Annotated in this window: 117 protein-coding genes and 1 tRNA gene (1 of these 118 running past the window's edge); 69 read left to right on the plus strand and 49 right to left on the minus strand. The window is 54.9% G+C overall.

Annotated features, from left to right (window positions below):
- Positions 1–161: 161 nt before the first annotated feature.
- Positions 162–249: transfer RNA gene (locus tag PGS10_RS17180), tRNA-Ser, on the minus strand.
- Between the two features lie 268 nt (positions 250–517).
- Here PGS10_RS17180 and ghrA point away from each other — a divergent pair.
- The 7 genes from ghrA to ymdB all read left to right on the plus strand — a co-directional run bounded on the left by ghrA (position 518) and on the right by ymdB (position 5,172).
- Positions 518–1,456 (plus strand): glyoxylate/hydroxypyruvate reductase GhrA, encoded by a 939-nt coding sequence (ghrA, locus tag PGS10_RS17185; protein WP_045393613.1) that lies wholly within the window; start codon positions 518–520, stop codon positions 1,454–1,456.
- Positions 1,457–1,541: 85 nt separating this feature from the next.
- Positions 1,542–2,279: a phosphatase gene (locus PGS10_RS17190; RefSeq protein ID WP_015367224.1), complete on the plus strand. Its 738-nt coding sequence runs from the start codon at positions 1,542–1,544 to the stop codon at positions 2,277–2,279.
- Positions 2,280–2,302: 23 nt separating this feature from the next.
- Complete coding sequence (locus PGS10_RS17195; protein ID WP_045393616.1) at positions 2,303–2,857, plus strand: TorD/DmsD family molecular chaperone; 555 nt, start codon at positions 2,303–2,305, stop codon at positions 2,855–2,857.
- A gap of 102 nt (positions 2,858–2,959) precedes the next feature.
- A complete protein-coding gene (locus tag PGS10_RS17200; RefSeq protein ID WP_045386447.1) occupies positions 2,960–3,442 on the plus strand; it encodes a DUF1097 domain-containing protein in 483 nt (160 codons plus the stop codon).
- A gap of 287 nt (positions 3,443–3,729) precedes the next feature.
- Positions 3,730–4,026 (plus strand): fimbrial assembly protein, encoded by a 297-nt coding sequence (locus PGS10_RS17205; protein ID WP_316423334.1) that lies wholly within the window; start codon positions 3,730–3,732, stop codon positions 4,024–4,026.
- A gap of 228 nt (positions 4,027–4,254) precedes the next feature.
- Positions 4,255–4,557, plus strand: a complete 303-nt coding sequence (locus tag PGS10_RS17210) for a type 1 fimbrial protein (RefSeq protein WP_316423297.1) — start codon at positions 4,255–4,257, stop codon at positions 4,555–4,557.
- Positions 4,558–4,647: 90 nt separating this feature from the next.
- Entirely contained in the window at positions 4,648–5,172 is a 525-nt protein-coding gene (gene ymdB, locus PGS10_RS17215) for an O-acetyl-ADP-ribose deacetylase (RefSeq protein ID WP_289576749.1), read from the plus strand.
- Positions 5,173–5,216: 44 nt separating this feature from the next.
- Here the strand turns inward: ymdB and mdoC are convergent, their stop codons facing one another.
- Positions 5,217–6,377, minus strand: coding sequence for a glucans biosynthesis protein MdoC (gene mdoC, locus PGS10_RS17220; protein WP_316423298.1), 1,161 nt, complete (start codon positions 6,375–6,377; stop codon positions 5,217–5,219).
- Between the two features lie 252 nt (positions 6,378–6,629).
- On the opposite strand from mdoC, the gene mdoG reads away from it, so the two are divergent.
- From mdoG to PGS10_RS17235, 3 genes are all read left to right on the plus strand, one after another.
- A complete protein-coding gene (mdoG, locus tag PGS10_RS17225; protein WP_047046915.1) occupies positions 6,630–8,183 on the plus strand; it encodes a glucans biosynthesis protein MdoG in 1,554 nt (517 codons plus the stop codon).
- Positions 8,176–10,704 (plus strand): glucans biosynthesis glucosyltransferase MdoH, encoded by a 2,529-nt coding sequence (gene mdoH, locus PGS10_RS17230; RefSeq protein ID WP_047046912.1) that lies wholly within the window; start codon positions 8,176–8,178, stop codon positions 10,702–10,704. The genes mdoG and mdoH overlap by 8 nt, the downstream gene beginning before the upstream one ends.
- Before the next feature lie 61 nt (positions 10,705–10,765).
- A complete protein-coding gene (locus tag PGS10_RS17235; protein ID WP_045393628.1) occupies positions 10,766–10,993 on the plus strand; it encodes a YceK/YidQ family lipoprotein in 228 nt (75 codons plus the stop codon).
- Here the strand turns inward: PGS10_RS17235 and PGS10_RS17240 are convergent, their stop codons facing one another.
- The 3 genes from PGS10_RS17240 to PGS10_RS17250 all read right to left on the minus strand — a co-directional run bounded on the left by PGS10_RS17240 (position 10,994) and on the right by PGS10_RS17250 (position 13,814).
- Entirely contained in the window at positions 10,994–11,380 is a 387-nt protein-coding gene (locus tag PGS10_RS17240) for a MysB family protein (RefSeq protein WP_045393629.1), read from the minus strand.
- 90 nt (positions 11,381–11,470) lie between these two features.
- Positions 11,471–12,721 carry a multidrug efflux MFS transporter MdtG gene (gene mdtG / locus PGS10_RS17245; protein ID WP_047066444.1) on the minus strand — a complete coding sequence of 417 codons (1,251 nt, stop codon included), beginning with the start codon at positions 12,719–12,721 and terminating at the stop codon, positions 11,471–11,473.
- Positions 12,722–12,893: 172 nt separating this feature from the next.
- Complete coding sequence (locus tag PGS10_RS17250) at positions 12,894–13,814, minus strand: Kdo(2)-lipid IV(A) acyltransferase (protein WP_047046907.1); 921 nt, start codon at positions 13,812–13,814, stop codon at positions 12,894–12,896.
- 207 nt (positions 13,815–14,021) lie between these two features.
- Here PGS10_RS17250 and PGS10_RS17255 point away from each other — a divergent pair, with 207 nt between their 5' ends.
- Positions 14,022–15,086 (plus strand): rhodanese-related sulfurtransferase, encoded by a 1,065-nt coding sequence (locus tag PGS10_RS17255; RefSeq protein ID WP_047046904.1) that lies wholly within the window; start codon positions 14,022–14,024, stop codon positions 15,084–15,086.
- On the opposite strand, the gene PGS10_RS17260 is transcribed toward PGS10_RS17255, so the two are convergent.
- The 7 genes from PGS10_RS17260 to mdtH all read right to left on the minus strand — a co-directional run bounded on the left by PGS10_RS17260 (position 15,072) and on the right by mdtH (position 20,589).
- Positions 15,072–15,185 (minus strand): DUF2770 family protein, encoded by a 114-nt coding sequence (locus PGS10_RS17260; RefSeq protein ID WP_064571551.1) that lies wholly within the window; start codon positions 15,183–15,185, stop codon positions 15,072–15,074. The genes PGS10_RS17255 and PGS10_RS17260 overlap by 15 nt on opposite strands.
- Before the next feature lie 223 nt (positions 15,186–15,408).
- The gene (solA, locus tag PGS10_RS17265) at positions 15,409–16,527 is read right to left on the minus strand and encodes an N-methyl-L-tryptophan oxidase (RefSeq protein WP_045393642.1); all 1,119 of its coding nucleotides are present in this window, start codon (positions 16,525–16,527) and stop codon (positions 15,409–15,411) included.
- A 124-nt stretch (positions 16,528–16,651) separates the two neighbouring features.
- The gene (bssS, locus tag PGS10_RS17270; protein WP_045393644.1) at positions 16,652–16,906 is read right to left on the minus strand and encodes a biofilm formation regulator BssS; all 255 of its coding nucleotides are present in this window, start codon (positions 16,904–16,906) and stop codon (positions 16,652–16,654) included.
- 304 nt (positions 16,907–17,210) lie between these two features.
- A complete protein-coding gene (dinI, locus tag PGS10_RS17275) occupies positions 17,211–17,456 on the minus strand; it encodes a DNA damage-inducible protein I (RefSeq protein ID WP_045393647.1) in 246 nt (81 codons plus the stop codon).
- 73 nt (positions 17,457–17,529) lie between these two features.
- Positions 17,530–18,576 (minus strand): dihydroorotase, encoded by a 1,047-nt coding sequence (pyrC, locus tag PGS10_RS17280; protein ID WP_045393650.1) that lies wholly within the window; start codon positions 18,574–18,576, stop codon positions 17,530–17,532.
- Positions 18,577–18,706: 130 nt separating this feature from the next.
- On the minus strand, positions 18,707–19,267 hold the full coding sequence (locus PGS10_RS17285; RefSeq protein ID WP_015367205.1) for a lipoprotein: 561 nt from the start codon (positions 19,265–19,267) through the stop codon (positions 18,707–18,709).
- Between the two features lie 113 nt (positions 19,268–19,380).
- Complete coding sequence (mdtH, locus tag PGS10_RS17290; RefSeq protein ID WP_045393652.1) at positions 19,381–20,589, minus strand: multidrug efflux MFS transporter MdtH; 1,209 nt, start codon at positions 20,587–20,589, stop codon at positions 19,381–19,383.
- A gap of 227 nt (positions 20,590–20,816) precedes the next feature.
- On the opposite strand from mdtH, the gene rimJ reads away from it, so the two are divergent.
- From rimJ to murJ, 4 genes are all read left to right on the plus strand, one after another.
- On the plus strand, positions 20,817–21,401 hold the full coding sequence (rimJ, locus tag PGS10_RS17295; RefSeq protein ID WP_045393654.1) for a ribosomal protein S5-alanine N-acetyltransferase: 585 nt from the start codon (positions 20,817–20,819) through the stop codon (positions 21,399–21,401).
- Between the two features lie 9 nt (positions 21,402–21,410).
- Entirely contained in the window at positions 21,411–22,058 is a 648-nt protein-coding gene (locus PGS10_RS17300; RefSeq protein ID WP_045393656.1) for a YceH family protein, read from the plus strand.
- Between the two features lie 2 nt (positions 22,059–22,060).
- The gene (locus tag PGS10_RS17305; RefSeq protein ID WP_047078743.1) at positions 22,061–22,984 is read left to right on the plus strand and encodes a Gfo/Idh/MocA family protein; all 924 of its coding nucleotides are present in this window, start codon (positions 22,061–22,063) and stop codon (positions 22,982–22,984) included.
- 113 nt (positions 22,985–23,097) lie between these two features.
- Complete coding sequence (gene murJ, locus PGS10_RS17310) at positions 23,098–24,633, plus strand: murein biosynthesis integral membrane protein MurJ (protein ID WP_015367200.1); 1,536 nt, start codon at positions 23,098–23,100, stop codon at positions 24,631–24,633.
- A gap of 54 nt (positions 24,634–24,687) precedes the next feature.
- On the opposite strand, the gene PGS10_RS17315 is transcribed toward murJ, so the two are convergent.
- On the minus strand, positions 24,688–25,902 hold the full coding sequence (locus PGS10_RS17315; protein WP_047046896.1) for an MFS transporter: 1,215 nt from the start codon (positions 25,900–25,902) through the stop codon (positions 24,688–24,690).
- Positions 25,903–26,011: 109 nt separating this feature from the next.
- Here PGS10_RS17315 and PGS10_RS17320 point away from each other — a divergent pair, with 109 nt between their 5' ends.
- Entirely contained in the window at positions 26,012–26,950 is a 939-nt protein-coding gene (locus PGS10_RS17320) for a LysR family transcriptional regulator (RefSeq protein WP_063414899.1), read from the plus strand.
- A 38-nt stretch (positions 26,951–26,988) separates the two neighbouring features.
- On the opposite strand, the gene rne is transcribed toward PGS10_RS17320, so the two are convergent.
- Positions 26,989–30,204, minus strand: coding sequence for a ribonuclease E (rne, locus tag PGS10_RS17325; protein WP_316423299.1), 3,216 nt, complete (start codon positions 30,202–30,204; stop codon positions 26,989–26,991).
- A gap of 825 nt (positions 30,205–31,029) precedes the next feature.
- Here rne and rluC point away from each other — a divergent pair.
- A complete protein-coding gene (gene rluC, locus PGS10_RS17330) occupies positions 31,030–31,983 on the plus strand; it encodes a 23S rRNA pseudouridine(955/2504/2580) synthase RluC (protein ID WP_072251500.1) in 954 nt (317 codons plus the stop codon).
- A 40-nt stretch (positions 31,984–32,023) separates the two neighbouring features.
- Here rluC and PGS10_RS17335 read toward each other — a convergent pair whose 3' ends face one another.
- Positions 32,024–32,608: a Maf family protein gene (locus PGS10_RS17335; RefSeq protein WP_316423300.1), complete on the minus strand. Its 585-nt coding sequence runs from the start codon at positions 32,606–32,608 to the stop codon at positions 32,024–32,026.
- 141 nt (positions 32,609–32,749) lie between these two features.
- On the opposite strand from PGS10_RS17335, the gene yceD reads away from it, so the two are divergent.
- The 22 genes from yceD (at position 32,750) to PGS10_RS17445 (ending at position 51,681) form a co-directional block, all read left to right on the plus strand.
- Positions 32,750–33,271, plus strand: coding sequence for a 23S rRNA accumulation protein YceD (gene yceD, locus PGS10_RS17340; protein ID WP_015705036.1), 522 nt, complete (start codon positions 32,750–32,752; stop codon positions 33,269–33,271).
- 16 nt (positions 33,272–33,287) lie between these two features.
- Positions 33,288–33,461, plus strand: coding sequence for a 50S ribosomal protein L32 (rpmF, locus tag PGS10_RS17345; RefSeq protein ID WP_000290724.1), 174 nt, complete (start codon positions 33,288–33,290; stop codon positions 33,459–33,461).
- A gap of 146 nt (positions 33,462–33,607) precedes the next feature.
- Entirely contained in the window at positions 33,608–34,708 is a 1,101-nt protein-coding gene (gene plsX / locus PGS10_RS17350) for a phosphate acyltransferase PlsX (RefSeq protein ID WP_088389843.1), read from the plus strand.
- Between the two features lie 53 nt (positions 34,709–34,761).
- On the plus strand, positions 34,762–35,715 hold the full coding sequence (locus PGS10_RS17355) for a beta-ketoacyl-ACP synthase III (RefSeq protein WP_045393676.1): 954 nt from the start codon (positions 34,762–34,764) through the stop codon (positions 35,713–35,715).
- 15 nt (positions 35,716–35,730) lie between these two features.
- Positions 35,731–36,660 (plus strand): ACP S-malonyltransferase, encoded by a 930-nt coding sequence (gene fabD / locus PGS10_RS17360; RefSeq protein WP_015367191.1) that lies wholly within the window; start codon positions 35,731–35,733, stop codon positions 36,658–36,660.
- Between the two features lie 12 nt (positions 36,661–36,672).
- Positions 36,673–37,407 carry a 3-oxoacyl-ACP reductase FabG gene (gene fabG, locus PGS10_RS17365; RefSeq protein WP_015367190.1) on the plus strand — a complete coding sequence of 245 codons (735 nt, stop codon included), beginning with the start codon at positions 36,673–36,675 and terminating at the stop codon, positions 37,405–37,407.
- Between the two features lie 210 nt (positions 37,408–37,617).
- A complete protein-coding gene (gene acpP / locus PGS10_RS17370; protein WP_000103754.1) occupies positions 37,618–37,854 on the plus strand; it encodes an acyl carrier protein in 237 nt (78 codons plus the stop codon).
- Between the two features lie 88 nt (positions 37,855–37,942).
- The gene (gene fabF, locus PGS10_RS17375; protein WP_015705037.1) at positions 37,943–39,184 is read left to right on the plus strand and encodes a beta-ketoacyl-ACP synthase II; all 1,242 of its coding nucleotides are present in this window, start codon (positions 37,943–37,945) and stop codon (positions 39,182–39,184) included.
- Positions 39,185–39,312: 128 nt separating this feature from the next.
- Positions 39,313–40,122, plus strand: a complete 810-nt coding sequence (gene pabC, locus PGS10_RS17380) for an aminodeoxychorismate lyase (protein ID WP_049060031.1) — start codon at positions 39,313–39,315, stop codon at positions 40,120–40,122.
- 2 nt (positions 40,123–40,124) lie between these two features.
- The gene (gene yceG, locus PGS10_RS17385; RefSeq protein ID WP_047046881.1) at positions 40,125–41,147 is read left to right on the plus strand and encodes a cell division protein YceG; all 1,023 of its coding nucleotides are present in this window, start codon (positions 40,125–40,127) and stop codon (positions 41,145–41,147) included.
- Positions 41,137–41,778 carry a dTMP kinase gene (gene tmk, locus PGS10_RS17390; RefSeq protein WP_045393687.1) on the plus strand — a complete coding sequence of 214 codons (642 nt, stop codon included), beginning with the start codon at positions 41,137–41,139 and terminating at the stop codon, positions 41,776–41,778. The genes yceG and tmk overlap by 11 nt, the downstream gene beginning before the upstream one ends.
- Positions 41,775–42,779, plus strand: coding sequence for a DNA polymerase III subunit delta' (gene holB, locus PGS10_RS17395; protein ID WP_047066461.1), 1,005 nt, complete (start codon positions 41,775–41,777; stop codon positions 42,777–42,779). The genes tmk and holB overlap by 4 nt, the downstream gene beginning before the upstream one ends.
- Before the next feature lie 10 nt (positions 42,780–42,789).
- Positions 42,790–43,584 (plus strand): metal-dependent hydrolase, encoded by a 795-nt coding sequence (locus tag PGS10_RS17400; protein WP_047046875.1) that lies wholly within the window; start codon positions 42,790–42,792, stop codon positions 43,582–43,584.
- A 296-nt stretch (positions 43,585–43,880) separates the two neighbouring features.
- Entirely contained in the window at positions 43,881–45,314 is a 1,434-nt protein-coding gene (gene ptsG, locus PGS10_RS17405) for a PTS glucose transporter subunit IIBC (protein ID WP_045393695.1), read from the plus strand.
- A 256-nt stretch (positions 45,315–45,570) separates the two neighbouring features.
- Positions 45,571–45,927, plus strand: coding sequence for a purine nucleoside phosphoramidase (gene hinT, locus PGS10_RS17410; RefSeq protein ID WP_047046872.1), 357 nt, complete (start codon positions 45,571–45,573; stop codon positions 45,925–45,927).
- A gap of 4 nt (positions 45,928–45,931) precedes the next feature.
- On the plus strand, positions 45,932–46,306 hold the full coding sequence (locus PGS10_RS17415; RefSeq protein ID WP_045393699.1) for a YcfL family protein: 375 nt from the start codon (positions 45,932–45,934) through the stop codon (positions 46,304–46,306).
- A 21-nt stretch (positions 46,307–46,327) separates the two neighbouring features.
- A complete protein-coding gene (gene lpoB, locus PGS10_RS17420) occupies positions 46,328–46,966 on the plus strand; it encodes a penicillin-binding protein activator LpoB (RefSeq protein WP_161801944.1) in 639 nt (212 codons plus the stop codon).
- Positions 46,947–47,774 (plus strand): thiamine kinase, encoded by an 828-nt coding sequence (gene thiK, locus PGS10_RS17425; protein ID WP_047078751.1) that lies wholly within the window; start codon positions 46,947–46,949, stop codon positions 47,772–47,774. The genes lpoB and thiK overlap by 20 nt, the downstream gene beginning before the upstream one ends.
- Positions 47,775–47,797: 23 nt before the next feature.
- Positions 47,798–48,808 (plus strand): beta-N-acetylhexosaminidase, encoded by a 1,011-nt coding sequence (gene nagZ / locus PGS10_RS17430; RefSeq protein WP_161801943.1) that lies wholly within the window; start codon positions 47,798–47,800, stop codon positions 48,806–48,808.
- 36 nt (positions 48,809–48,844) lie between these two features.
- Complete coding sequence (gene ycfP, locus PGS10_RS17435) at positions 48,845–49,387, plus strand: alpha/beta hydrolase YcfP (protein WP_047046860.1); 543 nt, start codon at positions 48,845–48,847, stop codon at positions 49,385–49,387.
- Positions 49,388–49,631: 244 nt separating this feature from the next.
- On the plus strand, positions 49,632–50,936 hold the full coding sequence (locus PGS10_RS17440; protein WP_015367177.1) for an NAD(P)/FAD-dependent oxidoreductase: 1,305 nt from the start codon (positions 49,632–49,634) through the stop codon (positions 50,934–50,936).
- A 205-nt stretch (positions 50,937–51,141) separates the two neighbouring features.
- Positions 51,142–51,681, plus strand: a complete 540-nt coding sequence (locus tag PGS10_RS17445) for a glycine zipper 2TM domain-containing protein (protein WP_052671546.1) — start codon at positions 51,142–51,144, stop codon at positions 51,679–51,681.
- Between the two features lie 56 nt (positions 51,682–51,737).
- On the opposite strand, the gene PGS10_RS17450 is transcribed toward PGS10_RS17445, so the two are convergent.
- The 3 genes from PGS10_RS17450 to PGS10_RS17460 all read right to left on the minus strand — a co-directional run bounded on the left by PGS10_RS17450 (position 51,738) and on the right by PGS10_RS17460 (position 54,904).
- Positions 51,738–53,927 carry a TonB-dependent siderophore receptor gene (locus PGS10_RS17450; RefSeq protein ID WP_316423301.1) on the minus strand — a complete coding sequence of 730 codons (2,190 nt, stop codon included), beginning with the start codon at positions 53,925–53,927 and terminating at the stop codon, positions 51,738–51,740.
- Positions 53,928–54,152: 225 nt separating this feature from the next.
- A complete protein-coding gene (locus PGS10_RS17455; protein WP_045393711.1) occupies positions 54,153–54,788 on the minus strand; it encodes a TetR/AcrR family transcriptional regulator in 636 nt (211 codons plus the stop codon).
- Complete coding sequence (locus tag PGS10_RS17460) at positions 54,785–54,904, minus strand: hypothetical protein (RefSeq protein ID WP_161801890.1); 120 nt, start codon at positions 54,902–54,904, stop codon at positions 54,785–54,787. The genes PGS10_RS17455 and PGS10_RS17460 overlap by 4 nt, the downstream gene beginning before the upstream one ends.
- A gap of 133 nt (positions 54,905–55,037) precedes the next feature.
- Between PGS10_RS17460 and bhsA the strand changes: the two genes are divergently transcribed.
- Positions 55,038–55,295, plus strand: coding sequence for a multiple stress resistance protein BhsA (bhsA, locus tag PGS10_RS17465; RefSeq protein ID WP_045375056.1), 258 nt, complete (start codon positions 55,038–55,040; stop codon positions 55,293–55,295).
- Positions 55,296–55,524: 229 nt separating this feature from the next.
- Here bhsA and ldtC read toward each other — a convergent pair whose 3' ends face one another.
- Positions 55,525–56,484 carry a L,D-transpeptidase LdtC gene (ldtC, locus tag PGS10_RS17470; protein WP_045393713.1) on the minus strand — a complete coding sequence of 320 codons (960 nt, stop codon included), beginning with the start codon at positions 56,482–56,484 and terminating at the stop codon, positions 55,525–55,527.
- Positions 56,485–56,649: 165 nt separating this feature from the next.
- On the minus strand, positions 56,650–60,096 hold the full coding sequence (mfd, locus tag PGS10_RS17475) for a transcription-repair coupling factor (protein ID WP_045393716.1): 3,447 nt from the start codon (positions 60,094–60,096) through the stop codon (positions 56,650–56,652).
- A gap of 338 nt (positions 60,097–60,434) precedes the next feature.
- On the opposite strand from mfd, the gene lolC reads away from it, so the two are divergent.
- From lolC to PGS10_RS17505, 6 genes are all read left to right on the plus strand, one after another.
- The gene (lolC, locus tag PGS10_RS17480) at positions 60,435–61,634 is read left to right on the plus strand and encodes a lipoprotein-releasing ABC transporter permease subunit LolC (protein ID WP_213797673.1); all 1,200 of its coding nucleotides are present in this window, start codon (positions 60,435–60,437) and stop codon (positions 61,632–61,634) included.
- Positions 61,627–62,328: a lipoprotein-releasing ABC transporter ATP-binding protein LolD gene (lolD, locus tag PGS10_RS17485; RefSeq protein ID WP_316423302.1), complete on the plus strand. Its 702-nt coding sequence runs from the start codon at positions 61,627–61,629 to the stop codon at positions 62,326–62,328. The genes lolC and lolD overlap by 8 nt, the downstream gene beginning before the upstream one ends.
- Positions 62,328–63,572, plus strand: coding sequence for a lipoprotein-releasing ABC transporter permease subunit LolE (lolE, locus tag PGS10_RS17490; RefSeq protein ID WP_316423303.1), 1,245 nt, complete (start codon positions 62,328–62,330; stop codon positions 63,570–63,572). Before lolD ends, lolE begins: the two co-directional genes overlap by 1 nt.
- A gap of 105 nt (positions 63,573–63,677) precedes the next feature.
- Positions 63,678–64,589 (plus strand): N-acetylglucosamine kinase, encoded by a 912-nt coding sequence (gene nagK / locus PGS10_RS17495; protein ID WP_045393727.1) that lies wholly within the window; start codon positions 63,678–63,680, stop codon positions 64,587–64,589.
- A 14-nt stretch (positions 64,590–64,603) separates the two neighbouring features.
- A complete protein-coding gene (gene cobB, locus PGS10_RS17500; protein WP_047046845.1) occupies positions 64,604–65,434 on the plus strand; it encodes a Sir2 family NAD+-dependent deacetylase in 831 nt (276 codons plus the stop codon).
- 106 nt (positions 65,435–65,540) lie between these two features.
- Positions 65,541–65,864: a hypothetical protein gene (locus tag PGS10_RS17505; RefSeq protein WP_213797676.1), complete on the plus strand. Its 324-nt coding sequence runs from the start codon at positions 65,541–65,543 to the stop codon at positions 65,862–65,864.
- A gap of 72 nt (positions 65,865–65,936) precedes the next feature.
- Here PGS10_RS17505 and PGS10_RS17510 read toward each other — a convergent pair whose 3' ends face one another.
- The 5 genes from PGS10_RS17510 to potA all read right to left on the minus strand — a co-directional run bounded on the left by PGS10_RS17510 (position 65,937) and on the right by potA (position 70,939).
- A complete protein-coding gene (locus PGS10_RS17510) occupies positions 65,937–66,812 on the minus strand; it encodes a DUF6708 domain-containing protein (RefSeq protein ID WP_316423305.1) in 876 nt (291 codons plus the stop codon).
- A gap of 324 nt (positions 66,813–67,136) precedes the next feature.
- The gene (potD, locus tag PGS10_RS17515; protein ID WP_020079135.1) at positions 67,137–68,183 is read right to left on the minus strand and encodes a spermidine/putrescine ABC transporter substrate-binding protein PotD; all 1,047 of its coding nucleotides are present in this window, start codon (positions 68,181–68,183) and stop codon (positions 67,137–67,139) included.
- Positions 68,180–68,965, minus strand: a complete 786-nt coding sequence (gene potC, locus PGS10_RS17520) for a spermidine/putrescine ABC transporter permease PotC (protein ID WP_045393735.1) — start codon at positions 68,963–68,965, stop codon at positions 68,180–68,182. The genes potD and potC overlap by 4 nt, the downstream gene beginning before the upstream one ends.
- A complete protein-coding gene (potB, locus tag PGS10_RS17525) occupies positions 68,962–69,819 on the minus strand; it encodes a spermidine/putrescine ABC transporter permease PotB (protein ID WP_041908286.1) in 858 nt (285 codons plus the stop codon). Before potB ends, potC begins: the two co-directional genes overlap by 4 nt.
- Positions 69,803–70,939, minus strand: coding sequence for a spermidine/putrescine ABC transporter ATP-binding protein PotA (gene potA / locus PGS10_RS17530; protein WP_020079134.1), 1,137 nt, complete (start codon positions 70,937–70,939; stop codon positions 69,803–69,805). Before potA ends, potB begins: the two co-directional genes overlap by 17 nt.
- 254 nt (positions 70,940–71,193) lie before the next feature.
- On the opposite strand from potA, the gene pepT reads away from it, so the two are divergent.
- On the plus strand, positions 71,194–72,417 hold the full coding sequence (gene pepT, locus PGS10_RS17535; RefSeq protein WP_045361297.1) for a peptidase T: 1,224 nt from the start codon (positions 71,194–71,196) through the stop codon (positions 72,415–72,417).
- Between the two features lie 88 nt (positions 72,418–72,505).
- On the plus strand, positions 72,506–72,997 hold the full coding sequence (locus PGS10_RS17540; RefSeq protein WP_047046833.1) for an REP-associated tyrosine transposase: 492 nt from the start codon (positions 72,506–72,508) through the stop codon (positions 72,995–72,997).
- A 352-nt stretch (positions 72,998–73,349) separates the two neighbouring features.
- Here PGS10_RS17540 and PGS10_RS17545 read toward each other — a convergent pair whose 3' ends face one another.
- The 8 genes from PGS10_RS17545 to rluE form a co-directional block, all read right to left on the minus strand.
- Positions 73,350–74,471, minus strand: a complete 1,122-nt coding sequence (locus PGS10_RS17545; RefSeq protein ID WP_045375085.1) for a cupin domain-containing protein — start codon at positions 74,469–74,471, stop codon at positions 73,350–73,352.
- 85 nt (positions 74,472–74,556) lie between these two features.
- Positions 74,557–76,023 (minus strand): two-component system sensor histidine kinase PhoQ, encoded by a 1,467-nt coding sequence (gene phoQ, locus PGS10_RS17550; protein WP_045393745.1) that lies wholly within the window; start codon positions 76,021–76,023, stop codon positions 74,557–74,559.
- A complete protein-coding gene (phoP, locus tag PGS10_RS17555) occupies positions 76,020–76,694 on the minus strand; it encodes a two-component system response regulator PhoP (protein ID WP_047046826.1) in 675 nt (224 codons plus the stop codon). Before phoP ends, phoQ begins: the two co-directional genes overlap by 4 nt.
- A gap of 167 nt (positions 76,695–76,861) precedes the next feature.
- Complete coding sequence (purB, locus tag PGS10_RS17560; RefSeq protein WP_316423306.1) at positions 76,862–78,232, minus strand: adenylosuccinate lyase; 1,371 nt, start codon at positions 78,230–78,232, stop codon at positions 76,862–76,864.
- A 3-nt stretch (positions 78,233–78,235) separates the two neighbouring features.
- Positions 78,236–78,877, minus strand: a complete 642-nt coding sequence (gene hflD / locus PGS10_RS17565) for a high frequency lysogenization protein HflD (RefSeq protein ID WP_015367144.1) — start codon at positions 78,875–78,877, stop codon at positions 78,236–78,238.
- A 56-nt stretch (positions 78,878–78,933) separates the two neighbouring features.
- Positions 78,934–80,040 carry a tRNA 2-thiouridine(34) synthase MnmA gene (mnmA, locus tag PGS10_RS17570; RefSeq protein WP_045393753.1) on the minus strand — a complete coding sequence of 369 codons (1,107 nt, stop codon included), beginning with the start codon at positions 80,038–80,040 and terminating at the stop codon, positions 78,934–78,936.
- A gap of 56 nt (positions 80,041–80,096) precedes the next feature.
- Positions 80,097–80,555: an NUDIX hydrolase gene (locus tag PGS10_RS17575; RefSeq protein WP_047078756.1), complete on the minus strand. Its 459-nt coding sequence runs from the start codon at positions 80,553–80,555 to the stop codon at positions 80,097–80,099.
- A 21-nt stretch (positions 80,556–80,576) separates the two neighbouring features.
- Positions 80,577–81,227 (minus strand): 23S rRNA pseudouridine(2457) synthase RluE, encoded by a 651-nt coding sequence (gene rluE / locus PGS10_RS17580; protein WP_316423307.1) that lies wholly within the window; start codon positions 81,225–81,227, stop codon positions 80,577–80,579.
- A gap of 239 nt (positions 81,228–81,466) precedes the next feature.
- On the opposite strand from rluE, the gene icd reads away from it, so the two are divergent.
- The 3 genes from icd to yajD all read left to right on the plus strand — a co-directional run bounded on the left by icd (position 81,467) and on the right by yajD (position 83,694).
- Complete coding sequence (icd, locus tag PGS10_RS17585) at positions 81,467–82,717, plus strand: NADP-dependent isocitrate dehydrogenase (RefSeq protein WP_015705065.1); 1,251 nt, start codon at positions 81,467–81,469, stop codon at positions 82,715–82,717.
- A gap of 195 nt (positions 82,718–82,912) precedes the next feature.
- On the plus strand, positions 82,913–83,212 hold the full coding sequence (locus PGS10_RS17590; protein WP_045393825.1) for a hypothetical protein: 300 nt from the start codon (positions 82,913–82,915) through the stop codon (positions 83,210–83,212).
- Between the two features lie 134 nt (positions 83,213–83,346).
- Complete coding sequence (yajD, locus tag PGS10_RS17595) at positions 83,347–83,694, plus strand: HNH nuclease YajD (RefSeq protein ID WP_015367133.1); 348 nt, start codon at positions 83,347–83,349, stop codon at positions 83,692–83,694.
- Positions 83,695–83,728: 34 nt separating this feature from the next.
- Here yajD and PGS10_RS17600 read toward each other — a convergent pair whose 3' ends face one another.
- The 4 genes from PGS10_RS17600 to PGS10_RS17615 all read right to left on the minus strand — a co-directional run bounded on the left by PGS10_RS17600 (position 83,729) and on the right by PGS10_RS17615 (position 86,537).
- On the minus strand, positions 83,729–84,688 hold the full coding sequence (locus tag PGS10_RS17600) for a YbgA family protein (RefSeq protein ID WP_316423308.1): 960 nt from the start codon (positions 84,686–84,688) through the stop codon (positions 83,729–83,731).
- A gap of 150 nt (positions 84,689–84,838) precedes the next feature.
- The gene (locus tag PGS10_RS17605) at positions 84,839–85,567 is read right to left on the minus strand and encodes a MerR family transcriptional regulator (RefSeq protein WP_047046819.1); all 729 of its coding nucleotides are present in this window, start codon (positions 85,565–85,567) and stop codon (positions 84,839–84,841) included.
- Positions 85,568–85,655: 88 nt separating this feature from the next.
- Positions 85,656–86,060 (minus strand): cell envelope integrity protein TolA, encoded by a 405-nt coding sequence (gene tolA, locus PGS10_RS17610; RefSeq protein WP_316423309.1) that lies wholly within the window; start codon positions 86,058–86,060, stop codon positions 85,656–85,658.
- A 117-nt stretch (positions 86,061–86,177) separates the two neighbouring features.
- Entirely contained in the window at positions 86,178–86,537 is a 360-nt protein-coding gene (locus PGS10_RS17615; protein WP_045393772.1) for a helix-turn-helix domain-containing protein, read from the minus strand.
- Positions 86,538–86,869: 332 nt separating this feature from the next.
- Here PGS10_RS17615 and PGS10_RS17620 point away from each other — a divergent pair, with 332 nt between their 5' ends.
- Both PGS10_RS17620 and oqxB read left to right on the plus strand, forming a co-directional pair.
- Positions 86,870–88,045 (plus strand): efflux RND transporter periplasmic adaptor subunit, encoded by a 1,176-nt coding sequence (locus PGS10_RS17620; protein WP_045393774.1) that lies wholly within the window; start codon positions 86,870–86,872, stop codon positions 88,043–88,045.
- Positions 88,046–88,068: 23 nt separating this feature from the next.
- Positions 88,069–91,221: a multidrug efflux RND transporter permease subunit OqxB gene (gene oqxB / locus PGS10_RS17625; protein ID WP_045393776.1), complete on the plus strand. Its 3,153-nt coding sequence runs from the start codon at positions 88,069–88,071 to the stop codon at positions 91,219–91,221.
- Positions 91,222–91,285: 64 nt separating this feature from the next.
- Here the strand turns inward: oqxB and PGS10_RS17630 are convergent, their stop codons facing one another.
- Positions 91,286–91,765, minus strand: coding sequence for an RrF2 family transcriptional regulator (locus PGS10_RS17630; protein ID WP_045393779.1), 480 nt, complete (start codon positions 91,763–91,765; stop codon positions 91,286–91,288).
- 104 nt (positions 91,766–91,869) lie between these two features.
- Positions 91,870–92,763, minus strand: a complete 894-nt coding sequence (locus tag PGS10_RS17635) for an oxidoreductase (RefSeq protein ID WP_409977439.1) — start codon at positions 92,761–92,763, stop codon at positions 91,870–91,872.
- Between the two features lie 168 nt (positions 92,764–92,931).
- On the opposite strand from PGS10_RS17635, the gene PGS10_RS17640 reads away from it, so the two are divergent.
- Both PGS10_RS17640 and PGS10_RS17645 read left to right on the plus strand, forming a co-directional pair.
- The gene (locus PGS10_RS17640; RefSeq protein ID WP_045375123.1) at positions 92,932–93,414 is read left to right on the plus strand and encodes a cold-shock protein; all 483 of its coding nucleotides are present in this window, start codon (positions 92,932–92,934) and stop codon (positions 93,412–93,414) included.
- A gap of 50 nt (positions 93,415–93,464) precedes the next feature.
- Entirely contained in the window at positions 93,465–94,004 is a 540-nt protein-coding gene (locus tag PGS10_RS17645; protein WP_047046807.1) for a DUF2058 domain-containing protein, read from the plus strand.
- Between the two features lie 106 nt (positions 94,005–94,110).
- Here the strand turns inward: PGS10_RS17645 and PGS10_RS17650 are convergent, their stop codons facing one another.
- Positions 94,111–94,269 carry a hypothetical protein gene (locus PGS10_RS17650; RefSeq protein ID WP_155960940.1) on the minus strand — a complete coding sequence of 53 codons (159 nt, stop codon included), beginning with the start codon at positions 94,267–94,269 and terminating at the stop codon, positions 94,111–94,113.
- Positions 94,270–94,303: 34 nt separating this feature from the next.
- Here PGS10_RS17650 and PGS10_RS17655 point away from each other — a divergent pair, with 34 nt between their 5' ends.
- The 4 genes from PGS10_RS17655 (at position 94,304) to PGS10_RS17670 (ending at position 97,234) form a co-directional block, all read left to right on the plus strand.
- Positions 94,304–94,561 (plus strand): YjhX family toxin, encoded by a 258-nt coding sequence (locus PGS10_RS17655; protein WP_015705074.1) that lies wholly within the window; start codon positions 94,304–94,306, stop codon positions 94,559–94,561.
- 10 nt (positions 94,562–94,571) lie between these two features.
- Positions 94,572–95,330: an SAM-dependent methyltransferase gene (locus tag PGS10_RS17660; protein ID WP_080957259.1), complete on the plus strand. Its 759-nt coding sequence runs from the start codon at positions 94,572–94,574 to the stop codon at positions 95,328–95,330.
- A 154-nt stretch (positions 95,331–95,484) separates the two neighbouring features.
- Entirely contained in the window at positions 95,485–96,510 is a 1,026-nt protein-coding gene (locus PGS10_RS17665) for an LLM class flavin-dependent oxidoreductase (protein ID WP_045393782.1), read from the plus strand.
- A gap of 160 nt (positions 96,511–96,670) precedes the next feature.
- Positions 96,671–97,234, plus strand: coding sequence for a YagU family protein (locus PGS10_RS17670; RefSeq protein WP_045393784.1), 564 nt, complete (start codon positions 96,671–96,673; stop codon positions 97,232–97,234).
- Positions 97,235–97,315: 81 nt separating this feature from the next.
- Here PGS10_RS17670 and ychF read toward each other — a convergent pair whose 3' ends face one another.
- A complete protein-coding gene (ychF, locus tag PGS10_RS17675; RefSeq protein ID WP_015367117.1) occupies positions 97,316–98,407 on the minus strand; it encodes a redox-regulated ATPase YchF in 1,092 nt (363 codons plus the stop codon).
- A 117-nt stretch (positions 98,408–98,524) separates the two neighbouring features.
- On the minus strand, positions 98,525–99,109 hold the full coding sequence (gene pth, locus PGS10_RS17680) for an aminoacyl-tRNA hydrolase (protein WP_047046770.1): 585 nt from the start codon (positions 99,107–99,109) through the stop codon (positions 98,525–98,527).
- Positions 99,110–99,380: 271 nt separating this feature from the next.
- On the opposite strand from pth, the gene ychH reads away from it, so the two are divergent.
- On the plus strand, positions 99,381–99,656 hold the full coding sequence (gene ychH / locus PGS10_RS17685; protein ID WP_045393789.1) for a stress-induced protein YchH: 276 nt from the start codon (positions 99,381–99,383) through the stop codon (positions 99,654–99,656).
- Between the two features lie 43 nt (positions 99,657–99,699).
- On the opposite strand, the gene dauA is transcribed toward ychH, so the two are convergent.
- From dauA to lolB, 4 genes are all read right to left on the minus strand, one after another.
- Positions 99,700–101,391 (minus strand): C4-dicarboxylic acid transporter DauA, encoded by a 1,692-nt coding sequence (gene dauA / locus PGS10_RS17690; RefSeq protein ID WP_072047995.1) that lies wholly within the window; start codon positions 101,389–101,391, stop codon positions 99,700–99,702.
- A 124-nt stretch (positions 101,392–101,515) separates the two neighbouring features.
- Positions 101,516–102,463, minus strand: a complete 948-nt coding sequence (gene prs, locus PGS10_RS17695) for a ribose-phosphate diphosphokinase (RefSeq protein WP_015367113.1) — start codon at positions 102,461–102,463, stop codon at positions 101,516–101,518.
- A gap of 181 nt (positions 102,464–102,644) precedes the next feature.
- Positions 102,645–103,496, minus strand: a complete 852-nt coding sequence (ispE, locus tag PGS10_RS17700) for a 4-(cytidine 5'-diphospho)-2-C-methyl-D-erythritol kinase (protein WP_165430693.1) — start codon at positions 103,494–103,496, stop codon at positions 102,645–102,647.
- Entirely contained in the window at positions 103,496–104,110 is a 615-nt protein-coding gene (gene lolB / locus PGS10_RS17705) for a lipoprotein insertase outer membrane protein LolB (protein ID WP_045393797.1), read from the minus strand. Before lolB ends, ispE begins: the two co-directional genes overlap by 1 nt.
- 271 nt (positions 104,111–104,381) lie before the next feature.
- Here lolB and hemA point away from each other — a divergent pair, with 271 nt between their 5' ends.
- The 6 genes from hemA to kdsA are packed head-to-tail and all read left to right on the plus strand — an operon-like array spanning position 104,382 to position 109,711.
- Positions 104,382–105,638, plus strand: coding sequence for a glutamyl-tRNA reductase (gene hemA, locus PGS10_RS17710; protein ID WP_015367110.1), 1,257 nt, complete (start codon positions 104,382–104,384; stop codon positions 105,636–105,638).
- Between the two features lie 40 nt (positions 105,639–105,678).
- Positions 105,679–106,761: a peptide chain release factor 1 gene (prfA, locus tag PGS10_RS17715; RefSeq protein WP_015367109.1), complete on the plus strand. Its 1,083-nt coding sequence runs from the start codon at positions 105,679–105,681 to the stop codon at positions 106,759–106,761.
- Positions 106,761–107,612 carry a peptide chain release factor N(5)-glutamine methyltransferase gene (prmC, locus tag PGS10_RS17720; RefSeq protein ID WP_316423337.1) on the plus strand — a complete coding sequence of 284 codons (852 nt, stop codon included), beginning with the start codon at positions 106,761–106,763 and terminating at the stop codon, positions 107,610–107,612. Before prfA ends, prmC begins: the two co-directional genes overlap by 1 nt.
- Complete coding sequence (sirB2, locus tag PGS10_RS17725; RefSeq protein WP_015367107.1) at positions 107,609–108,001, plus strand: invasion regulator SirB2; 393 nt, start codon at positions 107,609–107,611, stop codon at positions 107,999–108,001. Before prmC ends, sirB2 begins: the two co-directional genes overlap by 4 nt.
- Before the next feature lie 3 nt (positions 108,002–108,004).
- Positions 108,005–108,817 (plus strand): invasion regulator SirB1, encoded by an 813-nt coding sequence (gene sirB1, locus PGS10_RS17730; protein ID WP_045393803.1) that lies wholly within the window; start codon positions 108,005–108,007, stop codon positions 108,815–108,817.
- 39 nt (positions 108,818–108,856) lie between these two features.
- Positions 108,857–109,711, plus strand: a complete 855-nt coding sequence (gene kdsA, locus PGS10_RS17735) for a 3-deoxy-8-phosphooctulonate synthase (RefSeq protein WP_015367105.1) — start codon at positions 108,857–108,859, stop codon at positions 109,709–109,711.
- A gap of 77 nt (positions 109,712–109,788) precedes the next feature.
- Here kdsA and chaA read toward each other — a convergent pair whose 3' ends face one another.
- The gene (gene chaA, locus PGS10_RS17740; protein WP_015367104.1) at positions 109,789–110,889 is read right to left on the minus strand and encodes a sodium-potassium/proton antiporter ChaA; all 1,101 of its coding nucleotides are present in this window, start codon (positions 110,887–110,889) and stop codon (positions 109,789–109,791) included.
- A 265-nt stretch (positions 110,890–111,154) separates the two neighbouring features.
- Between chaA and chaB the strand changes: the two genes are divergently transcribed.
- Positions 111,155–111,385, plus strand: a complete 231-nt coding sequence (gene chaB, locus PGS10_RS17745) for a putative cation transport regulator ChaB (RefSeq protein WP_015367102.1) — start codon at positions 111,155–111,157, stop codon at positions 111,383–111,385.
- Positions 111,386–111,533: 148 nt separating this feature from the next.
- Positions 111,534–112,214 (plus strand): gamma-glutamylcyclotransferase, encoded by a 681-nt coding sequence (locus PGS10_RS17750; RefSeq protein ID WP_015705085.1) that lies wholly within the window; start codon positions 111,534–111,536, stop codon positions 112,212–112,214.
- A 29-nt stretch (positions 112,215–112,243) separates the two neighbouring features.
- Here PGS10_RS17750 and PGS10_RS17755 read toward each other — a convergent pair whose 3' ends face one another.
- Both PGS10_RS17755 and PGS10_RS17760 read right to left on the minus strand, forming a co-directional pair.
- Positions 112,244–112,486: a DUF1883 domain-containing protein gene (locus PGS10_RS17755; protein WP_015705086.1), complete on the minus strand. Its 243-nt coding sequence runs from the start codon at positions 112,484–112,486 to the stop codon at positions 112,244–112,246.
- Between the two features lie 227 nt (positions 112,487–112,713).
- The gene (locus PGS10_RS17760; RefSeq protein ID WP_047046759.1) at positions 112,714–113,067 is read right to left on the minus strand and encodes a DsrE/DsrF/TusD sulfur relay family protein; all 354 of its coding nucleotides are present in this window, start codon (positions 113,065–113,067) and stop codon (positions 112,714–112,716) included.
- A gap of 66 nt (positions 113,068–113,133) precedes the next feature.
- Here PGS10_RS17760 and nasR point away from each other — a divergent pair, with 66 nt between their 5' ends.
- On the plus strand, positions 113,134–113,699 hold the 5' end (the start) of the coding sequence (gene nasR / locus PGS10_RS17765) for a nitrate regulatory protein NasR (RefSeq protein WP_047046757.1). The gene runs 631 nt beyond the window's last position; the window shows 566 of its 1,197 coding nt (coding positions 1–566); the start codon lies at positions 113,134–113,136; its stop codon lies off the right edge, out of view.

Raw genomic sequence — 113,699 nt, forward strand, 5'->3', positions numbered from 1 at the left:
CTCGCTTCGCTCGCCCCTGCGGGGCAGCCCGCTTACTGCGTGCGCGGTCTGTCCAACTGGCTGCGCCAGTTGTCGAACCCCGGTCGGGGGTTCTCATCCCCCCGTACGGAGAATATAAAAGAAAAGAGCCCGTACTTTCGTACGAGCTCTCATCTCGAATATGGCGGTGAGGGGGGGATTCGAACCCCCGATACGTTACCGTATACACACTTTCCAGGCGTGCTCCTTCAGCCACTCGGACACCTCACCATATTGTCTTTCCCGTTGTTGCTGGGAACGGGCGCTAATGTAGGGAAATACGTATCTCCCGTCAATCAACTTTTTTAAAAAAAGATGCGTTTAGCCAAACTTCAAACAACTTGCTTCTTAAACGCGCGGGAATCGTTTTTTTTGTCACCATTCTCTTTATTCCTCGATAGCGATACGAAATTTGTTATGCTGGCAAACCAATACAAAACAAAGAGTAAAACACGACGCAAACCTCAACCTACTCACGCGTCAGTAATCAGGAGTCATTATGGAGATTATTTTTTACCACCCGACGTTCGATACCCCGTACTGGATAGCAGAGTTGGAAAAACATCTGCCGGGAGCGCGCGTTCGTGAGTGGAAACCTGGCGACAATCAACCAGCCGACTATGCGCTGGTCTGGCATCCACCGGTAGAAATGCTTCAGGGGCGCGAGCTGAAAGCGGTTTTTGCTCTCGGCGCTGGCGTGGATTCCATTCTTAGCAAGCTGCGGGAGCATCCGGAAATGCTGCCGCTTTCTGTCCCGCTGTTCCGCCTCGAAGATACCGGCATGGGACTGCAGATGCAGGAATATGCGGTAAGCCAGGTACTGCACTGGTTCCGTCGCTTTGATGATTATCATGCGCTGAAGCAGGAATCCCGCTGGCAACCCTTGCCGGAATACCGCCGCGAGGATTTCACTATTGGCATCATGGGGGCAGGGGTGTTGGGCGGCAAAGTTGCGGAAAGCCTGTTGCGCTGGGGATTCCCGCTGCGCTGCTGGAGCCGTAGCCATAAATCCTGGCCGCAGGTCGAGAGTTTTGCCGGTCAGGAAGAGTTGGGCGCGTTTCTCCGAGAAACCCGCGTGCTGATCAACCTGTTGCCAAATACGGCCGAAACTGTCGGTATCATCAATAAAACGCTACTGTCCCAGTTGCCGGATAACAGCTATGTTCTGAACCTTGCCCGCGGCGTGCATATCGTCGAGCCGGATTTACTGGCGGCGCTTGATAGCGGCAAACTGAAAGGGGCGATGCTGGATGTCTTTAGCCGCGAACCGCTGCCGAAAGAGAGCCCGCTGTGGGCGCATCCGCGCGTGGCCATGACGCCGCATATTGCCGCCGTTACCCGTCCGCAGGAAGCAATTGCCTATATTGCCAGCACCATTAGCCGCCTGGAGCGTGGTGAAACGGTCAGCGGGCAGGTCGACCGCCAGCGCGGCTACTAATCGATAACCCCGCTACGGCGGGGTTTTTACTGATCATGACTCCTGATTCCTGCTATTCTTGCCACAAACAGAGGAGGAGATTGTGATGTATCCTGTTGACCTGCACATGCATACCGTCGCCAGCACCCACGCCTACAGTACCTTGCATGACTATATTGCCGAGGCCAAACGTAAAGGCATCAAACTTTTTGCCATCACCGATCACGGCCCGGATATGGCCGATGCCCCGCACTACTGGCATTTCGTCAACATGCGTATTTGGCCGCGTCTGGTTGATGGCGTCGGCATCCTGCGCGGCATTGAAGCGAATATCAAAAATACCCAGGGTGAAATTGACTGTACCGGACCAATGCTGACCTCGCTGGATCTGATCATTGCCGGTTTTCATGAGCCGGTATTCCCGCCTCAGGATAAAGCCACCCACACTGAAGCGATGATTGCCGCGATTGCCAGTGGCGCAGTCCACATGATTAGCCATCCTGGTAATCCGAAGTTCCCAATCGATATTCCCGCGGTGGCCGAAGCGGCGGCAAAGCATCATGTGGCGCTGGAAATTAATAATTCCTCTTTCCTTTCGTCGCGTATTGGTAGTGAGGATAATTGCCGGGCGATCGCCGCCGCCGTGCGTGATGCGGGTGGTTGGGTGGCGCTGGGTTCGGACTCGCATACCGCCTTTACCCTTGGCGAATTTACCGAATGCCGCAAAATTCTCGACGCGGTGAATTTCCCGGAAGAGCGGATCCTTAACGTCAGCCCGCGTCGACTACTGAATTTCCTTGAATCGCGTGGGATGCCGGCGATTGCGGAATTTGCAGACCTTTAATTTGAACCACTGGAACATATTGTATGAATGAATTTTCAATCCTCTGTCGCGTGCTGGGCTCGCTCTATTATCGTCAACCGCAGGACCCGCTGTTGGTGCCGCTGTTCACGCTGATTCGCGATGGCAAGCTGGCCGCCAGTTGGCCGCTGGAACAGGATGAATTACTGGAGCGTCTGCAGAAGAGTTGTGATACCCAGCCGTTAACCGCTGATTATAACGCCCTGTTCGTTGGGGAAGAATGTGCGGTCTCGCCTTATCGCAGCGCGTGGGTTGAAGGGGCAACTGAAGCGGAAGTTCGTGGTTTTCTGACGCAACACGGCATTCCTACTGGCGAAGGCCCAACCGATCATATTGGATCCTTACTGCTGGCCGCATCATGGCTTGAAGATCACGCCACGGAAGATGAAAGCGAAACGCTGGAAACGTTATTTGCCGATTATCTATTACCGTGGTGTGGTACCTTCCTTGGAAAAGTGGAGGCGCATGCGCAAACCGCATTCTGGCGCACCATGGCGCTATTAACGCGTGAAGCGATTTCCGCAATGTGGGATGAACTGCAGGAAGAAAACGACGAATAAATGTGACTAAAGTCACTTTTGTTGTGAAACAGCAAACTCACGCTTTCATATTGTGTGTTCTGGATCGCATTTGGTTGCCGCGTATCTGCTATGATACGCGGCATGAACATACTCTTCGCAATCGCACTCACGACGGGCATTCTCTCCGGTATCTGGGGATGGGTGGCGGTCTCACTTGGCCTGCTGAGCTGGGCCGGATTCCTCGGCTGTACGGCCTATTTCGCTTGCCCACAAGGCGGCCTGAAAGGGCTGTTGATTTCTGCCTGCACGGTCATGAGCGGCGTGATATGGGCGCTGGTGATTATTTACGGTAGCGCGCTGGCGCCGCAGTTAGAAATCCTCAGCTATGTGATGACCGGAATAGTCGCCTTCCTGATGTGTATTCAGGCGCGCCAGCTGCTACTTTCTTTTGTTCCCGGAACCTTTATCGGCGCCTGCGCAACGTTTGCCGCGAGCGGCGACTGGCGCATTGTCGTGCCGTCTCTGGCGCTGGGATTGGTCTTTGGCTATGCCATGAAAAACAGCGGACTGTGGCTGGCGGCACGAGCGGCAAAGAGCAAGTCTCTGGCTAACGATAACGTCTGATTTTCTTCACATTTCCTCGATGACGGGAGCAAGGCTCCTGTCACGCACTACATGAAAGCCTTTTTGCATCAACCCCTCTTCGATTGTTTTTTCCTCTTAATGCAGACATTTTGAGCAAACAAACCATAATAATTTGATACCGTTTGCAAAAACGGAGAGAAAAAAGTATCTACAGGTACTTCATATATATACTGATTTTGTATGTAGTTGCTTGTATTCAACTGCGCTCATGGATGATTTGTAAGGTTTTTTTGACCGTTACGCAGAGGGGTTTTGCCGTGAAAAAAATGACTGGCGTACTACTTGCTACAGTTTGTTTCCTTCCCGCTTTATTGACGTTTTCAACTACCTCTAACGCCGCAAGCGGCGTGATTCGTTTCCACGGCGGCGTTGTCGAACCGCCTTGTAAAATTCGTTCTTCAGAAGATCAGGTCTCGATGGTCTGCGCTAAGCAGAAGTCAGTCACTTTTTCTGCTCAGCAGGTAGCCCGAGGGGATCTGCAACATGCCAATATCAAATCTACGCAATTAACCTACATTAATCCTCAGCACACTAACGCTATCCTCGAAGTGAATTATCGTTAACAGTACAACCCCTGCCGGACCTGCAGGGGTTTTCCCGTCTCTCACCTGATATTCCCCCGCAGATTTTTTGTAGCAAAATCAAGATGAATCGGTTTTGTTATCAAAAAGAAAACAAAAAGTAATATATTTGTGTTTTGTAACGCAATCATTGCCTTGCCGTAGTCGGGCGGCGCAGTGCGCTCAGGGATGGCCTGTTGCTTCTTTGCTATTCATACAGAGGAGTCTGCCGTGATAAAAAAAATCCACGCCTTAGCTGTGCCATGTCTGATGTTGTCATGCTTATTTGGCTCAGTGAATGCCGCGCCGACCGGCGGCGTTGTCGCCATTTACGGGCAGGTCGTTGACCCTTCCTGCGAGGCCAATAGTATGAATGGTAAGATTGAAATGGCCTGCCCGCGGCTGGGTAGCCAGGCGATTTCGCCGCAGGTGCTGACGACGGGGAATTTCAGTAATGACACCGTCGGTTCGGCACAATTAAAGTATATTGATCCGCAACATACCCGCGCTATCCTCGAAGTGAATTATCGCTAATTACTGGCCCTCAGGCTTTCGCCTTGGGGGCTATCATGCCATAGTAGACATCACTCTGAGTATGAAGACGTTTGCCGACAGGAGGGGGAAATGGTGGTTCAACCTGAAGTGGTTCTCGGCGATATTACGACGTTGCAGGTAGATGTTATTGTCAATGCGGCAAACCCATCATTACTGGGCGGCGGCGGCGTTGATGGCGCCATTCATCGCGCAGCCGGCCCGGAATTACTGGCGGCCTGCAAAATAGTCCGTCAGCAGCAGGGCGAATGTCCGCCCGGGCATGCGGTTATCACCAGCGCCGGTAATCTACCGGCCAGCGCGGTGATTCATGCGGTCGGCCCCGTCTGGCACGGCGGCGGCGAGCAGGAAGCCGAATTACTGGCGGATGCCTATCGCAATAGTCTGTTGCTGGCGGCAGCCAATAATTATCGTTCTATTGCTTTTCCGGCTATCAGTACCGGCGTATATGGCTACCCGAAACAGGCGGCGGCGGAAATTGCGGTGAAAACGGTGAATGCTTTCCTCACCCGATATAATCCGCTGGAACGGGTGTGCTTCGTCTGCTTTGATAACGAAATGGCGGAGATCTATCAGCGATTATTGCGGGCGGAATGAATCGTTACACCGGCAGCACGCGGGCGCGCTGCCGGTTGAGGCGTTTAGTTAACCGACACCGGCGTTTTAGCCGGTTTTTGCTGCGGTTTACCCGAGAACAGGAAGCGCAGCAGCGGAATACGTAGATGGATTTCGTACAATATCAGCGCAATCCCCACCACAAATACCAGCCCGGTGATAAAACCTAACAGGTTCGATTTTATTATCGGCGTAATCCATGCCCCATACAGCAGAGTCAGCGGATGGTGCACCAGGTAGATAAACAGCGAGGCGTTGACGAAGTAAGTCACCCGTGCGGACTGGAAGTTGAGCAGGCGGTGGCCCAGTGAGAACACCACGTTTACCATCCACAGCCCCAGTACCATCGTAATCACCGATTCGGTTTCATACATCCAGCCATCGCCAGAACCATACTGCTGGTTAAGACGATAGGCGATAAAGCCCAGCAGTGCGCCAACAAAACACCACGGTGATGAGGTGGTGAACATCGCTTTCAGCCGCGGATTGATGAACGTCTGCGCGCCGAGAATAAAAAACGGCAGATAGAACAGGGTCTGCATCACGATGAAGTTAAACAATCCGTTACTGAGAATCGGCGGATAAATAATAAAAATGGTGCGACGGATCACCGCGTACAATACGCCAAGTCCCAGAAAAATCAGTGATAATTGACTGAATGTGACGGTGTCACCAAAACTGTTGTCCTGCTTTTTCCGCCGATTGGCCAGCCACTTAAACAGCCCTACCCCGGCGGTGGTCAGCACCACGAGCACCAGCAAAAACCACAGATGGGAGATAAGCTCCCAGGCCAGGGTGTTGAATTTGTCATAGCCGGAGAGCGTATGCCAGTCCTGGGCTTTACCATTGACGTATTGCAGCATCAGAAACTGCGGCAGCGTAAGCAGGGGGATTGCGGTGAGCATCGGGATGCCAACTCGCTCTACGCGCACTTTCCACCATTTCTTCAGCGGATAGCGGAGAAACAGCATGTATGAGAAATAGCCGGAAATAACAAAGAAGACCTGCATACGGAAGGCATGGATAAAATCGTTGAACAGCGTTAGCCCCCAGGAGGGCTCCAGGCTATTCACATGCCAGCTGTGGCTGGAGTAGATAAGTGAGATGTGAAACGGGATCCCCAACAGCATCAGCCAGGCGCGGATACTGTCGAAGAAATATTCACGTTCTACTGGTGTTTTATTCATAAATTCACAACAATCTCAGACAATTCGTCTTATCACTCAGGGCGATAACAGGTACATTGCCAGCAACCCTACATGAACTCAGGGTATCTGTCTCCAGGATAAGTACGCAAAGTGCAATATGGGACAGAGAACTGTTTATTCCCTGGTCCGCTAAGCTGAACAATGCAGGGATTATGTTGTCGGATTGCCTGAGTTTCCATTAAAATAGATCGGATCGATTTAAGCACACAAAGGGGGAAGTGCTTACTTACTATGAAACATAAACCACAGATGATGAAAATGCGTTGGTTAAGCGCAGCCGTAATGTTGTCCCTGTGTACTTCATCTGCATGGGCATTCAGCATTGATGACGTAGCAAAACAGGCGAAAACGTTAGCCGGGAAAGGCTATGAAGCGCCGAAAAGTAACTTACCCTCCGCCTTCCGCGATATGAAATACGCGGATTACCAGCAAATCCAGTTCAATCACGATAAAGCCTACTGGAATAACCTGAAGACCCCGTTCAAGCTGGAATTTTACCACCAGGGTATGTATTTCGACACGCCGGTTACTATTAATGAAGTGACCAGCACCAGCGTACGTAAAATTAAATATAGCCCGGATTATTTTAATTTTGGCAATGTTCAGCACGATAAAGACACGGTGAAAGACCTTGGTTTCGCCGGTTTCAAAGTACTGTATCCGATCAATAGCAAAGACAAGAATGACGAAATCGTCAGCATGCTCGGTGCCAGCTACTTCCGCGTTCTGGGCCAGGGTCAGGTATATGGGCTTTCCGCCCGCGGCCTGGCTATCGATACCGCGCTGCCGTCCGGCGAAGAGTTCCCTCGCTTCCGCGAGTTCTGGATTGAGCGTCCGAAAGCGACCGATAAACGCTTAACCATCTATGCGCTGCTGGATTCCCCGCGTGCGACCGGCGCCTATCGTTTTGTGATTATGCCAGGCCGCGACACCGTGGTTGATGTGCAGTCGAAGGTCTATCTGCGCGACAAAGTCGGCAAGCTTGGTGTGGCGCCGTTGACCAGTATGTTCCTGTTTGGGCCGAACCAACCGTCGCCGACCACCAACTATCGTCCGGAATTACATGACTCCAACGGTCTGTCGATTCTTGCCGGTAACGGCGAGTGGATCTGGCGTCCGCTGAATAACCCGAAACATCTGGCCGTTAGCAGTTATGCGATGGAAAACCCGCAAGGGTTTGGCCTGCTGCAGCGTGGCCGCCAGTTCTCCCGCTTTGAAGATCTCGACGATCGTTACGACCAGCGCCCGAGCGCGTGGATCACCCCGAAAGGCGACTGGGGTAAGGGTAAAGTCGAATTGGTTGAAATCCCGACTAACGATGAAACCAACGATAATATCGTCACCTACTGGACCCCGGATCAGCTGCCGGAACCAGGCAAAGAGATGAACTTCAAGTACTCCATTACCTTTAGCCGTGATGAAGACAAACTGCATGCCCCAGACAACGCTTATGTGGTTCAGACTCGCCGCTCAACCGGTGATGTGAAGCAGTCTAATCTCATTCGCCAGCCAGATGGCACTATCGCTTTCATCGTTGATTTCACCGGCGCTGACATGAAAAAAATGGCGGCGGATACTCCGGTAACGGCGCAGGCGAGCATCGGCGATAACGCCGAAATCGTGGAAAACTCGGTGCGCTATAACCCGGTTATTAAAGGTTGGCGTATGACCCTGCGCGTGAAAGTGAAAGATCCGAAGAAAACCACGGAAATGCGCGCGGCGCTGGTCAATGGCGATCAGACGCTAAGCGAAACCTGGAGCTATCAGCTGCCTGCCAATGAATAAGATAACGAATTATATCGACGCATTGCCGCTGTCGGATGCAGAAAAAGCCGCTTTACCTGATGCGAGCCTGCAAGCCGTACATGAAGCGCTTGACGCAGAGCATCATCATTTTCCGCGCGATGAAGATTCCCCGTTAGGATCGGTAAAAGCGCGGCTGGAGCATAGCTGGCCAGACTCTCTGGCCGGCGAGCAACTGGTGAAAGATGATGAAGGGCGCACGCAGCTTCATGCGATGCCGAAAGCCAAACGCTCTTCTATGATCCCGGATCCGTGGCGTACCAACCCGGTAGGCCGCTTCTGGGATCGTCTGCGCGGCCGCGACGTGACCCCGCGCTATCTCTCTCGTCTTACGCAAGAAGAGCGCGAAAGCGAACAGAAATGGCGTACCGTCGGCACCATTCGCCGCTACATTTTGCTGCTGCTGACGCTGGCGCAAACGGTAGTGGCTACCTGGTATATGAAGACCATCCTCCCTTATCAGGGCTGGGCGCTGATCAATCCATCCGATATGGTTGGCCAGGATCTGTGGGTCTCCTTCATGCAATTACTGCCGTACGTATTGCAGAGCGGCATCCTGATCCTCTTCGCGGTACTGTTCTGCTGGGTCTCGGCCGGTTTCTGGACCGCCCTGATGGGATTCCTGCAACTGCTGATCGGGCGTGATAAATACAGTATTTCGGCATCTACCGTTGGCGACGAGCCGCTGAACCCGGAACACCGGACCGCGCTTATCATGCCTATCTGTAACGAAGATGTTGACCGCGTGTTTGCCGGCCTGCGCGCCACCTGGGAATCGGTGAAAGCGACGGGTAACGCTGCGCACTTTGACGTTTACGTGCTAAGCGACAGCTACGACCCGGACATCTGCGTTGCCGAGCAGAAAGCGTGGATGGAGTTGATTGCTGAAGTGCAGGGCGAAGGCCAGATCTTCTATCGTCGTCGTCGTCGTCGCGTGAAACGTAAAAGCGGCAACATCGATGATTTCTGCCGTCGCTGGGGTAGCCAGTATAGCTATATGGTGGTGCTCGACGCTGACTCAGTGATGACCGGTGAGTGCCTGAGCGGGCTGGTGCGCCTGATGGAAGCGAATCCGAATGCCGGGATCATCCAGTCTTCGCCGCGCGCCTCCGGTATGGATACCCTGTATGCGCGCTGCCAGCAGTTCGCCACCCGCGTGTACGGTCCGCTGTTTACCGCCGGGCTGCACTTCTGGCAGTTGGGGGAATCGCACTATTGGGGCCACAACGCCATTATCCGCGTGAAGCCGTTCATTGAGCACTGTGCGCTGGCGCCGCTGCCGGGCGAAGGTAACTTTGCCGGCTCGATTCTGTCGCACGACTTCGTGGAAGCCGCGCTGATGCGCCGTGCGGGGTGGGGCGTTTGGATCGCCTACGATCTGCCGGGCTCCTATGAAGAGCTGCCGCCGAACCTGCTGGATGAGCTGAAACGCGACCGCCGCTGGTGTCAGGGTAACCTGATGAACTTCCGCCTGTTCCTGGTAAAAGGGATGCACCCGGTACACCGTGCGGTGTTCCTGACCGGCGTCATGTCCTATCTGTCGGCGCCGCTGTGGTTTATGTTCCTCGCGCTGTCGACGGCGCTGCAGGTCGTGCACGCCCTGACCGAGCCGCAGTACTTCCTGCAGCCGCGTCAGCTGTTCCCGGTATGGCCGCAGTGGCGTCCGGAGCTGGCTATCGCGCTGTTTGCCTCGACCATGGTGCTGCTGTTCCTGCCAAAACTGCTGAGTATCATTCTGGTGTGGTGCAAGGGGCCGAAAGAGTACGGCGGCTTCTTCCGCGTGACGCTTTCCCTGCTGCTGGAGGTGCTGTTCTCGGTGCTGCTGGCGCCGGTACGCATGCTGTTCCATACCGTGTTCGTGGTCAGCGCGTTCCTTGGTTGGGAGGTGGTGTGGAATTCACCGCAGCGCGATGATGACTCAACGCCGTGGGGCGAGGCCTTTATGCGTCATGGTTCACAGCTGCTGCTGGGGCTGGTATGGGCGGTGGGCATGGCGTGGCTGGATCTGCGTTTCCTGTTCTGGCTGGCGCCGATCGTCGTGTCGCTGATCCTCTCTCCGTTTGTCTCGGCGATTTCCAGCCGCGCGACGGTAGGTCTGCGCACTAAGCGTTGGAAATTGTTCCTGATCCCCGAAGAGTATTCGCCGCCGCAGGTATTGAAAGATACCGATGCTTATCTGACCCTGAACCGTCAGCGTTCGCTGGGCGATGGCTTTATGCACGCGGTATTTAACCCATCGTTTAACGCTCTGGCGACGGCAATGGCAACGGCGCGTCACCGCCACGGGCATATCCTGGATATCGCCCGCGAACGCCACGTCGAGCAGGCGCTAAATGAAACGCCTGATAAGCTTAACCGCGATCGTCGGCTGGTGCTGTTAAGCGATCCGGTAACGATGTCGCGCCTGCACTATCGCGTGTGGAACTCCCCGGAGAAATACTCCTCCTGGGTGGGTGAGTATCAGAAACTCACGCTGAACCCGCTGGCGTTGAAAACGAAGTAAGCCGTACGTTAAGGAAAATACCGGCAATTATGCCGGTATTTTTTTGCCTGAGAGGAAGTGAATGAGAATATTTCTGCTTATCGCCATGACGCTGGTCCTCAGCGGCTGCGGCAGCATTATTAGCCGTACGGTGCCGGGGCAGGGCCATGGCAACCAGTATTACCCCGGTGTACAGTGGGATGTTCGCGATTCAGGCTGGCGCTATCTGACTATTCTCGATCTGCCATTCTCGCTGGTATTCGATACGCTGTTGCTGCCGCTAGACGCCAGCCATGGTCCCTACGAGTAATTAACGCTCATCCCACTCATCGGCTGCGGTCTGCCCCTCTTCGGTATCCAGGGAGGGCTCCAGCTGAAACTCGCCTTCGTCCCATTCGTGTAGCGTATTCTCTTCCACCCACTCCTGGCGTAGCTCGATTTCGTCATAATCGCCGTCAAATACGCTCTGTGCCGCCTCACCACTGAGCATGGGCAAACACTCGCCTTCTTCATCTTCGCTGGCGAAGAATTCGGCCCGCCAGGCGATATCGCCGTCCTGGAGAATGTATTTCTGCATATTGAACTGTTCGATATCGGCACTTTCTTCATCGCTGTCGGGATTATCGGCCAAAAACTCTTCCCGGGCGGCGTCGATTGCCTCTTCGAGCGTGGCGTAGAAAACTGATTCCGTTGACATAGCTAACCCCCTAAGAAGAATGAAAAAGGACACGTTTCAATCTATAGAAGGCGGTTAGCCTGGCGTCAAGGCGGAGTAGCGCTGAAGCGCTTAATTTACCGAACGTTTACCCGAGCCTCCGTCATCCGCCGAAGCGTTGTGCCGTGGGCGGCGCAGACTGATGGTTGAGTAAAAGGCGTTAAACAGGACGACGCAGGCGGTGACGAGGAACACGGCGCGGAAGCCGTAGTTGGCCGAGACCGAGGCGCCGATTAACGGCCCGGTGACGTTACCAATATCGCGAAACGACTGGTTATAACTGAAGATGCGCCCTGATATCTGGCTGGTGGAGTTGTAGACCAGCAGAGTTTGTACAGCGGGTAACAGCGCGCCGTCGGCGGCGCCGAGCAAAAAGCGCAGAATGCCTAGCTGCAGCGGCGTCTGTACGAAGGACATCGGGATTAACAGCAGCACGGAAATAACCAGGGCTACGATCAGGATCTTTTCCGGCCCGATACGATCGCCGAGCTTGCCTAAACGTGGCGCGCTCAGCAGGGCGGCAATGCCGGGTACGGAGGCAATCATACCGCTGATAAAGGCGATATTACTGACGTTACCCGCCAGGTCGCGCACGTAGAGCGTCAGGATCGGCGCAATGGATCCGGTAGCGACCTGGATAATCAATGAGGTGACGAACAAGCTGAGCACCAGTTTCGGGTTCTTAAGCGAACCGAAAACGTCCCTGGCATTGAGCATCTCTTTTTTGTTCACCGGAACAAAGTTTTCGCGGATTAAAAACAGGGTGAACAGGAAGCAGATAAACAGCACCGTGGCGGTCATGAAGAAGACGGTGCGCAATCCCCAGTGGTCGGCAAGGAAACCGCCCGCCAGCGGGCCCAGCAGCGCGCCGCTTACCGCGCCGGTTGAAAGCGTTCCTAGCGCCCAGCCGCTTTTCTGACGCGGGATTTGGGTAGCGATCAGCGCATTGGCATTGGGGATAAATCCGCCCAGTAAACCCAGCAGCGCGCGCAGGATCAGGAATTGCCATATGTTCTGCGCCATGCCCATCAGCATCATGACGATGGCCATCCCCAGCGCCGAGCGTAGCAGCATAATCTTACGCCCTTTACGGTCGGCCAATCCGCCCCAGAACGGCGAGGCGATGGCGGAAAACAAGAAGGTAATGCTAAAGACCAGCCCTGACCACATATTCAGCGCGCTATGGCCGGTCACGCCCAACTGTTCGACGTAGAGCGGCAAAAAAGGCATCACGAGGCTAAAGGCGGCGCCGGTTAAAAAGCAGCCAAGCCAGGTGACGGTAAGATTTCGTTTCCAGTTGATAGGCGTATCAGCAGACGGCATAAGGTCTCACTGGCCCGCGGCGCGGGTCAAAATAAAGGAAAATATGAGCCTGCTAATTATGCGCCTGAGAAATGGTTGCCGCAATGGAGCGTAGCTTTTAAAGCTAAAGGAGTATTAAAAAGGACTGGCGGTAGAATTTATCCGGGCGAGGACCACCCGGATAGAGAGTCAATCAGTAGCGCGAAGGTACGCCTTCCGGACGAGTTTTAAAGCGGCGATGCAGCCACATATATTGCTCTGGCGCCATCATGATGCATTTTTCGACGATTTTGTTCATCCACGCGGCGGTGGTTTCTGCGTTTTCCAGAGGCGGATCGCATTCCGGCGGCAGCATAATGAGCTCATAGCCTTTGCCGTTTGGTTTACGTCGTGGGACAAACGGTACAATGCAGGCTTTGGACATTTTCGCCAGCATCCAGGTGCCGGAAGTGGTGGCGGCCTGGTCGACGGCGAACAGCGGCGCGAAGACGCTGGCGGTCGGGCCGTAGTCGTGATCCGGGGCGTACCAGACCACTTCGCCTTTTTTTAGCGCGCGGATCATGCCTTTGAGATCTTTACGGTCAATCATATCTTTGTTGGAACGCAGGCGGCCCCAGGTCTGCAGCCAGTCGATAACCGGGTTGTCATTTGGCCGATAAACCCCGATACCGGGCTCGTTCATGCCGAACATGCGCGCGCCCATTTCCAGCGTCAGGAAATGGATACCAATCAGCAGAATGCCGCGATTTTGCGCCTGCACGTCACGGACATATTCAAAGCCAATGGTATCGGTCCAGCGCGCAATGCGGCGGGTAGGCCAGAACCATGCCATGCCGGTTTCCATCAGGCCCATGCCGACGGACTCAAAGTTTTGCACTACCAGTTGATGACGCTCTTGTTCGCTCTTCTCAGGAAAGCAGAGCTCAAGATTGCGATAAGCGATTTTTGCGCGGCGCTTCATAAAACGCATTGCCAGGCGACCGATGGCATTACCGAGACGGTAGATAATCGGATAAGGGAGCTGGACGACTAACCACAACAGGCCAATGCCCAGCCACAGCAGCCAGTAGCGCGGATGGAGCAGCGCGGCGGAAAATTTCGGTAAATGGGTCATTTCATACCTGTCTGATTTAACAACGCGTTCTATTATCGCATTTTTTTCCGCTGTCGCCAAAAGCCGTCTCCTGCCGCAGATGATTGTTAATGACTGAAAATTGCGTGGATGAAATGTAGCGTAAAATGTAGGGATGTAAATTAACGGTGTTTGCTATATGATGCCCGCCGTTTATTTTACTCATTTCCTATGTCGAGCAGGTACACCATGCCAGTGTTACACAACCGCATTTCAAATGAGACGTTAAAGGCGCAGATGTTGGCTGAAACCGAGCCGCGCACGACGATCTCGTTCTATAAATATTTCACTATCGTTGACCCGAAAGCGACCCGTGATGCCCTGTGGCTGGCGCTGACTAAGCTGAATGTCTTTGGTCGCATCTATCTGGCGCATGAAGGTATTAATGCGCAGATCAGCGTGCCGGAAAGCAAGGTCGGGGCGCTGCGTGAATTTCTTGATGGCTTTGACCCGGCGCTGAAGGGGTTACGTCTGAATATCGCGCTGGATGACGACGGTAAATCCTTCTGGGTCCTGCGTCTCAAGGTCCGCGACCGTATTGTGGCCGACGGTATTGATGACCCGACCTTTAACCCCTCTGACGTTGGCGAGTACCTGAAAGCGGCGGAAGTGAACGCGATGCTGGACGATCCGGACGCGGTATTCATCGATATGCGCAACCATTATGAGTACGAAGTCGGCCACTTCGAGAACGCGATGGAAATTCCGGCGGATACCTTCCGCGATCAATTGCCGAAAGCGGTTGAGATGATGCAGGAGTATAAAGACAAGAAGATTGTCATGTACTGCACCGGCGGCATTCGCTGTGAGAAGGCCAGCGCCTGGATGAAACATAGCGGTTTCAATAAGGTGTGGCACATTGAAGGCGGGATTATCGAGTACGCGCGACGCGCCCGTGAACAGGGCTTACCGGTACGCTTTATCGGTAAGAACTTTGTCTTTGACGAGAGAATGGGCGAGCGTATTTCTGATGATGTGATTGCCCACTGCCATCAATGCGGCGCACCGTGCGACAGCCACACCAATTGCCTTAATGACGGCTGCCATTTGCTGTTTATTCAGTGCCCAGCTTGTGCCGAGAAATTTGCCGGTTGCTGCAGCGAAGCCTGCATGGAAGAGCATAAACTGCCGGAAGAGGAGCAGCGCAAACTGCGGGCGGGACGAGAGAATGGCAATAAGATTTTTAATAAATCCCGCGGCCGTCTGAATACCAAGTTAGGTATCCCGGATCCCGACCCGTCAGTAAAACCATAACCAGATGAGGTCGATTGCCGCTAGCAGCAGCCACAGCGCGAGATAAATCATAAAGTGCTCGCGCACGTTGTTGACTAACCAGTGATACAGGCGACGCATACACACTCTCTGATATGAAACGGCCTCGATTGAGGCCGTTTGAGATAAATGATAGACCATACGCAATCGCCGGGCTTGCGGATTGCACCTGACAAAATACAAGGAAAATCAATTTATTGATTTTCGGCTGATCGCCATAAAGAAGGAAAAACCACGCTTTTTCCTTCTTTGTCAGCAGCCTTAAACGGCCTCGATTGAGGCCGTTTTGTTTTATGGCCGGCTATTATTGCGAAAAGCGCGCCAGCGAGAAGGGAGCCAGATCAAACTCCGTCGTTTCGCCTTGCGCAAATTGCGTCGCAATTTCGCCTAGTACCGGGGCAAACTTGAAACCGTGACCGCTTAACCCGGTAATGAGTAATGTATTGTCGTGACCGGGAAGCGTATCGATGATGAAGTCTTCATCTACCGTATTATCGTAAGTGCAGGAGGCGCCGTGCAGGCAGCCGCCAATCCCGGGTAGCACGTTGCGCAGGAAGTTGAACGACTCCGAGCCATCGCTGGCCACCGCGCCAAACGGTTTACGCTCTTCCGGTTCGGAAATCAGCTGGCCGCCATTATGCTTACCGATCTTCAATTCGTTGTCTTCTGCCGGGAAGCCATAATACTGATCGCCATTCGGCAGTTCGCCGGTGAAAGCAGGGAAGTTGTTTTTCGCGCTATAGCGACCATCGGCCTGGAACCAGGCGAAGACTTTACGTACCGGTTGAATGGGCAGTTCCGGCAATAATTTTGTTACCCAGGTTCCGGCGCTGATCAGCAGTTTTTTGCCGCTGTAGCTACCATCGGCGGTATCGATGGTCACGCCGTCGGTGTGATGGTGAATTGCGGTAACCGGGCAGTTGAACAGTTGGGCGCAGCCCGCTTCGCGCGCCAGGCGAATCCAGGTTTCTACCGCCAGCTCGCTGCGTAACACGCCGGAAGCCGGTTCAAAAATAGCCCGGTAATCTTGCGGAATACGAATCTCCGGCCAACGTTTCATGACCGCCTCAGCATCCAACTCTTCCACGTTAAGCTCGAACTGACGCGCGCTGTGAGCCACGTTATTGAGAAAATCGGAGCTAGCGGGGCCAAGGTTAATAACCCCAGTTTTTTCGAATACGGCCTCGCCGCTACTTTGCGCAAATTCGTCCCATAGCTGCTGGGCGCGTAGCACCAACGGCACGTATCTTTCGCCCTCGCCATAGGCGTGACGAATCAGCCGCGTACTGCCATGGTGGCTGCCTTCCTGGTGCGGCGGTTTGTGGGCATCGGTCATCAGGACATTCAGACCGGCGCGACGGGCGTAATAGCCGGCGGCAGCGCCAACGGAGCCACTACCGATAATGATGAGGTCGTATTGCATGGTGAGTTCCGGGTTATTGTTTTATTAGCAGGGTAATTAACATCAGCCGGATGTACAAGCGCGAAAAATAATTCAGGCACCCGCAGGTGCCTGTTCAGTGAATATTTAGACATCATCGGTGATGCTAATGTCTGCGATACTCATTTTCCTGGTAATCGCCAGATTCTATCTTCGCTATTCCTGCTTCCAGAATAGAAATAAACTGACGTGCGACATCCGTCGTTAGCCATAGCGTCTGGCCAATTTCTGCTTCTTTATTGCTTTCTTGCGTGGGGTTTTGGTAGTGCAGGCGCAACATCAGCGCATCGTAGCTATCAACGGTGCTGATGTCCCATCCGACGAGGGGATGGGTCTGGATGACTTCATTATTCTTTTCCATCATAACCCCTTATTCATATGTTAAAAGACAACAATTCTCGAGGTTTAATGCTTGTTTTCTGAAGCACGTTAATTATATCAGCAGTTAAGTACAAACTCGAGAAAATAAATAATTAGAGACAAATTTTGCTCTGATTGGCGGTTTTTTGCGCGAGTTTCGTCCTGGGTCTCATTATTTTTTAAGGAATTTATCAGGATATTAAGGAAAGTCTTAGTTATAAGCGGAGATAAAAAAGCCGGGGCGACCCGGCAAAAAAAAGCACAATGAGGGAGCAAATTGATTTTGCGTAAGCAAACCCGGAGGCTTAGTCGTGGATAAACCAGTCGTCGGCGCTTTCCCAGGTTTCCTGCAGGATTTCGCTAATCCGGTCTTTGTCTTCTTTCAAACCACCGATGACCGACAAATTATTGCCGGCGGCATAACGTACCGTGACCTGGTTTTCACGTTCCGGGTAGTGTTGAGCGATACGTTTAGAGAGTTCGTTATTCAGCGCTTCCAGCGCGCCGCTGGGTAAGGCTGTGGTTTTGGCAATTGACACTTCGATGCGCATAATGGCCCCCTGGGTAATATACTGTTTATTTATACAGTAACGCTTGCGCATTTACAACAGGGGGCAAAAAACTTTATTTTTTCATCGTCCAACGCACGGTTTCACCGGCCAGGAACGGCACCAACGTATCGCCTGGAAGGGCGATGCTTTCGGCAACGGTGCTTTCTTCGCGTACCAGTTCAACGTAGCTTTCATTCACCGGCAGGCCGTAGAAACGCGGGCCATTCAGCGAGCAGAAAGCCTCAAAATGCGCCAGCGCGTTCATCTCTTCAAAGACGGTGGCGTAGCTGCCGAGCGCGGTTGGGGCATTGAAACAGCCCGCACAGCCGCAGCTGGCCTCTTTACGGTGGCGCGCGTGCGGGGCGGAGTCGGTGCCGAGGAAGGCGCGGCTGAACCCGCTGGCGACCAGTTCACGCAGCGCCTGCTGGTGGACATTGCGCTTGAGGATCGGCAGGCAGTATAGATGCGGACGAATACCGCCAACCAGCATATGATTGCGGTTAAACATCAGATGCTGCGGCGTGATGGTGGCGGCCAGCAGTTCGTTGCCGTCGCGCACGTATTCAGCGGCATCTTTGGTGGTGATATGTTCGAAGACCACTTTTAACCCCGGCAGCCGTTTGCGCAGCGGTTCCATCACCGTCTCGATAAAGCGCGCTTCGCGATCGAAGATATCAATATCAGCGTGGGTAACTTCGCCGTGCACCAGTAGCGGCATGCCCAGTTTTTCCATCCGTTCCAGCACCGGCATAATGGCATCGGTGCTGGTCACGCCGTGACTGGAGTTGGTGGTGGCGTTTGCCGGGTAGAGTTTGGCTGCGGTAAATACGCCTTCATGGAATCCGCGTTCCAGTTCGTCCGGGTCGAGCGTGTCGGTCAGGTAGCAGGTCATCAGCGGAGTGAAATCATGCCCGGCGGGAATCGCATCGATGATGCGCTGGCGATAAGCAATGGCAGCAGCGACGGTCGTTACCGGCGGTACCAGATTCGGCATCACGATCGCCCGGCCATAAAACTCACTGGTGTAAGGCACGACGGTTTTTAACATATCATCATCGCGAAGATGGATATGCCAGTCGTCAGGGCGGCGGATTTTCAATACCTGGGGTTGTGCTGTCATGGAAGGCTCCGGCTAATTGGTTCAGTCATCAGGGCTGTTTTTTGCCGGGCACTAAGGATAAGCGTAAACGTTTTCCTTTGCACTCATTTCCGTAAAAAATTAAGGGCGCTATATTCAGCGCCCTTATCGTTTAGTCAGTGAAGGGGATGATTATCTCGCCCGGTTTCACTTCAATGCCTTTAGCGTATTTCTTCGCTAAGGCCTCGCCGGTGCTGGCATCTTCACGCAGAACGTAGGCCGGTTGCTGGTTGAAATAGCTGCGCAGCGACTGATTCAGATAGGGGATCAGCGTCTGTACCACGGAGGTGAGCTTTTCCGGCTTAACTTTCGCATCGACGACTTCCATTTCACGCAGATAAATCGCGCCTTGCTCTTTATTGAACACCGGCAGCGCTTTAAGCTTCAGGTCGATGGTCGCTTTCTGATTGCCAAACAGCGAATTCAGATCCAGATTAGCGGTTCCGCTCAGCGCCACTTTGTTAGGCTCTTCACGACCGATGGCGCTGGTCAGGTTTTGCAGTTCAATATGCGCATCCGCTACGCCAGGCAGGCCGATATCTTTGGCGAAGTGATTACGTTTCTGCAGCGCCTGGTTAATCTCCTGCTCGCTCACCGAGTATTGCGTAAGCTGGTTACATCCGCTCAGAAGGCCGCTGACAATCAGCGCGGCCGCGATCAACATCTTTTTCATTGGGTTCCTTAACGTCATGCCATGGCTAATCCTGACACAAAGCAGCATGGTCTGCTAGCCCCGCTTGTACTAGCGGAAAATGCTGAAAAAAGGATGACCACTTTGGCTGATTGTCAGATGCGCGGCTCGAGCATGCCGGAGGCCGACCGTTTCTGGCTGAACTGCCACCACAATGCAATGAATGTCGCAAAGCCGATAATGCCCAGCATCAACCACGGGAGTTCAGGCTGACTGAGCACTTTTCCGGCATCAAACAGCCAGCCGCCGCCGGCGTACCCCAGCGCGCCGCCGAAGGCCAGGCCAAGGCGGCTAAAACCCATATAGCTGCCGCGAGCGCGGGCATCGGCCAGTGACGCGCCCAGCGTTTCGCGCGCGGGTTCGGCAATGATCGAGCCGATATAAAAGATACAAATCAGGGTAAAGAGCTGCTGTAGCGTGCTGGTTAAGCCAATCGGCAGCATCGCCGCCGTCATCACCAGTAAACCCGCCATCAGGCGATGCTCAAGACGAAAACGTTTTTCGCTCCAGCGGGCGATGGGGTACAGCAGGGTCAGGGAAATTGTCGCCTCAATGGCATACATCCATTTGACCGCCGCCGGAGAACCCGCAATATCGTTAACCATAATCGGCAGCATGAGCATCACCTGTACGGCCAGCATGTAGTAACCGGTCAGGGTCAGCACGTAAGTGACAAAGCGCTTATCACGTAACACCAGCCCCAACCCTTCGCGGACCGGCGTTTTGACCGTCGAGAGTTTCCAGGCCGGTAGGTACCAGGCGTTAAACGCGGCGCAGGCAATAAAAAGCGCCGCCCCCGCGCTGCATACCAGACGGAAATCGTACTGTAATAGCCAGCTGCCTAGCAGGGCGCCGATTACCGCGCCGGCGCTATCCTGCATCATCAGAATAGAGAAGAAGCGACCGCGTTGATGCGGGCGCACCAGCTTGACCACCAGCGCCGCTCGCGGCGGGTCGAACAGTGTGCCGCCGAGACCGGACAAAATGCACGAGAGCCAGAGTACCCAGGGCTCATGGGCGACGGCCATCGCCGCGAAACCGCCGGCGCGCATCAGCATCCCGGTGACGATCATCGGTTTAGCGCCAAAACGATCGGCGATCGCCCCACCGAAGATGCCTAAACCTTGTTGCACCAGCTGACGCAGACCGAGGGCAATACCGACCATCAGCGCCGCCCAGCCCATCTGGTCGACAAAACGGATCGATATCAGGGGGAATACGACAAAAAAGCCGAGAACAACCAGCATGTTATCGACTAACAGGAAATATTTACCCAGGCTCCTTGCCTGCGATACGCGGGACATTTCCCCTCCAGGGAAAAAGAAAGATAAGCTTAGATATTCTGCGGGTGCGCCGGTTATTTTCCCAGCATACTGGCGACAATATTTTTTTATCAAAAAGCAAGATCGATTGAGGCTATTCATCGAAAAATGGAGATGGTGCAGAAAATGGTATGTTGCTGTTTTCACACCTTCACTCAGGGAAGGTATAGTGAAAGATATCAGTTTGGGGTAGGGAACAGGAGTGAGGAATGTTTGGCTATCGCAGTAACGTACCCAAGGTGCGTTTGACGACGGACCGGCTGGTGGTGCGGCTGGTTCACGATCGTGACGCCTGGCGTCTGGCCGATTACTACGCGGAAAACAAAGGGTTCCTGAAACCCTGGGAGCCGGTGCGCGATGAAAGCCACTGTTATCCCTCCGGCTGGCAGGCGCGATTGTCGATGATTACGGAATTTCATAAACAAGGTTCGGCATTCTATTTCGCGCTGCTCGATCCTGATGAGAAAGAGATTATTGGGGTAGCAAACTTCTCCAACGTAGTGCGCGGTTCATTCCACGCCTGCTATCTCGGCTATTCCATTGGTGAAAAGTGGCAAGGGCAGGGGCTGATGTTTGAAGCGCTGACCGCGGCGATTCGCTATATGCAGCGTACGCAGCATATCCATCGCATCATGGCCAACTATATGCCGCACAATAAACGCAGCGGTGACTTGCTCGCCCGACTGGGTTTCGAGAAAGAGGGTTACGCTAAGGACTATCTCCTCATTGATGGGCAATGGCGAGATCACGTATTGACGGCATTAACGACCACTGACTGGACCCCGGGGCGCTAAGGAGACAACATGAAATATCAGCTAACCGCGCATGAAGCGCGCATTATTGGTTGCCTGCTGGAGAAGCAAGTGACCACACCCGAACAATATCCGCTGTCGGTGAATGCGGTGGTCACCGCCTGTAACCAGAAAACCAACCGCGAGCCGGTGATGTCGCTGGCGGAAAGCGATGTTCAGGATTTGCTGGATGAACTGGTTAAACGCCACTATCTGCGTACGGTAAGCGGTTTTGGCAATCGAGTGACCAAATATGAACAGCGCTTCTGTAATTCCGAATTTGGCGACCTCAAGTTAACAGCGGCGGAAGTCGCCATCGTCACGACGCTGCTGCTGCGCGGCGCGCAAACGCCAGGCGAGCTGCGCAGCCGCGCGCAGCGGATGTATGAATTCCGCGATATGGCCGAGGTGGAAAGCACGCTCGACAATTTGGCCAGTCGCGAAGACGGCCCGTACGTCGCGCGCCTTCCGCGCGAACCGGGTAAACGCGAAAGCCGCTATATGCACCTGTTCTGTGATGACATGGATTCACTCATTACCGTCGTGGAAGCCGTGTCGCCGCCGAATGACGATCTACAGGCGCGCGTCGAGGCGCTGGAGGCGGAAGTGGCTGAGCTCAAAGTACGTCTTGATTCACTGCTGGCTCACTTAGGAGAGTAATTGTGACGGCAAAATTACGCGTTGGCGTGGTGGGGCTCGGCGGCATTGCGCAAAAGGCATGGTTGCCGGTGCTTGGCGCCGCCGATGGCTGGACGCTGCAGGCCGCCTGGTCGCCGGGGAAAGAGAAAGCGTTACGCATCTGTGAAACCTGGCGCCTACCTTATGCCGAGTCTCTGGATGCGCTGGCGGCGCAATGTGATGCGGTATTTGTCCATACCTCAACCGCTTCACATTATGAAGTGGTGCATCATCTGCTGAATGCAGGAGTTCATGTTTGCGTGGACAAGCCGCTGGCGGACAAGCTCAGCGAAGCCGAATCACTGGTTGAACTGGCGGCGCGTCGGCGTTTAACGTTAATGGTGGGTTTCAATCGCCGTTTTGCGCCGCTGTATCGTGAATTAAAAGCGCATCTCAACGATGCGGCGTCATTGCGTATGGATAAGCATCGTAGCGATAGCGTGGGCAAAGAGCTGCGTTTCACCCTGCTGGATGATTATCTGCATGTTGTCGATACCGCGCTGTGGCTGGCGGGAGATAAAGCGCGGGTGAATGGCGGGGTCCTGCAAACCACTTCTCAAGGGGAAATGCTCTACGCCGAGCATCACTTCAGCGCGGGGCAGCTGCAAATCACGACCAGCATGCATCGTCGCGCCGGAAGCCAGCGTGAGTGGGTACAGGCGGTGACCGATGGCGGGCTGTATGAGGTGAGCGATATGCGCGAATGGCGTGAAGAGCGGGGCAGCGGTATCCTGCAGCGCCCGGCGCCCGGCTGGCAAACGACGCTTGAGCAGCGTGGATTCGACGGCTGCGCGCGGCACTTCATTGAATGCGTGCAAAATCAGACGGTTCCGGAAACCGCCGGTGAGCAGGCGCTCTTAGCCCAGCGGATCGTGGAAAAGCTCTGGCGTGAAGCGATGAGCGAATAACTGGTTGTAACAACTGACAGTAGTAATTCATTGCGAACCCGGTAGACTATCGCCACTTTCCAGCGCCCGCTTTTGCGGGCGTTTTACTCCATGGGTTGTGGAATAAGACAGTAATGAATCTATTAAAATCATTAGCGGCAGTCAGCTCGATGACCATGTTCTCGCGCGTACTGGGGTTCGCCCGCGATGCTATCGTCGCGCGTATTTTTGGCGCCGGGATGGCGACCGACGCCTTTTTTGTGGCCTTCAAACTGCCAAACCTCTTGCGGCGTATTTTTGCCGAAGGCGCCTTTTCTCAGGCCTTTGTGCCGATCCTCGCTGAATATAAAAGCAAACAGGGCGAAGACGCGACGCGGGTGTTCGTCTCCTATGTTTCCGGGCTGTTGACCCTGGTTCTGGCGTTGGTCACGGTGGCGGGGATGCTGGCTGCGCCGTGGGTGATTACCGTTACCGCACCGGGCTTTGCCGATACGCCGGATAAGTTTGCCTTAACCACCCAACTGCTGCGTATCACTTTCCCCTATATATTATTGATCTCGCTGGCATCGCTGGTGGGGGCGATCCTTAACACCTGGAACCGCTTCTCGGTTCCCGCCTTTGCGCCGACCTTCCTCAACGTCAGCATGATTGGTTTTGCCCTGTTTGCCGCACCTTATTTTCATCCGCCAATGCTGGCGATGGCCTGGGCGGTTACGGTTGGCGGTATCCTGCAACTGGCGTATCAACTGCCGCATCTGAAAAAAATCGGTATGCTGGTGCTGCCGCGGGTTAATCTGAAAGATGCCGGGGCGATTCGCGTGGTTAAGCAGATGGGGCCGGCGATCCTCGGCGTCTCCGTCAGCCAGATTTCGCTGATTATCAATACCATTTTCGCCTCCTTCCTGGTCTCAGGTTCGGTCTCCTGGATGTATTATGCCGACCGTCTGATGGAGTTCCCCTCCGGCGTGTTGGGCGTGGCGCTGGGGACTATCCTGTTGCCATCGCTATCAAAAAGTTTCGCCAGCGGCAATCATGATGAGTACTGCCGACTGATGGATTGGGGGCTGCGCCTGTGTTTCCTGCTGGCCTTGCCAAGCGCGGTGGCCTTAGGCATTCTCGCTAAGCCGCTGACGGTATCGCTATTCCAGTACGGTAAGTTCAACGCTTTCGATGCGGCGATGACTCAACGCGCGCTGGTGGCTTATTCGGTTGGGCTGATGGGGCTTATCGTGGTGAAGGTGCTGGCGCCGGGCTTTTACTCGCGCCAGGATATCAAGACGCCGGTTAAAATCGCCATTGTTACTCTGATAATGACCCAGGTGATGAACCTGGCGTTTATTGGCCCGTTGAAGCATGCCGGCTTGTCGCTGTCTATTGGTCTGGCCGCTTGTCTGAACGCCGCGCTGCTTTACTGGCAACTGCGTAAGCAGAAAATCTTCACCCCGCAGCCGGGGTGGTTCGTCTTCCTGCTGCGTCTGGTCATCGCGGTGCTGGTCATGGCGGCAGCGCTCGTCGGCGTGATGTATCTGATGCCGGAGTGGTCGCAGGGGACGATGCCGTTCCGTCTGATGCGCCTGATGGTAGTGGTGGTGGCCGGCGTAGTCGCCTATTTCGCAACCTTGCTGCTGCTCGGTTTCCGCCTGAAAGAGTTTGCCCGCCGCACGATTTAAATTCATCGCTACGTCGGGCCTGATTAACCCGTTCCGCTATGCGGAGCGGGTTTTTTATCTCACGGCGCGGTCAGCGGCCTGTAGACGGGCATTTTCCAGCAGGCGGATAATCAGAGCAATCGCGCCGCTGCTCACCGCCAGAATCACCACGCCATTCCAGCCAGCCAGCACGTACAGTTTACTTCCCAGCACTGAACCCAGAGCCATACCGATGAAGACCACGGTAAACAGCAAGGCGTTAAGCCTGCCGCGGGCCTGGGGCTCCAGGCTGTAAACCAGATTTTGATGCGCCACCAGACTTGATTGCAGACCAAGGTCAAAACCGATAGCCGATAGTGCAATCAGCGCCAGTTGGCCATGTACCGGCAGGGCGGGCAGCAGCAACATCAGGGCAAAGGAGACGGTGACGAATGCCGCGCCGAGCTGGGTGACTCTCCCCGCGCCAACTTTATCCGCCAGACCGCCTGCCAGCGGTGCCGCCAGGGCGCCTGCCGCGCCCGCGATACCGAAGCCGCCGGCGACCGCGCTACCCATCTGGTAATGTTCGGCGAGCATCACCGCCAGCGTCGACCAGAACGCGCTAAAGGCGATAGATAAAAAGCCCTGGGCGAATGCCGCGCGGCGCAGCGCAGGATAGCGCTGCCACAGATGGGCCATCGACCTCATCAACTGCGGATAGCTGAGGGTAGAGTGGATCTCAAAACGCGGCAGAACACGCCACATTAACAGGCCGATGAAAGCGATACTGACTGCCGCAGCCTGGTACATGACTCGCCAGCCAAATAGCGCGCCGACCAGCCCGCTGACGGTACGCGAAAGTAGGATCCCCAGTAGCAGGCCGGTCATCACCGTACCGACCATTTTCCCCTGTTTGCCCGCCGGCGCAAGAATGGCCGCTGCCGGGACAATATCCTGCGCCATGGTCGCCGCCATGCCGATCAGCAGGCTGACGACCAGCAGCGAGGTCAGTTGTCCGGTCAGGCTGCAGAGCAGTAACAGCGCCGCCAGTACGGCGCTTTTCAGCAGGATAAGCGTTCTGCGATCGTGGCGATCGCCGAGCGGCAGCAGGAATAATATTCCCAATGCATAGCCTGCCTGGGTCAACGTGGGCACTAGCCCCATTCCTTCAACGCTGAGATGCAGGTTGGCGCCGATTAATGGCAGCAGCGGCTGGGCGTAGTAGATGGATGCGACGCTAAAGCCTGCGCCGAGCGCGAGAATAAATATAACCCAGCCGGCCTGGCGGGTGGATAAAGGAAGCGGTGTCATAGTAATGCCCTCGTAAATGCGTTGGCGCTATTGTTCCCCGAAGCGGACTGGCGCGGAAGATAGGGTAGTGGTAAAACGGTTATACGTAGCACGTATAGGCAAAATATAAATGAAGAAACAAGAGCGTATAGATCGGATTGAGCTGATGCGGACGTTTATTCGCATCGTCGAAGCGGGTTCGCTCTCGGCGGCTGCTCTGCAGATGAGTACGACTCAGGCGACCGTTAGCCGACGCTTGCAGTCGCTGGAGACGTTACTCGGCGCAAGGCTTATTCTGCGCACGACCCATGCAATGAAACTAACCGATGACGGCGAGCGCTGCTATCAACATGCGCGGCGGCTGGTGGACAGCTGGCTGGCGCTGGAAGATGATCTACGCATCGAGGAAGACCGGCCGGTTGGCGTGCTGCGGGTGCGGGCGCCGCACGCTTTTGGCCAACAGCAGCTGCTGGGCCCGCTGGTTAGCTTTCTGCAGCGTTATCCTGAGCTTTCCGTTGAGTGGATGCTGAATGATAAAACCGTCGATTTTCTTAGCGATAATATTGATTGCGCGATCCGCGTTGGTGCGGAAGTGGATCCGTCAACCGTCTCGGTACTATTGGCTGTGGTTCCCCGCAGCCTGGTGGTTGCGCCTGAGCTATTGGCGCGCCATCCGGAACTCGGCGAACCGCAGGCGCTTTCCGCGCTGCCCTGGGTCGCTATTAGCACCTTTTACCAGCATGAAGTCACACTACAGCATCAGGTGGGCGGGCAGTTGATGAGTTTCCCGATCGTTCCTTGTCTGAGTACCGATAGCGTCTACGTTGCGCGTAATACCGCTCTGGCGGGGTTGGGAGCGGCAATTGTTTCCAGCTGGGCGGTGGAGAAGGATATTGCGGCAGGCAGGCTGATTGAGCCGTTTGCGCAGTGGCGGGCTTCGCCGCTGCCGGTGCATCTGGTTTATCCCTGGGCGCGCTATTACCCAACGCGGCTGCGCAAGTTTCTCGATTTGATGCGCGAAGTGATGCCGCAGGTGGCGGGGATGCAGCGCCCGGACGAGAACAAATAAAAAACCGGCCAGTTGGCCGGTTTTTTAGTCGTGCACCGTTACTCTACAGGTTGCGGGCGAGTCGCTTCCGCCGTGGCCTGATGAGTAGCGCTATGGCCGCCTGCGGACCCTTTACCCTCAAAGGCAAACGGTGGGCGAACCCAATCGCTTTGGCGCGGCGCTTCCGGCACGTATTCCGGCGCCGGGGCGCGGGTCATCGGCGCGGTCGCGTGGCGAGTTGCGGTGGTTGCCGGTTGCGCTTTTACCACTGGCGCGGCGCTGACGACCGGCGTCGGTTCAACAACCGGCGCGGTTTCTTCAGCTGCGGTAACGGTCGTTTCTTCGACAACAGCGGTTTCTTCTGCGGCAATTGTTGGCTGCACAGTGTCGGTTTCTTCCGTCACCGGAGCTGGCGTGGTCTCAGTTTCTTCGACAACGGCCTCTGCTGGCGCACTGACCTCTGCCTGCGGCGCAGCGGTTTCTGCTACAACTGCAGTCTCTTCAACCACTGCCGTTTCTTCGGCAACCGGGGCTTCAACTACGCTTGCTTCTGCGGTCGGTTCGCTGGTCACTGTCGGTGCGACAGTTTCAGCTGCGACGGTTTCCGCAACGACAACCGGAGCGATAGTCTCCGCGACGACTGGCGTGATGATAGGCTCAACGCTGCTGGTTTCCTGCACCGGTAACTCTTCCTGCAGCTGATCCTGCACGCGAGCAATCGGATAACGGATCCACGCTTTACCTGATGCCAGCTCAGGCGACGCGCAGGCGATAGCCAGCGGCATCGGCGACTGGGTCGGATAACGCTCATCGCGGTAACGACGGCGACGTTGGCCGCTTACGCGCAGGTGGCGCGGAGAGCGACGTGAACGACGCGGCATACCGTTAGATTCACGAGCGTCGCCGTTTTCATCCTGCTCAGCGGCAGTTTCAACGACGGCCGGCAGATCGACTTTTGCCAGTTCGGTACGCGGCGTAGTGGATTCCACCTGCTGCTCGGCAACGGCTTCGACAACCTGCTCGGTTTCTACGGATTCAAAGCGGACTTTCTGCGGCAGCTGACGCGGCTTACGACGCGGCATGCTCTGAACGCGTTCTTCCTGCTCGGTCTCCTGCTGAACTACCGGTTCTTCGCGGGTCTGAGATTTTGCTTCCTGCTGTGCCTGGCGCTTGTCATCATTCCGACGACGGTTGCGTTCACGGCGCGGTTGCTGCTGCTCATCGCGAGATTTACTGTTATCAGCCTCATTGCCAGCGGTTTGACGTGATTCGCGCTGTTCAGCGTTCTGCGGCTGTTTCTCACGGCGATTACGGCGGTTTTCCTCACGAGATTCGCGACCTTCAGCGTTTTCTCCGCGATTATCGCGATTGTCACGGTTATCGCGATTATCGCGGTTATCACGACGGTCATTACGATCGCGGCGATTATTAGAACGCGGTTTACGACGCTCTTGCTGACGTTCCGGTTTCTCTTCTGTTTTTTGCTCAGCCTTGACTTCCGCCGGTTTGGCTTCTTCTGCGCCAGCAAAAATGTTTTTCAAAGCGCCAAAGAAACGGGACAGCAGGCCAGGCTGGGCAGGCGTTGCTACTTTTGCGGCTCGAGCGGCGGCGGCTTTCGCTGCGACCGATGCGGCTGCGGTTTCTTCCTGTACCGGTACTGGCGGCGCATCCGGCATCACGAAAGCGGCAAGAGCTGGCTCTTCACGGCGCTTGCGTTCAGCTGGTTCATCGTCGGACGGCATCGCCATCTCTTCTTCGTGCAGTTTCGGCAGCAAGTAGCTCAGGGTTGAGGTCTCTTCGCCTTTACGCACGCGCAGCACGGAGTAGTGTGGGGTTTGCATCTCATCGTTCGGGACGATGATGACGCGAATGTCGCTCTGACGGGTTTCAATCGCGCTGACTGCGGCACGTTTTTCGTTAAGCAGATAGGAAGCGATAGGTACCGGAACGATCGCATGGACTTCTTTGGTGTTCTCTTTCAGCGCTTCTTCTTCAATCAGACGCAGGATAGAGAGCGACAGCGATTCGTTGTCACGCACGGTACCGGTGCCGCTACAACGTGGGCACACGTGGTGGCTGGACTCACCCAGCGACGGGCTCAGACGCTGGCGGGACATCTCCAGCAGGCCGAAGCGCGAGATGTGGCTGATCTGGATACGCGCGCGGTCCTGACGAACGGCCTCACGCAGGCGGTTTTCAACCGCACGCTGGTGGCGCACCGGAGTCATATCGATGAAGTCGATAACGATCAGGCCGCCAAGGTCGCGCAGACGCAGCTGGCGCGCAATTTCGTCAGCCGCTTCGAGGTTAGTATTGAACGCCGTTTCTTCGATATCGCCGCCGCGGGTCGCGCGAGCGGAGTTGATGTCGATAGCGGTCAGCGCTTCGGTGCTATCGATAACGATAGAGCCGCCGGAAGGCAGGCGAACTTCACGCTGGAACGCGGATTCAATCTGGGATTCGATCTGGTAATGGCTGAACAGCGGGATTTCACCGGTGTACAGTTTGATTTTGCTGCTGAAATCCGGACGACCGAGGGCGGCGATATGCTGGCGCGCCAGCTCAAGCACTTTCGGGTTATCGATCAGGATTTCGCCGATGTCCTGGCGCAGATAGTCGCGGAAGGCACGTACGATAACGTTACTTTCCTGGTGGATCAGGAACGGAGCAGGGCGACTCTCAGCGGCTTTCTGAATCGCTTCCCAGTGCTTCAGGCGGAAGCTCAGATCCCACTGCAGCGCTTCAGCGGATTTGCCGACGCCCGCGGTACGTACGATAAGACCCATGCCGTCCGGCAACTGAAGGCTCGCCAGCGCTTCTTTCAGCTCGGTACGATCGTCACCTTCGATACGGCGCGAAATACCGCCGGCGCGAGGGTTATTCGGCATCAGTACCAGGTAGCTGCCGGCCAGGCTGATGAAGGTCGTCAGCGCAGCGCCTTTATTACCACGCTCTTCTTTATCAATCTGAACAATGACTTCCTGACCTTCACGCAGAACATCCTTAATGTTAGGACGACCATGAGAGCTGTAATTGGCAGGGAAGTATTCGCGGGCAATTTCTTTGAGGGGGAGGAAACCATGACGCTCAGCGCCGTAATCGACAAACGCGGCTTCAAGGCTAGGTTCAATACGAGTGATTTTGCCTTTGTAGATGTTCGCTTTTTTCTGCTCGTGCCCGGGGCTTTCGATATCCAGGTCGTACAGGCGCTGCCCATCAACAAGAGCGACGCGCAACTCTTCCTGCTGAGTTGCGTTGATTAACATTCTTTTCATCGTAACTTACTCATTATTCTTACATTGACGACTAAGCTACGGGCAGAGTAACGCCTTACCGGGTGAAAACCGATGGCCTCGAGTCTGGTTCACGTCGCCAACCTCACGGTTGTCGCGCGCTTAAGAGGCGCAGAGTGTCGGTCGCCTGTGTTTCAAACGGAAACACAGCGCAATTATTCAGGGGAACAGCCTGGGATGTATCACCAGAGAATATTCCATTTATACACTTCATCCTTTAAGTGATTTCGCGTTGGCCGCGCTTGTTCACTTCAATCGATTGCGTGTACAACCGACTGAAGATTCTCTCTTTTGCAGCCTTGACGCATCTCAAACGATGTTGCGTATATTCTCATCGTCTCTCACGTCGCAGGGGTAATGGCTTAACCTGTTCACCTCAATCGGAGGATTCAGATGAACTCCCGGTAGTCCCGGAGTCGTCGCCGTCCTGCCACGCAAAAATCTTATAGAGCCTGTGCCGGTAAGGACTGCAACCCGCAGCCCGCTAACTGTCTGAAAGATCAATACGTCTTACGCCATTGCTGCGTGGATGATCGGTCAGACAAAATTGGTCATTCCGCTAATTTCTTGTTCTAACAAGTGTCAACACGGAAAACGGCTTCATTATTCCATTGCTAACCTTGTTATAGCAAGTTCACTTTTACCTTTTATCACCGGGTTACTCACAGTTTTTTCACCAGCGTCTACAGATTGTTCTAATAACAAACAAAACGCCGATGAAGCATGCGATGAAATCCGGATACTGATAAATATAAGCATATAAAAATGAGTGGCGCTAATGCCCTCGGCTATTTAGAATCGCCGACCATGAAAACTGAGACTCCAACCGTAAAAATGGTTGCCATTTCCGCCGATGAAGCGGGGCAACGTATCGACAACTTTTTGCGTACGCAACTTAAGGGCGTACCGAAGAGCATGATTTATCGCATCCTGCGTAAAGGCGAGGTGCGGGTGAACAAAAAGCGCGTCAAGCCGGAATATAAACTGGAAGACGGCGATGAAGTGCGTATCCCGCCGGTGCGGGTCGCTGAGCGCGAAGAAGAGGCCGTTTCGCCGCATCTACAAAAGGTGGCGGCGTTGTCGGATGTGATCCTCTATGAAGACGATCATATCCTGGTGCTCAACAAGCCTTCCGGCACCGCGGTACACGGCGGCAGCGGTCTGAGCTTCGGCGTGATTGAAGGGCTGCGGGCGCTACGCCCCGAGGCCCGCTTCCTGGAGCTGGTTCACCGTCTTGACCGGGATACCTCCGGCGTTCTGTTGGTAGCAAAAAAACGCTCGGCGCTTCGCTCGCTTCACGAGCAGCTGCGTGAGAAAGGGATGCAGAAGGATTATCTGGCGCTGGTCCGTGGTCAGTGGCAGTCGCACACCAAGGCGGTACAAGCGCCGCTGCTGAAAAATATCCTGCAGAGCGGCGAGCGCATCGTGCGCGTGAGTCAGGAAGGTAAGCCGTCCGAAACGCGCTTTAAAGTGGAAGAGCGTTACGCGTTTGCCACCCTGGTGCGCTGTAGCCCGGTTACCGGGCGTACGCACCAGATTCGCGTTCACACGCAGTATGCGGGACATCCCATCGCTTTTGACGATCGCTATGGCGATCGCGAATTTGACAAGCAGCTTTCAGGGACGGGCTTAAACCGCCTGTTTTTGCATGCCGCAGCGCTGAAGTTCACTCATCCAGGCACCGGTGAAGTGATGCGTATTGAAGCGCCGTTGGATAACCAACTGAAGCACTGCTTACAGGTTTTGCGCAATAGCAAATAACCACAGCGGCGGATTCATACTCCGCCGCTTTCTTTAATGGCTAGCAAAGCAGAGGGTTAAAGCCTTCCCGGCGCAACATCTGGCATAGCGCGATCAGCGGTAGCCCCACCAGCGAATTAGGGTCGCGTCCTTCCAGTCGTTCAAATAGCGTGATGCCTAAGCCTTCGCTTTTAAAACTGCCGGCACACTGCAGAGGGTTCTCTTTACGGATATAGGCCTCGATCTCCTGATCGCTTAAATGACGAAAATGGACGTCGAAAGGTTCGCATTCCGTTTGCAGGTGTCCGTTGGCCGAATTATAGAGCGCAAGCCCGGTATAAAAAGTGACAATCGTGCCGCTGGCCTTGCGTAGCTGTCGGTAGGCATTTTCTTCAGTGTGCGGTTTACCGGTGATGTCGCCGTCTAAGACACAAACCTGATCGGAACCTATAATAAGGTGTTGAGGGAAGCGGGATGCCAGCGCCTGGGCTTTGGCCTGCGCCAGACGCACAACCAACTGGCGGGCGGATTCGCCGGGCAGAGGCGTTTCGTTAACCTCCGGCGCCGCGCATTCGAATGGCAGCGAGAGTTTTTCCAGCAGCATTCGCCGCCACGGCGAGGTTGAGGCCAGGAGAAGATTAGACATATTTTTTCATCCACATATAGCGCTTCGCAGAGCATCATTTTAAACTATGCGCCGCAATGTGTGCGAATAAATGGCAAAAGGCAACCTGAGGCTGCCTTTTTCTTTGACTCTATGACATTACAAAGTTAATATGCGCGCCCTATGCAAAAGGTAAAATTACCCCTGACTCTCGATCCGGTTCGCACGGCTCAAAAACGCCTTGATTACGAGGGTATCTACGCCCGTGATCAGGTTGGCCGTGTCGCCGATTCAGTCGTCAGCGTGGACAGTGATGTGGAATGCAGCATGTCGTTCGCTATCGATAACCAGCGTCTCGCCGTTATTACCGGTGATGCGAAGGTGTCGGTAACCCTCGAATGTCAGCGTTGCGGGAAACCGTTCCCTCATCATGTCCACACAACGTATTGTTTCAGCCCTGTCAGAAATGACGAACAGGCAGAAGCACTACCGGAAGCGTATGAGCCGATTGAGGTTAACGAATTCGGTGAAATCGATCTGCAGGCGATGGTTGAGGATGAAATCATTCTTTCCTTGCCGGTAGTTCCGGTGCATGATTCTGAACACTGTGAAGTGTCCGACGCGGACATGGTCTTTGGCGAACTGCCTGAAGAGGCACAAAAACCAAACCCATTTGCCGTATTAGCCAGCTTAAAGCATAAGTAATTGAGGAGTAAGGTCCATGGCCGTACAACAGAATAAACCAACCCGTTCCAAACGTGGCATGCGTCGTTCCCATGACGCTCTGACCGCAGTCACCAGCCTGTCTGTAGACAAAACTTCTGGTGAGAAACACCTGCGTCACCACATCACTGCCGACGGTTTCTACCGCGGTCGCAAGGTAATCGCTAAGTAATCACGCCTTACTCCGTGGATTTCACGTTGCAAGAAAACGTACCTAACGTCCTTGCAACGTGAAAGACAAGAGTAAAAGCGTGGTGAAGCTTAGTGAGGATCTCCCCGGGTAACTGGGGAATAACCGAACCGGGCAGCGACGAGACCTTGACACGTCTAACCCTGGCGTTAGATGTCATGGGGGGCGATTTTGGCCCATCCGTGACAGTGCCTGCAGCACTGCAGGCACTGAACTCTAATTCGCAACTCACTCTTCTTTTAGTCGGCGACCCCGACGCCATCACGCCATTACTTGCCAAAGCTGATTTCGAACAACGTTCGCGATTGCAGATTATTCCTGCACAGTCAGTTATTGCCAGTGATGCGCGACCCGCACAGGCTATCCGCAGTAGTCGCGGAAGCTCGATGCGCCTGGCGCTGGAGCTGGTGAAAGAGGGCCGAGCCGAAGCCTGCGTTAGCGCGGGAAATACCGGCGCGCTGATGGGGCTCGCGAAATTATTGCTCAAGCCCATTGAGGGGATTGAGCGCCCGGCGCTGGTGACGGTACTGCCGCATCAGCAAAAGGGCAAAACGGTGGTGCTGGATTTAGGCGCCAACGTCGATTGCGATAGCACGATGCTGGTGCAGTTCGCGGTGATGGGCGCGGTGTTAGCTGAAGAAGTCGTGGGGATTAAAAATCCGCGCATTGCGCTGTTGAATATCGGCGAAGAGGAGATGAAAGGCCTCAACAGCATCCGTGATGCGTCGGCGATTCTCAAAAAGCTGCCGTCGTTCAACTATATTGGTTACCTTGAAGCTAACGAGTTGCTGACGGGGAAAACGGATGTTCTGGTTTGTGATGGATTCACCGGCAACGTCACATTAAAGACGATGGAAGGTGTTGTCAGAATGTTCCTTTCGCTGCTGAAATCACAGGGAGAGGGAAAAAAAAGGTCGTGGTGGCTGATTTTATTAAAGCGTTGGTTACAAAAAAGCCTAAGCAGGCGATTCAGTCACCTCAACCCCGACCAGTATAATGGCGCCTGTCTGTTAGGATTGCGCGGTTCTGTGATCAAAAGTCATGGCGCTGCCAACCAGCGCGCATTTTGCGTCGCAATAGAGCAGGCAGTGCAGGCGGTGCAGCGGCAAGTTCCACAGCGGATCGCCGCTCGCCTGGAATCGTTATACCCAGCAGGTTTTGAACTGCCAGGGAGCAGCAGCGGTAACGGGAATGCCCGACAGCACACCGGGACCAACGGATACGACTGACGCCCTGCGGTTTTAACAACGCGGGTATATTACCCAAGAGTGACTGAGCGTACATGTATACAAAGATTATTGGCACCGGCAGCTACCTGCCTGAGCAAGTGCGTACTAACGCCGACCTGGAAAAAATGGTTGAAACGACTGACGAGTGGATTGTCACGCGTACAGGTATTCGTGAACGCCGTATTGCCGCAGCGAACGAAACAGTTGCTACGATGGGCTTCGAAGCCGCAAAGAAAGCGCTGGAAATGGCGAATGTCAACCCGGAGCAAATTGGTCTGATCGTTGTTGCGACCACCTCGGGTACGCATGCCTTCCCGAGCTCTGCGTGCCAGATTCAATCTATGCTGGGGGTAAAAGGGTGCCCGGCGTTTGACGTCGCAGCCGCCTGCGCGGGCTTTACCTATGCCTTGAGCATCGCCGATCAGTACGTGAAAAACGGCGCCGTCGATTATGCGCTGGTGATCGGCGCTGATGTGCTGGCGCGTACCTGCGATCCCACCGATCGCGGCACGATCATTATCTTCGGCGACGGCGCGGGCGCGGTGGTGCTTGGCGCTTCCGAAGAGCCGGGCATTATCTCTACGCATCTGCACGCCGATGGCCGCTACGGCGACCTGTTAACGCTGCCGAATGCCGATCGCGTTGAGCCAGAAAACCCGATTTATCTGACGATGGCCGGCAACGAAGTGTTTAAAGTCGCGGTCACCGAACTGGCGCATATCGTTGACGAGACGCTGGCGGCCAACAACCTTGAGCGCTCGGCGCTGGATTGGCTGGTCCCGCACCAGGCTAACCTGCGTATCATCAGCGCGACGGCGAAAAAGCTGGGGATGTCGATGGATAACGTGGTGGTCACGCTCGATCGTCACGGTAATACCTCTGCTGCTTCGGTTCCTTGCGCGCTCGACGAAGCCGTGCGCGATGGCCGTATTCAACGCGGCCAGTTGATTCTGCTGGAAGCCTTCGGTGGTGGTTTCACCTGGGGTTCCGCGCTGGTTCGTTTTTAGTATAAGGATTTAAACATGACGCAATTTGCTTTTGTGTTCCCCGGACAGGGCTCTCAGGCTGTCGGTATGCTGGCAGATATGGCCGCGACCTGGCCTGTGATTGAAGAGACCTTCGGCGAAGCTTCCGCAGCGTTGGGTTACGATCTGTGGGCGCTTGCCCAACAGGGCCCGGCAGAAGAACTGAATAAAACCTGGCAAACGCAACCGGCGCTGCTGACCGCCTCCGTCGCGCTATATCGCGTATGGCAGCAGCAGGGCGGTAAAGCGCCAGCGCTGTTAGCCGGTCATAGCCTTGGCGAATACTCTGCGCTGGTCTGCGCAGGCGTTATCAATTTCGCTGATGCCGTTCGTCTGGTTGAACTGCGTGGTAAATTCATGCAGGAAGCGGTACCGGAAGGCACCGGCGCGATGTCTGCAATTATTGGTCTCGACGATGCGTCCATTGCGAAAGCCTGTGAGGAATCTGCGCAAGGGCAGGTGGTTTCGCCGGTGAACTACAATTCTCCGGGCCAGGTGGTTATCGCCGGGCACAAAGAAGCCGTTGAACGTGCAGGCGCCGCGTGTAAAGCCGCAGGCGCCAAACGCGCGTTGCCGCTGCCGGTCAGCGTACCGTCCCACTGCGCGCTGATGAAACCTGCCGCAGAAAAACTGGCGGTTGAACTGCAGAAAATCACTTTTAACGCGCCGACGATTCCGGTCGTGAATAACGTCGACGTGAAGTGTGAAACCGCGCCGGATGCTATCCGCGATGCGCTGATTCGTCAGCTGTACAGCCCGGTTCAGTGGACTAAGACCGTTGAGTTTATGGCATCTCAGGGCGTCGAGCACCTGTATGAAATGGGGCCGGGTAAAGTCCTCACCGGCCTGACCAAACGTATTGTTGACACCCTGACTGCTTCTGCGCTCAACGAGCCGGCTGCGATGTCTGCGGCGCTTGAGCAATAAAAGAGGAATACCATGAGTTTTGAAGGAAAAATCGCGCTGGTTACCGGTGCAAGCCGCGGTATCGGCCGTGCAATCGCTGAAACCCTCGCCGCGCGCGGCGCGAAAGTTATCGGTACTGCCACCAGCGAAAGCGGTGCGCAGGCGATCAGCGACTATCTAGGCGCCAACGGTAAAGGTCTGATGTTGAATGTGACCGATCCGGCATCTATTGAATCTGTTCTGGAAAATGTTCGCGCAGAGTTTGGCGAAGTTGACATCCTGGTCAATAATGCCGGGATTACTCGTGATAACCTGTTAATGCGAATGAAAGATGATGAGTGGAACGATATTATCGAAACCAACCTGTCATCTGTATTCCGTCTGTCAAAAGCGGTAATGCGCGCTATGATGAAAAAGCGTCATGGGCGTATTATCACTATCGGTTCTGTGGTTGGTACCATGGGAAATGCTGGTCAGGCTAACTACGCTGCGGCGAAAGCGGGTCTGATTGGTTTCAGTAAGTCACTGGCACGTGAAGTTGCGTCTCGCGGTATTACTGTAAACGTTGTTGCTCCGGGCTTTATTGAAACGGACATGACGCGTGCGCTGACCGATGAGCAGCGTGCGGGTACGCTGGCTGCAGTTCCTGCGGGGCGCCTTGGCTCCCCAAATGAAATCGCCAGCGCGGTTGCATTCTTAGCCTCTGACGAAGCGGGTTACATCACTGGTGAAACCCTGCACGTCAATGGCGGGATGTATATGGTCTGACCGAGATTTGCGCAAAATGTTCAGGAAGCGCGCAGTCTGCACGCTTGCGGGTACTGTTTTGTGCGAAATCATTTGCGTTATTAGGGCAAACAGCCGCAAAATAGCGTAAAATCGTGGTAAGACCTGCCGGGATTTAGTTGCAAATTTTTCAACATTTTATACACTACGAAAACCATCGCGAAAGCGAGTTTTGATAGGAAATTTAAGAGTATGAGCACTATCGAAGAACGCGTTAAGAAAATTATCGGCGAACAGCTGGGCGTTAAGCAGGAAGAAGTTACCAACAATGCTTCCTTCGTTGAAGACCTGGGCGCTGATTCTCTTGACACCGTTGAGCTGGTAATGGCTCTGGAAGAAGAGTTTGATACTGAGATTCCGGACGAAGAAGCTGAGAAAATCACCACCGTTCAGGCTGCCATTGATTACATCAACGGTCACCAGGCGTAAGTGAACATCTCCAGGCGGTCATTCGACCGCCTGAGTTTTATCTTTTTTTGTCCCACAAGAATCTATTTTCCCTCCCTGGAGGACAACCGTGTCTAAGCGTCGTGTAGTTGTGACCGGACTGGGCATGTTGTCTCCTGTCGGCAATACCGTAGAGTCTACCTGGAAAGCTCTCCTTGCCGGTCAGAGTGGCATCAGCCTGATCGACCATTTCGATACTAGCGCCTATGCAACGAAATTTGCTGGCTTAGTAAAGGATTTTAACTGTGATGATATCATCTCGCGCAAAGAACAGCGCAAGATGGATGCCTTCATTCAATATGGAATTGTCGCTGGCGTTCAGGCCATGCAGGATTCTGGCCTTGAAGTGACGGAAGAAAACGCAACCCGCATCGGCGCCGCTATCGGTTCCGGTATTGGTGGCCTCGGCTTGATCGAAGAAAACCACAGTTCGCTGGTAAATGGCGGACCGCGGAAGATCAGCCCGTTCTTCGTACCGTCCACAATTGTTAACATGGTGGCCGGTCATCTGACCATCATGTTTGGTCTGCGTGGACCGAGTATCTCCATCGCGACCGCGTGTACTTCAGGCGTACATAACATCGGCCACGCGGCGCGTATTATCGCTTACGGCGATGCCGACGCGATGGTTGCCGGTGGTGCAGAGAAGGCGAGTACGCCGCTGGGCGTAGGCGGCTTTGGCGCTGCGCGCGCGCTGTCTACCCGCAATGATAACCCGCAGGCGGCAAGCCGTCCGTGGGATAAAGAGCGTGATGGCTTTGTGCTGGGCGACGGCGCCGGTATGGTCGTGCTGGAAGAGTACGAGCATGCGAAAAAACGCGGCGCGAAAATCTACGCTGAGATCGTCGGTTTTGGTATGAGCAGCGATGCGTACCATATGACGTCTCCACCGGAAGATGGCGCTGGCGCTGCGCTGGCGATGGTTAACGCCATTCGCGATGCGGCGATTGAACCGGGCCAGATTGGCTATGTCAACGCCCACGGTACTTCGACGCCAGCCGGTGATAAAGCAGAAGCCCAGGCGGTGAAATCCGTGTTTGGCGATGCGGCAAGCCGCGTGATGGTGAGCTCCACCAAATCCATGACCGGCCACCTGTTAGGCGCGGCTGGCGCAGTAGAGTCTATCTACTCTATTCTGGCGCTGCGCGATCAGGCGGTTCCGCCGACCATCAACCTGGATAACCCGGATGAAGGTTGCGACCTCGACTTCGTTCCTCATGAAGCGCGTCAGGTTTCCGGTATGGAATACACCCTGTGTAACTCCTTCGGCTTTGGCGGTACTAACGGTTCGATTATCTTCAAAAAAGTATAATCAACCGCTAATGCTGGTTCTGCGTTGACGAAAAGACCCGCCTGGCGGGTCTTTTTTTATTCGGTTTTCTCCGCTTGTTCTCTGCTTTTTATCCTGAGACACTGTGCCACCGGTGAGAGGAGCCCCCTATGTTCTTGATAAATGGTGTCGAGCAGAGTGTACTGGCAGCTAACGACCGTGCTATTCAATTCGGTGATGGCTGTTTTACCACCTCACGAATCATCAACGGTCAGATAGCCTTCTTCAATGCCCATTTGGCCCGTTTGCAGGATACGTGCGAAAAACTCTTTATTCCTTTTACTGCGTGGCAAATGCTGGCCGCAGAGATGCAAGAACTCGCAAAGTCGCATCGTGAAGGCGTCCTCAAGGTGATCATTACGCGTGGTTCAGGAGGTCGGGGATATAGCGCGAGCGGATGCATTCAACCTACCCGCATGATGAGTGTGTCGTCTTTCCCCGCGCATTATGCGCGTTGGCGAGAAGAGGGAATAACTCTGGCGTTAAGCCCGATCCGCCTGGGGCGCAATCCTTCGCTGGCGGGGCTCAAACATCTTAATCGCCTCGAACAAGTCTTAATTCGTTCTCATCTTGAGCAGACGGACGCCGATGAGGCGCTGGTTCTTGACAGCGACGGGTGGCTTACGGAATGCTGTGCCGCGAATGTGTTCTGGCGTAAAGGAAGCCAGGTGTTCACGCCGCGCCTCGATCAGGCGGGCGTTAATGGCATTATGCGCCAGCACTGTATGGCTATGTTGGCACGTTCTTCTTTTGAGGTTGTCGAAGTATCCATGCGCCCTGATGTACTGCGCGATGCCGATGAAGTGCTGATTTGCAATGCGCTTATGCCGCTGGTACCGGTTTGTCGTTGGGATGACGTCTGTTGGTCTGAACGCGATCTTTACCATTTTTTAGCCCCATTGTGTGAGCTGCCTGGTTAGTCATGAAGAAAATGTTACGTTTTGTCCTGCTGTTAGTCGTGGTGTTCGGTATTGCCGCAGCGGCAGGTATGTGGAAAGTCCGCCAACTGGCAGATAGTAAGTTGCTTATTAAAGAAGAGACCATCTTTACCCTTGAGCCAGGAACCGGGCGAGTGGTGCTTGGTCAGCAGCTGTATGGCGATAAAATCATTAATCGTCCACGCGTATTCCAGTGGCTGCTGCGCGTCGAACCTGAACTTTCTCATTTCAAAGCGGGTACCTATCGCTTCACACCGCAAATGACGGTGCGCGAGATGCTGCAGCTTTTAGCGAGCGGTAAAGAAGCGCAATTCCCGCTACGGTTTGTTGAAGGGATGCGCGTTAGCGACTATTTGCGTCAGCTGCGCGATGCGCCGTATGTGAAGCACACTTTAGAAGACGACAGTTACGAAACGGTGGCCAAAGCGCTGGGTCTTGAGCACGCCGATTGGGTTGAAGGTTGGTTATGGCCGGATACCTGGATGTACACCGCCAATACCAGCGATATCGCCATTCTTAAACGCGCGCACCAGAAAATGGTCGCTGCGGTAGCGAAAGCCTGGGAAGGGCGGGCGGATAATCTACCGTATAAAGATCAAAACCAGTTACTGACCATGGCCTCTATCGTTGAGAAAGAGACCGCGGTTCCTGCCGAGCGCGATCGCGTGGCGTCGGTCTTTATCAACCGTCTACGCATTGGCATGCGTTTGCAGACCGACCCTACCGTAATTTACGGCATGGGAGAGCGCTATAATGGTAAACTGTCGCGTAAAGATCTGGAGACGCCGACCGCTTATAACACCTATGTGATTAGCGGTATGCCGCCAGGGCCAATCGCCGTGCCGGGCGAAGCGTCTCTCAATGCGGCCGCGCATCCGGCGAAAACGCCGTACCTCTATTTTGTTGCCGACGGAAAAGGCGGCCATACGTTCAATACTAATCTGGCCAGCCATAACCGTTCGGTTCAGGACTATTTAAAAGTACTTAAGGAAAAACATGCGCAGTAACTATATCGTCATCGAAGGCCTGGAAGGGGCGGGGAAAACGACCGCACGCAATCTGGTCGTTGAGACACTCGAACAGCTGGGTATCCGCGATATGGTGTTTACCCGTGAGCCGGGCGGTACCATCCTGGCTGAAAAACTGCGCAGCCTGGTGCTGGATATCCAGTCTACCGGCGATGAAGTCATTAACGATAAAGCGGAAGTGCTGATGTTTTACGCCGCCCGCGTACAGCTGGTCGAAACCGTTATCAAGCCGGCGCTGGCCCGCGGTCAATGGGTCATTGGCGACCGTCACGATCTCTCAACTCAGGCCTACCAGGGCGGCGGACGCGGTATCGATCAGCGAATGCTGGCGACGCTACGCGATGCGGTGCTCGGCGATTTCCGCCCTGATTTAACACTCTATCTTGACGTGACGCCGGAGGTCGGCCTCAAGCGCGCGCGCGCGCGCGGCGATCTGGATCGTATCGAGCAGGAGTCGATGAATTTCTTTAATCGTACCCGCGCGCGCTACCTTGAGCTGGCGGCGCAGGATCCGACTATCCGCACCGTGGATGCGACGCAGCCGCTGGAAGCGGTTGAGCGCGACATTCGCGCGGTTGTCACGCAATGGGTTGCGGAGCAGCGCGCATGAAATGGTATCCGTGGTTACGCCCGTCCTTCGAGCAGCTAGTCGCTGGTTATCAGGCAGGACGGGGTCACCATGCGTTATTACTGCAGGCGTTGCCAGGAATGGGGGGCGATGCGCTTATCTACGCATTATGCCGATTCCTGATGTGCCGTCAGCCGGAGGGGCATAAAAGTTGCGGCCATTGCCATAGCTGTCAGCTTATGCAGGCCGGCACCCATCCTGATTACTACACGCTTGTCCCGGAGAAAGGCAAGAGCGCGCTAGGCATCGATGCGGTGCGCGGCATCACTGAAAAACTCTATGAGCGCGCGCGTCTTGGCGGCGCGAAGGTGGTGTGGATCAACGATGCGACGTTGTTAACCGATGCTGCCGCGAATGCTTTGCTGAAGACGCTGGAAGAGCCGCCGGAAAACACCTGGTTTTTCCTGGCCTGTCAGGAGCCGGCGCGTCTACTCGCCACCTTGCGTAGCCGGTGCTTCTCATATCACCTTGCTCCGCCTTCTGAAGCCTGGGCATTAGGGTGGTTAGAGCGCGAAGTGACAATGTCACAAGATGCTTTACTGGCAGCGCTGCGCCTCAGCGCTAACGCACCCGCGGCAGCGCTGGCGTTACTGCAAGAAGCCAACTGGGCGCCGCGACAACAGCTTTGCCAGGCGCTAGCGAGCGCGTTAACCAGCGGCGACTGGCTGTCATTATTACCGGTTCTGAATCACGAACAGGCTCCGGTGCGCCTGCACTGGCTGGCTTCGCTGCTGTTGGATGCGCAAAAAAGGCAGCAGGGCATTTCGCTTCTGAGTAATCCGGATGCCTGGACGCTGGTTAACCAGCTGGCGCAAACACTTTCGGGCCCACGTCTTGAGGCTATCACGCGCGATGTTAGCGCCTGTCGCGAACAGTTGCTGAGCGTGGTCGGCGTCAATCGCGAACTGCTGCTCACCGAGCGCCTTCTGCGCTGGGAACATTACCTGCAACCCGGGGCGGTTCTGCCCGTCTCGCATCTCTGAGAATAAGAATATGTTTTTAGTCGATTCCCACTGCCATCTTGATGGCCTGGATTATCAAACGTTGCATAAAGACGTCGATGATGTTCTGGCGAAAGCCGCCGCGCGTGATGTCAGGTTTTTCCTGGCGGTCGCCACGACGCTGCCGGGATACCGCGGGATGCGTGAATTAATCGGCCAGCGCGATGACGTTGTCTTTTCTTGCGGCGTGCATCCCCTGAACCAGGATGAAGCGTATGACTATGAGGAGCTGCGTACGCTGGCGGCGGAAGAGGGCGTAGTGGCGATGGGGGAAACCGGGCTCGATTACTTCTATACCCCGGAAACCAAACTGCGCCAGCAGGAGTCTTTCCGTCAGCATATTCGCATTGGCCGCGAATTAAATAAACCGGTGATTGTGCATACCCGTGATGCGCGCGCCGACACGCTGGCAATTTTGCAGGAAGAAAACGTGACGGATTGCGGTGGCGTACTACACTGTTTCACAGAGGATAGAGAGACCGCGGGTAAACTGCTCGATATGGGGTTCTATATTTCGTTTTCCGGTATCGTCACGTTCCGTAATGCCGAACAGCTGCGAGATGCAGCGCGTTATGTGCCGCTCGATCGCCTGCTGGTAGAGACCGACTCGCCCTATCTGGCGCCGGTACCGCATCGCGGTAAAGAGAATCAGCCGGCGATGGTGCGTGATGTCGCCGAATACATGGCGGTCTTGAAGGGCGTGTCGCTGGAGCAACTTGCGCAACAAACCACCGAAAACTTTGCCAGCTTGTTCCACATCGACCCTGCCAGACTGCAACCTGCCTGATCTTTCTATTATTTTAAGGCTCGTAATTAATACTCAAAGCGAGTAAAGTTCACCGCCGCGACAGAGGCGGTGAACGCATTTCTGCAACATACAGATACACATTATGTAAATCAGTGTAAATTTTTATATGTTGACTGAATGAAACGTGATAGCCGTCAAACAATCTCCGCGTTAATTATTTTACTCTGTGTAATAAATAAAGGGCGCTTAGATGTCCTGTCCACGGCACGGTTCTCCCCCCGGGCCAATGCGTGAAAACGTAAAAAAGTACCAAATACTCAGGAGCACTCTCAATTATGTTTAAGAATGCATTTGCTAACCTGCAGAAGGTCGGTAAATCGCTGATGCTGCCAGTATCCGTACTGCCTATCGCAGGTATTCTGCTGGGCGTCGGTTCTGCCAACTTCAGCTGGCTGCCTGCCGTGGTTTCCCACGTCATGGCAGAAGCAGGCGGTTCAGTTTTCGCCAATATGCCGCTGATCTTCGCAATCGGTGTTGCGCTTGGCTTCACCAATAACGACGGTGTATCCGCACTGGCTGCAGTCGTAGCTTACGGCATCATGGTGAAAACCATGGCGGTAGTCGCGCCGCTGGTTCTGCATTTACCTGCTGAGGAAATCGCAGCGAAACACCTGGCTGATACCGGCGTGCTTGGCGGTATTATTTCCGGTGCGATTGCAGCCTACATGTTCAACCGCTTCTACCGTATCAAGCTGCCTGAATATCTCGGCTTCTTCGCGGGCAAGCGCTTTGTGCCGATTATCTCTGGTCTCGCCGCTATCTTCACCGGCGTGATCCTGTCCTTCATCTGGCCGCCGATCGGTTCCGCCATCCAGACCTTCTCTCAATGGGCGGCTTACCAGAACCCGGTTGTGGCGTTCGGTATCTACGGCTTCATTGAGCGCTGCCTGGTACCGTTTGGTCTGCACCATATCTGGAACGTACCTTTCCAGATGCAGATTGGTGAATACACCAACGCTGCAGGTCAGGTGTTCCACGGCGACATCCCGCGTTACATGGCCGGCGACCCGACTGCGGGTAAACTGTCTGGCGGCTTCCTGTTCAAAATGTACGGCCTGCCGGCTGCAGCTATCGCGATTTGGCACTCTGCTAAACCAGAGAACCGCGCCAAAGTCGGTGGTATCATGATCTCCGCTGCGCTGACCTCGTTCCTGACTGGTATTACCGAGCCGATCGAGTTCTCCTTCATGTTCGTTGCGCCGATCCTGTATATCATTCACGCGATTCTTGCAGGCCTGGCATTCCCGATCTGTATCCTGCTGGGTATGCGTGACGGTACTTCATTCTCTCACGGTCTGATCGACTTTATCGTTCTGTCCGGCAACAGCAGCAAGCTGTGGCTGTTCCCGATTGTCGGTATTTGCTACGCGATCGTGTACTACGTAGTCTTCCGTGTGCTGATTAAAGCGCTTGACCTGAAAACTCCGGGTCGTGAAGATGCCACTGAAGACAGCAAAGGCGCCGCTACCAGTGAAATGGCCCCAGCTCTGATTGCTGCTTTCGGCGGTAAAGAGAACATCACTAACCTCGACGCATGTATTACTCGTCTGCGCGTGAGCGTGGCTGACGTAGCGAAAGTTGATCAGGCTGGTCTGAAAAAACTGGGTGCTGCTGGCGTAGTTGTTGCAGGTTCTGGCGTTCAGGCCATTTTCGGTACCAAGTCCGATAACCTGAAAACCGAAATGGATGAATACATCCGCAACAGCTAAGACGTAGTGTGGGGAGACTAAGGCAGCCAAATGGCTGCCTTTTTTACGTCGGTATTCTGCTCATTGTTGGCAATGGCAGGAAAATGGGGAGAAATGCTTATTCCCTCAGCAGCTAAGTCTATAGTTGAATAAGAAAAACTGCATTCAGGTTGAAAGAGAGGGAGGAAGTCGCTCATACTCTTAGCTGATCCTGTGCATTCGTGTTTATCTGCAGAGGCAGGCCGGAGCACGGTATAAAACTAATAAGGAATCAGTCATGGCAGAAGAAACGATTTTCAGCAAAATCATTCGCCGGGAAATCCCGTCGGATATTGTTTATCAGGATGAGCTGGTCACCGCTTTTCGCGATATCTCTCCGCAGGCGCCGACTCATATTCTGATTATCCCGAATATCCTGATTCCGACCGTGAACGACGTTACGAGCGAGCACGAACTGGCGCTGGGCCGTATGATGACCGTCGCGGCCAGGATTGCCCGTGATGAAGGCCTGGCTGATGACGGCTACCGCCTTATCGTTAACTGCAACCGCCACGGCGGCCAGGAAGTCTACCATATTCATATGCACCTGCTGGGCGGACGTCCGTTAGGCCCGATGCTGGCGCATAAAGGCTAAACCGATGCGCGCTGCTTATTCAGGCGTTTTGATTCTGGCGGCGCTGCTGGCCGGATGTAGTTCGCGCCCGGAAATTCCGGTTGGCGAACAGCAGACTTTGGTGATGGAATCCAGCGTTCTGGCGGCGGGTATCAGCGCCGATCCACCGTCGGTCACCGCCTCGGAAATTCAGGCCACCGCTACCTCAAGATTATTTAACGAACGGCAACAGCCCATTACCGTGCACTACCGTTTTTTCTGGTATGACGCTCATGGGCTGGAGATGCATCCGTTGGAACCTGCGCGAAGCGTGACGGTTCCCGCCCACTCGTCCGTTGTGCTCTACGGCAGTGCAAATATTCTCGGGGCGCACAAAGCCCGCCTTTATCTTTATCTCTAAGAGGTCATCATAATGATTAAAATGTGTCGCTATGCGTTAATCACTGCACTGGCGATATTCCTGGCAGGCTGTGTGGGACAACGTAATGAACCTGCGCCAGTCGAGGAGGCCAAGCCGAAGCCGGAACAACCTGCGCAGCCGCAGCCGACGGTGCCTGCCGTGCCGACGGTGCCAACGCAGCCGGGTCCAATCGAACACGGCAGCGAGCAGCCTTCACAGCCCTCTCAGCCTGCGCCGCGCGTGCGCCACTACAACTGGGACGGCGCTGTGCAACCGATGATCGGCCAGATGCTGCAGGCGGGCGGCGTGAACGCGGGCAGTATTCTGCTGGTGGATAGCGTCAATAACCGTACCAACGGATCGCTGAACGCGTCTGAAGCGACCTCCGCGCTGCGCAATGCGCTGGCGGGCAACGGCAAGTTTACGCTGGTCTCCCCGCAGCAGCTCTCCGTAGCGAAACAACAATTAGGCCTTTCGCCGCAGGATAGTCTCGGCAGCCGCAGCAAAGCGATGGGAATTGCGCGCACCGTTGGCGCTCAGTACGTGCTGTACTCGAATGCCACCGGTAACGTCAACTCGCCGGAGCTGAAAATGCAACTGATGCTGGTGCAGTCCGGCGAGATTATCTGGTCAGGCAAAGGTGCGGTTCAGCAACAATAAGCTTACGCGCGACGAGCTCTTGTCGCGCTTTTTCCCCCGCTATTCACCTGTCGCCGCGCTGACTGAAAATGGTCTTAGCGGCGGCAGCTGTATTATCAGCGATGGCGTCCGCCGGCTGGTGCTGCGCCAGCCGCACGATCCGCAGGCGCCGCTCAGCCATTTTTTACGCCAGTACCGCGCGCTTCAGCGCCTCCCCGCGACGCTGTCGCCGGCACCGGTATTCTTTTCGCCGTGCTGGATGGTGGTGGAGTATTGCGCAGGGGAGGTGAAAAGCGCGCTGCCGGAGTGCCCTTCACTTACCGGCTTATTGTATCATCTGCATCAACAGCCGCGTTTTGGCTGGTGTGTCGAGCTGGCGCCATTACTTGAATTGTACTGGCAGCAGTGCGATCCGGCCCGGCGTACGATTTTGTGGTTACGCTGGCAGAAACGGTTATTACGCCGGCGAGAACCACAGCCGTTGCGTTTGGCGCCTCTGCATATGGACGTCCACGCCGGCAATATCATTCACCGCGACGACGGCCTGCGCTTGATTGACTGGGAGTATGCCGGAGACGGCGATATCGCGCTTGAACTGGCAGCGGTATGGTGCGATGCCCCTACGCGTTGCCAGCTGCTTAAAGACTATTCACGGCTCGCGCAGCTTGATGAGCGACAGCTGCGGCGGCAAATACAACGCTGGCGACCGTGGGTGCTCATGCTGATGGCGGGATGGTATGAACGGCGCTGGCAGCAGAGCGGCGACCGGCAATTTATTACGCTGGCGGATGCGACATGGCGTCAGTTAGAAACAGAAAACAAAGGATAAGAGAGGTCTGTGTGGGTCCGGTAATGTTGGATGTCGAAGGTTTTGAACTGGATGCGGAAGAGCGTGAGATTCTGGCTCATCCTTTGGTTGGCGGCTTAATTTTGTTTACCCGCAACTACCACGATCCGGCGCAATTGCGTGAACTGGTACGCCAAATCCGCGCGGCCTCGCGGAATCATCTCGTGGTGGCGGTTGATCAAGAAGGCGGGCGCGTGCAGCGTTTCCGCGAAGGTTTTACTCGCCTGCCCGCCGCGCAGTCTTTTGCGGCGCTGTTGGGGATGGAAGAGGGCGGTAAGCTTGCCGTAGAAGCCGGTTGGCTGATGGCCAGTGAAATGATCGCTATGGATATTGATATCAGCTTTGCGCCGGTGCTGGATGTCGGCCATATCAGCGCCGCGATCGGCGAACGCTCCTGGCATGAAGACCCGCAAAAGGCGCTGGCGATGGCTCGCCATTTCATTGACGGTATGCATGCTGCGGGCATGAAAACCACCGGTAAACACTTCCCTGGCCACGGCGCGGTGACGGCGGATTCACACAAAGAGACGCCGATTGATCCGCGTCCGGCGGCGGAAATTCGCGCCAAAGATATGGCGGTGTTCAAAAGTCTGATCGATGAACAACGGCTGGATGCGATTATGCCGGCGCACGTGATTTATCCTGATATCGATCCGCGTCCGGCCAGTGGTTCCGAATACTGGCTGAAGACGGTGTTGCGCGGCGAGCTGGGCTTTGACGGCGTCATCTTCTCTGACGATCTGTCGATGGAAGGAGCGGCGATCATGGGCAGCTATGCTGAACGTGGGCAGGCATCGCTCGATGCCGGTTGCGATATGATCCTGGTCTGCAATAATCGTAAAGGCGCGGTGAGCGTATTGGATAACCTGTCCCCGATCAAAGCAGAGCGTGTTACAAAATTGTATCATAAAGGTTCATTTACCCGTCAGGAACTGCGAGATTCCGCGCGTTGGCAGACGGTCAACGCACAGCTGGAGGCGCTCCATGCGCGCTGGCAAGAAGCGAAGTCTGCGTAATTAACCTGAAGGGCGTTGTTGTCTGGTGAGGATACGATGATTATCTATTTACACGGTTTTGACTCTAACAGCCCCGGTAACCATGAAAAGGTGCTGCAGCTGCAGTTTATCGACCCTGACGTACGGTTGATTAGCTACAGTACGCTCCATCCAAAACATGATATGCAGCATTTGTTGAAGGAAGTCGACAAAATGCTGCAGCTCACTGCCGACGATCGGCCGCTGATATGCGGTGTCGGGTTAGGTGGCTACTGGGCGGAAAGGATTGGTTTTCTCTGTGATATTCGCCAGGCCGTGTTCAACCCGAATCTGTTCCCTCACGAGAACATGGAAGGGAAAATCGACAGGCCGGAAGAGTATCAGGATATCGCCACCAAGTGCGTGAACAACTTCCGTGAAAAAAATCGCGACCGCTGCCTGGTGGTGCTATCACGCCATGATGAGGCGCTGGATAGCCAACGCTCGGCTGACTTGCTGCATCATTATTACGAAATCATTTGGGATGAAGAACAGACGCATAAATTTAAAAGTCTTTCGCCGCACCTGCAGCGAATAAAGGCTTTTAAGACCCTCGGTTAATCCTGTTTTCACTTATTCAGCCCGCGGCGTGCAAACGCCGCGGGCTTTTTCTTGTCCATAATTGACGTTGTTCGTTTAAAAAATATGCGGTAAAACTTGATGCACATCAATTTTGGTATGACCAATGTTCCGTTCATGCTATTCTCGGTGCTGCTGAATGGTTTCATCGCTGCAACCTATTGTTAACTAAGAGCTATTTGGATAACTTTTAATTAACAATTGGTTAATAATTTTAGGGGGTCTTGTGACTACGCCATTGAAAAGAATCGTTATTGTAGGTGGTGGTGCCGGCGGACTGGAACTGGCTACTCAGTTGGGTAGAAAGCTGGGCCGCAACAAAAAAGCGAAAATTACGCTGGTGGACCGCAACCATAGCCACCTGTGGAAGCCGTTGCTGCACGAAGTGGCGACCGGTTCTCTGGATGAAGGCGTTGACGCGCTGAGCTATCTGGCGCACGCGCGCAACCACGGTTTCCAGTTCCAGCTAGGCTCGGTGGTGGATATCAATCGCGAAGGGAAAACCATTACCCTCGCGGAACTGCGTAACGAGAAAGGCGAGCTGTTGGTTGCCGAGCGTAAGCTGCCGTACGACACGCTGGTGATGGCGCTGGGCAGCACCTCCAATGACTTTAATACTCCTGGGGTGAAGGAAAACTGCATTTTCCTTGATAACCCGCACCAGGCGCGCCGTTTCCATCAGGAAATGCTTAACCTGTTCCTCAAGTATTCTGCAAACCTCGGCGCGAACGGTAAGGTCAATATCGCTATCGTCGGCGGAGGGGCCACCGGGGTTGAGCTGTCCGCTGAGCTACATAATGCGGTGAAACAGCTGCATAGCTATGGCTATAAAGGATTGACCAACGAAGCGCTGAACGTGACGCTGGTCGAAGCCGGCGAACGTATTCTTCCGGCGCTGCCGCCGCGTATTTCCGGCGCCGCGCACAATGAGCTGACCAAACTTGGCGTTCGTGTCCTGACCCAGACTATGGTGACCAGCGCAGACGTTAACGGCCTGCATACTAAAGACGGGCAGTTTATTGATGCCGACCTGATGGTGTGGGCAGCGGGCATCAAAGCGCCTGATTTTATGAAAGAGATTGGCGGCCTGGAGACCAACCGCATTAACCAACTGGTGGTTGAGCCAACGCTGCAGACCACCCGTGATCCGGATATTTACGCTATCGGCGATTGCGCCTCCTGCGCTCGTCCGGAAGGCGGCTTTGTACCTCCACGCGCCCAGGCGGCGCACCAGATGGCAACCTGCGCGCTGAATAACATTCTGGCGCAGATGAAAGGCAAAGCGCTGAAACCGTATGTCTACAAAGATCACGGTTCACTGGTGTCGCTGTCGAACTACTCCACCGTTGGCAGCCTGATGGGCAACCTGATGCGCGGCTCGATGATGGTTGAAGGGCGAATTGCGCGCTTCGTGTATATCTCGCTGTATCGCATGCATCAGATTGCGTTACACGGCTATTTCAAAACCGGCCTGATGATGCTGGTGGGGCGTATTAACCGTATTATTCGTCCGCGTCTCAAGCTGCACTAAGCGGCAAGTAATCAGGATAGCGTCATCGCGACGCTATCCTGAAAACACAGCATATCCTTCTGCCTGAATCGCAACTTCCCGTTAGGAATCCTCTGAATCCCCTTGATTTGCCGTAGGTTCCCGCATTTTTCATCCGCTTTCTGATTTGCATACCCCCTGAGCAGAACGCAGAATTGCTAGTAACAGCAATGAAGGAGGAACTCCCGTGAATAAATCAATGTTGGCGGGTATTGGGATTGGCGTTGCCGCCGCGTTGGGCGTCGCCGCCGTTGCCGGTCTCAATGTATTAGATCGTGGCCCGCAATATGCGCAAGTGGTGTCCAGTACGCCAATAAAAGAAAGCATAAAAACGCCGCGTCAGGAGTGCCGTAACGTCACCGTTACCCATCGTCGCCCGGTTCAGGATGAAAACCGTATTGCCGGTTCCGTTCTCGGCGCGGTCGCCGGCGGCGTGATTGGCCATCAGTTTGGCGGCGGTCGCGGTCGTAGCGTGGCAACCGTCGTCGGCGCGCTGGGCGGCGGCTATGCTGGTAACCAAATTCAGGGCTCGATGCAGGAAAACGACACCTATACCACCACCCAGCAGCGCTGTAAGACGGTCTACGACAAGTCGGAAAAAATGCTTGGTTATGACGTCACCTATAAAATCGGCGACCAGCAGGGCAAGATTCGCATGGATCATCAACCGGGGGCGCAAATACCTCTCGATAGCAACGGTCAGCTGATTCTGAATAACAAAGCGTAAAATAGCAGTTTTAAGCGATTAGCCCCTCAATCACTCAGGCTGAGGGGCTTTTTTTATCAGAACGTTAACGCGTAGTTCAGGCCGAAGGTCCGGCCGCGTCCTTTATATTCGTACAGCCCGGCGCTGCCATAGGTTGGGCTATACAACAGCGGCGCACGCTGTCCCCAGATGGTGACGTAATCTTCGTTCAGCAAGTTTTCGATGCTAAAGGTCAGTTTACCCACCGGGAGCAGATAGCTACCGATAAAATCGACGGTGTTGTACCCATCAAGCTTATTGCCACTGGCGTCGCTTAAATCAAATACCTGCTGGCTCTGCACACGCAGCGACCACGGGTCCGGCGCCCAGCCGACCCAGGCGGTGGCTTTCGACGGCGAGGCCAGGGTGACGTCCCACTTCTGCCAACTGCCATCGGTTTTAACTTGCGATTTCAGCACGTTGAAGTTAGCGCCCAGACTCCAGTCGCTATCAGGCACGAAGTAGTCCACCGCGCCTTCCACGCCGTAAATGCGACGTTTATCCGATTGCACATCAATGGTCATGTCGCTGCGGTTAACTACGATGGTTTTGTCTGATGTCGAATAATAAGCGGCAAGCTGCGTGCGCAGGTTGTCGCCGGTGTAGCGCCAGCCCAGCTCCCAGGAGTTAACTTTGATCCCCTGCAGCGGCGAGTCGCCGACGTTAACGCTCGAGATCAGCGGCAGATGGCCGTTAACCGCCGCGCCGTAGCTGCCGATACCATAATATTTTCCCGGATCCGGCAGTTCGACGCCCTGAGAGAAGTTAAACCAGGTCTGCTGGCGTTCGGTAATGTGGGCGACGATCCCGGCATTAAAGAGGAAGTTATCATAATCGGTCTTGCCGCCAGGAATGGCGTCAGCCGACCGGTATTTGCCTTTAGCGACATCCTGCTGCTGCGCGTAGCCGACAAAATCATCGACCCGGTTTTCCGTCCACTGATAACGCACGCCGCCGCTAAGGGTGAAGATGTCGTTCAGGTCGTAACTGCTTTGCAGGAACGGCGCAAGATTGGTGATGCTGTAGCCGGGATAACGGCCGGTGGTATAGGCAGACTGATTATTCAGGCCGCCGGAAGCCATCGCCTTATCCAGATCGAAGAACATCTGGTTGGAATTAAAGGTTTCATGGTCGGCGTCAACGCCCCAGGTCAGATCCCATCCCGTTAGCGGCTGGCTGTTGAAGGTGATCTTAGCGCCGTACTGATCGGTATCCTGCTGTGAGGCGGAAAAACTGCTGATTTTGCCTTTGCTCAAGGCCGGGAAGGGGTAGAAGGTCAGCGACTCATCGCGGTAGTAAATCTGGCTGACCAGATTCTGGCCGAAGAAGTCGGCGTCGGAATATTGCAGGCTGATCAAATGACGCTCGGTGCCGGGCACGCGGTCAGAGTTAAGCCCGTCAGAGGTCCAGGCTTTACTTTCACCAAGCACCGCCGACATATCTTTGCCCAGATTCAGACCATAATCATCGCCCTGGCTTTTATAGTACTGCGTGACCAGCTGGAGCTGGCGCTGGTCATCGATTTCTATGGTTCCGGTGCCCATCACGTCGAGTCGGTCCGAATGTTGTAAGCCGGTTTGCGTATTATCGAGGATCAGCGCGTCATTGTTGGCGTCATACCAGCCGCCGAAGCGTTGATACGCCACTGATAGACGGCCGGAAGCATGATCGGTACCGCCGCTGACGGCCGCCGCCACCCGTTCATCACGATCGTTGCTATTGGCAAAGCCGGTTTTACCACCCAGCTCCAGATCCACCTGGCGTTCCTGTTGGCCCTTTTTCGTGACGATATTAATCAGACCGCCGGTACTGCCGCCGCCGTATAACGATGTGGCGCCGGAAATAACTTCAATATGTTCGATGTTAAACGGATCGATGGCATCAAGCTGGCGGCTATCGGTGCGCGATGAATTGAGGCGCACGCCGTCGATCAGTACCACGATGGCGCGTCCGCGCATGTTCATGCCGTAGTTGGTACGCCCCTGGCTGCTGACATCTATTCCGGGGATTAACTGCGCGAGGACGTCTTTAAACTCTTTACCACCCTGAACCTGTTGCTCAATTTCCTGGCCTTCAATCACCCAGGTGGTTTGCGCCATCTCGGCGACGGTACGGTGGTTACGGTTGGCGCTGACGATGATATCGTCTTCATCGGCGGCCTGCGCGGCAAAGGCAGGCAGGGCGGTGGCCAGCAGCAGGGGATTGAGCAGCCAGAGGCGCTTGTTCATTCGCATTCCTTGATATGAGTTAGTCATTACTGTTGTTATTTTTTTCAGCCACAGGCGCGGCTGTTACAGCGTGAAACATATAGAAAGACAAATGCGAATTTTGCACATATTGATTATCGTTATCAATATCATTTACAACAAATCAACATAATGAAAATATTGAGAAAAGTAAGGGTATTTAGCAGAAGGGGAAAAAACCGGCGAGCGAGGGCCGCCGGTAGGGGATTAAGGTTGCAGGATTTGCGGCCACAGGCGCAGCGTAGTGTCGCTAATTTGTTTCAGGGTGGCGAAATCAGCGCCTTCGCGCGCGCTGATTGACATTCCTTGCAGCACGCAGTTTAAAAACTGCGCCAACTGCAAGACATTGCCCTGCGCAGGGAGTTCGCCGCGCTGCTGGCGCTGCTGTAAAAATTGCGTCAACGTTTGTTCCTGCACCGCGTGCCGCGACTTAATAGTGTTGGCGATATCGGTTGAAGAGGCGGCCAGCGCCGCGGAGGTGTTAATCATAAAACAGCCTGCCGGGGTATCTTTGCTGGTAAAGCAGGTAGCGACAGCGGTGAAATAGTCGCGCAGCGCCTGATCGACGGTTTTTTGGTCATCGAATAGCAGTGCTTCATGTTTCGCGGCAAAGCGGGAGATGTAGCGATCCAGCACCGCGCGGAATAAGCCTTCTTTGTTCACGAACTCGGCGTACAGCGTCGGGGCTTTCGCGCCGGTCGCTTCGACGAGATCGGCAAGCGAAGTTGCTTCATAGCCGTGCTGCCAGAAAAGTGTCATGGCCTTGTCCAGCGCCGCGTCCCTGTCGAACACTTTAGGTCGGCCACGGCTTTTTTTTGCGCAACTTTGAACGTCAGTTGTCATGATGCCGTTGTACCTATGTTGGGTTGTTGAACGGCCATTATAAAAATAAACGTGTCATGCTGCCAGCGGCAGAAGTCCAAAAATAAATAATTCATATATGTATGAAAATTAAGCATTTTATAAATAGTTAAATGATCGTTATAAAAATGAGTTGACCTGTGACATGGATCACATTATCATTTACCTATCGATCGTTAAGTTAATTCTTACGACCCTACTATAAAAATCATCTGCATAGGTATAATAATCATGAAAAACGTCCAAAAACTGGCACTTGCTGCCGTACTGAGCTCACTCTCATTTGCAAGTTTCGCCGCTGTTGAGGTGCAATCCACCCCAGCAGGCCAACATAAAATCGGTACCGTTTCCGCATCCGCCGGCACCAATCTGGGTTCGCTCGAAGATCAGCTGGCGCAGAAAGCCGACGAAATGGGGGCGACCTCTTACCGCATTACTTCGGTAACCGGTCCTAATACCCTGCACGGTACCGCAGTTATCTATAAATAAATGTTGTAACCCCTGTCATGCCACTGACAAAACGCGTTCCTGACCCCCTTCAGCAGAACGCGTGTAGTAAGCAGTAAATGTAGTTCCCTTTGTTATGCCACTCTCGCGACGCGGTCCACACCCCTTCATGGGACCGCGCCCCGCGAAACCTCGTCAGCGAAGCTGGCGATTGCCACAAAAAAACCCGCCGTGCCTGGCGGGTTTTTACTTTCTGCAATTCGCAAATGTATTACAAGGCTTGCTCGGCGGAAAGCTGGTGGTGGGTCACATCGACCGGCATTCCGGAACGCAGCGCCATTGCGCTTTCCATTACTTGCTGATTGGTCTGCGGCGCCTGCTTAAAGTTCTTCATGCTGGCGTTCAGGACGATTGGCAGCGTTTGCGGATCGTCATTGATATGTTCGGAGAGCGGCTGGTGGACTTCCACCAGACGGGTACCGTTTGGCTCTACCGAAACTTTGATAGGTTCGTTGATGATATTCACCCTGGTGCCCGGCGTGATTTTGTTATACAGAGACTTTATATCAGCATCGCGCAGGCGGATACAGCCTGAACTGACGCGCATCCCGATGCCAAAATCGGCGTTGGTGCCGTGCAGTAGATAGACACCGCCGTAGGCTGCAAGACGAATCGCGTGATGTCCCATCGGGTTATTCGGCCCGGCCGGAACCACTGCCGGCAAATCGATCCCCATCGCTTTATAACGCGCGCGAATGTTGGCGGTTGGCGTCCAGGTCGGGTTGGCGCGCTTATCTGAAACGGTAGTGACCATCGTCGGAGTCAGGGTATCGCCGCCAAGCTGGCCGATACCGATCGGGTAAACGGTCACGCTATTCTGTCCCGGTGGATAATAGTACAGACGCAGCTCGGCGATATTGAGCACCAGACCTTCACGGGGGGCGTCAGGCAGCAGTGTCTGCAGCGGGATGGTCAGCACGCTCCCGGCGCGCGGCACATAAGGATCGACACCGGGATTAGCCTGCAGCAGCGCGAGAAAACCAACGTTGTATTTTTTGGCAATCGCTTCCAGCGACCCGCCGTTATCCTGCACTACATGAAACTGATTCTGCCCGACCAGTCGGCTACCGCTCGGCGGTAACGGCCAGGTATTGGCGCGGGCGGGAAGGGCCAGCGTCGCCGCGAGAGCGAATGCCGTCAGCCAGGTTGAAACACGCGAGATATTTATCATTACCATAATTCCACAATAAACAAACGGTTATTTTTATAAGATAATCAATGTCAATTATGGCGCGGGAGAGTGTTGGGAAATCCAGGTGGATTGCAAAATGTTTGTAAAGTTTGCTAACTGTGACAGGTAAAGAGATGCGGTTTTGACAACCGCATCTCTTCGTTCTCAAGCGGTAGCGTTTTCTTCCAGCTGACGCATAAACTGGCGTACCCAGTCCATGCGCGTTTTACGCTCATCAAGCTCCTGGAAGAATTTGAGCCGTGTCGGCCCATCCAGCCGGTAATGCTGCGGCTGCTTCTGCAATAGACCGATAAGCCAGACCGGATTAACGTTATTTTTCTCGTTAAACTCGATCACGCCGCCTTTTTCATTGCACTCCAGCTTGCGGATCCCCAGCTTTTGCGCCTGCTGGCGTAGGCGCGTGATATCCAGCAAATTACGCGCCGCATCCGGCAATGTACCAAAGCGATCGATCAGCTCGACTTTGATCTCATCGAGATCGTGTTCGTTTTTGGTGCTGGCGATACGCTTATAGAACGACAGACGGGTGTTAACGTCGGGAATAAAGTCATCCGGCAGCAGCGCCGGCATGCGCAGCTCCACTTCCGTCTGCTGGCTGGTGAGATCTTCCAGCGACGGCTCGCGACCCTCTTTCAGGGCATCGACGGCGTTCTCCAGCAGTTCCATATACAGCGAGAAGCCGATGGTTTCCATCTGTCCGCTCTGACCTTCTCCCAGCAGTTCGCCGGCGCCGCGAATTTCAAGATCGTGGGTCGCGAGGGCAAAACCGGCGCCGAGGTCTTCCAGCGACGCGATAGCTTCCAGGCGTTTCTGCGCGTCGGTAGTCATCGCTTTTGGATGTGGGGTGAGCAGCCAGGCGTAGGCCTGATGGTGCGAACGACCCACGCGGCCGCGCAGCTGGTGCAACTGGGCAAGGCCGAAGTGATCGGCGCGCTCAATGATGATGGTATTGGCGGTCGGGATATCGATGCCGGTTTCAATGATTGTCGTACAGACCAGCACGTTAAAACGCTGGTGATGGAAATCATTCATCACCCGTTCCAGTTCGCGTTCGCGCATCTGGCCGTGACCGATGGCAATTCGCGCCTCCGGTACCAGTTCAGCCAGACGATCCGCCGCTTTCTGAATATTTTCAACATCGTTATACAGATAGTAAACCTGACCGCCGCGCAGGACTTCACGCAGGATCGCCTCGCGAACCACCAGCGCGTCGTATTCACGAACAAAGGTTTTTACCGCCAGACGGCGAGCTGGCGGGGTGGCGATAATGGACAGATCGCGCATTCCGCTCATCGCCATATTCAGCGTACGCGGAATAGGCGTGGCGGTCAGCGTCAGGATATCGACGTCCGCGCGCATCGCCTTGATGCGTTCTTTATGACGCACCCCGAAGCGGTGTTCTTCATCGACGATAAGCAGACCCAGGTCGCGCAGCTTGACTTCATTTTGCAGCAGCTTATGGGTACCGATCAGAATATCGATTTTACCTTCTGCCGCCTGTTCGAGGATCTGCGCCTGCTCTTTGGCGCTGCGGAAACGGGATAGCATCTCAATACGTACCGGCCAGTTGGCGAAGCGGTCGCGGAAGTTATCGTAGTGCTGCTGGGCGAGCAGGGTGGTAGGCACCAGCACGGCCACCTGTTTGTGGTTTTCGACGGCGAGGAAGGCGGCGCGCATCGCCACTTCGGTTTTCCCGAAGCCAACGTCGCCGCAGACCAGGCGGTCCATTGCCAGCGGCTGGCACATATCGCTGAGAACGGCGTTAATTGCCTGCGCCTGATCCGGCGTGGTTTCGAACGGGAAACCGTCGCAGAATAATTGATACTGCTCGCGGTCATGCTTAAAGGCGAAGCCTTCTTTGGCCGCGCGCTGGGCGTAGATATCCAGCAGTTCGGCGGCCACGTCGCGCACTTTCTCCGCCGCTTTTTGCCTTGCCCGCGCCCAGGCGTCGCCGCCCAGTTTGTGTAGCGGCGCATTTTCTTCCGCGCCGCCGGCGTAGCGGCTAATCAAATGCAGTGACGATACCGGGACGTACAGTTTGGCGTCGTTGGCGTAGGTCAGCATCAGATATTCGCCTTTGATGCCCCCGGCTTCGAGGGTGGTCATCCCTGCATAACGACCCACCCCGTGTTCAAGATGCACCACCGGCTGTCCGATATGCAGTTCCGCCAGGTTGCGAATGAGCGTGTCGGGGTTAATGGTACGGCGGGAATCCTGACGGCGGCGGGCGACGCGTTCGCCCAGCAGATCGCTTTCGCAAATCAGCGCCAGATTTGCCTGGCTGTCGATAAATCCGTGCTCGGCGGCGCCGATCATCAGGAAGCGACCATTTCCGGTTGCTTCCTGCAGGCGCAATATATGTTTTGGCGCAACTTTGATGCGTGCCAGCATTTCGCTCAGCGCCTCGCGGCGGCCTTCGCTTTCCACTGAGAAAATCACCGGGCCGCTGAAGGATTCAAGGAAGCGGCGCAGGTTGTCCAGCGGCGCTTTATTTTGCGCCTGAATCGCCAGCTCGGGCAGGGGTTGATAGCCGAGGTTAGTATGAGCGGCTTTCTCCGCCAGACGTTCAGTTTTTAACTGGACCCGCGGCCATTTTTTCAGCTCGCTAAAAAGCTCGTCGCTGCGCAGCCACAGCTGCTCCGGCGGTAGCAGCGGGCGCATCGGATCGACGCCGCGGTTTTCAAAGCGGGCGCGGGTCTCATTCTGGAAACGCTCGGCGCTGTGCTCCAGATCGCCGGTATTCACAATCAGCGTACTGGGCGGGAAATAGCTAAACAGCGGCGGCAGCGGCTCGTTGAAGAACAGCGGTTGCCAGTATTCGATCCCGGCGGGCAGGGTACCTTTGCTCACCTGCTGGTAGATATGTTCCGGGTCGCGCTTCACGTCAAAGCGATCGCGCCACTGGCTGCGGAACAGTTCGATCGCCGCCTGGTCGGTCGGGAACTCATGTGCCGGCAGCAGATTGATGGCCTCGACTTCTTCCAGAGTACGCTGGCTATCAACATCGAATAACCGCAGGCTGTCTATTTCGTCATCAAAGAAATCGAGGCGATAGGGCTGCTCGCTGCCCATCGGGAAGAGATCGAGCAGGGCGCCGCGGGTCGCGTATTCGCCGTGTTCCATTACCTGATCGACATGGCGGTAACCGGCGCTGTCCAACTGCGTACGTAGCGCATCGCGCGACAGACGCTGCCCTTTTTTCATTACCAGCGCGTGACCGTGCAGATAATTATGCGGGCAGACCTTCTGCATCAGAGTGCTTACGGGAACGATAAGCACTCCGCGCTGCATGGTCGGCAACTGATATAAAGTCGCAAGGCGCGAAGAGATAATATCCTGATGTGGCGAAAAGCTATCGTAGGGCAGGGTTTCCCAGTCAGCGAGGCCGATCACCATGCTATCGGTAAATTGCCTGATTTCATCATTCAAACGCAGGGCGTTTTGCATGTCGGGCGCAACCAGCACCACCGGGCCATGATGGCGTTCGGCCATTTCGGCTACCAGCGTGGCGCAGGCGGCGCCGGTGAGTTCGCCAAGCTGGCGCTGATCGCCGGCTTTGACCGGCAGAGTATAGCGATATTGTTCAGGCATAACGGTTGTCAGGATCCCTTAGCGCCTATCCCATCAGGCGATTGTTTGTACTGTTTGGCCGCAGTCGGCCAACTCGCTCTACGATGTAGGGGCAAATTGCTGATATTCAATGTCTCTGATTATCCGCAATTGGTCTGATTTCGCCAACCCGATTGGCCTCCTGCGCCATGTTTTCTACAGCGCAAGGCGATTGATAAATATATACACTCTAAATTAACTTTCTGATTTAAAACTATTACTTTGTTATTTTGGCGAAAAAATCTACCGTATCAGCGATTTACGCGTTGGGCTATGCCATATATACTCGAACATCGGCTATCAGCAACCAGATGGATTACATGTACCAACCTGCCGCACTATTTATCGGCCTTCGCTACATGCGCGGGCGCGCAGCCGACCGCTTCGGCCGTTTCGTCTCCTGGCTTTCGACCATCGGCATTACGCTTGGCGTGATGGCGCTGGTGACCGTCCTGTCGGTGATGAACGGTTTTGAGCGTGAGCTGCAAAACAACATCCTGGGGCTGATGCCGCAGGCTATCATTAGCGCCCAGCAGGGCTCTATCAACCCGCAAAAAATGCCGGAAAGCGCCGTTAAGCTGCAGGGCGTGACGCGCGTCGCGCCGCTCACCACCGGTGATGTGGTGCTGCAAAGCGCCCGCAGCGTCGCCGTCGGCGTGATGCTGGGTATCGACCCGGCGCAAAAAGATCCGCTGACGCCTTACCTGGTGAACGTGAAACAAAGCGATCTGCAGGCCGGCAAATATAACGTCATTCTCGGTGAACAGCTGGCCGGCCAGTTGGGGGTTAACCGTGGCGATCAAATTCGCGTGATGGTGCCTTCCGCCAGCCAGTTTACGCCGATGGGCCGTGTCCCGAGCCAGCGTTTGTTTAACGTCATCGGCACCTTTGCCGCTAACAGCGAAGTCGATGGCTATCAAATGCTGACCAACATTGATGACGCCTCCCGCCTGATGCGCTATCCGCTGGGCAATATTACCGGCTGGCGTCTGTGGCTCAGCCAACCGCTGCAGGTTGATATGCTCAGTCAACAGAAGCTGCCCGACGGCACCAAATGGCAGGACTGGCGCGAGCGCAAAGGCGAGTTGTTCCAGGCTGTGCGAATGGAGAAAAATATGATGGGGCTGCTGCTGAGCCTGATCGTCGCCGTCGCCGCTTTCAACATCATTACCTCTCTTGGCATGATGGTGATGGAGAAGCAGGGCGAGGTGGCTATTCTGCAGACCCAGGGGCTGACGCCGCGGCAGATCATGGCCGTCTTTATGGTACAGGGCGCCAGCGCTGGTATTGTCGGCGCGCTGCTTGGCGCGCTGCTCGGCGTGCTGTTGGCCAGCCAGTTGAATAATTTGATGCCGATTATCGGCGCGTTTTTGGACGGCGCGGCCCTGCCGGTGGCGATTGAGCCGCTGCAGGTGATTATTATCGCTCTGGTGGCGATGGCGCTGGCCCTGTTGTCTACGTTGTATCCTTCCTGGCGCGCTGCCGCCACCCAACCCGCTGAGGCTTTACGTTATGAATAAGATCCTGCTGCAATGCGACAACCTGTGCAAACGCTATCAGGAAGGCAACGTGCAAACCGATGTGCTGCACGATGTCAGCTTCAGCATTCAAGAGGGTGAAATGATGGCGATTGTCGGCTCTTCAGGTTCCGGCAAAAGTACGCTACTGCACCTGCTTGGCGGGCTGGATACGCCGACCTCCGGCGATGTTATTTTCTCCGGTCAGCCGATGAGCTCGCTTTCTGCGGCGGCTCGCGCCGATCTGCGTAACCGCGAACTCGGGTTTATCTATCAGTTCCACCATCTGCTGCCGGACTTTACCGCGCTGGAAAACGTGGCGATGCCGCTGCTGATTGGCAAGAAAAAAGCGGCGGATATCGAATGCCAGGCGAAAGCGATGCTGCAGGCGGTGGGCCTGGAACACCGTAGCCACCATCGTCCGTCTGAGCTTTCCGGCGGCGAGCGCCAGCGCGTGGCGATTGCTCGGGCGCTGGTGAACAAACCGCGGCTGGTACTGGCTGATGAACCGACCGGCAACCTCGACGCCCGCAACGCCGACAGCATTTTTGAGCTGCTGGGCGAGCTCAACGTGGCGCAGCGTACCGCTTTCCTGGTGGTGACTCATGACCTGCAACTGGCGAAACGGATGAACCGCCAGTTGGAGATGCGCGATGGCCGCCTGACGGCCGACCTGACCCTGATGGGGGCCCAGTAATGGCTTCACCGTTATCGTTACTGATTGCGCTGCGTTTTAGCCGCGGCAGACGCCGCGGCGGTATGGTCTCGCTGATTTCCGTCATCTCTACTATCGGCATCGCATTAGGCGTGGCGGTACTGATCGTCGGCCTGAGCGCGATGAACGGTTTTGAGCGCGAGCTCAACAATCGCATTCTGGCGGTGGTGCCGCACGGCGAAATCGAGCCGGTTAACCAGCCGTGGAATAACTGGAACGAGGCGCTGTCGAAGGTTGAAAAAGTGAAAGGCATCGTCGCCGCTGCGCCCTATATCAACTTTACCGGGCTGGTGGAGAGCGGCAGCAATATGCGCGCCATTCAGGTCAAGGGCGTCGATCCGCAGCAGGAGAGCCGCCTGAGTTCGCTACCAAACTTTGTGCAGAACAACGCCTGGGCTGGTTTTAAGGCCGGCGAGCAGCAGGTGATTCTGGGCAAAGGCGTCGCCGATGCGCTGCATGTGAAGCAGGGCGATTGGGTGTCGATCATGATCCCCAATTCAGATTCCGAGCACCAGCTGTTGCAGCCGAAACGCGTCAGGCTACACGTGACCGGGATTCTGCAACTGAGCGGCCAACTGGACCATAGCTTCGCGATGATCCCGATGGCGGACGCCCAGCAGTATCTGGATATGGGCAGCAGCGTGACCGGCATCGCCATTAAAGTCACCGACGTCTTCCACGCCAATACGTTGGTACGCGACGCCGGCGAGGTGACCAACAGCTACGTCTATATCAAGAGCTGGATCGGCACCTACGGCTATATGTACCGTGATATTCAGATGATTCGCGCCATTATGTATCTCGCCATGGTACTGGTTATCGGCGTCGCCTGTTTTAACATCGTCTCGACGCTGGTGATGGCGGTAAAAGATAAAAGCAGCGATATTGCGGTGCTGCGCACGCTTGGCGCGAAAGACGGCTTAATCCGCGCGATTTTCGTATGGTATGGTTTATTGGCCGGTTCGGTCGGGAGCCTGATCGGGGTGGTTATCGGCGTGGTAGCCGCGCTGAAGCTGACATCGATTATCAACGGTATCGAAACGTTGATCGGGCATAAATTCCTTTCCGGCGACATCTATTTTATTGACTTCCTGCCGTCTGAATTGCACTGGCTGGACGTCGTTTATGTGCTGGTGACAGCACTGTTGCTGAGTTTGCTGGCCAGCTGGTATCCCGCCCGCCGCGCCAGTCGTATTGACCCGGCGAGGGTGCTGAGTGGCCAGTAATTTATCGTCGTGGCCCGTCAAACGCCGCATCCCTTAGGCCAGTGCTGTGAAAGCAGATACAGCCCAAAGGATGAGGGGTTGGGGCCAATAAGAGGAATGGCTGAAATGTACTACGGATTTGACATTGGCGGCAGCAAGATAGCGTTGGGCGTATTTGATAACGCCCGACAACTGCAGTGGGAAAAACGCGTCCCCACTCCGACGGAAAGCTATGAGGCTTTCCTGCAGGCGATTGAAGCGCTGGTTCGCGAAGCCGATCGGCGCTTTGGCGTGGAGGGCGCGGTCGGTATCGGTATCCCCGGTATGCCGGAAACCGCGGACGGCAAGCTGTATGCCGCCAACGTTCCCGCCGCCAGCGGCCAACCGCTGCGCGTTGATCTCAGCGCACGCCTGGGGCGTGAAGTTCGTCTTGATAATGACGCCAACTGCTTTGCGTTATCTGAAGCGTGGGATGATGAATTTACCCAATATCCGCTGGTGATGGGGTTAATCCTCGGCACCGGCGTCGGCGGCGGGATCGTGCTTAACGGCAAATCAATAACCGGTCACAGCTACATCACCGGCGAGTTCGGTCATATTCGTCTGCCGGTGGACGCCCTGGAAGTAGTGGGGCGCGATTTTCCGCTAACCCGCTGCGGCTGCGGCCAGCTCGGCTGCATCGAGAACTATCTTTCCGGCCGCGGATTCGCCTGGCTGTATCAGCATTTTTATCATCAATCCTTAACTTCGCCACAGATCGTCGATCTGTGGCAGCAGGGTGATGCGCAGGCGCGGGAGCACGTCGAACGTTACCTCGATCTACTGGCCGTTTGTCTGGGCAATATCCTCACCATTGTCGATCCGGATCTGCTGGTGTTAGGTGGCGGATTATCTAATTTTACTGCTATAACCGAAGGGCTGGCGCAGCGCCTGCCGCGTCATTTGCTTCCGGTCGCCCGGGTGCCGCGCATTGAGCGCGCGCGTCACGGCGACGCCGGAGGTATGCGCGGTGCGGCCTTCCTTCATTTGACTCATTAATTACAGGGGTAGCTATGCTGTCGCGCCGCTTACATCGCTTAAGCCGTTTCCGCCGTAAAAAACGCCAGTTGCGCGATCGCTTACGGCAACGTGTCTTCTTCGGCGAAGACAAAACGCCGCCGCAGGCAATAGACAAACCGCGGGTGGTGGTGTTAACCGGCGCCGGTATTTCGGCGGAGTCGGGGATTAAAACCTTCCGCGCCGCCGATGGCCTGTGGGAAGAGCACCGGGTGGAAGATGTGGCGACGCCGGAAGGTTTTGCCCGTGACCCGGCGCTGGTGCAGGCGTTTTATAACGCCCGCCGCCGCCAGTTGCAGAGCGCGGAAATCGCGCCCAATGCCGCGCATCTGGCGCTGGCGAGGCTGGAAGAGGCGCTGGGCGATCGTTTTCTGCTGGTGACGCAGAACATCGATAATCTGCACGAGCGCGCGGGTAACCGCCGGGTTATCCATATGCACGGCGAGTTACTGAAAGTACGCTGCTCGTGGAGCGGACAGGTGCTGGAGTGGACCGGCGACGTGACGGCGGATGACAAATGCCACTGCTGCCAGTTCCCGGCGGCGCTGCGCCCGCACGTGGTATGGTTCGGCGAGATGCCGCTGGGCATGGATGAGATCTACAGCGGGCTGGCCGAGGCCGATATCTTTATCGCGATAGGGACTTCCGGGCACGTCTACCCGGCCGCGGGTTTTGTCCATGAAGCTCGTCTGCACGGCGCGCATACCGTCGAGCTTAACCTCGAACCCAGCCAGGTCGGCAGCGAATTCGCTGAGAAACATTACGGGCTGGCAAGCGAAGTGGTGCCCGAGTTTATTGACAAGCTGCTGCAGGAAAATAGATTATAGAAGGAACGTAGTGTAAAAGCGTGCAGAGGCGTTAGTTTAACCACTTCGCCTTGGTACGCTCTTTTTTTTCGCCATATGGAATGGCTGATGATGACAGGAGTCAAAAATGAACAATCCGCTAGTTGTCGAGACGAGTATGCTGATCGCGGCCGTTGCCGTTGGTGTTATTAGCCAAAATGGCTTGTCCAAACAATCTGATGCAAGAAATATTCTCTTTCTCGTCTGTCTTTTAGTCGGCGTGGCTAGCGCCTTGAGCCTATTATTTGATGGCCTTCTTCTGCTTTTTACTGGCGATTTAGCTACAGGCAGCATGCGAATTATAGGGCCATTCGTGTTACTTATTATTCTGTGGAAACCCGTCAACGTCCTGGTGGGAAAAATCGATGATTTTTTGCAGCGCAAAGAAGCCAACAGCAAGCGCGACCGTTAAAATTGGAATGGGAAACACATGAGCGGTCGGAGGCACCCGACCGTCATGAGCGCTTAAGGACACGACTTGCGTTTAACTTTCTGAGGTTGATTCAGCTTGCGCGGAATCAGACCAGACCGTATCCGGAAGTCTTCGCATAATCCAGTACAGCGCCAGAGCGTCTGCTAAAATGAGCGGAACGATGAAAAATGATATCACCCAGAATAATGGGTTGCAGATGGGAAAAATGGTGGTCCAGCGATCGCTCTCATCGGCGCGTGACAACATTCTATTGCTCAGCGTAGTTACGCAATATTTAAAGGAGTAGCGGAGTGTTGGCAAGATATAAACGGGAGAATTAATACCGCGCATATAGTCGTTACACCATTGCCAGGATATGGCATAGTTTAGAATCGTATCTTCAAGGTTAATGGAATAGCGAGAGGCGTTATAAAACAAAGGTATATTATCATCGCTGATGACAACTTTGACCCTTGGGCTAGCTGGTGGGCTGATATGCCAGGTATACCAGGTTCGTGAACTTGCAGAACCGGAACCGTTTCTTAAACTGGGGTGAATAACCTCATGCCAGTTGAAAACTAACGTTTCGACGGGCCATTGAGAAAAAATATTATAGTTGATGCAATGCTTCTGGACATAAATTTTCTGCTCCTGGCGATTTAGTCGAACCATCAACGATTTTGGCTTGATGATGAATAGTCTTACTGCATGTATGCCGCTATATAATAATAAGAGAAGTATAGGCACAAGAAATATAAGCTCCTGGAGATAACCGATCAACGGAGTGAGAATAAACAGGGCTGTCAGAGAAACCAGTACCATAGTAAAAGGCAGCGTGATGCCTAACCATTCACTTCGTGGTATATTCCTGCTGATATCACAGTAAATATCATTAACTTCAGTAACACCGAAGAGTGGTGGGGCTTTAGTTTTTGCGCGGGCCATCATTCCATTTCCTTATGGGGAACCTACGGTGAATCTTTTAAATATTGCTAACGGGTTGTATTGGGGATGTTAAGTAATACAGAGTATCTCTTTCGTGATTAGCCTCTTTTATTTACCCCAGACGAGACCGGCGGCAAAGCGGCAGTATCGATGCAAAACATCGACGACGGCGAGACAGCTGCAAAGCATATAATTATTGAATAAATTCGGATAAAGTGAATAACCCGCAGCGCTTAATTAACGCATGCATTTAAGCGGATATTGACAGTGAATATATTATTTTTTATATGCTGGATAGCATCGACGCTATCCAGCATATTATTACAATTAACGACCGGCTTTCAACTTCTGGTAATACTCTTCATAAATAGCGCTGGCGCTGCCGACATCATTTTGCCATTCGCCTTTTTCGATAGTGGCGGCATCCGGATACAGCGATTTATCGTTGGCGACTTCCGGGCTGAGCATTTTGCGAGCGGCCAGGTTCGGCGTCGGATAACCGATAGTTTCAGCTACCTGTTTCGCGACATCAGGGCGCAGCAGGAAGTTAATTAGCTTCAGCGCACCGTCAACGTTTTTGGCATTCGCCGGAATCGACAGGCTATCCATCCAGAAGATGCCGCCTTCTTTTGGCCAAATCACTTCCAACGGGGTACCTGCCTGACGCGCGACATAAGCGGAACCGTTCCATACCATGCCGAGGTTCACTTCGCCTTCCATATACGGGTTTGCCGGGTTATCGGAGTTGAACGCCGCGACGTTTGGCATCAGTTTTTTCAGCTCGTTATAAGCCGCTTCAATCTCTTTTGGATCGGTGGTGTTACCGGAATAGCCCAGTTTACGCAGCGCCATCTGGAACACCTCGCGCGCGTCGTCGGTCAGCAGCAGGCTGCTTTTATATTCCGGTTTCCACAGGTCGGCCCAACTGGTCACGGTTTTCGGGTCGATAGCATCGCTATTGACGCCGATTGCCGTCGCGCCCCAGATGTAGGGAATCGAGTAGTCGTTATTCGGGTCGAAAGGTTTATTCAGCATCTGCGGATCGAGGTTGCTGAAGTTACTCAGCTTGCTCTTATCAATCTTTTGCAGCATGCCTTCTTTACGCATTTTGTCGACGAAATAGGTCGATGGCACCACCAGATCGTAAGCGCCGTCTTTATAGGTTTTGAGCTTGGCGTACATGGTTTCATTCGACTCGTAGGTCGAATAGATCACCTTGATGCCGGTCTCTTTGGTGAACTGTTCCAGCAGGCCTGGCGGCACGTATTCGGTCCAGTTATAGAAGTAGAGCGTTTTGCTATCGTCTGCCTGCGCGGCGCCCATGCCTAAAGCCAGAGCGCCCGCAGCGAGCAGGTGGCGTGACCATTTTTTCATTTTGACGTCCCCTGAGTTTTATCACGTGCAATTAACTGACTGGCGATGACCATCACCAGCGAAAGAACCAACAGAATTGTCGCCAGCGCGTTCACTTCTGGCGAAACGCCGACCTTTACCATCGAATAGATCTTCAGCGGCAGAATTTCATATCCTGGACCCGTAACGAACGAAGAGACCACCACGTCATCCATCGACAGGGTAAAGCTCAACAGCCACCCGGCGGCCACTGCCGGCAACGCCAGCGGCAGAATGATTTTGCGCAGGATGGTCATCTCGCTGGCGCCGAGGTCTTTCGCCGCTTCCAGCATGCGTACATCAAAGCCTTTCAGGCGTGAGAACACGGTTACCACCACGAAGGGCAGGCAGAAGGTGATATGCGAAAACAGCAGCGACCAGAAGCCCAGCTGAATACCGATCAGCATAAACAGCACCAGCAGGGAGATAGCCATCACGATATCCGGCGACATCATCACGACGAATAGCATTCCGCTGACGAACGGCTTACCGCGAAAACGGTAGCGATACAGCGCCACGGCGGTGAGCGAGCCGATAAGCGTGGCGAAGGTCGCCGACAGGACCGCCATGGTCAGCGAGTGCTGGGCGGCCTGCAGCAGGCTATCGTTATTCATCAGTAGGCTATACCAGTCGGTGGTGAAGCCTTGCCAGTTGATGCCAAAGCGCGAGCGGTTAAACGAGTTAACGATCAGAATAATAATAGGGATGTAGAGATACGCGTAAATGGCGGTCATAAAGCCGCCGCGCAGCAGTCGACCGATCATTCCAGTTCCACCTTTTTATTCAGCAGGCGCGCCGCGCGCCAGTAAATCAACAACATCAGCCCCATCACCAGCGTTAAGGTGATACTGGTCGCCGCGCCGAACGGCCAGTCGCGGATATTCAGGAACTGACTCTTGATAACGTTGCCGATCAGCAGGTTTTTGGCGCCGCCCATCAGGTCTGAAACATAAAAGAGCCCCATTGCCGGCAGCATCACCAGCAGACAGCCGGCGATAATTCCCGGCATGGTGAGCGGTATAATGATGCGGATAAAGGTCTGCAGCTTGCTGGCGCCGAGGTCTTTTGCCGCCTCCAGCAGCGGACGATCCAGTTTTTCAATGCTGGAGTAGAGTGGCATCACCATAAACGGCAGCAAAATGTAGACCAGGCCGATGATCACTGCTGACGGCGTGTACATAATGCGTACCGGCGTATCGATAACCCCTGACCACAGCAGGAACTCGTTCAGATAGCCTTTGGTACTGAGGAAAATCTTCAGCCCATAGATACGAATAAGCGAGTTAGTCCAGAACGGAACGATCAGCAGGAACAGCAGCAGCGGGCGTACTTTTTGCGGCAAGCGCGCCAGAAACCACGCGAACGGATAGCCCAACGCCAGGCAGGCGAGGGTCGCCAGCAGCGCCATATTCAACGAATGCAGCAGCACATCGTAATAGAGCGGATCCAGCAGCCGCGAGTAGTTATCGAGCGTGAAGACCATTTTGACGAAGTTCGCATCGTCGCGGGTCAGGAAGCTGGTGGCGATGATCATCAGGTTGGGCAGAAAGACGAACAGTACAAGCCAACCCACGATGGTGGCGATCACCACATTCTGGAATTTACTGGTGTTCTTCATCGGCCAGCACAACCTCCCAGCTTTCTACCCAATTAATGGCCATTTTCTGGTCGAGCGAGTGGTCAAAGTCCGGATCGTCTTCATTGAAGAATTCGCTGACCATGACCATCTTGCCGTTTTCCAGCTCAACAACCGACTCAAGGGTCATTCCCTTGTAGTTGCGCTCGCGCACGTAGCCGATAAGGCCGTCCGCTTCGCTACCGTGATGAATTTCATCAACGCGTAGATCTTCCGGACGGAGCAGTACGTTCAGCTGTTGCCCTTTCTCAACGGCGAAGTTGACGTAGATATTGCACTCGCGGCCTTCGACGCAGGCGCGTACGCGCTGTTCATCCAGGCGTTCAATAACGGTTGCGTTGAAGATGTTGATTTCGCCAATAAAACTGGCGACGAACAGATTCTTCGGCTCTTCGTAGATTTCACGCGGGGTACCGTCCTGCTCGATTTTGCCATCGCGCATTACCACAATGCGGTCGGACATGGTCAGGGCTTCTTCCTGGTCATGGGTGACGAAAACAAAAGTGATGCCGAGCTTGCGCTGTAGCGCTTTGAGTTCGTTCTGCATCTGCTTACGCAGCTTGTAGTCGAGCGCCGAGAGCGACTCATCAAGCAGCAGCAGACGCGGTTTGTTGACCACCGCCCGGGCGATGGCGACGCGCTGCTGCTGGCCGCCGGAGAGCTGGTGGGGTTTGCGCTGGGCAAATGTCTCCAGCTGTACCATTTTCAATGCGTCCACCACCCGCGGGGTGATTTCTGCCGCCGGGGTTTTTTGCATCCGCAGGCCGAAGGCGACGTTTTCAAACACCGTCATGTGCGGGAATAGCGCGTAGCTTTGGAATACGGTATTGACGTGGCGGTTTTCCGCCGGGACATGGGTGATATCCTGGTCTTCCAGGTGGATACGTCCGACATCGACGCTTTCCAGACCAGCGATTAGACGAAGAACGGTTGTTTTACCGCAGCCAGAGGGGCCAAGCAGGGTGAGAAATTCACCATTATTGATGGTTAAGTTGAGATCGGAGATAACGGTCTTACCATCAAAGCTTTTGCGAATTCCCGCGAGTTGTACCAGCGGAGAAAGCGAACGCGGTTGTATATTCAATTTTTGACTCTGTCCCATGTAGACGCAACGGAAAAGGGATCGCTGCGGGGTTTGTGATTAACCACCTTTGGGGTTGCACATAATTAATAAGGGCCAGCATTTTACGGCAAACGATTGTAATCGCCAATCATTGTTGTTCTGCGGTGTATCACCTTTACACAGAATGCACGCAAATGTATTAAATTTTGGTTTACGGGCTAAAAATGACCTGACGCAATATTTGTCTTTTCGCCCTTATTGATAATGTTGTCACAAAAAAAGAGGGTGGCCACATGGATAAATTGCTTGAGCGTTTTCTGCAGTATGTTTCTTTAGATACGCAATCGAAGCCTGGCGTACGTCAGGTTCCCAGTACCGAAGGGCAGTGGAAGCTGCTGCGTTTGCTGCAGAGCCAACTGGAAGAAATGGGGCTGGTCAACGTGACGCTAAGTGAGAAGGGGACGGTGATGGGGACGCTGCCGGCCAATGTCGCAGGGGAAATCCCGGCCATCGGTTTTATTTCCCACGTCGATACCTCGCCGGATTTCAGCGGTAAGAACGTGAATCCGCAAATTGTTGAAAACTACCGCGGCGGCGATATCGCCCTCGGCATCGGCGATGAAGTGTTGTCGCCGGTGATGTTCCCGGTTCTGCATCAGCTGTTAGGCCAGACGCTTATTACCACCGACGGTAAAACGCTGCTCGGCGCCGACGACAAAGCGGGCATCGCTGAGATCATGACGGCGTTGGCGACGCTGCAGGCGAAAAAAATCCCTCACGGTGATATTCGTGTTGCTTTTACGCCGGATGAAGAGGTCGGGAAGGGCGCGAAGCACTTTGACGTTGCCGCGTTTGATGCCCGCTGGGCGTACACCGTTGATGGCGGCGGGGTCGGTGAGCTGGAATTTGAAAACTTCAATGCCGCGTCGGTCACTATCAAAATCGTTGGCAATAATGTGCATCCAGGTACCGCGAAAGGGGTGATGGTTAACGCTTTATCGCTGGCGGCGCGAATTCATGCCGAAGTGCCCGCCAATGAAGCGCCGGAAACCACCGACGGTTATGAAGGCTTTTATCACCTGACCAGCATCAAAGGCAGCGTTGACCGGGCGGAGATGCACTATATTTTGCGTGATTTCGATCGCAAGCAGTTTGAAGCGCGTAAACGCAAAATGATGGAGATCGCCAAAAAGGTCGGTAAAGGGCTGCACCCTGACTGCTACATTGAACTGGTGATCGAAGATAGTTATTACAACATGCATGAGAAGGTGATTGCCCATCCGCACGTAGTTGACATCGCGCGTCAGGCGATGGTGGACTGCGATATCGAGCCGCAGATAAAGCCAATACGCGGCGGTACCGACGGCGCCCAGCTCTCGTTTATGGGATTACCGTGCCCGAATCTGTTTACCGGCGGCTACAACTATCACGGTAAGCACGAGTTTGTCACGCTGGAAGGCATGGAGAAAGCCGTGCAGGTGATTGTGCGGATTGCGGAGTTGACGGCGAAACGCTAAACCAGAGCCCGGTCCTGTAGGCCCGGTAAGGCGTGAGTCGCCACCGGGCAAAAAGAGTCCATATAAGCTGAAGAGGAGGGAACCTCTGATGTCAAATTATCGCCGTAGTTATCTCCCCGGCGGCTGCTGGTTTTTCACCGTAAACCTGCAAAATCGCCACAGCGATCTGCTGACACGACATATTGATCATCTTCGTGCCGCGATAGCCTGTGCTAAACGTAAGAGACCTTTCCAGATTAACAGTTGGGTTGTGTTACCTGAACATATGCACTGTATTTGGACGTTGCCGGAAGGCGATTCCGATTATTCTGGTCGTTGGCGGGAAATTAAAAAGTCTTTTACGCGTGCGTTAGCGCAGAGCCAGATCTGGCAGCCGCGTTTTTGGGAACATGCTATCCGTAATGATGAAGATTATCGGCGTCATATGGATTACGTTTATATCAATCCAGTGAAACACCGGCTTGTCGGACGTGTGAGTGATTGGCCATATTCAACGTTCCATCGTGATGTGAGGCAGGGGTTATATCCTGAGGATTGGGCAGGGCACATCGCCGAAATGGATGCCGGAGAGCGGCGGTAATATGCCGGATGGCGGCTACGCCTTATCCGGCCTACGGTGCCGATGCCGTTTGTAGGCCCGGTAAGCGCAGCGCCACCGGGCAGGTTTTAGGTTGATGCCATTTGTAGGTCCGGTAAGCGTAGCGCCACCGGGAAGGATGTGGGTTGATGTGGTTTGTCGGCCCGGTAAACGCAGCGCCACCGGGCAGGTTTTAGGTTGATGCCATTTGTCGGCCCGGTAAGCGTAGCGCCACCGGGCAGGTTTTAGGTTGATGTGGTTTGTAGGCCCGGTAAGCGCAGCGCCACCGGGCAGGATGTAGGTTGATGTGGTTTGTAGGCCCGGTAAGCGCAGCGCCACCGGGCAGGATGTCGACTCAGTCCTCGAAGAACCAATAGCCGCTGTTGACCAGCGCCGCCAGCATGGCGAGGAAAGATGGGTCTTCCAACGCATCGCCGAAATGTTCGGCGCGCAGCGACAGGTGCGTTGCCAGCGCGTCAAGCGCCGGGCGGTGCGGAGAATTGATTTTCTCGCCGTTGACGAACACTTCGCCATCGATTCGCAGCACGCGCAGGCCGCCGAGGCGGGCGAGCTTATCGCCCTGCTGCAGCGCATCGTAAATTTCATCTGGCTGATATGGCGGCTCCGGCGGCGCCACGTCAAGCTCGTGGCGGGATTGGGTAATGAACTCGCCAAACCACTGCTTAAAGTGCTCAGGCTGGTTAATCAGCCCCAGCATCATCTCGCGCAGACGATCCAGCTCAACCGGCAGAATATCGGCCGGATGGTCGCGGGATGGCACGTCCGGGTCGGCATAGCGCTGACTACCCAGTTCTCGTTGCAAAATATAGTCAGCAAAGCCGCTGAACAGCTCGCGAGCGTTCGGCGCACGATAGCCGACCGAATAGTTAAGCGAATTTTCCAGCGAATAGCCTTCATGCGGGAATCCTGGCGGAATGTAGAGAATATCGCCAGGTTCCATCTCTTCATCGATGATGGCTTCAAACGGATCAACCTGCAGCAGATCCGGATGCGGGCAGTGCTGTTTCATCGGCACCTTTTCGCCCACGCGCCAGCGCCGGCGGCCGGTACCCTGAATGATAAACACGTCGTATTGATCAAGGTGCGGGCCCACGCCGCCGCCGGGGACGGAGAAGGAGATCATCAGGTCATCGATACGCCAGTCCGGTAGGGCGCGGAAGGGATGCATCAACGCCGCCGTCGGCTCGTGCCAGTTGTTCACCGCTTGCACCAGCAGCGACCAGTTGTTTTCGCTAAGATGATCGTAGCTTTCAAATGGACCATGGCTGACCTGCCATTTTCCGTCCTGATGACTCACCAGACGGCTGTCGACCTCGCTCTCCATGGCCAGGCCGGCCAGTTCATCCGGGCTGATTGGGTCGATGAAATTGGCGAAGCCGCGCTTTAACACTACCGGGCGTTTTTGCCAGTAGCGTTCGATAAAGTCGGGCCAGTTAAGCGTTAATTGATAGTCCATATTTATATTCCACAGCAGGTGTCTGTCTGGGATTATAACGGATGCGACGCCGCGGCGATGCAGGCGCCGTTAAAAAACTGCTGCGTTAGCTCTCTTTATCATCAGGAAGTTGTCGGCCAAAGATAACTTCCATGCAGGCGCCGCCGAGCAGGCTGTCGCCGGTCAGGATATCGCCATCATACTGTTCGACGATATCGCGGGCGACAGACAAGCCTACCCCCTGACCCGGACGCAACGTATCGGCGCGCTGGCCGCGATCGAACACCGCCGTGCGCTGGTTACGGGGAATTCCGGGGCCGTCATCCTCCACCAGAATATGCAGCTGGTTGTCGTTGGTCTGGCGTACCGAGACTTCGACAAATTCCAGACAGTACTTGCAGGCGTTATCGAGCACGTTGCCCATCACTTCCATAAAGTCGTTCTGCTCGCCGACAAAGCTTATCTCCGGCGAAATATCCAGCGTGATGTTAACCCCTTTACGCTGGTAGACCTTATTCAAAGCCGAGGTCAGGCTATCCAGCAGCGGGGCGATCGGGTGCAGTTCGCGGCTGAGAAGCGCATTGCCGCTGCGCATGCTGGCGCGGTGCAGATAATAGCCGATTTGCTGTGAGATGCGGCTAATCTGCTCCAGCATCACCGGCTCTGCTTCGCTGACGCTAATTTTCTCGCCGCGCAGCGAGCGTAGGGTGCTTTGCAGCACCGCCAGCGGCGTTTTCAGGCTGTGGGTTAAGTCAGTGAGGGTGGTTCGGTATTTGTCGTAGCGGTCGCGTTCGCTTTTCAGCAGGCGATTAAGGTTGCTGACCAGACCGGTAAGTTCACGAGTGGTGTGAGAATCTAGCCTCTCACGATGATGTTCTTCCAGTTCGCGGACCTCTTTCGCCAGTGATTCGATAGGGCGTAAACTCCACCAGGCGGCAAGCCACAGCAGCGGGATGACCAGCAGCAGGTTAGCCGCCAGCACGTAGATAAACCAGCTCCACACCATATAAGAGCGTTTAAGCTCCACCGGGATGGTGTCGACCACCACAATGCTTAATTGCGGCATCTTCGCGGTGGCCGGATAGAGATTAATCGCCACCGAGTGCGTCATCTCCGAGGAGTCATCTTCCTCGCGGATGGCGTCAAGCTGCTCGCGAATTTCATCATTATTGCGCAGTAGCATACTACTGCTGCCAACATCGGCTTCGATTTCATGAAAACCGTTGCTTTTCAGCCATTCAGGTTGGATCCGCTTCACCAGCCAGGGGACGTCATGCTGCGCCCACAGCAGTTTACCTTTGGCGTCGTAAATCAGCGTCACCGTCGGGCTCTGCATATTCAGGTGTTCTGGAATATCGACATCGATGTGGTTATTTTCCCACTTCGCCAGCATGTAGAACAGGTTGCTCTCGCCGCGCAGCAGGCGGAAAGTGGTTTTATCGAAACTGACGCTGTAGCCTACCAGCGCAACCATGCCGTAGGCCAGCGACAGGATCAGCACCACGGCGGCAGTCGCCAGCAGGAAGCGGACGCGCAGAGAAAGCGGGAGAATATGTCGCAACACGCCTTTCATCCGCGCAGTTCGAATAAGTAGCCCTGACCGCGCACGGTGGTGATCACCTCTTGCGGATATTGCGTCTGGATTTTCTTACGCAACCGCCCCATCAGCACATCAATAGTGTGGCTTTCGCGGAGTTCGGCATCCGGATAGAGCTGCAGCATCAGCGAATCTTTGCTCACCACTTTGCCGCGGTTGCGGATCAGCGTTTCCATAATGGTGTACTCAAAGGCGGTGAGCTTAATCGGCTGGTCATTGACCGATAATTCGCGGCGCGATAAGTCAACCTGGAAAGGCGGAATCGAAATTACCTGTGACGCCAGGCCGCTATTGCGACGCAGCAACGCCTGCATGCGGGCGGCGACCTCTTCGATGTGGAAGGGTTTGGTGACGTAGTCATCGGCGCCGGCGCTCAGCACCTCGACTTTATCCTGCCAGCCTTCACGGGCAGTCAGTACCAGTACCGGTACCGATACGTCGTGACTACGCCAGCGGCGGATCAGCGACAGGCCGTCTTCATCCGGCAGGCCAAGGTCAACGATGGCGACATCCGGGATATGCTCGCCCAGGTAGTAATCTGCTTCCTTTGCATCTTCCGCGGCATCCACCTGATGCCCCAGTTCCTGTAGCTGGACCTTGAGGTGATGGCGCAGCAGAGCATTATCCTCAACGACGAGTACGCGCATGCCCATTCTCCATTTCATTTTCGATTTGAATAGTTTAACGCGATTATGTGGCGCTGGGGGTAAACATTATTTAAACCAGGCGGGAGAGAGATTTTTTTACGTGGAAAGTGGAGGGTTGCCAGGTAGCATGTGCGAAGAGATTGCCCATGCTACCTGAGGCAGGCTGGTTATTTCAGCTCGTCGACCATGGTGATCGCGCGGCCGATGTAGTTAGCCGGGGTCATCGCCTTCAGGCGGATTTTTTCTGCTTCTGGCAGCGGCAGGCCGTCGATGAACTGCTGCATACCTTCGGCGTCAACGCGCTTACCGCGGGTCAGCTCTTTCAGCTTCTCGTACGGCTTTTCGATACCGTAGCGGCGCATCACCGTCTGGATCGGCTCAGCCAGCACTTCCCAGTTGTGATCCAGTTCGTCCAGCAGACGATCCTGGTTCAGCTCCAGTTTGCTCACGCCTTTCAGGGTGGATTGGTACGCGATCAGCGCATAGCCGATGCCCACGCCGAGGTTACGCAGCACGGTGGAGTCGGTCAGGTCGCGCTGCCAGCGGGAAACCGGGAGCTTGCTGGCCAGGTGCTGCATCACGGCGTTCGCCAGGCCCAGATTGCCTTCGGAGTTTTCGAAGTCAATCGGGTTCACTTTATGCGGCATGGTTGAAGAGCCGATTTCACCCGCAATGGTTTTCTGTTTGAAGTGGTTGAGCGCGATGTAGCCCCACACATCGCGATCGAAATCGATCAGGATGGTATTGAAGCGCGCGATGCAATCAAACAGTTCGGCGATGTAGTCGTGCGGTTCAATCTGGGTGGTGTACGGGTTCCACTGAATACCCAGTGAGGTAACGAACTCTTCGCTGAACTGATGCCAGTCAACTTCCGGATAGGCGGCGATGTGGGCGTTGTAGTTACCGACCGCGCCGTTGATTTTACCGAGGATTTCCACTTGGTTCAGCTGACGGTACTGGCGCTCCATACGATAGGCGAAGTTAGCCATCTCTTTACCCATGGTGGACGGGGTCGCCGGTTGACCGTGGGTACGAGAAAGCAGCGGCACGTCACGGTATTGGGTCGCCAAATCTTTAATCGCGTCAATCAGTTTACGCCAGTACGGCAGCACCACTTCGTCACGTGCGGTTTTCAGCATCAGCGCGTGCGACAGGTTGTTGATGTCTTCAGAAGTACAGGCGAAGTGAATGAATTCTGACACCGCGTGCAGCTCGGCGATATCGGCGACTTTTTCCTTGAGGAAATATTCTACCGCTTTCACGTCGTGGTTAGTGGTGCGTTCGATGGTTTTGATACGCTCCGCGTCCTCTACGCTGAAGTCGGCAACGATTTTATCAAGGAAACCGTTTGCGTCGGCAGCAAAAGCAGGAACTTCCTTGATCGCTGCGTGCGCGGCCAGTTTTTGCAGCCAGCGGACTTCTACCTGTACACGGAATTTCAGCAAACCGAATTCGCTGAAGATACCGCGCAGCGCGCTGACTTTATCGCCGTAGCGGCCGTCTACGGGGGAAACGGCGGTCAGTGAGGATAATTCCATAAATCATAACTCCGGGGTTAAATGAGCAAGAATTTGTTTTGCCTGGTTAACCAGACGATTGCGAGAAAACATGAGCTGCAGACGTCCGCCGCCAACCTGATGCCAGAGCACGGCGGAACGAATGCCGGCGAGCAGGGTAGAGCGTACCTTCGCCTGAACCTGCGGGCTTTGCAGCACGGCAGGAGAACCGGTGACCTGAATGCGCGGCCCCAGCGGGCTGATGACGTCAACGTAAATGCCAGCCATCGCGCTGAGCAGCGTTTCAGATTGTAGATCAAAATGTTCCAACTGACGGCGCAGGCCGCCGATGCGGTTGCCGAGAGTATCCATCGCCCCTTTGCTGGCGGCGAGTTTACGTTCCAGCACCATCAGGCTCAATGTGTAGCGGGTGAGTTCCGCGTTGAGGCCCTGACGGCTGCTGGTATTCAGCACGCCGAGCAGAGTCTCAAGCCCGAGACGAAGATTGGCTTCACTACCACCGAATACCGCCAGCGTTGAGTCCGGGTCGAGATCGATGATGCTGTTCAGCGAAACGTGCAGGGCGTCGCTGTCGCAATGCCCCTGATGCGCCAGTTGCTGAACCAGCCGCGCTGCCTGGCATACGCCCGCCAACGCCAGAGTGATGTCATAATAATTCTTCGCCACGCTTACTCCTTGTAACCCGCCGGGCGTTAATCAGGCGTCCGGCGGAAAATGGTCGATCAGGATACCAGCGGCAGGCGCTGTTCGATAATTCCGCCGCCGAGGCACACTTCGCCGCTATAGAATACAGCCGACTGTCCCGGCGTCACGGCGGCGACGGGTTCATCAAAGATAACTTCGATGCGGTCGTCATCCAGCGCCTTCACGGTGCAGGGGATGTCGGTCTGGCGGTAGCGGGTTTTTACCGTACAGCGAAGGGTGCCCTGCAGCGGCTGACGATCGACCCAGTGTAACTGCTGGGCAATCAGGCCGACGGACATCAGACGCGGGTGATCGTGACCCTGGGCGACAATCAGCACGTTGTTTTCCACGTCTTTATCGACCACGTACCATGGATCTTCGCTACCTTCTTTGGTGCCGCCGATGCCGAGCCCTTTACGCTGTCCGAGGGTGTGATACATCAGCCCCTGGTGTTCGCCTATCTCATCGCCATCGACGGTGATGATTTTGCCCGGCTGCGCAGGCAGATAGCGGCCCAGGAAGTCGCGGAATTTACGCTCGCCGATAAAGCAGATGCCGGTAGAGTCTTTTTTCTTCGCGGTGATCAGATCCAGCTCTTCGGCGATTTTGCGCACCTGCGGCTTTTCCAGCTCACCGACCGGGAACAAGCTTTGCGCGATTTGTTCGTGGCTGAGAGTGTAGAGGAAATAGCTCTGGTCTTTATTGCCGTCGAGCCCACGCAGCAGTTGGCTTTTGCCGTTGACATCGGCGCGGCGCACGTAGTGACCGGTGGCGATGTAGTCAGCGCCGAGATCTTCTGCGGCGAACTCAAGGAAGGCTTTGAATTTGATCTCTTTGTTGCACAGGATATCCGGGTTCGGCGTACGGCCGGCTTTATACTCTTCGAGGAACAGCTCGAAGACGTTATCCCAGTATTCTGCGGCAAAGTTGACGGTATGCAGTTCAATACCGAGCTTATCGCAGACGGCTTGCGCGTCGGCGAGGTCGGCAGCGGCGGTGCAGTATTCCTCACCGTCGTCTTCCTCCCAGTTCTTCATGAACAGGCCTTCCACCTTATACCCTTGCTGTTGCAACAGGTAGGCGGAAACAGAGGAATCGACGCCGCCGGACATGCCGACGATCACTTTTTTTGGACTTTCTGACATTGGAATACTCACCACATTGAACTTCAAGGCGGCGTATTCTAGCACGCGCTAACCGTTCAGGCACCCCCTGTGAACGGCCAGTTAAATTCCGCAATCAGCGACAGCGGATGCCGCGGATCCTGCTGATAGCTGCGAATGCTTTCCGCCACCAGCGGCGAGCGCAGGTTTTTCGCGTTAAGAATTTCCTCAGCACCGAGCCACAGACAGCGATCGATGTCGCTGTCGTGCGGTTCAGTAGCGCACGTATCGTTAAGCTCAATGGCAAACAGGAAGCGCAGGAACGGCGTGTTATCCGGGGCCTGCCACTGGTGCATGCGGATGAAGTACTGCGGCGCGGCGCGAATACCGGTCTCCTCCCACAGTTCGCGCTCGGCGGCCTGCGCCAGGGTCTCATTGGCTTCGAGATGACCGGCTGGCTGGTTCCATAGCGCTTTGCCGTTAATTGTCTCTTCAACAATCAGGAATTTGCCTTTGGCGTGAACCACGCAGGCGACGGTGACGTGCGGTTTAAACATCGAGCTTCCTTATGAATGCTGTTATTCGGTTTGACGCCACTCGCCGTTGGCTAAACCATCAAGCGTATAGCCGCCCATGGCGTAGCGAATCAGCCTTAGCGTCGGAAAACCGACGTGGGCGGTCATCCGGCGAACCTGACGGTTGCGTCCCTCATAGAGGGTGATTTTTAGCCAGCGAGTGGGAATCGATTTACGCTCGCGAATCGGCGGATTGCGCGGCCAAAGCCAGGCGGGTTCATCCACCAGCTCCACGCCGGCGGGTAGGGTGGGTCCATCGTTTAGCGTCACTCCGTCGCGCAGCGCGCGGATCGCTTCTTCTGTAGGTTCGCCTTCCACCTGAACGTAGTAAATTTTGCCGGTGTGCTTACCGGGCTGGGTCAGTTTTGCCTGTAGCGCGCCGTCGTTGGTCAGCACCAGCAGACCTTCGCTGTCGCGGTCAAGACGACCGGCGGCGTAAACACCGGCGACAGGAATAAAATCCTTCAGCGTGCTGCGCCCGGACTCGTCGGTAAATTGCGGCAACACATCGTAGGGTTTATTGAACAAGATCACAGTTTTAAGCTGGCGTTCTTTACGTTGTCTGGTCACTTGTTGTGTGCTGAATCGCTCAACGCGATGTTTTCTAAATGAAGTTTTCTGCATGGTATTTTCAGGCTCTCTCAATTGCCGCATTATAGCCTAATTACGAATGCCTTTCATGGACGCAAACATTCAGGTAGTATTGACATGCTCATTACAAATTATTAACAAAAAATTGCTCAAACCGATTCGCAATACAGGCAGGAAGGCAACACGGACGCGAATCTCCGGTTAGCGGGGCGACCCGGTACTCAGGAGTAGGCCGACTAAGCCAACACCAGGCTCGCGTGAAGAGGGAAGAGCAGAACCAGAAGCGCTCGAAGGAGAGGTTAATGGAAAGCAAAGTAGTAGTTCCGGCGGAAGGTCAGAAAATCACCCTGCAAAACGGCAAACTGAACGTCCCTCATAACCCGATTATCCCGTTCATTGAAGGCGACGGTATCGGTGTCGACGTTACCCCAGCGATGCTGAAAGTGGTTGATGCCGCCGTTGAGAAAGCCTATAAAGGCGAGCGTAAAATTTCCTGGATGGAAGTTTACACCGGTGAAAAATCTACCCACGTTTACGGCCAGGATGTCTGGCTGCCTGCTGAAACCCTCGATCTGATTCGTGATTACCGCGTTGCTATTAAAGGTCCTCTGACGACGCCAGTTGGCGGCGGCATCCGTTCTCTGAACGTGGCGCTGCGTCAGGAGCTGGATCTCTACGTTTGCCTGCGTCCGGTACGTTACTATCAGGGTACCCCGAGCCCGGTTAAACACCCGGAACTGACCGATATGGTTATCTTCCGCGAAAACTCCGAAGATATTTATGCGGGTATCGAGTGGAAAGCAGATTCTGCCGAAGCTGACAAAGTTATCAAATTCCTGCGCGATGAGATGGGCGTGAAGAAAATTCGCTTCCCGGAACATTGCGGTATCGGCATCAAGCCGTGCTCTGAAGAAGGTACCAAACGCCTGGTACGCGCCGCTATCGAATACGCGATCACCAACGATCGTGATTCCGTGACCCTGGTGCACAAAGGCAACATCATGAAGTTCACCGAAGGCGCGTTCAAAGACTGGGGTTACCAGCTGGCTCGCGAAGAGTTCGGCGGTGAGCTGATCGACGGCGGCCCGTGGGTGAAAATCAAGAACCCGAACACCGGCAAAGAGATCGTGGTTAAAGACGTGATCGCCGATGCGTTCCTGCAGCAAATCCTGCTGCGTCCGGCTGAATACGATGTTATCGCCTGTATGAACCTGAACGGCGACTACATTTCTGACGCCCTGGCGGCGCAGGTTGGCGGTATCGGTATCGCGCCGGGCGCCAACATCGGCGACGAGTGCGCGCTGTTCGAAGCCACCCACGGTACTGCGCCGAAGTATGCCGGCCAGGACAAAGTGAACCCAGGTTCCATCATCCTGTCCGCAGAAATGATGCTGCGCCACATGCAGTGGTTCGAAGCCGCAGACCTGATTGTTAAAGGCATGGAAGGCGCCATCGCCGCCAAGACCGTGACCTATGACTTCGAACGTCTGATGGAAGGCGCTAAGCTGCTGAAATGCTCTGAGTTCGGCGACGCGATCATCAAAAACATGTAATCCAGTTTTCTGGGGTTATGCAAAACGGGAGCCTCAGGGCTCCCGTTTTTATTTGCTGTGTACCGGGTTATCCATAATTAAATAACAGTGAGCTATTCATGTTCGCTGCCGCTTGCTACGGTAATTCATCAATTGGCTTTATTGATTGCCATATTTTACCTGGTTATTCAGGTTATTATTATTAGAGGTGATATGATGAAAAAGATTATTTTGACCCTGGTATTAGCATCAGCAAGTATTTCTGCGTTTGCGGGTTATCATCCGGTCGCAAGGACCGCAGCCGTAGCCTCAGCCGATCATCCGGTGGCGGTAGCGGCGGCAACCAGCGATAACGGCAACCATCCGGTGGCGCGCACCGCGGCTGTCGCTTCGGCAGACCATCCGGTGGCGGTGGCGGCGGCAACCAGCGATAACGGTCGCCACCCAGTTGCGCGTACCACGGTTGTCGCTTCAGCGGATCATCCGATAGCGGCGGCGACAGTCACCAGCCATTAATAATCGTCTTCCCGGCGCCACGCCGGGATTTAGCTACCGCTCACGTCTGCGCATCGATTTCCTTTCCTGCTCCGTTTTACGCTATATTGGCGCTATTATCGTAAATTATCTCTTTATCACAGGTAACATCTACCATGGCTTTGATCCCCAAAAACTATGCCCGCCTGGAAAGTGGCTATCGCGAGAAGGCGCTTAAAATTTATCCATGGGTCTGCGGACGCTGCTCGCGCGAGTTTGTCTACTCCAACCTGCGTGAACTGACGGTACATCACATCGATCACGATCATACCAATAACCCGGAAGATGGCAGCAACTGGGAGCTATTGTGCCTCTATTGTCACGATCACGAGCACTCCAAGTATACCGAGGCCGATCAGTACGGCACCAGAGTGGTGGCAGGTGAAGATGCGCAAAAGGATGTCGGTGAAGCCACCTACAATCCTTTTGCCGATTTAAAAGCCATGATGAATAAGAAGAAGTAGTCACGCTTCGTCGTAATAGAGCACAGCCTGGCTGCTAATTGACGCCCAGGCGCAGGGCTAAATCCTGCGGGTAGGGATCAAAATAGTTTTGCGCCTGCAGATAGCGGTCGGGATACTCGGCCAGGTAGTGCTTAAGCAGCGTCAGGGGCGCCAGAATAGGGAGCAGCCCCGCGCGATAATCCAGTATTACGTCACGCAGCTCGCCGCGCTGACGGCTATTCAACCTTTCGCGGAAATAGCCCTGAATGTGCATCAGCACGTTGGTGTGGTTTTTCCTGGAGGCGGTGTTTTTCAGGATCGCCATCAGCTTATCGCGGTAGGCGACGAAAAAGGCATCCAGGTCTTGCCATTGATGCATTGAGGCGACGAAAGGGCCGATTTCGCGATAGCCGGCCTGATGATGCGCCAGCAGCTGCAGTTTATAGCGGCTATGAAAATCCAGTAACCCCCGACGGGTCAGGCCATTGGCCCGCAGCGTATTCAGTTCATGCAGGGCGAAAAGACGCTCGACAAAATTCTCTCTTAGCTGCGGGTCGTGCAGTCGTCCATCCTCTTCTACCGGCAACCACGGATAGGCTTCCATCAACGCGCGGGTAAACAGGCCGGTTCCTTCTTTGCGCCCGCGGTTGCCTTTTTCATCATACAGGCGCACGCGTTCCATGCCGCAGCTCGGTGATTTGGCGCAGACGATAAAACCTGCTAATTCGCCGAGCCCAGGCAGGTAACCGGCGGTAAAGTCCGCCATTTTGCGCGTGACATCTTCGCGCGGTTCGCTGCTAAAACGCATCTGAATATCACCTGCACCGGTCTGCACCAGGCGCAGGGCCGGACGAGGGGAACTCAGACCGATGGCCATTTCCGGACAAATGGGTTTGAAGGTTACCCACGGCGCCAGTTCATCCATCGCAAATGGCAATCGTTTATGTCCGCCATCAAAGCGCACGGACGAGCCGGTTAAACAGCCGCTGATGCCAATCACAGGTTGCTTATTCATGGCGTTCTCCTCGCTTTGTTCTCACTGTTTGGGTCGTCCCGCAAAAACGGTTAGCCCGATATATTAAACTTACACAATCACGAATTTTTGTCCAAGTTTTTGGCGCGATTTTTTAGCGGAGAACATGGCGCAGGGGAGCAAAGCTATTTTTTACAGGGAGATAACGTCCAGAGAGACAACGTGCTGGCGCCAGAGGTCTATCTGTCTCTGGCGTGCGGCGGTGAGCTGGCCCGTGGTCACCAGCAACCAGTGGCGTTGAGGAAATATTTCCGGGGCCAGCGCGGTGGACGGCATCGGCAGCACATCAATGCGATGAGCTTGTCCGGTACGTATGAGCGCTTCCAGCCAGATTTCACATGGATCGCTCAGGTGCCAGCCGGTAATCAGATAGTTATCGCCCGGTGCGCGTTTATCGCCTTCAAGACAAAAAGAGGTGTAGGAGATGATAATGCCGTCGAGGATCTCACGCAGGGTCTGCATCGCCGGCACATTAGCCGATACTTTACTGCGTAACGGGCGCAGTACGTTGGTAACCAGCTCAGGGCGGGGATTTTCCCGACCGGCGTCGTAGATCAACTGGCGTAGGGATTCGATTTTTCCCTCTTTCAGCCGCTGCAGCATGTTGTCCTGCAGGACAAGCCAGTTATTGCCTGGGCCGCCGTCAGGGCGGGTCAACAGCGGTTTGACCTGGCTTACGGGAACCCCTTTTTTTACCCAGTCGAGAATTTTCAGCGCCAGCTGGACATCGTTATCGTTATAGAGGCGGTGGCCTCCATCGGTGCGCTCGGGTTTAAGCAGGCCGTACCGGCGTTGCCAGGCCCGCAGCGTGGTCGCATTGATGCCGCAAAGACGGGAAAATTCGCCGATGGAGTAAGACATTGCAATTACCTGATAACCGAGACTGCTTCTAATATACTACGGATGACGGCCGGTTGAATGCCGTATTGCTGGTAATAAAGCGCTGGTCTTATGCTTTAAAATCAATACTGGTATTTTTAAACGTCTGATAAGCGTCATCATCCGGCGCGGCAGGAATGTCAGCTTGCTTAAATGCTGATATCACCGCATGACACAGTTGTTCATCACCTTTTTCCGCACTGATGGAACTCACGGCGCCATCACGCTGCAGCGACAAACGAACCCGACAGCTTTGCCCGGAATATTCCGCGGAATCAGGCATTTTGGCCTTGACGGCGCTCATTATCTGATACGCGTAGGTAGCCCGACGCGATGGCTTCGCCGAAGGGGAGCTGGCGAACAGATCGTCGACTTCGGTGGCGCTCGCCGCCGCGTGCGACGTGGGCTGAGGATGATGACAGCCTGCCAGCAGTAAAGGGAACAATAACAACACCACCGGTGATTTGTTCAGCATGGTAACGCGTCCTTGTTTGTTTGGTATGGGCCAATCATAACGGTAGGTCCAACGCCCTGATAGCTGCTAAACATAGGTGCTTCTACCGTTCGCTCACCGATTCCCTGGGGACGATTATCACGACGGTAAGCGCAGTGGTGGCGTTTGGGAGCCGGAGACGCTTCGTCGCCAGGCGCCGGGCGCCTGACCATACTGGCGTTTGAAGCTGCGGTTAAAGGATTGCTGGGAGTCGAAACCCAGTGCGATTGCCACGTTTAAAATGGGCTCGTCGCTGTTGGCTAAGCGTTCGACCGACCTTTGCAGCTTATGCATGCGAATATACTCAGCGAGAGGGTAACCGGTGTGCTCCTTGAAGATCCGCTGCAGGTGCCATTTCGAATAGCCCGCTCGCCTGGCAACGGTCTCAATATCCAGACGGCTCTCGAGATTGTTGTCGATCCAATCCAGTAGGTCGTGAATAACCGCAGCAGTGTTCATTTTGTTGCCCCCATGCAGAAAATAAAAGTACCTTTTACAATTGCATTTAAAGGTGGCCCGTTTGGGGATTAATTGCAAGTTTTATTGTTGCATTTAATGCCGTGTCGGGAATAGGCCTTTTTTTCGACCTAAGAATAGCACATAAAGTGCAACAATTATTCTTGCACTTAGTTAAGCGCCTTCCTACAATCGCCGCGATAGTGTATTCGCAACTGTTACAGTTTTGTGGCGATGAACGACACAAATGGCCTCAAGCCTGCCCGGACAAAGGAAGTGGCGCGGCGTCTCCCGCAGCGTCTTGTCCGGCGGCGATAATTACCGGAATAAAAATAATGAGCCTGCAAAAAACCTGGGGAAAACGTCATCTGACAGCAGTAGGTATGGTGCTACTCTCGGCGCTGCTCGCCGGCTGCGATGAAGGCGTCGCGCAAAACGCCGCGCCGCAAGCTCCCGCCGTCAGCGCCGCTGACGTGGTGGTGAAATCTATTAGCCAGTGGGATAGTTTTAATGGTCGGATTGAAGCGGTGGAAAGCGTGCAGCTACGACCACGCGTCTCTGGCTATATTGATAAAGTGAATTACACCGACGGTCAGGAGGTGAAGAAGGGGGAGGTGTTATTCACCATTGACGATCGAACCTATCGTGCCGCTCTGGAACAGGCGCAGGCGAATCTGGCAAGAGCCAAAACACAAGCTAACCTGGCGCGAAGTGAAGCAAACCGCACCGATAAATTAATCAATACCAATCTGGTTTCCCGTGAAGAGTGGGAGCAGCGCCGCTCCGCCGCCGTTCAGGCGCAAGCGGATATTCGCGCCGCCCAGGCGGCGGTCGATGCCGCGCAGCTTAATCTGGATTTCACCAAAGTGACCGCGCCCATCGACGGCCGCGCCAGCCGCGCGTTGATCACCAGCGGTAATCTGGTCACCGCTGGTGATACCGCCAGCGTGCTCACCACGCTGGTGTCGCAAAAAACGGTTTATGTCTACTTTGACGTGGATGAGTCGACCTATCTTCACTACCAAAATCTTGCCCGTAGCGGGCAAGGGGCCTCCAGCAGTCACCAGGCATTACCGGTTGAGATCGGCCTTGTGGGCGAAGAGGGCTACCCTCATCAGGGTAAAGTGGATTTTCTGGATAATCAGTTAACGCCGAGCACCGGTACGATCCGCATGCGCGCGCTGCTGGACAATTCGCAGCGTCTGTTCACGCCAGGGCTCTTTGCCCGCGTCCGCTTGCCGGGCAGCGCTGAATTCAAAGCCACGCTTATCGACGACAAAGCGGTACTGACCGATCAGGACCGTAAATATGTCTATATCGTTGATAAAGAAGGTAAAGCTCAGCGTCGTGATATTACGCCAGGGCGGCTGGCTGCCGGTTTACGTATCGTCAAACAGGGGCTGAACCCAGGCGACAAAGTTATCGTCGATGGCTTACAAAAAGTGTTTATGCCGGGAATGCCGGTTAACGCGAAGACCGTCGCCATGACCACCAGCGCCGCACTTAACTGATCCCTTTTCTGAGAATCCGATCTATGGACTTTTCCCGCTTTTTTATCGACAGACCGATTTTTGCCGCCGTGCTGTCGATTTTGATTTTTATTACCGGCTTGATCGCCATTCCGCTATTGCCGGTCAGCGAATATCCTGACGTCGTACCGCCCAGCGTGCAGGTGCGGGCGGAATATCCCGGCGCCAACCCGAAAGTGATTGCGGAGACCGTGGCGACGCCATTGGAAGAAGCCATTAACGGCGTCGAAAATATGATGTACATGAAATCCGTCGCAGGCTCTGACGGCGTACTGGTAACTACCGTCACTTTCCGTCCGGGAACCGACCCCGATCAGGCGCAGGTTCAGGTGCAAAACCGGGTATCACAGGCCGAGGCGCGTCTGCCGGAAGATGTGCGGCGTTTAGGTATCACCACCCAGAAGCAATCGCCAACGCTGACGTTGGTGGTGCATCTGTTTTCGCCCGGCGGTAAGTACGATTCCCTGTATATGCGTAACTACGCCACGTTGAAAGTCAAAGATGAACTCGCGCGTCTGCCCGGCGTCGGCCAGATCCAGATATTTGGCTCGGGCGAATATGCGATGCGCATCTGGCTGGATCCCAATAAGGTTGCGGCGCGCGGGTTAACCGCATCGGATGTGGTGACGGCGATGCAGGAGCAAAACGTGCAGGTTTCCGCCGGTCAGCTGGGCGCCGAGCCGCTGCCGAAAGAGAGCGATTTTTTGATCTCTATTAACGCTCAGGGGCGTCTGCATACGGAAGACGAGTTTGGCAATATTATTCTGAAAACGGCGCAAGACGGTTCGCTGGTGCGCCTGCGCGACGTGGCGCGTATCGAAATGGGCTCGGGTAGCTATGCGTTACGTTCCCAGCTTAACAATAAAGATGCGGTGGGGATTGGTATTTTCCAGTCGCCGGGGGCGAATGCTATCGATTTGTCTAATGCCGTACGCGCGAAAATGAACGAACTCTCCACCCGTTTCCCGGAAGATATGAAATGGGCGGCGCCTTACGATCCGACCGTGTTTGTGCGCGATTCCATTCGTGCGGTGGTGCAAACACTGTTGGAAGCGGTGGTGTTGGTGGTGCTGGTGGTGATTTTGTTCCTGCAGACGTGGCGTGCGTCGATTATTCCGCTGATCGCGGTGCCGGTATCGGTGGTGGGCACCTTCAGCATTCTTTATCTGCTGGGCTTTTCGCTGAATACCCTCAGTCTGTTCGGGCTGGTACTGGCGATCGGTATCGTCGTGGATGATGCCATCGTGGTGGTGGAAAACGTCGAACGAAACATCGAAGAGGGGCTGGCTCCGCTAGCGGCGGCGCACCAGGCGATGCGCGAAGTCTCCGGGCCGATTATCGCTATCGCGCTGGTGTTGTGCGCGGTATTTGTGCCGATGGCATTCCTCTCCGGAGTGACGGGGCAGTTTTACAAGCAGTTTGCGGTGACGATTGCGATATCGACGGTGATCTCCGCCATCAACTCGCTGACGCTCTCGCCGGCGCTGGCGGCGCTGCTGTTAAAACCGCACGGCGCGGCGAAAGACTTCCCGACCCGGCTTATCGATCGCTTGTTCGGCTGGATTTTCCGTCCGTTTAACCGTTTTTTCCATCGTAGCTCAAATGGCTATCAGGGGCTGGTGGGCAAAACGCTCGGCCGACGCGGCGCGGTGTTTGTGGTCTACGTCCTGCTGCTCTGCGCCGCTGGCGTGATGTTTAAAGTCGTACCCGGCGGGTTTATTCCGACGCAGGATAAACTGTATTTAATTGGCGGCGTGAAAATGCCGGAAGGTTCTTCGCTTGCGCGTACCGACGCCGTGATTCGTAAAATGAGCGAAATCGGGATGAATACCGAAGGCGTAGATTATGCGGTCGCTTTTCCCGGTCTTAATGCGCTGCAGTTCACCAATACGCCGAATACCGGTACGGTCTTTTTTGGTCTGAAACCGTTCGACCAGCGTAAACACACCGCTGCGGAAATTAACGCCGAGATTAACGCCAAAATCGCGCAAATTCAGCAGGGCTTTGGTTTCTCGATTCTGCCGCCGCCGATTTTAGGACTGGGTCAGGGTTCCGGCTATTCGTTGTATATTCAGGATCGCGCCGGTCTGGGTTATGGCGCGTTGCAAAACGCGGTGAACGCGATGTCGGGTTCAATTATGCAGACGCCGGGAATGCATTTCCCGATCTCTACCTACCAGGCGAACGTGCCGCAGTTGGATGTGCAGGTCGATCGTGATAAAGCGAAAGCGCAGGGCGTGTCGTTGACCGACCTTTTCGGTACGCTGCAAACCTATCTGGGGTCATCGTATGTGAATGACTTTAACCAGTTTGGGCGTACCTGGCGCGTAATGGCGCAGGCCGATGGGCCGTTCCGCGACAGCGTGGAAGATATTGCTAATTTACGCACCCGCAATAATCAGGGCGAAATGGTGCCGATTGGCAGTATGGTGAATATTAATACCACCTACGGGCCGGATCCGGTGATTCGCTACAATGGCTATCCGGCGGCGGATTTGATTGGCGATGCCGATCCCCGCGTGCTCTCGTCCACGCAGGCGATGACGCAGCTGGCAGACATGTCTAAGCAGATACTGCCGAACGGCATGAATATTGAGTGGACGGATCTCAGCTTCCAGCAGGCTACGCAGGGCAATACGGCGCTGATCGTCTTCCCGGTCGCGGTTCTGCTGGCGTTCCTGGTGCTGGCGGCGCTGTATGAAAGCTGGACGCTACCGCTGGCGGTGATCCTTATCGTCCCGATGACCATGCTCTCCGCGCTGTTTGGCGTCTGGCTGACCGGTGGCGACAATAACGTATTTGTGCAGGTGGGGCTGGTGGTGCTGATGGGGCTGGCGTGTAAAAACGCGATTCTGATTGTCGAGTTCGCCCGCGAACTGGAAATTCAGGGGAAAGGGATCATGGAAGCGGCGCTGGAAGCCTGTCGCCTGCGTTTACGCCCGATTATCATGACCTCGATTGCCTTTATTGCCGGGACGATCCCGCTGATTCTTGGCCACGGCGCGGGGGCGGAAGTGCGCGGCGTCACCGGGATCACGGTGTTCTCCGGTATGCTCGGCGTGACGCTGTTTGGTTTGTTCCTGACGCCGGTGTTTTACGTGACGCTGCGAAAACTGGTGACGCGTGGCAAACAGGCAAGGGACGTCTTGCCCGCGTAGGTCGCTGCTAATAACAAAAAACCGCCTTTTCGTTTAAGGCGGTTTTTTTTCGCAACAAGAAAAGTTAATGCGCTTCTTTATAGCGGGCAGTCAGCTCAGGCAGCGGATCGCAGCCGCTGGTATCGGCTTTTTTGACCTCTTCCAGGGCGCTTGCCACGGTGTGGCGAGCTAACACCGCGAGCGACGCCTGCTCGGCTTCATCGGCTACGGACTTAAAGTACCAGCAGGCGTTGGCGCTGACCACGCAGCGAGCCGGGACCTCAGGGCGGGACGCCCACAGTTTTTTATCTTCAATAACGGAAAGATAGATATCACGCAGCGTGATTTGGTCGGCAGGGCGGCCAAGATGAATAGAGCCGTTGCGGCCAAGCGTGGAGACGATGATGCCGTCGCGGGTGAGCGGAACCATGAGTTTACGGATAAAGCTCGGGTTGGCTTCCAGGCCGTAGGCCAGAATCGCACTCGTCGAACGTTCACCCAATTGCTCCGCCATCGCTACGCTGAGAACCATCTGCAAAGCTGTCGGGAAGCGGTAATCTAACATTTTCTTATCCTGGGTTGCGGTGAATCTTGTTCTTTTTGGCACCGCAGAGGTAAATAATCAGTGAGTAACACTATAACAAATACGGTAATTTTTTTGAAGCAATCTTAGCCAGGTCCCTCGCTTGCGGCCGCCAGCAGCGGCACGACGACATCGCTGATGGGGGTGGCAACACCCAACCTTCGGCCATAGCGTTGTATGACGCCGTTGCGGATGTCCCATTCCAGCGGACGATTAGCCTGACGGTCGGCGAGTATCGAGGTGCTTAAATCCGCTGGCGCCTGATGAAACCCATCAACAATTTCCTGCGGCACGCTATCGGCGAGTTTCGCCCCTGCGGCGCGCGCCACCGCCAGACACTCGTGTAGATAGGCCAGCGCCAGCCCGGTGATGTCCTGGCGCGAAAACATCCCGGCGCGGCGATTCGCCAGCACCATCAGGCCAGCGACGGCATTTTGCAATAGTTTCCGCCACGCGACCGATGTGAAATCTGCCGTCAACTCAACCGCGCAACGGGTTCCGTCGAGAACCTCGACTATTTTCTTCGCTTGCGGCGTATCGGGTAGCGTCAGGCGCGGTTTGCCGCGTAACCATACCGACGCATCCGCCTCTCGTTGTGCCGGAAACCAGACAACCGAGGGCAACACCTTTGCGCCGTTAACATAGGGGTCAAGCAGGCTTTCCTGTTCAACGCCGTTCTGTAGCGCGCAGACCACCGTGTTTTCATCGCACAGCGCGTTAAGCCAGCCCGCGCAATCCGCTACCTGGGTGGTTTTCACCGCCACAAATAGCAGCTCAACCGGGCGTTCCAGCGTATGCGGATCGGTCAATACCGGCCCAGGAATGATCGTTTCGCCGTCATCCCGGCGTAAAATCAACCGCTGATGCGCGGTGCGCCCGCAGAGCACCGGTTTGCGGCCCGCTTCATGCAGTACGGCGGCAATGGTCGTGCCGATAGCGCCAGGACCTAGCAACGCGACTGAGGCAAGATTAGACATCATGCATTCTCCTGATTGAACCGTACTCATTAATGAATCAAATTTTCGGCAAAAGCCAGGATCAATTGTCGATATCGGGCAACACTTAGAGCAAAGGCATGGTCTACGCTGGCATTGTGCTTTAAACTGCGCGCAGCAAAATTGAGTAGATAAACGATTAATCAGGCGGTAATGGCGATGAACGGTACGATCACAACGTGGTTTAAAGATAAAGGTTTCGGATTTATCAAAGATGAAAATGGCGATAACCGCTATTTTCACGTGATTAAGGTTGCCAATCCGGATCTGATTAAGAAAGACGCGGCGGTCACGTTTGAACCCACGACCAATAATAAAGGTTTATCGGCTTACGCGGTGAAAGTCATCCCGGAAAGCAAACATCTGTATATTGCCGGTGAGCGCCTGAAGCTGACCTCAATTAAGTCTTACCTGGTCTACAGTGAGGAAGTGCCGGCCGATACGCGTATCGACAAGGAAAATGCGGTGCTCTCCGTGGGACTGCTGATGAACAGCATCAAGCCGAAAGCGAGCGTGAAGCCGGGCGAAATGCGCACGCTGAAAAAGCTGGCGATCACTACCTTTCAGGGCACGACGCTCATCTTCTCTGAAGATGAAATCGACATCGACGCCACGGTGAAGCTCCTTAAAGTCTGACCCTGATTTACCTTATCCGAAGCAGAATTCCAACGATTGTAGAAACGACGATGACAAAACTTACCTTACAAGAACAGATGCTGAAAGCGGGTCTGGTCACCAGTAAAAAGATGGCTAAGGTTCAGAGAACGGCGAAAAAGTCACGTGTTCAGGCGCGTGAAGCCCGCGAGGCCGTGGAAGAAAACAAAAAAGCCCAGCTTGAGCGCGACAAGCAGCTCAGCGAACAGCAAAAGCAAGCGGCTTTAGCAAAAGAGTATAAAGCGCAGGTTAAGCAGCTGATTGAAATGAACCGAATCACGATTGCGAAAGGCCATATCGCTTTTAACTTTACGGATAATAATCTCATCAAAAACATTGATGTGGATAAAATCACCCAGGCGCAGCTCATTAGCGGCCGTCTGGCGATTGCCCGCCTTGCTGTTGATAATAACGGTAAATATGAATACGCGATTATTCCCGCCAGCGTGGCGGATAAAATCGCCCAGCGCGACGCCGAAAGTATTGTGTTGAACAGCGCCCTGAGCCAGGAAGCCGAGGACGAAGACGATCCGTATGCTGACTTTAAAGTACCTGATGATTTGATGTGGTAATCAGGGCCAGTAGGCTGATGCTATTTATTGTGCGCCTATCGTCATGGGGCGGGGGCGCAATTTCAGATATCGATCACAATTTTCCCGTTTATAAATATCCTTTCTGTCACTGGATGTTATCATCCGGCTGGTAAATACCTTTCAACTCTACCGAGGCTTTGATGCTGGAGAATGTAATCATCTGATAATCAGTTTGCCGACCTTTCAGGCCGGGCTGGTTATCAATGCGCTGAAATCGAATGCGGGCACCGCTGCGTGTTTGCACGTTTTGCACATGATGATTAAACAGGTTTTCCAGTATGAATTTATCCCGTCAGGAACAACGTACCTTACACGTTCTCGCGAAAGGCGGACGTATTGCGCACATTCGCGACACCTCAGGCCGCGTCATCGCCGTAGAGTGCTATAGCCGCGAAGGCCTACTGCTCAGCGACTGTACGCTCGCCGTCTTCAAAAAACTCCGCACTAAAAAACTGATTAAATCCGTTAACGGCCAGCCGTACCGCATCAACACCAGCGGGCTGAATAACGTTCGCGCCCAGCCGGATAACCGCTAAGGAGAGTGATATGACCACAACTATCGATATCCCACGTATCTTTACCATCAGCGAAAGTGAACATCGTATCCATAACCCCTTCACGGCGGAAAAATATGCCACGCTTGGCCGCGTACTTCGCCTGCAGGCGGGGGCGCAAATTCTCGACCTTGGCAGCGGTTCTGGTGAAATGCTCTGCACCTGGGCGCGGGACCATGCTATCGGTGGTCTGGGCATTGATATGAGCCCATTGTTTACCGCACAGGCTAAACAACGCGCCGAAGCGCTTGGCGTCAGCGATCGCGTCACTTTTATCCATAGCGATGCGGCAGGTTACGTCGCCGAACGGCAATACGATGTGGCGGCCTGTATTGGCGCGACGTGGATCGCCGGCGGCGTCGCCGGAACCGTGGCGCAGTTAGCCCGCAGCCTTAAGCCTGGCGGTATGCTACTTATCGGGGAGCCCTGGTGGCGTAAGGTCCCCGCGACAGAAGAAGAAGCGCGCGCCTGCGGTGTTTCTGCGGTGGCTGATTTGTTGCCGCTTCCGGCGCTGGTCACCTCTTTTGGCGAACTGGGCTATGACATCGTTGAAATGGTGCTGGCTGACCGCGAGGGGTGGGACCGTTATGAAGCCGCTAAATGGCTGACCATGCGCCGTTGGCTGCAGGCCCACCCCGAGGATGAATTTGCGTTTGAGGTCCGTGCGCAGCTCAAAGCCGCGCCGCTTCGCCATGTCACCTATACCCGGGAATATTTTGGCTGGGGCGTATTTGCGCTAATGCAGAAATAGCGATCGTTATATTTGGTCAATTTATTTGAACTATTCTGTTAAATAAACGCCATTTATACATTTTGGCTAAGGGGTAGAGTAGGAGAACTACATGCAGACGCGGAATCGTATCTCCGCGTCTGCTGAATGTTTTGCCAAATCAGGGGCTATCCTCATGAAAAAGATCGGATTTTTGTCATTTGGCCACTGGACGCCATCGCCGCAGTCGGCGACCCGTTCTGCTGCCGACACGCTCTTACAATCCATCGATCTGGCCGTTGCCGCCGAAGAGTTAGGCGCGGATGGCGCCTATTTTCGGGTTCACCATTTTGCCCGTCAGCTCAGTTCACCGTTCCCGCTGCTGGCCGCTATCGGCGCGAAAACTAAAAAGATTGAGATTGGCACCGGCGTTATCGATATGCGCTATGAAAACCCGCTATATATGGCGGAGGATGCTGGCGCTGCGGATTTGATCTCGGGAGGGCGTTTGCAGCTTGGCATCAGCCGCGGTTCACCGGAACAGGTGATTGATGGCTGGCGTCATTTTGGTTTTCAACCACAGGATGGCGAGTCCGACGCTGACATGGCGCGGCGCCATACTGAGGTGCTGTTGGACGTGCTGCGCGGCGAAGGTTTCGCGAAACCCAATCCGCAACCCATGTTTCCCAACCCGCCGGGATTGCTACGTCTTGAGCCGTACTCCGCCGGATTACGCGAACGTATCTGGTGGGGCGCGGGCTCTAATGCTACGGCGATGTGGGCGGCGAAGCTCGGCATGAACTTGCAAAGCTCGACGCTGAAAGATGATGAGACGGGCGAACCATTCCATATCCAACAGGCGAAACAGATCCGCGCCTATCGTCAGGCCTGGACGGAAGCGGGGCACACGCGTACGCCGCGGGTATCGGTCAGTCGAAGTATCTTTGCCCTGATGGACGATCGCGACCGGATGTATTTCGGCTCCAGCCGGGATAACAGCGACAGTATTGGTTTTCTTGATGAGAAAACCCGCGCCATTTTCGGCCGCAGCTATGCCGCTGAACCCGATAAGCTCGTCGAGCAACTGAAACAGGATGAAGCGATCGCGGAAGCCGATACCTTATTGCTGACCGTGCCGAATCAGCTGGGCGTGGATTATAACGTTCATGTGATTGAGTCTATTCTGAAGCATGTTGCGCCGGCAATGGGATGGCGTGATTAAAAGAATGCCTCGCGGGGCATTAATTGATGCTCCGCGATGATATAAAAGTATTAGCTTTGTTTATCTTTTGAACAAAAAGTGTGATCTTGATCAAGCCATACCCGCGCAGACTTAAAGAATATTGCAATGCTGTAACAATATTATTCATGGCGAGGGATTTATGGCAATTAAGGATTTTTTTGTACAGACTGCACCTGGTCGGCGTCGCTATGGCGTCGCATTATTGGTTGGGGTTATTGCCGGAATTATGTCGGCATTCGTTAAGTGGGGGGCGGAAGTGCCTCTGCCGCCGCGAACATTTTCCGGCGGGCGTGATGAATTCAACCCTCCTTATCTCTTTCTACGCGACTATCTTGGTATTGACCCAACGCATACCGTTTACACCTTTTCTGAGCATATCATCAACCCGGTGATGGTCACGCATATCATCTTCTCGTTGGTGTTTGCGATTGGCTATTGCGTGGTGGCGGAGATATTCCCAAAAGTTAAATTATGGCAGGGCGTGTGGGCAGGCATTGTCGCCACCATTGCGGTTCACTGGATATCTTTCCCGCTATTAGGACTTACGCCGTCGTTATTCAATATTCCGGCTGATGAATATATTTCCGAACTGCTTGGCCATATTTTTTGGTTCTGGGCAATTGAGATGATTCGTCGCGATCTGCGTAACCGAATCACCCATGAGCCTGACGCAGAAATTCCTTTAGATGCGCCGTTCAGATAATTTAAAGCCTCGCGAGTGATAAAACTCGCGAGGCTTTAAAATGAAAAATCCGCGCCGGGGCGCGGATTTTATCGGCAGGGATTAGACGTTGAACAAGAAGTTCATCACGTCGCCATCTTTAACGATGTAGTCTTTGCCTTCCGCACGCATTTTACCGGCTTCTTTCGCGCCTTGTTCACCTTTGTAAGCAATGAAGTCTTCATAGGCGATGGTCTGGGCGCGGATAAAGCCTTTTTCGAAGTCGGTGTGGATTTTACCGGCGGCCTGCGGCGCGGTCGCGCCAACCGGAATAGTCCATGCGCGAACTTCTTTCACGCCAGCGGTGAAGTAGGTCTGCAGGTTCAGCAGAGCGTAGCCTGCGCGGATCACGCGGTTCAGGCCCGGCTCTTCCAGGCCCAGCTCGGCCATAAACTCGTCGCGCTCTTCGTCGTCCAGTTCGGCAATGTCGGATTCAACGGCAGCGCAAACCGGAACCACTACGGAACCTTCTTGCTCAGCGATAGCGCGAACCTGGTCGAGATACGGGTTATTTTCAAAACCGTCTTCGTTAACGTTGGCGATATACATGGTTGGCTTCAGGGTCAGGAAGCTCAGATAGCGGATGGCGTCTTTCTCTTCTTTGCTCAGATCCAGCGCGCGCAGCATGCCCGCTTTTTCCAGCTGCGGCAGGCATTTTTCCAGCGCGGCCAGCTCAATCTTAGCGTCTTTATCGCCGCCTTTGGCTTTCTTGGACACGCGGTGGATAGCGCGTTCGCAGGTATCGAGGTCAGACAGCGCCAGCTCGGTGTTGATAACGTCAATATCTTCCGCCGGATCGACTTTACCCGCGACGTGGATAATGTTGTCGTTTTCAAAGCAACGCACTACGTGGCCGATGGCTTCGGTTTCACGGATATTGGTCAGGAACTGGTTGCCCAGCCCTTCGCCTTTGGACGCGCCTTTAACCAGACCGGCGATATCAACGAATTCCATGGTCGTCGGCAGGATACGCTGCGGCTTGACGATCTCAGCCAGTTTGTCCAGACGCGGATCGGGCATCGGTACGACACCGGTGTTCGGCTCAATGGTACAGAACGGGAAGTTGGCCGCTTCAATACCTGCTTTGGTGAGCGCATTGAACAGGGTGGATTTGCCGACGTTGGGCAAACCGACGATACCGCATTTGAATCCCATGATTTAAATCACCTTAATCTTTGGATAATCAGTCAGTTATGAATAACAGACTGTAGAAAAGTAAATAGCTTTGCCTATTATACACGGTGTGCGGCAAAAATTCCGCACGTCGACCGTTTATTGCGCTTTAAAGGCGTGTAAACGGTTAGTCGCTTTGGTTAAACCGTCTTTCAGCCACACCTCGGTACAGCGCGCCGCTTCATCAACCGCTTCGTCAATTAGCTTCTGTTCGCTGACCGGCGGTTTACCCAGCACAAAACCGACAACTTTGTTTTTGTCGCCCGGATGACCGATTCCGACGCGTAAGCGGTGAAAGTTCGGGTTATTGCCCAGCTTACTGATAATGTCCTTCAGGCCATTATGGCCGCCGTGTCCGCCGCCGAGTTTAAATTTAGCGACGCCGGGTGGTAAATCGAGCTCGTCGTGAGCGACCAGAATTTCATCCGGATTAATACGGTAAAAGGTAGCCATCGCGGCCACCGCTTTACCGCTAAGATTCATAAAGGTGGTCGGCACCAGCAGGCGCACGTCTTCCCCCGCCAGGTTGAGGCGCGAGGTATAGCCGAAGAATTTGCTCTCTTCGCGCAGCGGCGCGCGGTGGCGCTCCGCCAGTAAATCTACGTACCAGGCGCCAGCGTTATGGCGCGTTGCCGCGTATTCCGCGCCGGGGTTAGCCAGGCCGACAATCAGTTTTATCGTCACTTTTTATTCCTGCATGGGTCGTTCTTTGCCGCGTAGTGTACTGCCTGCGTCGGCGCTTGACAAAATTCTGCCGACGAAACGGTATCATTGTTGATAATTTCTTCTTTGAACCATTAGAATTTGATGTTGTTCAGTGGCTTATTTGTAAACTTTTGTTGATCAGATGTTCCCGAATGTGATCACTCACGCAATCAGGCTTATCCCCATTGTCTATACTTAACCTATAAATTTTGGGGATATTCCCATGCAGCCCAAGGTCCGGAGGTGACATATGAAACGCAGAAACGCTTCGTTACTCGGTAACATACTGATGGGTTTAGGGTTGGTTGTGATGGTGGTCGGCGTTGGTTACTCTATTTTAAACCAGCTTCCACAGCTTAACCTGCCGCAATTTTTTGCTCATGGCGCGGTGTTGAGTATCTTCGTCGGCGCCGTTTTGTGGCTGGCGGGCGCTCGCGTAGGCGGTCATGAAAGAGTCACCGACCGCTATTGGTGGGTTCGCCATTACGATAAACGCTGCCGTCGCGATCCGCACCGTCACAGCTAACGGAATTCAGCTCGCCGGATAGCCCTTCCGGCGAGCCTCTCATTTATTGCCCTAATTCTATATCCGCCAGCGCCGCATTGCGGTCCGGATAGAAGCTTAGTCGTCCTGGAATCGGCTGGACGCCTGCGCGCGCCAGGGTACGCAGCGGCTGGAATTCGAGATTCGATACCCGCAGCTCGCAGCCTTCCGGCAGGCGTTTCACGAAGCGCAGGAACGCGTCAAGACCACCGGCATCCAGCACCGGTACCGCATCCCACTTCAGCACCACTACGCGTTTGCCTTCAATCCGGCTTTCCAAATCGGTAAATAGTCCTTCCGCCGCGGCGAAAAACAGCGGGCCGATAACTCGCAGTACCAGAACATCATCCGGTACTTCAACGTTCACCGGCGCAAGGCGCGTCATGCGCGCGATGCGGCGCATAAACAGCAGCGAAGCCAGCACGATCCCGACGCTAATGGCGATGACCATATCGAACAGTACGGTCAACGACATGCACATCAACAGCACGACGATGTCGTCTTTGGGCCCGTGGCGTAGCAGGTTAATCACCTTATGCGCTTCGCTCATGTTCCACGCTACCATCAGCAGCAGGGCGGCCATCGCCGACAGCGGCAGCCATGAGAGCAGCGGGGCGAGGATTAACAGCGCAAGGATCACCAGCAGGGCATGGATCACCGCGGAAATTGGCGAGGTCGCGCCGGCGCGCACGTTAGCCGCGGAGCGGGCAATCGCCGCGGTGGCGGTTATCCCGCCAAAGAATGGCGCGACGATATTGCCAAGGCCCTGGCCTACCAGCTCGCTGTTAGCTTTGTGTTTGGTGCCGGTCATACCGTCGAGCACCACTGCGCAGAGCAGTGATTCAATGGCGCCAAGCATCGCCATAGAGAAGGCGGCAGGCAGCAGCGCGCGCAGCGACGACCAGCTCAGGGTAAACTCCGAGCCCGGCATATCCCACGGCAGCACCAGTTGCGGCAGCAGCTGCGGGATACCGTTGCCCTGGCTGCCGTCGGCGAGTACATAGTGGAACTGCGAGCCGATGGTCGCTACATGCCCGCCGAGTAAATTAACGATGCCCATCACCGCACAGCCCGCCAGCAGCGCCGGCAGATGCCCCGGCAGGCGGATCCCCAGGCGCGGCCAGAAAATCAGGATACCCAGCGTTACGATACCGATGGCGGCATCGCCAACGTTAATTGTCGGCAGCGCCATCACCAGCGCGCCGACTTTCTGCAGATAGTGCTCCGGGACGTGCGCCATCTGCAGACCAAGGAAATCTTTAATTTGCATGGTACCGATAGTGATGCCGATACCGGAGGTAAAGCCAAGGGTGACTGAAAGCGGGATATATTCTATCAGGCGGCCAAAGCGGGCGAGGCCGAAAAGGATTAAGAAGATACCCGACATTAGCGTCGCCACCAGCAGGCCGGCCAGGCCAAACTGCTGTGACACTGGATAGAGGATCACCACGAAGGCCGCGGTTGGGCCGGAAACGCTAAAGCGTGAACCGCCGGTCAGGGCAATGACTATTCCCGCCACCGCCGAGGTGTATAGCCCATATTGCGGCGCGACGCCGCTGCCAATTGCTAACGCCATCGCCAGTGGGATTGCGATAATCCCGACGGTTATCCCGGCAATCAGATCGCGGGTAAAGCGCGATGCGGTATATTTTTCTTTCCAGCAAGCGTCGATGAGGGCGCGGAAAGGCATCACATGTGAGGAAAATAATCTATTCACAATAATGTTTCATCCATGAGCGCATCATCTGTCAACTGAATGGCAGGTGAAGGAGGCATTAGTCATACAAATATGAACCAGAGACAAAAAAACCCGCCGCAGCGGGTTTTTCGGCTGGGCTCGATTAGTGCTCGAACATAGCAGAAATGGATTCTTCGTTGCTGATACGACGAATCGCTTCGGCCAGCATACCAGACAGGGTCAGGGTACGGACTTTGTCCAGCGCTTTGATTTCCGGCGTCAGCGGAATGGTATCGCAGACGACGAATTCATCAATCACAGAGTTTTTAATGTTCTGGATAGCATTGCCGGAGAAGATCGGGTGAGTCGCGTAGGCGAAGACACGTTTCGCACCGCGCTCTTTCAGCGCTTCCGCTGCTTTACACAGGGTGCCGCCGGTATCGATCATGTCATCAACCATCACGCAGTCACGGCCAGCGACGTCGCCAATGATATGCATCACCTGAGAGACGTTAGCGCGCGGGCGGCGTTTATCGATGATCGCCATGTCGGTGTCGTTCAGCAGCTTCGCGATAGCGCGAGCGCGAACCACGCCGCCGATGTCCGGAGAAACCACGATCGGGTTGTCCAGATTCAGCTGCAGCATATCTTCGAGCAGAATTGGGCTACCGAATACGTTATCAACAGGAACATCAAAGAAGCCCTGAATCTGTTCAGCGTGCAGGTCAACGGTCAGTACGCGGTCAACGCCGACACTGGACAGGAAGTCAGCGACGACTTTAGCGGTGATTGGCACACGAGCGGAACGTACGCGACGGTCCTGGCGGGCATAGCCGAAGTAAGGGATAACAGCGGTGATACGGCCTGCAGAAGCGCGACGCAGGGCATCAACCATAACAACCAATTCCATCAGGTTGTCATTGGTGGGAGCACAAGTGGACTGGATGATGAAAATATCACCACCGCGTACGTTTTCGTTGATTTGTACGCTGACTTCGCCGTCGCTAAAACGACCTACAGCGGCGTCGCCAAGAGAAGTGTACAGGCGGTTGGCAATACGTTGTGCTAGTTCCGGGGTGGCGTTACCAGCAAAAAGCTTCATATCAGGCACGAGAAGAACCTCAGGCATGCGTCCAGTGGTGGATGAAACGGGCCATTAAACTGTGCGGGCCGGCACCATCTCATCCAGGCGGTGTATTAAAGAGCACGATGCAACGTCTGGAACAGGGTGACGTTGTCACCGATACTCTGTTTGCCCGGCAAACTTGCCGTTATTCATGCAAAATGCAGAATTACTTCAGTAGGGCTTGCTTCAGCGGCGAGACATTAATTCCTCGCGCAACAAAGCCTTGCAGCCATTCCGGGGCTTTTTCCAGCACCTGACGAGCGGCGGATTCGGTGTCAAATTCAGCAAAGACACAGGCTCCTGTGCCAGTCAGGCGCGACGGCGCGTATTCTAACAGCCAGGAAAGCGTTGCATCAACCTCACGAAAACGTTTTCTTGCGATAACCTCGCAATCGTTGCCGAATTCACAGTTTAGTAAGGTATTAATTGACCTGCTCGGGGTATTTCGTGGTAACTCCGGATCGCGAAAAATGATCGGCGTCGGGATACTCACGCCCGGGTGGGCGACCAGATACCATTTTTCCGGCGGATTCACCGGGGTGAGGATTTCGCCAACCCCTTCGGCAAACGCCGCGTGACCGCGAACGAAAACCGGGACATCGGCGCCGAGCTGTAGCCCAAGCGTCGCCAGTTGGTCTTCGCTAAGCCCGCAGCCCCACAGATGATTGAGGGCTACCAGCACCGTCGCGGCGTTAGAAGAGCCGCCGCCTAAGCCGCCGCCCATCGGCAGGCGTTTGTCGATGCTGATATCCGCGCCGCTGCCAGCGGGAAGTTGACCGTGAGACTCCGCAGCTGCCATCAGCAGCCTGGCGGCGCGAATAATCAGGTTCTCTTCATCCGGCACGCCGGCGACCGGCGTTAACAGCCGCAGTTTCCCGTCGCGGCGTGGTTCAATGGTCAGCGTGTCGCCATAGTCGAGAAACTGAAACAGCGTCTGCAGCGTGTGATATCCATCGGCGCGCTGGCCGGTGATATACAAAAACAGATTCAATTTTGCAGGTGCGGGCCAGCGACTCATCATTTCACAATCCAGTTATCCATTTTCAGCTTGATGCGCTGGCTGCCATTGTTGAGTTCCATATTAGACGGCAGGGTGGGTTTGGTGTCGCTGGTATAGCCGCTGTAGGTCACGTGCCAGGTTTTGCCGTTCTGCGTGTAGTTGAGTTCGCGCAGGCGGTACTGGTCATCCAGCGCATAGTCGGTGGCGTCGCCCGGCAGGCCGATAATCCACTGACGCAGGCTGTTAAGCGGGATCGGCATGCCGGTCAGGCGGCCAATCATCTCTTCGGCATCGGTAGCGTTATAGGTCTGGCCTTTGTTATCGATCAACTGGACGCCGCCCGGCTGCGCGGTCAAAGACAGTTCGGTGCTGCCAAGCGGGTTGGTCAGCAGCAGGCGGTAGCGGTCCTGGCCGGTTTGTTGCCAGAAGAAACGGGCATACACTTTCTGCTCATCGGACAGATAGGCGAACGCCCCGCGGGTCTGGAACTGGTTAAGGTTGCGGACATCCTGCTGGTGCTGGCGCCACTGCGGGGAGTCCGGGCTTTTACCTGGCCCTTGCGGCGGAGTATTGATTGCACAGGCGGTCAGAACGAGGCTTGCCAACGGCAGCAGGCGGAACAGTCGATTCATAATGATGACAAATCCTTGATGTCTACAGTGAAATGCGGCGACTGATAGTTCGCACACCGATTTGTGTAGCGGGTTGCAATAATAACCCTTAATGCTAGCGTCGCTGGCCGATAGCGTCTACGTTCAAGTTGTCTGAAATCAAAAAATTACCGTTAGTGGCTTTTAAGCCCTGACTATTACTCCAAAAGGGGGGCGTCTCTTTTATTGAGTACGCGCATCCTGTATGATGCGCTCAGACTAACCTTAGCAACGCTGGTACTATTCCCTCACCATGACCCTTTTAGCTCTTGGCATCAACCACAAAACAGCTCCGGTAGCGCTGCGAGAACGCGTAACGTTTTCGCCGGATACGCTCGACAAGGCGCTGGAGAGCTTGCTGGCTCAGCCGATGGTGCAGGGCGGGGTGGTGCTATCAACCTGTAATCGCACGGAGCTGTATCTCAGCGTTGAAGAGCAGGACAACCTGCAGGAAGCGCTGATTCGCTGGCTATGCGACTTCCACGGCCTGAATGAAGAAGACCTACGTAAAAGTCTTTATTGGCATCAGGATAACGACGCCGTCAGCCATCTGATGCGCGTCGCCAGTGGCCTGGATTCGCTGGTGCTTGGCGAGCCGCAAATCCTCGGACAGGTGAAAAAAGCATTTGCTGATTCCAGCCGCGGTCATCTGAACGTCAGCGAACTGGAGCGCATGTTCCAGAAATCGTTCTCGGTGGCTAAGCGCGTGCGTACCGAAACCGATATCGGCGCCAGCGCCGTTTCCGTTGCCTTCGCCGCCTGTACGCTGGCGCGACAAATTTTTGAATCGCTCTCCAGCGTCACGGTGTTACTGGTTGGCGCGGGGGAAACTATCGAACTGGTCGCCCGCCATCTTCGCGAACATAACGTTCGCAAAATGGTGATTGCCAACCGCACCCGTGAACGCGCCCAGGCGCTGGCGGATGAAGTCGGCGCGGAAGTTATCGCCCTCAGCGATATCGACGAGCGCTTAAAAGACGCCGATATTATTATCAGTTCTACCGCCAGCCCGCTGCCGATTATCGGCAAAGGGATGGTCGAGCGCGCGCTGAAGGCGCGCCGCAATCAGCCGATGCTGCTGGTGGATATCGCGGTGCCCCGCGACGTCGAGCCGGAAGTCGGCAAGCTGGCCAACGCCTATCTGTACAGCGTTGATGACCTGCAAAATATCATTCAGCACAATCTGGCGCAGCGTAAGGCCGCGGCGGTGCAGGCGGAATCGATCGTCGAGCAGGAAACCAGCGAATTTATGGCCTGGCTGCGCGCCCAAAGCGCCAGCGAGACTATCCGCGAATATCGTTCCCAATCCGAGCAGGTTCGCGAGGAGCTGACGGCGAAAGCGCTTGCCGCGCTGGAGCAGGGCGGCGATGCGCAGGAAATCATGCAAGATCTGGCCCGTAAGCTGACCAATCGCCTGATCCACGCTCCAACCAAATCTCTTCAGCAGGCTGCCCGTGACGGGGATGATGAACGCCTGCATATTCTGCGCAACAGCCTCGGGCTGGAATAGCGCACATTTCTCTATTTAAAGACAGGGTGAATTCACGCCTATGAAGCCTTCTATTGTTGCTAAACTGGAAGCTCTGTACGAACGCCATGAAGAAGTTCAGGCGCTGCTTGGCGACGCCGCCACCATTGCCGACCAGGACCGTTTCCGCGCGCTGTCGCGCGAATATGCGCAGCTTGGCGATGTCGCCCGCTGCTATACCGACTGGCGCCAGGTGCAGGACGATATCGAAACCGCGCAGATGATGCTCGACGATCCGGAAATGCGCGAAATGGCGCAGGAAGAGCTGCGCGATGCCAAAGAAAAAAGCGAAGCGCTGGAGCAGCAGCTGCAAGTTCTGTTATTGCCGAAAGATCCTGACGATGAACGTAACGCTTTTGTCGAAGTTCGCGCCGGTACCGGCGGCGATGAAGCGGCGCTGTTCGCCGGCGATTTGTTCCGCATGTATACCCGCTACGCTGAAGCCCGCCGCTGGCGGGTAGAAATCATGAGCGCCAACGAAGGCGAGCATGGCGGATTTAAAGAGGTGATTGCCAAAATCAGCGGCGATGGCGTCTATGGGCGGCTGAAATTTGAATCCGGCGGCCATCGCGTCCAGCGCGTTCCGGCGACCGAATCCCAGGGGCGTATCCACACCTCCGCCTGTACCGTGGCGGTGATGCCGGAGCTGCCGGAAGCCGAAATGCCGGATATCAACCCGGCTGACCTGCGCATCGATACCTTCCGCTCCTCGGGCGCGGGCGGCCAGCACGTCAACACCACCGACTCCGCTATCCGTATTACCCACTTGCCGACCGGTATTGTCGTGGAGTGTCAGGACGAGCGTTCACAGCATAAAAACAAAGCCAAGGCGCTGTCGGTGCTGGGTGCGCGTATTCGCGCCGCCGAAGTCGCCAAGCGTCAGCAGGCGGAAGCGTCTACCCGCCGTAACCTGCTGGGCAGCGGCGATCGCAGCGATCGCAACCGGACCTACAACTTCCCGCAGGGGCGCGTGACCGACCACCGTATCAACCTGACCCTTTACCGTCTGGATGAAACCATGGAAGGCAAACTGGATATGCTGATCGAACCGATTGTGCAGGAATTCCAGGCTGACCAGCTGGCGGCGCTTTCCGAGCAGGAATGATGACCTTTCGACAGTGGCTCACTCAGGCGATAGCCCGGCTCGGCGCGAGCGACAGCCCGCGTCGCGACGCCGAGATCTTACTGGGGCACGTCACCGGCAAAGCGCGAACCTGGATCCTCGCTTTTGACGAAACCCTATTGACGGCGGAACAGTTGGCGGAACTGGAAGCATTGCTGGCGCGCCGCGCCAACGGCGAGCCGGTGGCTCATCTGGTGGGGCAGCGCGAGTTCTGGTCGCTGCCGCTGTTTGTCTCGCCGGCGACGTTGATCCCGCGCCCCGATACCGAATGCCTGGTCGAGCAGGCGTTGGTACGCCTGCCGCAGACGGCCTGCCGCATCCTGGATCTTGGCACCGGCACCGGCGCTATCGCTCTGGCGCTGGCCAGCGAGCGGGCGGACTGCGAGATTATTGCCGTTGATTTTATGCCTGACGCCGCGGCGCTCGCCGCGCGCAATGCCGCCCATCTCGCTCTCAACAACGTGACCGTCCTGCAGAGCGACTGGTTTAGCGCGCTCAAAGGGCAGCGGTTCGCGATGATTGTCAGTAACCCCCCTTATATCGATGAAACCGATCCGCATCTTGCTGAGGGCGATGTTCGCTTTGAACCGAGAACGGCATTGGTCGCCGCCGATCAGGGGCTGGCCGATTTGGCGCATATTATCCGTGAGGGACAACAGTATTTGTTGCCTGGAGGTTTTATGCTACTGGAACATGGCTGGAAGCAGGGTGAGGCGGTACGCGCATTATTTATTGAAGCAGGATACAGCGATGTCGAGACCTGCCGCGATTATGGCGATAACGAACGTCTGACACTCGGGCGTTGGCCGCACAAGGAGCAAACCGGCGAATGAATTTATTTACTGCAGTACTCTATTTACATATTGCCTGCGTGGTGACATCCGTCGGGCTTTTCGTGCTGCGTTACTGGTGGACCTACAGCGGCAGCGCGATGCTGAATCAGCGCTGGGTGCGTATTGCGCCGCATTGTAGCGATACGCTGCTGTTCCTCAGCGGCGCGGGATTAATGGCGATAACGCACTATCTGCCGTTTACTGAAGATGGCGCATGGCTGACTGAAAAGCTGTTTGGCGTTATCATTTACATCGCATTAGGATTTATCGCGCTGGGCCGACGTCGCCCGCGCCGCCAGCAGACCCGGTTCATCGCCTTTCTGCTGGCGCTGGTGGTGTTGTTCTTTATCGTTCAACTCGCCATCACAAGAATACCGTTACTGGGGTAAGGCATGAGGTCATTAGCTGATTTCGAATTTAACAAAGCGCCATTATGCGAAGGCATGGTCCTCATTTCTGAATTGATCCGCGACGACTTTCCGACGCACTTTGTGCAGGATGAGCTGCAGCGGTTGTTAACACTGGCGCAGGAAGAGATTGCCACCTCCTGGGATCAGGAGCGTCAGCTCGACCGGCTGCTGGAATTGTTCTATCACGAGTGGGGCTTCGGCGCATCGCAGGGCATCTACCGCCTGTCCGATGCGCTATGGCTGGATAAAGTGCTGGTGAATCGCCAGGGGAGCGCCGTGTCGCTGGGAGCGATTCTGTTGTGGATTGCTCAGCGTCTGGATCTGCCGGTGGTGCCGGTTATCTTCCCGACGCAGATGCTGCTGCGCGCTGACCCGGACACCAGCGAAGAGATGTGGCTAATTAACCCATTCAACGGCGAGACGCTCGATGAACACACCCTGGAAGTGTGGCTGAAGGGGAATATTAGCCCGGTGGCGGAGCTGTTTAATGAAGATCTCGATGAGGCCGACAACGCCGAAGTGATCCGCAAACTGCTCGATACGCTGAAATCGGCGCTGATGGAAGAGCGGCAGATGGAGCTGGCCCTACGCGCCAGCGAAGCGCTGCTGCAGTTTAATCCAGAAGACCCGTATGAAATTCGCGACCGCGGGCTCATCTACGCCCAACTGGAGTGCGATCACGTGGCGCTGCTGGATCTCAATTATTTCGTTGAGCAGTGTCCGGAGGATCCGATTAGCGAGATGATCCGCGCGCAGATCAACACGATTTCACATAAACAAATTACATTGCATTAGTCTGGAACCATTCCGGTTACACCCTGATAAGGCGATCTTATGAAACAAAAAGTGGTTAGCATTGGTGATATCAACGTAGCAAATGACCTGCCGTTCGTGCTGTTTGGCGGAATGAACGTGCTGGAGTCCCGCGATCTTGCGATGCGTATCTGCGAACATTATGTGACCGTCACGCAAAAGCTGGGCATTCCGTATGTGTTCAAAGCCTCTTTTGATAAAGCCAACCGTTCTTCCATCCACTCCTATCGTGGGCCGGGTCTGGAAGAAGGGATGAAGATTTTCCAGGAGCTGAAGCAGACTTTCGGCGTGAAAATCATCACTGACGTCCACGAAGCCAGCCAGGCGCAGCCGGTGGCCGACGTGGTTGATGTGATCCAGCTGCCGGCGTTCCTCGCGCGTCAGACTGATCTGGTGGAAGCGATGGCCAAAACCGGCGCTGTTATCAACGTCAAGAAACCGCAATTCGTCAGCCCGGGCCAGATGGGCAACATCGTCGATAAGTTCATTGAAGGCGGTAACGACAAAGTGATCCTCTGCGATCGCGGCGCCAACTTCGGCTACGACAACCTGGTCGTAGATATGCTCGGCTTCGGCGTAATGAAGAAAGCGTCCAACAACTCGCCGGTTATCTTTGACGTAACCCACGCCCTGCAGTGCCGCGACCCGTTTGGCGCTGCCTCAGGCGGCCGCCGCGCTCAGGTGACGGAACTGGCCCGCGCCGGGATGGCGGTGGGTATCGCCGGTCTGTTCATTGAAGCGCACCCGGATCCGGACCACGCGAAATGTGACGGCCCGTCCGCGCTGCCGCTGGCTAAACTGGAACCGTTCCTGAAGCAAATGAAAGCAATCGACGATCTGGTGAAAAGCTTCGACGAGCTGGATACCAGCAACTAAGTTTCGTTGAGCAGTAAAAAAGCCTGCCGGTTTCGTCACCGACAGGCTTTTTTTTGGCATTATTGCTGATTACCCGGTCAGGCAAATATCGTCATCAGGTAGGCGGCGAACAGCGCCAGATGCGCCGCGCCGTTAAGGACATTGGTGCGCCCGGTTGAGAACGAAATATGGCACAGCACCAGCGACGCTACCATCACCACCATTTCCGGCGCGCCAAGGCCGAAGCGGAGTTCATTGCCGGTAAGGAAGGCGATAAGTGTAACGACAGGCACCGTCAGGGAAATCGTCGCCAGTACCGAACCAAAGAAGAGGTTCATCGCGCGCTGCACCTGGTTATTCAGTACCGCTTTCAAGGCGCCGAGTCCTTCCGGTGAGAGGATCAGCAGCGCCACCAGGAAGCCGGTAAAGGCGACAGGCGCGTTCATACTGGTCAACAGCGTTTCCAGCGGATTTGCGTTCATTTTGGTAACGGCGATAACCGCAACCAGGTGTACCAGTAACCAGGCCGTGTGCCAGCCGCTGCTGTGCGCCGATGGCTTACCGTGATGCGGGTCGTCATCGTCGCTGTCATCTTCATGCTCGTAGACAAACAGGCTCTGGTGTGTTTTGGTCTGAATGAGCAGAAATACGCCGTACATGGCGGCGGAAATCAGCGCCACCAGCAGCGCCTGGCCGGTGCTGAAGTTGGCGCCCGGCAACGCCATCGGGAATACCAGCACGATAATCGCCAGCGGGAAGAGGGCGATCAGGTACTGCTTGATACCAAACAAATTCATATACTGCGTGGCGAATTTACGCCCGCCCAGCAGTAATGAGAAACCGACCAGACCGCCGGTGACGATCATAATGATTGAATATAACGTATCGCGCATTAGCGTTGGCGCGGCGTCGCCGGTCGCCATTAATGCGGAAATCAGGCTCACTTCAAGAATGACCACTGACAGGCTCAAAATTAATGAACCATAGGGCTCGCCGAGGCGGTGAGCAAGGACGTCGGCGTGGCGAACCACGCTAAATGCGCTACTCAGAATCCCGACCAGCGCCAGAATATTAATCGCAACGACCACTGGTAGTGATTGACTGCTTCCCCAGAGAAACAGCACCACCAGTGCTAAAACCGGAAAAACGAGGGAGGTCTCCTTGTGGCGGGTCTTAACCGCCTCATGTGCATGTGTCATGAACCATCTCCATTTATGCAGGTGTTATAATTATAGATAACGTAAGTTAATAAAATAACAGACATTGATAGGTTTAATTTGTATTTTTACTTAAATTTACCACTCTTGCATAAGAAATGCGTTGGTCTGTCAAAAAGGGCTGTTACGTATGTTTTGTACATATTTTTCAGATAATTACTAAAATTCATTTCTCAATATTCCTGTGATTTGCCAACCCGGGAATTGTGTTCCAGACTTAGTTTTTATCCTGATTCTGGAGGTCATTATGCCTTACCGCAGTAAACAAGAGCTTCCCGATAGCGTTCAGCACGTCCTGCCGGAACACGCGCAGGAAATTTATAAAGAAGCTTTCAATAGCGCCTGGGATCAATATAAAGACAAAGCCGACCGTCGCGATGATGCCAGCCGTGAGGAGACGGCGCATAAAGTCGCCTGGGCGGCGGTTAAAAATGATTATCAAAAGGGCGATGACGACAAATGGCATAAGAAAAAGTAATCACTTTTGCGATCTAATTTTTTTTCAGACCCCTTGTCAACGCTCCGTTAATTGCTTATTGAGTAATAAAGCTGGATAATAATTCAGCAATATTCACGGATGGCACAGATTATCGCCGGGAAGCAGGCAGTGGCGGAGGTAGTAGAAAGTGTTAACTCGTGATTTCTTAATGAATGCGGATTGTAAGACGGCGTTTGGCGCGATTGAGGAATCGCTGCTGTGGTCGGCAGAGCAACGGGCAGCCTCGCTGGCGGCGACCCTGGCCTGTCGTCCGGACAACGGTTCGGTGTGGATTTTCGGCTATGGTTCGCTGATGTGGAACCCGGCGCTGGAATACAGCGAATCCTGCACCGGTACGCTGCCAGGTTGGCATCGCGCGTTTTGTCTGCGCCTGACCGCCGGTCGCGGTAGCGCGCATCAGCCGGGCAGGATGCTGGCGCTGAAGGAAGGCGGGCGCACCACCGGAGTAGCCTATCGTCTGCCGGATGAGACGCTGGAGCAAGAGCTGACGCTACTGTGGAAGCGAGAAATGATCACCGGCTGCTATTTGCCCACCTGGTGCCGTCTTGAGCTTGATGACGGGCGTACGGTGAATGCGCTGGTGTTTATCATGGATCCGCGCCATCCGCTGTATGAATCCGATACCAGCGCGCAAACCATCGCGCCGCTAATTGCCCGCGCCAGCGGGCCGCTCGGCACCAATGCCCAGTATCTCTTTTCGTTGGATCAGGAATTACGCAAGCTCGGCATGCGTGACGCCAGTCTTGACGATCTGATTATCCAGGTGCGGCATCTGGTCGGCGAGGCGAGCCAACCCGGGCTTGCATAAAAAACGCCCGGTCAGCCGGGCGTTGAGGTTCAGGCGGGAACGTAGCTAATGGAGTGCTCCAGCGACTGGCTATGGCTGTCGATCAGCACGTTCCAGGTACCGCTGTAGGGCACGGTGAGATAAGCGCTGTCCCTGTCCTGCACGCTAAAAATATCGGCGTGGCTGTCGCCGGCGGCCTTGGCGCTCATTAAGTGAATATGACAGCGCTCCGAACAGCGCACCACCAGCGTATCACCGCCGAATAACGTCAAACTTGCTTTTACCATTGCCATTTTCATACCCCGTTTCTGTCTCTGAATACATCAACCCGCGCGTGATATTGTTCACACTTTGCTCGTTGCATAACACCAAAGGGGGAGCGTGTGGATGATGATTTCGATCAACAAAATGAATAACGATTAAACAAAAATGACAATCTTCCTGAAAGCGTTCAGCTGGCGTACTTTTGCATCAGCAATAGCCACCAGCCTGACATTTAATCCTGTTAATGGCGATTAATTCAGAAGGTCAGCACTTTATCCGCCGCCAGCGTCCACTGCGCCAGCTCGACCAGGGTTCCCACTTCCACGCCATCTACTAATGGCAAATGGGTGATCCCGCGTCCGTCCGTGCAGGTTTTGCAGAGTTTTACCGGCACATTCTGCGCGGTGAGGATCTCCAGCATCTGCTGAATGTTATAGCCTTCCGCCGGTTTCTGTCCGCGCAGCCCGGCGGTCACCGCATCGGACATTAAAAACAGCTTCAGATCGAGGTCTGAATTCTGCTCGCGCAGGGCGATAGCCAGACGCAGGCTATTAAACAGGGATTCGCTGCCGTAGGCGGCGCCGTTGGCGACAATCACAATACGTTGCATAAAGACTCCTTTTATCAGGCACGGTTATTGCTTAGCTTTACCTAAAGACGTAATTCGGGAGGGGGTATGAATAATACGACCGGCATGACGCCTGAAGCAATCGGCTGGTTTCATTATGCGCGCCAACTACAAAAACAGCAGCTCCGCCAGCTAACGCAGCAAGGGACGCTGGCGAGCGAAATAAGTGGGTTGGTTCATATGCTGCAGTGCGAGCGCGGTGCCTCCAATATGTGGCTCTCTTCCGATGGCCGCTTGTATGACGCCGAGCGTCGGGCTGGCGGGGCGCTGGTGGACGCGCGCTTAAGTGCTTTTTATGCTGCGCTGCAACCGGCGCGGGAATCCGCCAGCAGCGCGCTGTGTTGGCGAATAGCCAGCGCGGTGTGGTATCTGGCGCAGCTTCCGGCGCTGCGGACGGCGGTGCAAGGCCGCGCGGTGGACGCTCAGGAGGCCACTCAGCGTTTTAGCCGTATTATTCGCCATATATTGAATATTGTGCCGCAGTTGAATGACAGCATTGACGATCCGCAGATCGCCGGGCGTATGGTCGCCCTGTACAGCTTTATGCAGGGTAAAGAGCTGGCGGGCCAGGAGCGCGCGCTGGGAGCGTTGGGCTTCGCGCGCGGCCAATTTAA

It is taken from the genome of Klebsiella sp. 141153 (genome assembly GCF_032601995.1).
Classification (GTDB): domain Bacteria; phylum Pseudomonadota; class Gammaproteobacteria; order Enterobacterales; family Enterobacteriaceae; genus Klebsiella; species Klebsiella aerogenes.

Coding starts and splice junctions, on each gene's coding strand:
- mdtG (WP_047066444.1), bottom strand. CDS start 12,721: ATGCCGTCTGCTGATACGCCTATCAACTGGAAACGAAATCTTACCGTC.
- PGS10_RS17415 (WP_045393699.1), top strand. CDS start 45,932: ATGCGCGCTGCTTATTCAGGCGTTTTGATTCTGGCGGCGCTGCTGGCC.
- PGS10_RS17200 (WP_045386447.1), top strand. CDS start 2,960: ATGAACATACTCTTCGCAATCGCACTCACGACGGGCATTCTCTCCGGT.
- PGS10_RS17240 (WP_045393629.1), bottom strand. CDS start 11,380: ATGTCAACGGAATCAGTTTTCTACGCCACGCTCGAAGAGGCAATCGAC.
- pyrC (WP_045393650.1), bottom strand. CDS start 18,576: ATGACAGCACAACCCCAGGTATTGAAAATCCGCCGCCCTGACGACTGG.
- PGS10_RS17575 (WP_047078756.1), bottom strand. CDS start 80,555: ATGTTTAAACCGCACGTCACCGTCGCCTGCGTGGTTCACGCCAAAGGC.
- nagZ (WP_161801943.1), top strand. CDS start 47,798: ATGTTGGATGTCGAAGGTTTTGAACTGGATGCGGAAGAGCGTGAGATT.
- sirB2 (WP_015367107.1), top strand. CDS start 107,609: ATGAATTTATTTACTGCAGTACTCTATTTACATATTGCCTGCGTGGTG.
- cobB (WP_047046845.1), top strand. CDS start 64,604: ATGCTGTCGCGCCGCTTACATCGCTTAAGCCGTTTCCGCCGTAAAAAA.
- PGS10_RS17205 (WP_316423334.1), top strand. CDS start 3,730: ATGACTGGCGTACTACTTGCTACAGTTTGTTTCCTTCCCGCTTTATTG.
- ychF (WP_015367117.1), bottom strand. CDS start 98,407: ATGGGATTCAAATGCGGTATCGTCGGTTTGCCCAACGTCGGCAAATCC.
- phoQ (WP_045393745.1), bottom strand. CDS start 76,023: ATGAAAGGCGTGTTGCGACATATTCTCCCGCTTTCTCTGCGCGTCCGC.
- PGS10_RS17655 (WP_015705074.1), top strand. CDS start 94,304: ATGAATTTATCCCGTCAGGAACAACGTACCTTACACGTTCTCGCGAAA.
- ptsG (WP_045393695.1), top strand. CDS start 43,881: ATGTTTAAGAATGCATTTGCTAACCTGCAGAAGGTCGGTAAATCGCTG.
- purB (WP_316423306.1), bottom strand. CDS start 78,232: ATGGAATTATCCTCACTGACCGCCGTTTCCCCCGTAGACGGCCGCTAC.
- PGS10_RS17320 (WP_063414899.1), top strand. CDS start 26,012: ATGAAGAAACAAGAGCGTATAGATCGGATTGAGCTGATGCGGACGTTT.
- PGS10_RS17540 (WP_047046833.1), top strand. CDS start 72,506: ATGTCAAATTATCGCCGTAGTTATCTCCCCGGCGGCTGCTGGTTTTTC.
- PGS10_RS17300 (WP_045393656.1), top strand. CDS start 21,411: ATGAAATATCAGCTAACCGCGCATGAAGCGCGCATTATTGGTTGCCTG.
- yceD (WP_015705036.1), top strand. CDS start 32,750: ATGCAAAAGGTAAAATTACCCCTGACTCTCGATCCGGTTCGCACGGCT.
- mdoH (WP_047046912.1), top strand. CDS start 8,176: ATGAATAAGATAACGAATTATATCGACGCATTGCCGCTGTCGGATGCA.
- mnmA (WP_045393753.1), bottom strand. CDS start 80,040: ATGTCAGAAAGTCCAAAAAAAGTGATCGTCGGCATGTCCGGCGGCGTC.
- rpmF (WP_000290724.1), top strand. CDS start 33,288: ATGGCCGTACAACAGAATAAACCAACCCGTTCCAAACGTGGCATGCGT.
- mfd (WP_045393716.1), bottom strand. CDS start 60,096: ATGCCTGAACAATATCGCTATACTCTGCCGGTCAAAGCCGGCGATCAG.
- pepT (WP_045361297.1), top strand. CDS start 71,194: ATGGATAAATTGCTTGAGCGTTTTCTGCAGTATGTTTCTTTAGATACG.
- PGS10_RS17460 (WP_161801890.1), bottom strand. CDS start 54,904: ATGCTTAATTTTCATACATATATGAATTATTTATTTTTGGACTTCTGC.
- prfA (WP_015367109.1), top strand. CDS start 105,679: ATGAAGCCTTCTATTGTTGCTAAACTGGAAGCTCTGTACGAACGCCAT.
- ghrA (WP_045393613.1), top strand. CDS start 518: ATGGAGATTATTTTTTACCACCCGACGTTCGATACCCCGTACTGGATA.
- chaB (WP_015367102.1), top strand. CDS start 111,155: ATGCCTTACCGCAGTAAACAAGAGCTTCCCGATAGCGTTCAGCACGTC.
- PGS10_RS17590 (WP_045393825.1), top strand. CDS start 82,913: ATGAAAAAGATTATTTTGACCCTGGTATTAGCATCAGCAAGTATTTCT.
- PGS10_RS17755 (WP_015705086.1), bottom strand. CDS start 112,486: ATGGCAATGGTAAAAGCAAGTTTGACGTTATTCGGCGGTGATACGCTG.
- PGS10_RS17545 (WP_045375085.1), bottom strand. CDS start 74,471: ATGGACTATCAATTAACGCTTAACTGGCCCGACTTTATCGAACGCTAC.
- PGS10_RS17615 (WP_045393772.1), bottom strand. CDS start 86,537: ATGAACACTGCTGCGGTTATTCACGACCTACTGGATTGGATCGACAAC.
- pabC (WP_049060031.1), top strand. CDS start 39,313: ATGTTCTTGATAAATGGTGTCGAGCAGAGTGTACTGGCAGCTAACGAC.
- PGS10_RS17455 (WP_045393711.1), bottom strand. CDS start 54,788: ATGACAACTGACGTTCAAAGTTGCGCAAAAAAAAGCCGTGGCCGACCT.
- holB (WP_047066461.1), top strand. CDS start 41,775: ATGAAATGGTATCCGTGGTTACGCCCGTCCTTCGAGCAGCTAGTCGCT.
- PGS10_RS17645 (WP_047046807.1), top strand. CDS start 93,465: ATGACAAAACTTACCTTACAAGAACAGATGCTGAAAGCGGGTCTGGTC.
- lolB (WP_045393797.1), bottom strand. CDS start 104,110: ATGAATCGACTGTTCCGCCTGCTGCCGTTGGCAAGCCTCGTTCTGACC.
- lolD (WP_316423302.1), top strand. CDS start 61,627: ATGAATAAGATCCTGCTGCAATGCGACAACCTGTGCAAACGCTATCAG.
- PGS10_RS17190 (WP_015367224.1), top strand. CDS start 1,542: ATGTATCCTGTTGACCTGCACATGCATACCGTCGCCAGCACCCACGCC.
- hinT (WP_047046872.1), top strand. CDS start 45,571: ATGGCAGAAGAAACGATTTTCAGCAAAATCATTCGCCGGGAAATCCCG.
- lpoB (WP_161801944.1), top strand. CDS start 46,328: ATGTGTCGCTATGCGTTAATCACTGCACTGGCGATATTCCTGGCAGGC.
- PGS10_RS17635 (WP_409977439.1), bottom strand. CDS start 92,763: ATGATGTCTAATCTTGCCTCAGTCGCGTTGCTAGGTCCTGGCGCTATC.
- fabD (WP_015367191.1), top strand. CDS start 35,731: ATGACGCAATTTGCTTTTGTGTTCCCCGGACAGGGCTCTCAGGCTGTC.
- potB (WP_041908286.1), bottom strand. CDS start 69,819: ATGAAGAACACCAGTAAATTCCAGAATGTGGTGATCGCCACCATCGTG.
- PGS10_RS17670 (WP_045393784.1), top strand. CDS start 96,671: ATGGCAATTAAGGATTTTTTTGTACAGACTGCACCTGGTCGGCGTCGC.
- dinI (WP_045393647.1), bottom strand. CDS start 17,456: ATGCGCATCGAAGTGTCAATTGCCAAAACCACAGCCTTACCCAGCGGC.
- murJ (WP_015367200.1), top strand. CDS start 23,098: ATGAATCTATTAAAATCATTAGCGGCAGTCAGCTCGATGACCATGTTC.
- PGS10_RS17665 (WP_045393782.1), top strand. CDS start 95,485: ATGAAAAAGATCGGATTTTTGTCATTTGGCCACTGGACGCCATCGCCG.
- PGS10_RS17195 (WP_045393616.1), top strand. CDS start 2,303: ATGAATGAATTTTCAATCCTCTGTCGCGTGCTGGGCTCGCTCTATTAT.
- PGS10_RS17335 (WP_316423300.1), bottom strand. CDS start 32,608: ATGTCTAATCTTCTCCTGGCCTCAACCTCGCCGTGGCGGCGAATGCTG.
- acpP (WP_000103754.1), top strand. CDS start 37,618: ATGAGCACTATCGAAGAACGCGTTAAGAAAATTATCGGCGAACAGCTG.
- tolA (WP_316423309.1), bottom strand. CDS start 86,060: ATGCTGAACAAATCACCGGTGGTGTTGTTATTGTTCCCTTTACTGCTG.
- PGS10_RS17315 (WP_047046896.1), bottom strand. CDS start 25,902: ATGACACCGCTTCCTTTATCCACCCGCCAGGCCGGCTGGGTTATATTT.
- PGS10_RS17235 (WP_045393628.1), top strand. CDS start 10,766: ATGAGAATATTTCTGCTTATCGCCATGACGCTGGTCCTCAGCGGCTGC.
- PGS10_RS17260 (WP_064571551.1), bottom strand. CDS start 15,185: ATGCGTCGCCTGTATCACTGGTTAGTCAACAACGTGCGCGAGCACTTT.
- PGS10_RS17660 (WP_080957259.1), top strand. CDS start 94,572: ATGACCACAACTATCGATATCCCACGTATCTTTACCATCAGCGAAAGT.
- rluC (WP_072251500.1), top strand. CDS start 31,030: ATGAAAACTGAGACTCCAACCGTAAAAATGGTTGCCATTTCCGCCGAT.
- PGS10_RS17355 (WP_045393676.1), top strand. CDS start 34,762: ATGTATACAAAGATTATTGGCACCGGCAGCTACCTGCCTGAGCAAGTG.
- ychH (WP_045393789.1), top strand. CDS start 99,381: ATGAAACGCAGAAACGCTTCGTTACTCGGTAACATACTGATGGGTTTA.
- PGS10_RS17630 (WP_045393779.1), bottom strand. CDS start 91,765: ATGTTAGATTACCGCTTCCCGACAGCTTTGCAGATGGTTCTCAGCGTA.
- yajD (WP_015367133.1), top strand. CDS start 83,347: ATGGCTTTGATCCCCAAAAACTATGCCCGCCTGGAAAGTGGCTATCGC.
- PGS10_RS17760 (WP_047046759.1), bottom strand. CDS start 113,067: ATGCAACGTATTGTGATTGTCGCCAACGGCGCCGCCTACGGCAGCGAA.
- PGS10_RS17255 (WP_047046904.1), top strand. CDS start 14,022: ATGCCAGTGTTACACAACCGCATTTCAAATGAGACGTTAAAGGCGCAG.
- potD (WP_020079135.1), bottom strand. CDS start 68,183: ATGAAAAAATGGTCACGCCACCTGCTCGCTGCGGGCGCTCTGGCTTTA.
- PGS10_RS17605 (WP_047046819.1), bottom strand. CDS start 85,567: ATGTCTTACTCCATCGGCGAATTTTCCCGTCTTTGCGGCATCAATGCG.
- solA (WP_045393642.1), bottom strand. CDS start 16,527: ATGCAATACGACCTCATCATTATCGGTAGTGGCTCCGTTGGCGCTGCC.
- ldtC (WP_045393713.1), bottom strand. CDS start 56,484: ATGATAAATATCTCGCGTGTTTCAACCTGGCTGACGGCATTCGCTCTC.
- PGS10_RS17450 (WP_316423301.1), bottom strand. CDS start 53,927: ATGAACAAGCGCCTCTGGCTGCTCAATCCCCTGCTGCTGGCCACCGCC.
- mdoG (WP_047046915.1), top strand. CDS start 6,630: ATGAAACATAAACCACAGATGATGAAAATGCGTTGGTTAAGCGCAGCC.
- oqxB (WP_045393776.1), top strand. CDS start 88,069: ATGGACTTTTCCCGCTTTTTTATCGACAGACCGATTTTTGCCGCCGTG.
- kdsA (WP_015367105.1), top strand. CDS start 108,857: ATGAAACAAAAAGTGGTTAGCATTGGTGATATCAACGTAGCAAATGAC.
- PGS10_RS17640 (WP_045375123.1), top strand. CDS start 92,932: ATGGCGATGAACGGTACGATCACAACGTGGTTTAAAGATAAAGGTTTC.
- bhsA (WP_045375056.1), top strand. CDS start 55,038: ATGAAAAACGTCCAAAAACTGGCACTTGCTGCCGTACTGAGCTCACTC.
- ispE (WP_165430693.1), bottom strand. CDS start 103,496: ATGAGTCGCTGGCCCGCACCTGCAAAATTGAATCTGTTTTTGTATATC.
- rimJ (WP_045393654.1), top strand. CDS start 20,817: ATGTTTGGCTATCGCAGTAACGTACCCAAGGTGCGTTTGACGACGGAC.
- rluE (WP_316423307.1), bottom strand. CDS start 81,227: ATGCGGCAATTGAGAGAGCCTGAAAATACCATGCAGAAAACTTCATTT.
- PGS10_RS17400 (WP_047046875.1), top strand. CDS start 42,790: ATGTTTTTAGTCGATTCCCACTGCCATCTTGATGGCCTGGATTATCAA.
- ymdB (WP_289576749.1), top strand. CDS start 4,648: ATGGTGGTTCAACCTGAAGTGGTTCTCGGCGATATTACGACGTTGCAG.
- mdtH (WP_045393652.1), bottom strand. CDS start 20,589: ATGTCCCGCGTATCGCAGGCAAGGAGCCTGGGTAAATATTTCCTGTTA.
- PGS10_RS17285 (WP_015367205.1), bottom strand. CDS start 19,267: ATGAAAAAGATGTTGATCGCGGCCGCGCTGATTGTCAGCGGCCTTCTG.
- icd (WP_015705065.1), top strand. CDS start 81,467: ATGGAAAGCAAAGTAGTAGTTCCGGCGGAAGGTCAGAAAATCACCCTG.
- PGS10_RS17510 (WP_316423305.1), bottom strand. CDS start 66,812: ATGATGGCCCGCGCAAAAACTAAAGCCCCACCACTCTTCGGTGTTACT.
- nagK (WP_045393727.1), top strand. CDS start 63,678: ATGTACTACGGATTTGACATTGGCGGCAGCAAGATAGCGTTGGGCGTA.
- mdoC (WP_316423298.1), bottom strand. CDS start 6,377: ATGAATAAAACACCAGTAGAACGTGAATATTTCTTCGACAGTATCCGC.
- PGS10_RS17505 (WP_213797676.1), top strand. CDS start 65,541: ATGAACAATCCGCTAGTTGTCGAGACGAGTATGCTGATCGCGGCCGTT.
- potA (WP_020079134.1), bottom strand. CDS start 70,939: ATGGGACAGAGTCAAAAATTGAATATACAACCGCGTTCGCTTTCTCCG.
- tmk (WP_045393687.1), top strand. CDS start 41,137: ATGCGCAGTAACTATATCGTCATCGAAGGCCTGGAAGGGGCGGGGAAA.
- yceG (WP_047046881.1), top strand. CDS start 40,125: ATGAAGAAAATGTTACGTTTTGTCCTGCTGTTAGTCGTGGTGTTCGGT.
- sirB1 (WP_045393803.1), top strand. CDS start 108,005: ATGAGGTCATTAGCTGATTTCGAATTTAACAAAGCGCCATTATGCGAA.
- potC (WP_045393735.1), bottom strand. CDS start 68,965: ATGATCGGTCGACTGCTGCGCGGCGGCTTTATGACCGCCATTTACGCG.
- lolE (WP_316423303.1), top strand. CDS start 62,328: ATGGCTTCACCGTTATCGTTACTGATTGCGCTGCGTTTTAGCCGCGGC.
- hemA (WP_015367110.1), top strand. CDS start 104,382: ATGACCCTTTTAGCTCTTGGCATCAACCACAAAACAGCTCCGGTAGCG.
- bssS (WP_045393644.1), bottom strand. CDS start 16,906: ATGGAAAAGAATAATGAAGTCATCCAGACCCATCCCCTCGTCGGATGG.
- lolC (WP_213797673.1), top strand. CDS start 60,435: ATGTACCAACCTGCCGCACTATTTATCGGCCTTCGCTACATGCGCGGG.
- PGS10_RS17620 (WP_045393774.1), top strand. CDS start 86,870: ATGAGCCTGCAAAAAACCTGGGGAAAACGTCATCTGACAGCAGTAGGT.
- PGS10_RS17600 (WP_316423308.1), bottom strand. CDS start 84,688: ATGAATAAGCAACCTGTGATTGGCATCAGCGGCTGTTTAACCGGCTCG.
- rne (WP_316423299.1), bottom strand. CDS start 30,204: ATGAAAAGAATGTTAATCAACGCAACTCAGCAGGAAGAGTTGCGCGTC.
- PGS10_RS17250 (WP_047046907.1), bottom strand. CDS start 13,814: ATGACCCATTTACCGAAATTTTCCGCCGCGCTGCTCCATCCGCGCTAC.
- phoP (WP_047046826.1), bottom strand. CDS start 76,694: ATGCGCGTACTCGTCGTTGAGGATAATGCTCTGCTGCGCCATCACCTC.
- chaA (WP_015367104.1), bottom strand. CDS start 110,889: ATGACACATGCACATGAGGCGGTTAAGACCCGCCACAAGGAGACCTCC.
- prmC (WP_316423337.1), top strand. CDS start 106,761: ATGACCTTTCGACAGTGGCTCACTCAGGCGATAGCCCGGCTCGGCGCG.
- ycfP (WP_047046860.1), top strand. CDS start 48,845: ATGATTATCTATTTACACGGTTTTGACTCTAACAGCCCCGGTAACCAT.
- fabG (WP_015367190.1), top strand. CDS start 36,673: ATGAGTTTTGAAGGAAAAATCGCGCTGGTTACCGGTGCAAGCCGCGGT.